We start from the raw sequence: 115343 nt of genomic DNA, 5'->3' as shown, positions 1-115343 counted from the left end.
TAGCTCCGAAAGGAAGCCACGCCCCCTTCAGTGGTCGCCGGGCACCAGCCACGGCGACTGCGGGAGGGGGCTGCCGGTTTCGAGGACGGACTTGAGGTTGGACAGCACGGCCGGCCAGCCACCGGACACGTCGGACAGCTCGCCCTCGTCGGCGAGGTCCTCGTGGGTGACGGTGAGGCGCACGATGTCCTCGTGCCGCCGGATGTCGTAGGTGACCCGGGAGTACGTGTCCTCCTTGCCCGCGTTCTCCGGCGAGGTCCACGTGGTCACCAGGCGGTTCGGGCGGTCGCTCTCGACGACGGTCCCGACGACGTCGGCGATGCCGGAACCGTCGATGCGCACATGTTCCCAACGCGAACCCTGCCGCCAGTCGGAGACGTTGCTGTGCCCCCAGTAGGCGGCGGTCAGGTCGGCGTCGGTGAGGGCGTCCCAGACCTTCTCGGGAGTGCTCGCGATGTAGGTGACATAGACGAATGTCGGTTTGTCGGTCATGGCTTCCTCGGCTCGTCGCTTCAGGTCTCCGAGCGCGCGCAGCCGCGGGCGCTCGAACTTGTCGATCCAGCGCTGCTGTATCTCGTGCAGCGGGACCGGATTGAGGTAGTGCAGCTTCTCCCGCCCGCGCCGCACCGTGCTGACCAGGTTGGCGGCCTCCAGGACGGCCAGATGCTGGGTCACCGACTGGCGGGTCATGTCGATGCGCCCGCACAGCTCGCCGAGCGTCTGCCCGTTGTGCTCGTGCAGCCGGTCAAGCAGCCGTCTGCGGGTCTCGTCGGCCAGCGCCTTGAAGACCGCGTCCACCCCTGGGTCGTGTTCGGATCGCACACTCAAAGTTATGCAGTCAATTACCTGCATGTCAAGGTGGGCGTTCCGACGGCTGGGGATGTGCTCGTCTCAGCCCAGGAAAGCGCCCAGCTCGCGCCGGTGTGCGGCCACCCAGTCGCGGGCGGCCCTGATCTCCTCCACGACACCGCTCGCCAGCAGTCCTGCCATGCCCCGTTCACCGCGCTCTGCACCGGCATCGATGCCGCGCCGACAGCGGTCCTGCCACCACAGGACGGTGTCGACGAGCCGGCCGGTGTCGTCGAGGCCGTACGCCTCGCAGATCAGCGCGATCCGGCGGGCGGTCTCGCGCACATCGGTGACGGCCGGCCCGAGGTCCAGGTACTGCCAGCAGACGTGGGCGACGTCGTGGACCCGCTCGCCCGGGGCTGCGAGGTCCCAGTCGACGAAGGCCAGCGGGCGCCACGCCGTGTCGTAGACGGTGTTCTTGGGGGCCAGGTCGTTGTGACACACGACGTCCTGATCACCGGCTTCCGGTGTGCCGTGCGTCAGATCGTGGAAGGCACGGACGAGGCGCGCGACACGCACGAGGCTGTCGTCGGTGCGGGCGGCCGACCGCTCCTCGGGGCCGACGGCCGCCCAGCCCTCGATGTACCGGAACACCTCCCGCCCCTCCTCGTCCGTACCGAGGAAGTGCGGCGCCCCGGCCCACCCCCGCCGCTCGAACAGCGCGAGCAACTCCGTGACGTACTGCGACCGTTCGGAGGGTGTACGGCGTACGGTCGCCCCCACCCTCACGACCTCGTTGACCGCGCCTCCGCCGAGCGCCGACTCCTCCACGCGACCCACCTCCCCGAATTCGTGCGACCGCACGAGTATCGCTGGGGACGCTGCCCGCATGGATCACGCGGAGGCACTGCGCCGCGCGATGGGCGCGGACGTGCGGATCGAACGGGTGGCCGTTCACCGCCTCCCGCACCACGGCCCCGGCAAGGCTCAACGCGCGTGAGATCGGCGGTGAGTTGGAGCGCGAGTTGGCCAACAGTGCGCGCGCATCATGCCTGTTGGACGAGTGAGCGCCCGTGGACACCGTGCGGGTGGTGACCGACGGGCGCTCCGTCGTGGACATCGCGGTGAGGTGCCGGCCGCGACGGGCCGGGTCAACAGCCGCTAGGTACCGGCCGGTTCAGGAACCGTCTCCGTGAGGTACTCCTCCGTGATCTCCTTCGGGCCGAACGGCCACACCTTCTCGAAGCGGGCCCAGATCACGAACGCGACGCATCCCAGGGCCAGCCAGGCCAGCGACCATTCGATGGGGTGGCGGCCCGGGGAGTTCTTGTCGGCGTAGCCGTAGATCACGCACCAGCCGACGAAGGCGATGATGCTCGGCACGGGGTAGAGCCACATGCGGTAGGGGCGGCGCAGGGTCGGCTGGCGTTTGCGCAGGACCGTCAGGGCGATGATCTGGGCCAGCGCCTGGACGATGACCATGACCGTGGTGAGGAGTTGGATCAGGGTCGCGAGGTCGGTGTGCCGGCCGATCAGGAAGCCGATCGCCGTGATGACGCCCATGGTGGCCAGGCCGAGCATCGGGAAGCGGTGCTTGGGGTGGAGTTTGGCGTAGGGGCGGAAGAAGACGCGTTCGCGGGCCGCGTCGTAGGGCACCCGGGAGCCGCCGAGGAGGCCGGTGAAGACCGAGGCGAAGGCGGTGATGAGAATCAGGACGGTGACCGTGTCGGCGGCGCCCTTGCCCCAGGTCTTCTCCAGGACCGCCGAGGCCACCGAGGTGGAGGCGATGTCGTTCGCGTTCGTCATCCGGTGCCAGTCGATGACACCGAGGGTTCCGATCTGGAGCAGCAGGTAGATCACCATGATGCCGACGATCGAGAACAGGATGGAGCGCGGCAGCGTACGGCCGGGGTCCTTGATCTCGGCGCCCATGTAGGCGGTGGTGTTGTAGCCGAGGTAGTCGTAGATGCCGATGGTGAGGCCGCCGGCGAAGCCGAGCCAGAAGTGGTCGCTGCCCAGGTCGAAGGCGTGCGCGGGGTAGGTGAAGGCGAGGTGACCGCTGAAGTGGGTGGCGGCGGCCAGGATCACCAGGAACACCGAGGCGATCATCACGGTCCACATCACGGCGGTGATGCGGGCGATGTTCTCGATGCCGCGCCAGAGGAGGAGGATCACCAGAGCGATCACTCCGAGGCCGATGAGGTCGCCCGACGTCTTGCCCAAGTCCGGTGCCAGATAGCCGAGATACTGCACGAAGCCGACCACGCCGGTGGACATGATCAGCGGGATGAAGAGCATCGCCGTCCACACGAACAGGAACGGCATCAGCCGGCCGGTGCGGTACTGGAAGGCCTGGCGCAGATAGACGTAGCTGCCGCCGGAGCCGGGCATCGCGGCGCCCATCTCGGCCCAGACGAGCCCGTCGGCGAGGGCGAGAATCGCGCCCGCGACGAAGCCGATGACCGCCTGCGGGCCGCCGAACGCGGCGACCATCAGCGGGATCGTGACGAACGGCCCGATGCCGCACATCTGGCTCATGTTGATGGCGGTGGCCTGGAAGAGGCCGACGCGACGGACGAAGCCGCCTTCTGGGGGCGGACTACCGGACATGGGGGCTCCTGAGGGGGTGCGTGACTCGGGGGAAGCGGGGTGCGGCGTGCGGGCCGGTATCCGGTGGCTGACTGGGCGATAAAGTTAAGGAGCCTTACTAGACTCGTCAAGAGGGTGTCCCCGATGAGTGAGAATGGTGCGATGCCCGCCAGCGACGCCGTAGAGCAGCAGGAACAGCCCTGGAGCCGGCAGCGGCTGCGGAGCGTGAACGAGCGGCTGCTGCTCGACCGGCTGCGTACCGGCGGTGCCGCCTCGCGTGCCCAACTCGCCCGCGAGACCGGCCTGTCGAAGCCGACGGTCTCCAGCGCGCTCGCGGCCCTGGCGGAAGCGGGACTGGTCCACGAGGTCGGCACCCGGGCACCCGAGCGCGGCCGGACCGCCGTGCTCTACGCCCCCGATCCGGCCGCCGGGTACGCGCTCGGGATCGACGTCGGGCGCAGCTGGCTGCGGGTCGCGGTGGCCAATCTGGACGGCGAGGTGGTGGCCCGCGCGGACGTCCGCAACCGGGCCCGCAGCTCGGGCGCCATGGCCGAGCTGGTGGTCGCCACCGCGCACCAGGTCGTCGCGAACTCCGAGGTCGCACCGGCCGCGGTGGTGCACGCCGTGGTGGGCACGCCGGGTGTGTACGACGAGCAGCGGCGGCGGGTGCGGTACGCGATGCATCTGCCGGGGTGGGGCCGGGCCGGGCTGTTCGACCGGATGCGGGAGGACCTGGGCGTCCCGCTGGAGGTGCACAACGACGCCAATCTCGCGGCACTGGGCGAGTACACGTACGGCGTCGGTGCGGGCAGTCGGCTGTTCGCGTACATCATGATCGGCACCGGTCTCGGCATGGGCGTGGTCAGCGAGGGGCGGCTGTTCACGGGGGCGCACGGCGGGGCCGGGGAGATCGGGTTCCTGCCGTGGCCGGGGCAGCAGAAGCCGGAGACCCTGGAGGACGCCGTGTCCGGGGTGGCGGTCGTCGAGGCGGCCCGCATGTTCGGCATGAGCGGACAGCAGCTCACCGCGAAGGCGGTGTTCGACGCGGCCCGGCAGGGAAATGCCGCCGCGGTCAAGGCGGTTGAGCTGGAGGGCGAGCGGATCGCGCACACGGTGGCCGCCGCCGCGGCCGTGCTCGATCCCGACCTGGTCGTCCTGGGCGGCGGGGTCGGACACAGCGTGGATCTGCTGCTCCGTCCAGTGCGGGAGAACCTGCGCACGCTCACCCCGCTGCGGCCGAAGATCGTGCCGAGCGCGCTGGGTGAGGACGCGGTGCTGCTGGGCGCGGTGGCCACCGCCCTGGGCACGGCACGGGACCTTGTCTTCGAGCGCCATTCGGCGTCCTGAACAACTCACCCACGGGCAACGGTGATTGACACACCCCATCGTCCGGCCTACCTTCTGTCGCAGTTAGTAAAGTTTCCTAACTTGACGAGGCTGGAGTCCCCCGTGTTCCACCGCCCCGCCGTCCACCCCCTCCTCAGAGGCCGTCTCACCACGGCCGCGATCGCCCTCGGTCTGCTGGGCACCCTCACCACCAGCGCCTGGGCGGGAACCCGGGATCCGTCCCCGCAGCGGCGCGCGCAGGCTCCGGTGACCGCCGTGCGCCCGACGGCCGGGGCCGCCACCCCGCTGTCCGGCTACGCGATCCAGTCGTCGGCCAAGGTCACCGACTCCCCCGCGGCCGTCTCCTCCCCCGGCTATCGGGCGACCGGCTGGTACCCGGCCGGCGCGCGCTCGACGGTCCTCGCGGCCCTGATCGCCGACGGCGTGTACGCCGACCCCTTCCACTCGACCAACCTGCAGAAGATCCCGAAGGCCGACTTCCAGGTCCCGTGGTGGTACCGCAGCGACTTCACGGTCGCCGACCGCACGAAGCGCACCTACCTCGACTTCAGCGGGGTGATCTCGGCGGCCGACGTCTACGTCAACGGCAAGCAGATCGCCAAGGCCGCCGACATCAACGGCGCCTACACACAACACGAGTTGGACGTCACCGCGCTCGTCCGCTCCGGCACGAACACGGTCGCCTTCCGCATCCGGCCCAACGACCCGAACAAGAACCTCACCATGGGCTGGATCGACTGGCTCCAGCCGCCGCCCGACCAGAACATGGGCATCGTCCGTGACGTCCTCGTCCGCCGCGGCGGCCCGGTCGCCCTGCGCGACGCACACGTGGTGACCAAGCTGGCCCTGCCGTCGCTCGCCACCGCCGACCTGACGGTCAAGGCGCAGGCACGCAACGACACGAACGCGCCCGTCACGGCGCAGGTCAGCGGCAGCATCGACCACCGAACCTTCGCCACGACCGTCTCCCTCGCCGCACACGCGACGAAGACCGTCACCTTCGCCGTCCATCTGGACTCCCCGAACGTGTGGTGGCCGGCGGGCATGGGCGGCCAGCCGCTCTACGGCCTCGACCTCACCGCCTCCGTGAACGGCGCCCCCTCCGACACCGCGCACCAGACCTTCGGCATCCGCGACGTCCAGGCCCCGCTGAACTCCGCCGGAGACCGCCAGTACCGGATCAACGGCCGCAAGTTGCTGATCAAGGGCGGCGGTTGGTCACCGGACGAGTTCCTGCGCTGGGACCGGACCTACGTCGAGGACCGCCTGAAGTACGCCCTCGACCTGGGCCTGAACACCATCCGCCTGGAAGGGCACATCGAGCCGGACGAGTTCTTCGACCTGGCCGACCGCTACGGCATCCTGACCCTCCCCGGCTGGGAGTGCTGCGACAAGTGGGAGGGCCAGGTCAACGGGGACGAGACCGGCGAGAAGTGGACCGCCGCCGACTATCCGGTCGCCAAGGCGTCGATGGCCGCCGAGGCCGCCCGGCTGCGCGACCACCCGAGCGTGATCTCCTTCCTCATCGGCAGCGACTTCGCCCCCGACGCGAAAATCGAGAAGACCTATCTCGACGCACTGAAGGCCGCCGACTGGAAAACCCCGGTGGTCGCCGCCGCATCCGACAACTCCTCACCGATCAGCGGCAGTTCGGGCATGAAGATGACCGGCCCGTACGACTGGATCCCGCCGAACTACTGGTACGCCAAACGCGAGGGCGGCGCCACCGGCTTCAACTCCGAGACCAGCGCGGGCCCCGACATCCCCACCCTCGACACCCTGCGCCGCATGATGACCCCGGCCGAACTGGCCACCCTCTGGAAGGACCCGAGCGCCAAGCAGTACCACCGCTCCCCGTCCCCGGTCTTCAACACCCTCAAGCTCTACGACAACGCCCTCACCGGCCGCTACGGCCCGCCGACGAGCCTCACCGACTACGTCCGCAAGGCCCAGCTCGCCCAGTACGAGAACGTCCGCGCCCAGTTCGAGGCCTACGAGCGCAACGCCACCGACGCCACGAAGCCGGCGACCGGAGTCGTCTACTGGATGTTCAACAGCGGATGGACCTCTCTGCACTGGCAGTTGATGGACCGTTACCTCGACCAGGGCGGCGCCTACTTCGGCGCGAAGAAGGCGAACGAACCGCTGCACATCCAGTACTCCTACGACAACCGCTCGGTCGTCGTGGTGAACAACCGGAGCACGTCCGCAGACCAACTCACGGCGCGGGCGACGCTGTTCAGCACCGACGGCACGCAGAAGTACGACAGGCGGGTGGCCGGGGTGACGGTCTCCGGCAGCGGTGCGCACAGCACGGCGCTCATCCTGCCCTCGTCGGTGACCGGGCTGTCGACGACGTACCTGGTACGGCTGACGCTCACCGACGCGTCCGGCAAGGAGGTGAGCCGGAACGTGTACTGGCTCTCCGGCAGGCCCGACACGCTCGACTGGGCGCACACCGACTGGTACTACACGCCGACGACGAGCTACGCGGACCTCAAGGGGCTCAACTCGATGGCGCAGGTGCCGGTTTCGGCGACGGCGTCGACCGCGGCGGGCGCGGACGGCACCTCGACCACGACGGTCACGGTGCGCAACTCTGGGAAGGGGAGGACGCCTTCACTTCTCACCGACGTCCATCTCGTGGACTCGGCGGACCGGCCGGTGCTGCCGGTGAAGTGGTCCGACAACGAAGTGAGCCTGTGGCCCGGGGAGTCGAGGACGCTGACGGTGACCTACCGGACGTCCGAGCTGCACGGGTCGGCGCCCCGGGTGCGGGTCTCCGGCTGGAACACGCCGGAGCGGACGGTCCCGGCGGCGTGAACGCCTGAACACCGGTGGGGCCCGGCCGCCGCCGGGCCCCACCGGTCGTCTTCAGCTGACGTTGAGCGCGGTGTCGTCGATGACGAAGGACGTCTGGAGGGTGGACCCTTCGACGCCGCTGAACTTGATGGTGGCGGTGGTGCCGGCCAGGGAGGAGACGTCGAAGGACTTCAGGACGTATCCGGAGGCCGCGTTCAGGTTGGAGTACGTGGCCAGGGTGGTCGATCCGGCGGTGACCGTCAGCTTGTCGTACGCCGTGCTGGTGGTGGTCTCCGCGGTGTCGACGTGCAGATAGAAGCTGAGGGTGGCGGAGCAGCCGGACGGGATGGTCACCGACTGGGACAGCGTGTCGGTGTGGGCCGTTCCGTAACCGTCGAGCCAGGCCTTGTAGGAGCCGGTGCGGGCGGCCTCGCTGGTGGAGCTGGTGATGACGCCGCTGCTGGCGGTCCAGGTGGTGTTGCCGGACTCGAAGCCCGGGTTGCCGAGCAGCTGGGCGGCGGTGCAGGTGCCCCCGCCTCCGCCTCCGCCGGTGCTGCCGTCGCCGGCCAGCCACGCGGTGGCGTTGAGGGCGAGGGCGGCGTTGGTGGCGCCGGTGTCGTTCCAGCCGTCGTAGAGCGTGTTGCCGGACTGGCCGGTGCCGTCGTCGATCGGTGAGCTGTCGCCCCAGAAGGCGACGCGACCGCTGCCGAAGGTGCTGGTGGCGAAGAACGCGCCGGTGTTGCCCGAGTAACCGCTGCGGTACACCAGGCCCTTGACGTTCGCGTTGTCGGCGGGCTTCAGCGTGGCCGTCGTGCCGTCGGCGATCAGGCTCTTGGTGACCGTGCCGAAGGCGCCGTTGAGGACCGCGTTGCTGCTGTCGCTGATCGCGGCGGGGTAGCCGGAGCTGATGTCGAGGGTGTCGATGGAGAAGCCGAACGGGTCGGTCGAGTCGACGCTGTTGTTGGTCATCAGGTCGTTGAGGATCTCGACCGCGTCCTCACCGTCGCTGTTGCGGTCGGCGCCGGTGTGGTCGGAGATCATGAAGAGGCCGCCGCCGTTCTGGACGAACGTCATGATCGCGGTCTTCTCGGCCGTCGTGAACAGCGTGTTGGGCTCCGGCAGGACCAGGGTGTCGAAGTTCGACAGGTCGGTCGTCGAGGAACCGCCGTAGGTGAGCGCGCTCGTGGCGGTCTTCAGGCTGTAGCTGCCGGTCTTCTGCAGGGCGACGCCCCACGAGGAGAGCGCTCCGGTCCAGTCGGTCTCGGCGGACGGCGAGGAGTCCTGGGCCAGCGGGTCGGGCTTGCTGGTGGAGATGATCCAGTCCGCGTTGCCCGCCTCCTCGGCGTGGCCGTCGTCGAACAGGATGCGGTGTGTGGTGGCCGCCTGCGCGGGCGTGGCCGTGGTGGTGACCTGGAGGGCCGCCCCCGTGACGAAAAGTCCCAGGCCGGCGAGGGCGGTGGTGAGTCTGCGGCGGGATCTTCTGGATCCAAGCATCCGGCGAACCTCCGTGAGGGGATGGGAAAGGTGCGGTGCGGGCGCCTGATCTGCGCGCGTAGAACGGTAATCGGGGAGTTCTACACGCGTTGAACGATTGAAAGGTACATGGCATGAAGGGGTCGTGAACAGAAAGTCGCGGCAATAACAGCCGACAGAACTCGTCGGAGTGGGTCAGCCCACAGCGGGCACAAGGTGAGAGCGAGGACATCGACAAAGAGGGGCGGAGATGGAGATCTCGGGCATCATCAGTGCCATCATCATCGGCATCATCATTGGCGTGCTGGGACGGCTCGTCGTCCCTGGGCGCCAGCACGTCGGCGTTCTGCTGACGATCGTGGTCGGCATCGTGGCCGCGCTGCTCGGCGCGGCGATCGCCTCGGGCCTGGGGGTCGCCGACACCAAGGGCATCGACTGGATCGAGTGGCTCATCCAGATCGGCCTGGCGGCCGTGGGCATCGCCGCACTGGACCGGACAAGGGTGCGCCGCTGAGCGGGGGACGGGAATTGCGTTGCGGGTGAGACCGGGCGGCGGCAAGCTACTGCGAGCCCGCCGCCCGGTCCCGCGCTTCGCACATCCCTCCCGGAGATCCCTTGTCACCACGTGTCGTCCCGCTCGTCGATCCGGAGTCCGGCCCGTCGAGCCGTCGCCTTGTCTGGCTCGCCCAGGACGCCGACGGCATACCCGTCGGGTCGGCTTCGCTGCGCCTGTTCCTCAAGGAGGGGCAGGCGCATCTCGGTGAACTGGAGATCTCGGTGCACGCCGCCGAGCGCCGACAGGGTGTAGGCACGCGACTGTTGGAGGCCGCGACCACCGCCGCCCGCACGGAGGGCCGGCGCTCGATCGTCACCCAGGCCCAACAGGGGTCGCCCGGCGACGAGTTCCTGCCGGCCCGCGGCTTCCGACCGGTGCTGACCCTGACGTACGCCCGCCTGTCGCTGGCCGACGCGGATCTCACGGCGATCGCCACACATGCCCAACATCCGCACCCCGGCTATGAGTTGACGGAATGGCACGGCACGGTTCCGGCCGAACTCGCCCGCTCCTACGCCGAGTCGCGCAGCGCGATGGACGACATTCCGATGCAGGACACCGACTACGGCACCGTCGTGTGGGATGTGGAGCGACTGGTCGCGGCGGCCGAGGCGGTCGCACGACGAGGGGAGCTGCTGCACACCGTCGCGGCCGTGGACACGACCGACGGGCGCGTCGTCGGTTTCTCCGAACTGGTCGTGCCGGGCGACGGGCGCGGCGACGCGCAGCACTACGGTACGGCCGTGCTGCCCGCCCATCGTGGCCGCGGTCTCGCCCGCTGGATGAAGGCCGCCTCGATCGACCGGGCGCGCCGACTCCACCCGCTGCTCGCCGGGTTGCTCACGGACACGGCGGACGACAACGCGCCCATGCGCACGGTGAACGACGCGCTCGGCTATGAGCCGACGCACCGGGCGGTGGAGTACCAGCTCGACCTGTAGGTGTCGCCCGTAGGACGGACCGTCAACACCCGCCGAAGCCGGTGACCTTGTGGTCGGCGGTGGTGAGGGCCCTGGTGATGTGGCCGCCGAGTCGCGGTTCTACGGCTCGTACACGTACGGCGTGGTCGTGGTGAGCGGGGCGAGGCCGAGGCGTTCGAGGATGGGGCGGCTCTGGTCGGAGGCGTCGACCTGGACGTAGCGGTAGCCGCGGTCGGCCGCGATGCGGCTGCGGTGGGCGACCAGGGCGCGGTAGATGCCGCGGCCCCGCCAGCTCTCCACCGTGCCGCCGCCCCACAGGCCGGCGAACGGGGTGCCCGTGACGAGTTCCATCCGCGCCGCGCTCACCGGTTCGTCTCCGGCGAGGGCGACGACGGCGACGACCGTGTCCGGGTCGGCGGCGAGCTGGGCGAGCAGACCGGCGCGCAGCCGGGAGCTGTCCGTGCCGAAGGCCTTCGCGTGGACGTCCGCCACGAGGTCGACGCCCGCGCGGTCGGTGGCGGACAACAGGCGGATGCCGTCCGGCAGTTCGGCGTCGAGGGCGAGCGCCGCGATCTCGCCGACCATCAGCGTCTCCTGCGGTTCGGGGGTGAATCCGGCCGCCGTCAGCCGCTGTCCGAGATCCGTCGGCAGGTCATGGCCGTAGAGCTTCCACTCGAAGTCGCCGCCGAGTCCGGTGAAGTACGCGATCTGTTCGGTGATCGCCGCGTCGGCGTCGGTCTCGTCCAGATCCGTCCAGAGGATGCCGTTCCAGCCGTCCGCGTCGGCGACCTGGCGCACCACTCCACCGGTCCGCTCCACACGGGCACCGGGCCCGTCGGGTCGGGCGCCTTTACGCAGGTCGCGGTCGTGGAGGGCGAGCACCTCGGCATGATCCATGCAACCACTTCACCATCCACGGGCGAGCCCGGCAACGGAATTGTGCGCCTGGGGCGTAGCACTGCTGCCGGGAGCCCTGCTTCTTGCTCCACTTACTCCACGTCGAAGTAATGGCCCGCTTCGAGGTCGGCCATCAATCCCACCTCCACCGGTTGCCACCCCGTCTGCTTCTGCGTCAGCGTGCTCGATGCCGGGCAGTCCAGCGAGGCGATGAGGCCGAGGAAACCGAAGTGCTCGACCGCCTCCTCCGGCGTCACGCTTCCGGTCGGGACGCCGAGACGGGCGGCGATGGCCTCCGCGATCTCCCGGAGCGGCAGCCCTTCGTCGCCGACCGCGTGGTATTGCGCGCCCGCCGGGGCCGACTCCAGGGCCCATCGGTACAGCCGGGCCGCGTCGAGGCGATGCACGGCGGGCCACCGGTTGGTGCCGTCGCCGACGTACGCCGACAGGCCCTTCTGGCGGGCGACGGCGATCAGCCCTGCGATGAATCCCTTGTCGCCCGTGCCGTGCACGGACCGGGGCAGCCGGACGACCGACGACCGTACCCCGCGCTCCGCGAGGGCGACCGCCGCGATCTCGGACGGCTGCCGTATCGCCGAGAACGACGTCGGGTCGACCCTGTCCTCCTCCGTCGCCACCCGCCCCCGGTCGAGCCCGGGGGTGCCCGAGGTGACCACGAAGGGCTTGTCGGTGCCCGCGAGCACCTCGCCGATCGTCTCGATCGCGCGCAGGTCGGTGGCGCAGTTGGCGGCGAAGTCGGAGAAGTCGTGGATGAACGCCAGATGGCAGACCCCGTCCGCCTCCGCCGCACCGCGGCGCAGGCTGTCGAGGTCGTCGAGCGAACCCCGGTGCACGGCGGCACCCACGGCCGTCAGCGCCTCGGCGGACGCGTCCGAGCGGGCCAGACCGGTGACCGTGTGCCCTGCGTCGAGCAGTTCACGGACCACGGCGGAGCCGATGAATCCGGTCGCGCCGGTGACGAATACTCGCATGCTGCGTTCCTTCGATGGATGAGTGTCGAACTGGGTCGTGCTGTGCTTCCATCGTGGTCGGGGCACCGGCTTCGGGTCCAAAGCCTGTTTCGCATGAGGCAATGCGCATCAGGCATCACTGCAGATCAGAGACCCTTTCGGTACGATGTCCGATGCGTTGTGCAGTACGCTTGGGGCATGACGGACCTGCCTCCCGCGCCCGATCTCGAACTGCGTCTCGTGCGGTACTTCGTCGCCGTCGCCGAGCAGCGTCACTTCGGTCGCGCCGCCGAGACACTTCACATCACCCAGCCGTCCCTGAGTCGTCAAGTCCGGCGCCTGGAGGAGCAGTTGGGTGCCCGGCTGTTGGACCGCACCCCGCAGGGCACTCGGCTCACGGAGGCCGGGGAGGTCTTTCTGCCGCGCGCCAAGGGGCTGTTGCGCGCCACCGCCCAGGCCGCCGCCGAAACCCGCGCCGCCGCGGAACCCAGCCGTCTCACCGTCGGGTACATGGCGAACCTGTTCGTGACCCCGGCGGTACGCGAGGTCAGGCGCCGGCATCCCGACGCCGATGTCGACGTCGTACATCTGGCCTACGACGACGTGCGCGCGGCCCTGTTCGAGCGGCGGGTGGACGCGGTGGTGGCCCGACTGCCCTTCTCCACGGACGAGTTGGAGGTCACGGTCCTCTACGACGAGCCGCGCGTCCTGCTCGTACCGCTCGACCACCGGCTGGCCGGCAAGGAGTCCGTGACCGTGGACGACATCGCCGACGAGCCCGTTCCGCAGCTCCCCGGCGCGGACCCGGCGTGGGCCGCCTTCTGGCGTATCGATCCCCGGCCCGACGGCCGGCCGGCGCCCGGTGGTCCGGTGATCCGGGCCCTGGAGGACAAGTTCGAGTTCGTCGCCGATGGACGGGCCGTGGCCATCGCGGCCGGCATCCGCCCCGGGCAGACGATCCGCCCCGACATCACCGCGATCCCCCTGCACGGCGTCGAGCCGAGTCATGTCGCCCTCGCGACCCGGGCCGGCGAGCACAACCGACTGCTGTCCGCGTTCCGGAAGGCGGCCCACGCACTCCTCAGGGCTCCGGCCGATTCCGAGGAACACCCCGACAGCGCCCGCTAGTTGAGGTCCCCTACGCTTGTTCCGCATGACCTCGGACAACATCGCACTGCGACCTGTGGACGAAGCCGGCCTGGCCGTCATGGAGCTCTCTCTCAGCGACCCGGAGGCCGCGTCGGCGTTCCAGTGGTTCGGCTGGAGCGACGTCCGGCGCTGGCGACGGCAGTGGTCCGAGGACCGTCTGCTCGGCGAGGACCGGTCCTATCTGATGGTGGTCCGGGGTGACGAGCGGGTGGGGTTCGTCGCCTGGCGGAAGGTCACCCCGACGCCGACCTGCCACTACTGGAACATGGGCATCACCCTGTTGCCCGAGGCGCGTGGACAAAGTGTCGGGACCGAGGCTCAACGGCAGTTGGTGCGGTATCTGTTCGCGCACACCCCGGTGATGCGCGTCGAGGCGGACACGGAGGCGGAGAACATCGCCGAGCAACGCGCCCTGGAGAAGGCCGGGTTCACCCGGGAGGGCGTCCTGCGCAGCGTCGCGTACCGGGACGGGCAGTGGCGGGACGGAGTGCGGTACAGCATCCTGCGCGGCGAACTCCCCTGACGCATCAGGGCAGTTCGAACGGCGGAGGCCCCACCGGTCGCCTGCCCGGTGGGGCCTTCCGTCCTGGCGCGGGCGCTCGGGTCAGCGGCCCGCCCCGGGACGGAAGCGCCGATACAGGGCGGCGCCGCCCAGGAGGAGGGCCGCGCTCGCGGCGGCGGCCGGGACCAGGTCGTCCGTGCCCGTGTGGGCCAGTGAGGCCGCGGCGGCGGGCGGCGCGGGGTGCCCCCGTACCTCCGAAGCGGGCGCCGGGTGCGGCTTCGGCGGCGCAGGAGTCGGGGCCGGCGGCTCGGGCGTCGGCCGCGCCGGGTGGTGGGGGTGGTCACCGGAGGTGTTCTCCGACCGGTTGCCCACGACGGGATTGCCGATGCCCACGACATTCACGGAATTTCCGGTGACATTCACCGGGAGATCGATCGGGAGCTGAAGGCCGTTTCCGGTCAGGACCCCTGGGGAATCCTTTCCACCGCCTTGTGCCGAGGCTCCTCCGCGTGGCCCGACGGGGCTCTTCGCGCCGCCGCCCTCATTGGTGCAGCTGTTGCCCGCGGCGGGATTGAGCAGCCCCACCACGTTCACGGTGTTCCCGCACACGTTCACCGGTACGTGCACCGGGAGCTGGATCGTGTTGCCGGAGATCACCCCCGGCGAACCGGCTGCCGAGCCGTCCGCTGCGGAGTCGGCGAACGCCGGCAGCGCGGCGGCCATCGCACCGGACGCGGCGGCGACGGCGATCATTCCGTTTCGGGTAACCCGTTTCATAGGCTCCCTGCCTTCCAGACATGTTCGCGGGCGGTCACCCGCACCGAATAAAACGTGGACGCACCATCCGAGTTATGGGTTATCGGTCTTTCACTCCATCGAGCGTCACGGTTATCGAACTACTCGTAACAACCCCCCCAACACCCCCGCCCAATCGGAAAAGCATTAGTCGGACAACCCCTTATGCCTATTGAAAGGGCGCAGAATACGGCACCGATCACCGTTCCGCCCGCCGGGAGGCGGGCCCCGTGAGGCCCGCTTATCGTGATCGAGGGCGCTGGTCACAGCGCGTCCTTGGAGGCATTGATGCTGGCCAGGCTGTCATCGCGGCCCGCGTTCCGGCGCTGCGCGTTCACCGGGATCCTCACGCTGGCACTGCTCGGCGCGGGGCTGCCCACGCTCGCCACGGCCGAGGCCCGGCCGCGGCCCGACCTGTCCCGGTTCTACCGGCAGAAGGTGAAGTGGGCCGCGTGCAAGGACCCGGACACGCCCAAGGATCTGCAGTGCGGGAAGGTCACCGTCCCGCTCGACTACGCGAAGCCCGGCGGAGCGACGCTCGATCTCGCGCTGGCCCGCTACCGGGCGACCGGGAAGTCGAGGGGTTCCGTGTTGCTGAACTTCGGTGGGCCCGGCGGTGCGGGCGTCGGTGAACTCGCCTCGGACGGCAAGGAGTTCATGGATCTGACGAACGGCTACGACGTCGTCACCTTCGATCCGCGCGGCGTCGGCCGTTCCTCGCCCGTCAGTTGTGGCGCGGGCGCCGACCAGGGCTCGGCCGCGACGGACGAGGAACCGGCGGACATCGACAGCAGTGATCCGAAGGTCGTCCTCAAGCAGTTGCGGAAGGCGGCGGCCACCTGCGCCAAGTACTCCGGCCCGGTCCTGCCCCACATAGGCACGGTCAACGCCTCCCGGGACCTGGACGTGATGCGTCAGGCCCTCGGCAACAAGAAGCTCAACTACCTGGGTTTCTCCTACGGAACGCGGCTCGGCGCGGTCTACGCGGCCCAATTCCCCAAGAAGGTCGGCCGGTTGGTGCTCGACGGAGTCGACACCCTCACCGAGCCGCTGTCCGAGCAGGGCAGGGCGGGCGCCGAGGGACAACAGACGGCGCTGGAGGACTTCCTCAACTGGTGCGTGCAGGACATCGCCTGTCCGTTCGGCACCGACGCGCGATCGGCGCCGGACCGGGTCGTAGGGCTCGTCGACTCGCTCGACCGGGATCCGGTGCAGACGGACTTCGGGGACAGCTTCTCCGGCCAGGATCTGGTGGGCTCGATCAGTCAGGCGCTGTACAGCAGGCAGTTGTGGCCGACGCTGGAGCGCGCCATCGCCTCACTGGTGGAGGACGGTGACACACGCGCCGTGATGGCGTTCTCGTCCGGCGGATCCGGGCTGCCCGGCCTGCGGAGCGGCGGCGGGGAGTCGGGTGGCGGGCTCGTCGACGCGCAGGACGTCCCGCTCGACAACCTCCCGGCCGCGCTGATGGCCATCAACTGCGCCGACGACCCCGACCGCCCCACCGCCGAGCGGATCACCAAGGACCTGGCCGGGCTGCGCGCCGAGTACCAGGCCGCGTCACCGGTCTTCGGCCGCTACCGGCTCAACGAGGTGCTGATGTGCTACGGCCGCCCCAAGGGCACCGACTACATCCGCGACGACGTCAAGAACGTGGACACGTCGAAGATGCTGCTCGTCGGCACCCGGGGCGATCCGGCGACGCCGTACCGCTGGACCGTGGAGACGGCACAGCGACTCGGTTCCTCGGCCGTGGTGCTCGACAACAAGGGTGAGGGCCACACCGGTTACGCGTCCTCCAAGTGTGTGCACACCAAGGTCAACGACTTCCTGCTGTACGGCTCGCTGCCGCCCAGCGGGAGTTCCTGCCAGCCGGACACCTCGGGCGAGTGAGATCTCGGGCGTATAGAGGAGTTGCCCGACATCCGTGGCCCGCGCGGATCTTCAGAACTCCACCGGATCCCGCACGATCGGGCAGGTCATGCAGTGGCCGCCGCCCCGGCCGCGCCCCAGTTCGGCGCCGACGATGGTGATGACCTCGACGCCGGCCTTGCGCAGCAGGGTGTTGGTCTGGGTGTTGCGGTCGTAGGTGAAGACCACGCCCGGTTCCAGCGCGACCGCGTTGTTGCCGCTGTCCCACTGCTGGCGTTCGGAGGCGTAGACGTCGCCGCCCGTCTCCACGACCCGCAGTCCGGGCAGGCCGAGCGCCTTGGCGACGACGTCGGTGAACGGCGTCGAGCCCTCGTCGACGATGTCGATGCCGGGTCCCTTGGAGCCTGGGCGCAGGGAGAAGGTGTGGACGGCGTCCATGATCGCCGGGTAGAGGGTCACCAGGTCACGGTCGGCGAAGGTGAAGACGGTGTCGAGGTGCATCGCAGAGCGCAGCTTCGGCATGCCGGCGACGACGACGTGCTCGGCGGCGCCCAAGTCGAAGAGGGCTTTGGCGACTTGGGTGATGGCCTGGCGCGAGGTGCGCTCGCTCATACCCATGAGGACCACGCCGTTGCCGACGGGCATGATGTCGCCACCCTCGAACGTGGCCTGCCCCCAGTCGAGTTCGGGATCGCCCCACCAGACGAGGGAGCCCGCGAAGTCCGGGTGGAAGGTGTAGATCGCCTTCATCAGCAGGGTCTCGTCGTGCCGGGCGGGCCAGTAGAGCGGGTTGAGGGTGAGGCCGCCGTAGAGCCAGCAGGTCGTGTCGCGGGTGTAGAGGGTGTTGGGCAGCGGTGGCATCAGGTATTCGCGGACGCCGGTGGACTCGCGGGCGAGGGCGACGTAGTCGGTGCGGTAGTCGTCGGGGAGGTCGGTGGTGGCGAGTCCGCCGATCAAGTACTTGGCGAGTTCGGCCGGTTCGAGGCTCTCCAGGTAGGCGCGGGTCGCGTCGATGAGGCCGAGGCCGACCTCGTTGGCGACGATCTTCCGGTCCAGGAGCCAGTCCTTGGCGGCAGGGATCGTCATGGTCTGGGCGAGCAGTTCGTGCAACTCGACGACGTCGACGCCGCGTTCGCGGAGTTTGTTGACGAAGTCGGCGTGGTCGCGCTGGGCGTTCTCGACCCACATCACGTCGTCGAAGAGCAGGTCGTCGGAGTTGGTCGGGGTGAGCCTGCGGTGGGCCAGGCCCGGGGCGCAGACCAGCACCTTGCGCAGTCGGCCGACCTCGGAGTGGACGCCGTACTCATGTCGGTCCACGGTGTCTGGGTTGGTCACGGTGCACACACCTTTCCGGAGGTCACGGGCGGGTCAGAGGCTGATCCAGCCCGCTGCCAGGGCGACGACGCCGACGACCGCGCCCGCGACCGAGACGGCGAGGATCACCAGTTCGCGGGCCGAGAAGGGCGAACGTCCCTGTTCCCTGCGGGCCTTGACGAACAGGAAGGTGGCGGGCGCGTAGATGATGAACGAGACGAGGAGGTACTTGAAGCCGGCCGCGTAGATGAGGAACGCGGTGTAGACGGTGGCGAGCACGGCGACCACCGACTCGCCCCGCCCGCCCCGGGTTTCGGCAACCGCGATGCGTACGGCGAAGCCCGCCGCCAGCAGGAACGGGATCAGGGTCAGCGAACTGGTCAGGTCCAGCGCGAAGTTGAAGGCGTCGTCGGAGAAGTAGGTGACGACCAGGAAGACTTGGCTCAACAGCGTGGTCATCACCAGTGCGGGCACGGGCACGTCGGCCGCCGTGGACTTCTTCAGGAAACGCGGCATGTCGTCGTCCTTGGCGGCGACGAACAGCACCTCGGCGGCCATCAGCGTCCAGGCGAGATAGGCGCCCAGCACGGAGACGATCAGCCCGACGCTGACGAAGACCTTCCCCCAGGTGCCCACGGCGTGTTCCAGCACGCCCGCCATGGAGGGCTGCCGCAGTTCGGCGATCTCGCCCATCGGCATCAGGCCGTACGACACGATCGTGACCGACGCGAAGACGGCGAAGACGCTGAGGAAGCCGAGGACGGTCGCGCGGCCGACGTCCTCGCGGCGCCTGGCGTGCCGAGAGTAGACGCTCGCGCCCTCGACGCCCAGGAACACGAAGACCGTGGCCAGCATGGTGCCCTTGACCTGCTGGAACAGGGAGCCCGCGTAGTCGGCGCCGCCGAAGTTCCCGGCGAAGACATGGGGCTTGAGGTAGAAGAGCGCCAGGACGACGAAGACGAGGATCGGTACGACCTTGGCGACGGTGACGATCCGGTTGATCGCCGCCGCCTCCTTCACCCCGCGGCTGATCAGCAGGAAGAAGAGCCACAGTCCGGCCGAGGAGAGGACCACGGCGAGGACGGTGTCGCCTTCACCGAGGGAGGGGGCGATCGTGCCGATCGTCGACATGATCAGCACCCAGTACGTCACGTTGCCGACGCAGGCGCTGGCCCAGTAGCCGAACGCGGCGAAGAAGCCCAGGTATTCGCCGAACCCTGCCTTCGCGTAGGCGTAGACACCGGCGTCGAGGTCGGGTCTGCGGACGGCGAGGGTCTGGAAGGCGAAGGCCAGCATCAGCATGCCGGTACCGGCGACGGCCCAGGCGATCAGGGCGCCGGCCACGCCGGTCTCCTGCGCGAATCTGCGCGGGAGGGAGAACACCCCGGCCCCGACCATGGAGCCGACCACCATCGTGGTCAGCGTCGGCAGGGTCAGTTTGGCGGCCGTGGTCCGGGTGTCGGCAGTGGCGGCTTGCGTCACCCGAGGGACGTTAGCAACCAATTGCCCCAATTGCCTGGCGGGCTTCCCCCATATGCCCCCTCGGTGATTCGGCCCTATCGTGCTGTTATGGAGCACGCACTGAGTCCCGCCACCCTGACCGAACTGCGGCGCCCGCGCCCCTACCCCGCGGTCTCCGTGCTCACGCCGACACATCGTCGCGAGCCCGACAACGCCCAGGATCCGGTCCGGCTGCGCAATGTGCTGGCCGAGGCCAAGAAGCAGCTGGAGGCCGATCCCGCGGTCCCCCGGGAGCGGCGCGTCGACGTCTCCCGCCAGCTCGACCAGGCCCTCGCCGAAATCGATCTCGCGCATGCCGAGGACGGTCTGGTGATCTTCGCCGCGCCGGGCGAGCACCAGGTGTGGTCCCTCGCCAGGTCGGTGCCCGAACGCGTGGTGCTCTCCGACACGTTCCTCACCCGCAATCTCGTCTCCGCGCAGGCCTCCGAGCGGCCGTTCTGGGTGCTCTCCGTCTCCGCCGACTGCGTCACGCTGTGGAACGGCGGTGTCGACCGGGTCACCGAGGACCACACCGGCGGCTTCCCGCTGACCCGCGACCACCGGGACAACTTCGACGCCGAGCGGCAGGAGCGGATCGGCGACATCCCGAGCACCTTCCGCGACGAGGACACCCGGCACTTCCTGCGCGAGGCCGACACCGCGATGGGCCGGATCCTGCGCGTGCACCGGCGCCCGCTCTACATCACCGGCGAGCAGGCGGCCCTGTCCGCGCTCGACGAGGTCGGCAGCGCCACCAAGGGCGCGGTCCACATCCCCCATGGCGGTCTCGCACACGGCACGCCCGACGCGGTGTGGCAGGCCGTACGGCCGCTGGTCGACGCGGAGGCGCGCAAGAACACCGTCACGGTGACCCGGGAGCTCGAATCGGCGCGCGGGCGCAAGGAGTTCGCGGCCGGAGTGGACGAGGTCTGGCAGAACGCCCGCGAGGGCCGGGTCCGGCTGCTGGCCGTCGAGGAGAACTACCGCGTCACGGTCCGCGACGACCACGGCGACCACCTGGTGCCGGCCGACAGCGGCGACCTCGACGCCCGGGAGGACATCGTGGACGAGATCGTCGAACAGTGCCTGGAGACCGGGGCCGAGGTCCGCTTCGTCCCCGACGGCACCCTTACCGACGCGGACGGCATCGCGGGCGTGCTGCGCTACTGAGGCCGCCCTTTTATCCCTGAGGTCGCCCCTCCCTTGCGGCGTACGCTACGGCGTGATCGTCGACGTAGAGGGAGAGCACACGTGGGTGACCTGCTGGGCGTGGCCGTGCTGGGTGCGGGACACATGGGAGCCGACCACATACGACGCCTCGACCAGGTGGTGAGCGGAGCCAGGGTCGCCGCGGTGGCCGACCCGGACACCGAGCGCGCCAAGGAGGCGGCGGCCGGTCTGGACGCGGTCACGGTGCACGAGGACGCCGTGGCTGCGCTGGACGCCCCCGGGGTCGAGGCCGTGCTCATCGCGTCACCGGGTCCCGCGCACGAGGAGGCGCTGCTCGCTGCCTTCGCCCGCGGGCTGCCGGTGCTGTGCGAGAAGCCCATGGTGCCCGACTCCACAGGGGCGCTCCGGGTGGTGGAGGCGGAGGCACGACTCGGGCGGCGGCTGGCCCAGATCGGGTTCATGCGGCGCTACGACGCCGAGTACCAGCGGCTCAAGTCCCTGCTGGACAGCGGGCAGTTGGGGCGCCCGCTGATGCTGCACTGCACCCACCGCAATGTGTCGTCGCCGCCGTACTTCACCTCGGCGATGCTCATCGACAGCTCCGTCTCGCACGAGATCGACGCGGCCCGCTGGTTGCTCGGTCAGGAACTCACGGCGGTCACGGTGCTCAGTCCGCGCTCGTCGGCGAACGCCCCGGAGGGGCTGGTCGACCCGCAGCTCGTCCTCTTCGAGACCGACGGCGGCGCCCTCGTCGACGTCGAGGTCTTCGTCAACTGCGGCTTCGGCTACCAGGTGCGCTGCGAGGCCGTGTGCGAGGCGGGCAGCGCCCGGATCGGCGAGGACCGCACGGTGGTCGTCACCACACACGGCAGCGCACACGAGGACGTACCGCTGGACTATCTGGTGCGGTTCGCGGACGCCTACGACCGTGAGGTGCAGTCCTGGGTGGACGCCACCCGGCAGGGCCGGGTCACCGGCCCCAGCGTCTGGGACGGCTACGCGTCCTCCGTGGTCGCCGAGGCCGGGGTCCGGGCGCTGGAGAGCGGCGGCAGGGTGACCGTGGAGCTCGCCCCGCGCCCGGAGTTGTACGCCGGCCTCAGCCGCTGACGCTCGCCGCGCCCGACTCCAGGTGTCCGGTGAACCGGCGGGACCATGTCGCGTCGGAGTCGACGGTGACCGTGAAGTCGTACCAACCACCCTGGTACGCAACGGCGTTGAAGAAGTCCTCCGTCGATCCGCCGGCGGCGACCGTGTAGGTCCACGGTCCGTCGCTGCGGTAGTGGTCGGAGGTGATGGTGAACTTCACCGAGGCCGTCGACGAGTTGGTCATCCTGAAGTAGATCGCGAGCTTGCCGGTGCCCGACTCGACGGCGTAACGGGTGCTGACCTCAACGGACTTGCCCGCCTTCGTCGCGTCCCCCTGGAAGCGCCTCAGGAAGCGGTTGGGGCCGACCATGGAGAGGTCGTACTTGCCGCTGCCGTAGCCCGTACCGATGTTGAAGTAGTCGGAGGCGGTGCCGCCCGGGTCGATCGTGTACTGCCAGGGCGTGGTGTCGCGGTAGGCGTTGGGGTGGATGGAGAGATGGGCGGCGCTCTTGGCGGCGCCGCCCTGGTTGGCCATGGCGAACCAGGCGAGGATCTTGCCGCTCGACCCGAACTCCAGGTGATCCAGGTACCCGTTGGGCTGGTAGGGCAGGGCGCGGGCGGGCCGGGTGCCGGTCTCCTGCGCAGGCAGGGCGTTGTTCGTGGGCACCGGGTTGGGCAGCGGCCCGCAGGTGGAGAGGCCGATGACGCTGGTCGCGGGCAGGGACACCGCGCCGTGGACCGGGTTGGCGAAGTCGAAGACGCCGGTCAGGTCGCCGCTGACCTTGCGGCGCCAGGTGCTGATGTTGGGGCAGGCGGCCGGCTTGCCGAGGGACGTGGTCCAGGTCTCCAGGAAGCGCAGGACCGAGGTGTGCTCGAAGACCTCGGAGGAGACCCAACCACCCCGTGTCCAGGGTGAGATGACGATCATCGGGACGCGGAAGCCGAAGCCGTAGGGGACGCCGTTGAGGAACTCGCCGTCCGTGCCGGCGGGCGGGGCGGGCGGCGGGACGTGGTCGAAGTAGCCGTCGTTCTCGTCGTAGTTGAGGAACAGGACGGTCGAGTCGAAGACGTCCGGGTCGGCGGCGAGGGCCTGGTAGACGAGGCCGATGAAGTGGGCGCCGTCGCCGGGCGGGGCGTAGGGGTGCTCGGAGAAGGCCTGGTTGGGGACGACCCAGGAGACCTGCGGGAGGGTGCCCGCGAGGACGTCGGCCTTGATGGCGGCGGCGATGTCGTCGGGGGTCGAGCCGGTGGTGGCCGGGACGGAGGACATGCCTCGGTCGTAAAGGGGGCTGCCCGCCTTGGAGTTGGTGAAGTTCTTGAAGTAGGCGCAGGCATTGTCGCCGTAGTTGTCCTGCGCGTTCTGGTAGACCTTCCAGGTCACTCCGGCGTTCTGCAGTGCCTCGGCGTAGTTCTGCCAGGTCAGGCCGGACTCGTCACCGCCGTCGTAGCTGGAGGAGTCGACCTTCCCGCTCCACAGATAGGTGCGGTTGGGGCCCGTCGCGCTGAGGGTGGAGCAGAAGTAGGCGTCGCAGACGGTGTAGTTGTCGGCGAGCGCGTAGTGGAAGGGGATGTCGGCGCGGTCGAGGTAGCCGAGCGAGCGGACGTTGCCGACGCCGGAGACCCAGTTGTCGAGGCGGCCCTTGTTCCACGCGGAGTGCTGTGAGGACCAGGAGTGCGGCAGGTCGCCGTTGCACTGGGCGAGGGTCTCACCGTCCTTGCCGCCCGCGGCCGGGGTGGCGCTCAGCTTCCACGGGTACTGACGGCCGCCGCCGTTGGGCTGGTTGAAGACCGGGTAGCCACCGCTGAGGGTGATGCCGCTGCGGTCGTCGAAGCCGCGGACGCCTTTCAGGCGCCCGAAGTAGTGGTCGAAGCTGCGGTTCTCCTGCATGAGGATCACCACGTGTTTCACGTCCGAGATCGTGCCGGTCGCCGCCTGCGCCTGCTGCGCGGCGATCGCGGGTCGTACGCCGGTGCCCGTCGCCATGCCCGCCGCCACGGTGGCACCGAGCCCCACGAAGCCTCTTCGGCTGATCGGTGTCATGCGCTCCGCCCTCGTCACAGGCATGCCCGAGCGGCACACCGCGCGCAAGAGTGCACGGGGTGATCGCCAAGGTCCATACCCGCACGGTTAGGTGGAGGTGAACAAAAGTCAAAGCCGCCGTCCTGGCGCCGAGTTGCCCTCAGACACTCCCGAACAGGGCGCTCAACCCCCGGTCGACGACCGCATCCATGTCCTCCTGCCCGGTCGCCACCACGTCGTACGTGCGCAGCAGGAAGCGGCGCAGCGCCGGGGTGTGGAAGTGGAGGAGGGCGAGCCCGAACGGCGAGTGGAACTCCAGGACCGTACGGGCCAGGCCGCACGGCCACAGGTGCACGTCCCCGCTGCCGGCCGGCCGCCGCAACCCCTCCTCCAGCAGCGCCCGGGCGAAGGTCCAGGTGACCCCGTCACCGTCGAGGGACACGTCGGGTGGGAAGTCGAGGTGCACGGCCAGGGGGTCCGAGGCGAGATAGCGGAGCGTGGCCGACACGGGAATCTCGGTGTCGTCGGCCGTGATCAGCCGGGCTCGGGTGGGCTGTTCGAGGGTGATGTCCATGATCGGTCTCCGCTACGGGTGAGAGGTCGGCCGGATTGCCGTGTGCCTGTACGACCTCGTAGGTGCCGTTCGCATTACGCGGAACCCCGAATGAATTCATGTGACCTGCATCACACCACAGCTTTGTCGTCCCCTCCGGAGTGCGCGTCCCCGCCGCCGAGCGCGGCGGCACGCAGGGCAGCCGCTGCTCGTGCGACCGCCTCGGTGGTCGCCCCCGGAAGCCGCGCCAGCAGACGCGCCGGCGACCGCCGCTACCGGCGCCGCCCTCATGGCGGTTGCCGTACGCCTCCTGGCACGGGCCCGAACCCGCCGACGCCAACTGCTGCGCCTGCACACCGAGTTGAAGCGGGAGACGTCCCGCAGGTGCCCTCACCCCAGTCCGGGCAGGCTCCGCAACTCCCCTATCCGCAGCAGCCGGGCCAGCAGCAGGAACAGCACGGCCATCGCCGTACCACCCGCCGCCAGCGAGAGCGCCGGTGCCCAACTGTCCGCTGCCAGGCCCTGATTGCAAGCCCGGGCGAGGAGCCACCCGGCACCTCCGGCGGCGGTGGCGGCCACGGTCAGTTTCGCGTAGGTGCGACAGATCCGCCGTCCGTCGAGCAGTCCCGCCGTACGGCGCCGCAGCCGCAGCGCGGTCAGCAGCAGACCGATCCCGTACGACAGGGCGTAGGCGCCGGCCATTCCGGTGACCGCCCAGCGCGCGGGCAGCAGGAAGTGACAGGCCACGGCCAGCACGATGTTGATGCCCGAGATCAACACGGCCATCCGGAACGGCGTTCGGGTGTCCTCGAAGGCGTAGAAGCCGCGCAGCAGGAGGTACTGGGCGGAGAAGGGGATCAGCCCGAGACCGAAGGCCTGGAGCATGTGGCCCAGGGGGACGGTGGCCGCGGCGTCGGCGGAACCGTGGGCGAACAGGAGTTGAGCCGTCTGCGGACCGAAGGCGAGGAAGAAGAACGCGGCCGGGACGATGACGACACCGCTGACCCGCAGCGCACGGGACAGATCGGCGCGCAGGTCGTCGAGGCGGTGCTCGGTGGCCGCCCGGCTCATGCGCGGGAGCAGCGCGGTCACCAGGGAGACGGTGACGATCGACTGGGGCAGCATCCAGATCTGCTGGGCGTAACTGTAGGCGGTGTAGCCGACGCCGTCGCGGGGCCGGGCCGCGTCGGCGGCGGAGGCCAGGCGGGTGACCACCGTGCTCGCCGCCAGGTTGGTCAGCACGAACAGCAGTGTCCAGCGGGCCGCGTTGACGCTCTTGCGGAGCCCGGTGCCGCGCCAGTCGAAGCGCGGTCTGAACCGGAACCCGGCCGCCGTCGCATAGGGAATCAGGGCGAGCGCCTGGACGGCGAGGGCGAGTGTGGTTCCGATGCCGAGCAGCCTGACCTGGGCGCCAGTGATGTCCGACACCTGTTCCGGCACGGTCAGCAGGCCCAGGTAGAGGCCGAACATCGAGATCAGCACGATGTTGTTGAGGACCGGGGTCCACATCATCGCGCCGAACCGGTTCCGGGCGTTGAGGACTTGGCCGAAGATGCTGAAGACGCCGTAGAGGAAGATCTGTGGAAGCAGGAACCGGGCGAAGACGACGGTCAGTCGGAACGCGTCGTGCGTGGCGGGTGTGTCGTGCTGGTAGACGCTGATGATCTCGGGGGCGGCCCAGGTGGCCAGCGCGGTGCCCACGCCGAGGACGCACAGCACGAGGGTGACCAGTCGCTGCTCGAACGCGGCGCCGCCGTCGGGGTGTTCGGTCCTGGCCCGGACCAACTGGGGTACCAGGACGGAGTTCAGCGCGCCGCCGATCAACAGGAAGTACAGGCTCGTCGGTACCGTGTTGGCCTGGTTGTACGTGGTGGCCAGCAGTCCGGTGCCCAGCGCGGCGGCCTGAAGCACCTGGCGTATCAGGCCGGTTGCGCGCGAGACCAGGGTTCCCGCCGCCATCAGCGCGGACGAACGCAGCAGCCCGCCCCCGCCTTCGGTCTTCTTCCGCGCGGCGTGCCTGCGCCGGGTGCCCGACCGCGGTAACCGCTCGGGTGCTGTCTCCTCGATCATGGACACAATCTACGACGCCCAGGTGACGGCTCCGGCCGCGCCCACCTGGTGCGGGCGCGGCCGGGACCGTCATGGACGGTCAGTCATGCGGGCTGCGGGTCAGGGAGTCAGCTGCCACTGGTCGATGTAGCCGACGTCGATCGCCGCGTGGTCCTGCACCCGCAACTTCCAGGTGCCGTTGACCGGTTGGGCGGAGGCGTCGACGGTGAAGGTCTGGTCGACGTCGTCGGCGGAGCCGCCCGCGCGGTTCAGCAGGGAGTAGACGGTGCCGTTCGGACCGACGAGGTCGACGGTCAGGTCACCCCGGTAGGTGTGGATGATCTTGACGTAGACCTGGGTGGTGGCGGAGGCGTTGCCGTCACGGCCGGTGACCGTGATCGGGGACTCCACGGCGGCGGCGTTGTCGGGGATGTCCACCCGGGTGCTGCTGGCGTAGATGTTCGCCACCCGCCAGGTGAAGGAGGTGGTGGCGGTCGCGCCGGTGTCGTCGGTGACGGTCACCGTGACGTCACTGCTCCCGAGGGTGGTCGGGATGCCGGAGATCAGGCCGGTGCTGTCGATGGAGAGTCCGTCGGGCAGTCCCGTGGCCGAATAGGTCAGCCCCGCACCGGAGTTGGTGGTGTACGCGCTCGTCTGCAGGGACACGGACTGTCCGACTCCGCTGATCTGGCCGGAGATCGGGGCCACGTTGACGCCGAGCGCGATCCGGCTGCCGACGTTGATCGCCGCCCACGCGTCGGCCACGGCGAGGTACGTGGGGCTGTACGCGCCGAACAGGTCCGCCGCCGCCTGGAGCGTCGCGGTGCGGGCACCGGCGTAGTTGGTGGACGAGGTCATGTACGTGGTGAGCGCCCGGTACCAGACCTTCTGGGCGTTGTCGATGCCGATGCCCGCAACCGGCACGCCGTCGTAGGTGGGGCTGTCGTAGGAGACGCCGTTGACGGTCTTCGCGCCGCTGCCCTCGGACAGCAGGTAGAAGAGGTGGTTCGCCGGGCCCGAGGAGTAGTGGACGTCGACGCTGCCGAGCGTCGAACTCCAGTAGTCGCGGGACGCGCCGTCCTTGGAGGGCTTGTCCATGTAACGCAGCGGGGTGCCGTTGCCGTTGATGTCGATCTTCTCGCCGACCAGGTAGTCGGGGACGTCGGCCGGCAGGTTCTCGTGGAACTCCACCGCGGCGGCGAAGATGTCCGAGGTGGCCTCGTTGAGGCCGCCCGACTCGCCGGAGTAGGTGAGGCCGGCGGTCGCCGCGGTCACACCGTGGCTCATCTCGTGCGCGGCCACGTCCAGCGCCGTCAGCGGGTGGGTGTTGCCCGAGCCGTCGCCGTAGGTCATGCAGAAGCAGGTGTCGGACCAGAACGCGTTGACGTAGTTGCTGCCGTAGTGGGCCCGGCTGTAGGCGGCGACGCCGTCGTTGCGTATGCCGTTGCGGCCGAAGACGTCCTTGTAGTAGTCCCAGGTGGCCGCGGCACCGAACGCGACGTCCACGCCGGCGGTCTGCCGGTTGGTCGCGGTCCCGTCGCCCCAGACATCGTTGTCATCTGTGAACAAGGTGCCCGTGCCCGAGGTGCCCTGGTTCAGGTCGTAGGTCTTGTGTCCGGCGCGGTCGCCGTCGACGAGTTGGTACGTGGAGGTAGCCGGGTCGAGCGTGGTGCTGAGCGGGACCGTCCCGTTGAACTGGCCGGTGCCGGAGCCCGTTTCGATGCCCTGGTACTGGAAGACGGCCTTGCCCGAGTCGGCGTCCGTGATCACGTGGAGTTCGCTGGGGGTGCCGTCGTCCTGGAAGCCGCCGACCACCGCCTCCCAGGCGAGCACGGGCTTGGCACCGGCGGCCCAGACGACGAGACGCGGGGCGCCGTCGAGCTTGGCCTGCTCGCCGCCCGCCTTCGCCGCGGTCGCCAGCGCCTTGGTCTTCACCGTCGCCGACGACACGTTCGGGGTGATGTTCGCCAGGGTCAGGTCGGCCTTCGCGGCCTTCGTCACGGTGAGGCGGCCACTCTTCGCGTGGACGAGAAGGTCGCCGCCGAGGACGGGCAGTCCGGCGTACGTCCGCTCGTACCGGGTGTGGGTGGTGCCGTCGGCGTCCTGCGTGACGTCCTTGACGACGAGCTTCTCCTTGGCCCCGAGGCCGAGGTTCTTCGCCGTGCTCCGAACAGCCGCGCCCGCGCTCTTGAGGAGGGCGGCGTGCTTCGCCGGGGACAGCGCGGCCGGGGCCGCTCCGGCCCGCGGGGCGGCCAGGATCTTCGCGGGGGTGGTGTGGCCGCCGGGAACGGCGGAGGCGGCGCCGGTCTGCATACCGGCGGCCAGCAGGGTGCCGACCGCGGTGAGCACGAGGGCGGCGGTGTATCTGGGGTGGTGCGGATAACGGTCATGCCGGGTCAAGGCGTTCTCCTTATGTGGGGTGGTCGGACTCTGTGGAGTCCTGGAGAGCGGGTCGGGCCGGGGTACGGCCGTCCGGCGGCGCGCGGGTGTGAGGAGGAAGGGTGAGGAGGAAGTGAACGCTCGGTGAGCGTGGTGCACAGCAGCGTGGCATCACGCCCACAGAATTGTCATGGCTATAACAAAGCAACGGCTCAAAATGACCGTTGCGTACTGCGGAACACTCACCGAAGCAACGCTTTTCAGCCTCCCGGCGGACGTCGGCGCCACGCGCGAACACCAGGTCGTCGAACAGCTGGTTGAATGTCCACCCGAGTGGGTACACAACCCCTCAACTCGCCTACGGCTTCTACGACTTGCCTCACCAGGGCAGCTACGTCACGAGCACGGCACATCCTGCCCGTGAAGACGCTGGCATATGCCAGAAGCACCACCGGATCGGGTGTTGCCAAATCCCTTACAGGGCGTCGCGGGCTGTGCGACAGTCGTAACCGGTCCCTCCATCCGCCTTGGTCGAACCGTCCCCGCATCGGAGTGCGTCATGCCGTCCCATCTCTCTGCGGACCGCCCAGCCGCCCAGCCGCCCGCGCGCGGCTCGGTCGACGCGCTGATATCGCAGGCCCGGCGGCTCATGGGCGACGTGGACGCCGTACGGCGGGACGCACAGCACGACGGTTCGGATCCCCGGGAGCGGTGGCAGCGGGCGCTGTGCGATCTGGCCCTCCATCAACTCAACGACCTCGACGAGCACTTGGCCCAGCTGCGGGACGGCCCGCCGCCCGTGCCGGCGGCCGTCGAGGAACCGCTCGCCCCGACTGCCGTACCGGAACAGCCCCGAACCGACTCGCTGCTCAGCCGGGTCGGCAGTGCCGAGTGGAACCTGCTGACGGACGCGGTGAGTTGGTCCGGAGAGCTGTACCAGATCCTCGGCCGTGATCCGGCCGCTCCCCCGCTCACCCTCGACGAACTGCCGTCCCTGGTCCTGGACGAGGACCGGCCGGGGCTGACGGCGATGGTCACGGACTGCCTGGTCGACGCCAAGCCCATCGACGGCGAGTTCCGCGTCGTCCGGCCCGACGGCGCCGTGCGGACCGTGCACATGATGGGCGAGCCCGTGCTCGACGCCGACGGTGGCACCGCCTCGATGTGGGCCGTGCTGCGGGACGTCAGCGAACTGCACCGCAGCCAGCGGACGGTGAGCGAGACCCGTGACTCGCTGCAGCGCCACCGGCACCACGCGCAGACCGAGCGCCGGCTCGCGGTCGAGCTGCAGGAGGCCGTGCTGCCGCCGTGGCGCGGCTCCCTGCGGCTCCCGCACCAGGGACCGGAGACCCTGGACCTGGCCGCCCGCTATCTGCCCTCCTCGACCAACGCACTGATCGGCGGCGACTGGTACGACGCGCTCCAACTCTCCGACGGCGCCACCCTGTTGAGCGTCGGCGACCTCACCGGACACGGTGTCGCCGTCACCTCGGGCATGGCGATGCTGCTCGGTGCCCTGCGCGGCATGGCGATGGCGGGCACCGAACCCGGCCAACTGATGTCCTGGCTCAACCAGTTACTGGACGCCACCGTGCAACCGGCCCTGGGCAGCGCGGTGTGCTGCCGGTACCGGCCCGAGACCCGCACCCTGACCTGGGCGCAGGCAGGACACCCCGCCCCGCTACTGTTCCGCGACGGGACGGGGCGCATGCTGAGCGCACCGGACGGCGTCCTGCTCGGCGCCACCTCGGGAGCGTCCTACGGACAGGCCGAGGAGATCCTCGAAGCGGGCGACGTACTCGTGCTGCACACGGACGGACTGGTGCCCGGGCACAGCGGAGCGACAGCCGTCGATCAACTCCTCGACCTGGCCCCGCGGTTCGGCGAGGCGCGCACCGCACAGGACTGCGTGCGGATGGTCGTGGAGGAGTTCGGCGACTCCGCACGCGAGGACGACGCCTGCGTACTGGTCGCCAGGATCACCTAGCGAGGAAGCGGCGGCGCAACCCCCTTACGCCTGGGCGCTGTTGCCGTTCCTGGTCCGCGCGCTCCTGGACTGTGTCCTGGGCAGGGCGAGTTGGATCTCCTCCCGCAGCTCGTGGATTCTCGGGTCGTCGGAGTACTGGGCGGTGAGCCGGTACATCTCGCGCAGCCGGTCCCAGGTGCGATGGGAGGAGTTGGATCCCATCGACGCCAGGGCCAACCGCGCGTACCTGTCCGCCTGTTCGGGGTCGTCCGCGATGAAGCAGGCGGAGGCCATCGACAGGAAGTCGAAGATCTTCGACCGCTGCCGTCCGTCGACCCGCAGCGCCAGCGCCTTCTCCGCGAAGTACTGGGCGTGCACGGCCGCGCCCGGCTCGTGCTCGGCCAGGGTGCGGTAGGCCAGGGCCTGCATGCCGTAGAGGTCCTCCTCCTTGAACGTCTGCATCCAGCTGGGGGGCGGTACGTCGCCGCGGTCGGAGACGAAGAGGTCCTCCGCCTGGCCGAGGGTGCGGCGCATGGCCTGGCCCTTGCCCATCGACGCCTGTGCCCAGGCCTCGATGGTGTAGAGCATCGCCCGGGTGCGGGGCAGCACCTGGTCGCCGGAACCGGTCTTGGCGAGTTTCATGAGATCCAGCGCGTCGTCGGGCCGGCCGAGGTGCACCATCTGGCGAGCCGCCCGGGAGAGCGCCTCCCCGGCGCGGGGCCGGTCGCCGCCCTCACGGGCCGCGTGGGCGGCGATGACGAAGTACTTCTGAGCCGTGGGCTCCAGACCGACGTCGTGCGACATCCAGCCCGCGAGCACGGCGAGATTGGCGGCGACGCCCCAAAGACGCCGCTGCAGATCGGCAGGGTGCCGGTAGGCGAGCATGCCGCCCACCTCGTTGAGCTGTCCCACCACGGCCTTGCGCTGCAGCCCGCCGCCGCGGGCCGCGTCCCAGGCTCGGAACACCTGGACGGACTCCTCCAGTTCCTCGATCTCCTGCGACCCGATGGGGGCGGCCTCATAGCGGTCGAACCCAGCGGGGTCGGCGTGCAGGGGATCGTCGAACCGGGGAGCGTCGGCGGAAAGAGTCGGATCGGAGTGCAGCCATGCGTACATGGCGCTGCTGAGTGCGGAGCCTGCGGCGAGCGCGGCGCCCGCGCCCACCAAGCCGCGTCGGTTGAGCATGAGGTCCATTCCCGTGAATTCGGTGAGGACCGCAGCAGTCCGTTCGGGCGCCCACGGCACACCGTCGGGATGTTCCACACTCCCGTCGTCGGGCCGTTTCCCCGTACGCCCGTGCCGGACCAGACCGAGATCCTCAATGGTCACGACACGGCCGAGACGCTCGGTGAACAGAGCCGCCAGCACCCGCGGCACCGGATCGCGCGGGATCTCTCCCGTGTCGATCCAACGCCGTACCCGCGAGGTGTCGGTCGAGAGCTGAGGGTGGCCCATGGCCGCCGCCTGCCGGTTGACCAGCCGCGCGAGTTCGCCCTTGGACCAGCCGGCCAGGCCGAACAGGTCCGAGAGACGGGAGTTGGGTTGTCCGTTCACGTCAAGCCCCCAGGTTCTCGGCTGACTTGAACATAGCCCGGTGCGCCTTGCCGGGCGACTATTCGCCATGGTTCGCCAGGGTGCGCCAGATGGTGTGCCACTGCGCATCCGGTGTCAGGTAGGAACGCGCCACCCCGACCCGGTCACCGAGGGACATTCCCCAGGATGGACCCACGGGACCGGGCCGGGTAGCGCGTTTGCTTGGACAGGCACTGCAGGCACACGAAGGGATCTGTCTCTCCCATGTACACAGCATCGTCCTCCGTGTCCGCCCCGCCCCGGTCGCTGCACCCCCGCCCGGGCGCCGGCGGCCCCTACCTCGACCCGGCGCGCCCGGCGGCCGGCCCCGTGCTCGGTGCGGGCAGGCCGCGGCGCGTTCCGGGGCTCGGCACCCAACCGCTCAGCGGGAGACTCGACTTGTCCGGCCCTCAGGGCGCCCAGCTGCGTACGGCGATCGCGTCGGTGCACCGGATCTGCCCGGAGTTCGCTCCGGTGCAGGTGCTACGCCGCAACGGGCGCTCCGTGCTCCTGGTCGGAACGACCGGACGCAGCACGGCCGTAGCGAAGTGTTTACTGGACCACTCCCCCGCGTGGGCCGAGCGGATCCGGCACGAGATAGCGGCGTACCGCTCGTTCGTCCGGCACCGCCCGCCGGTGCGGGTGCCGCGGCTGATCGCGGCGGACCCGGACAACTGCACGCTCGTCATCGAGCGGATGCCCGGCCGGGTGGCGGCGCTGCACCGGCACCCGGCGGAGGCCCCGCCGCGGGCGGACATCAGGGCGGCACTCGGCGCGATCTGCCGGCTCAACGCCTGGCGGCCCCCGGCGGGCACCTTCGACGCCCCGCTGGACTACGCGGCCCGGATCTCCCGCTATCACGAGCTGGGGCTGCTCACCGACCGGGACATGGGAGACCTGCAGAAGCTGCTGCACGGCATCGCGCACTCGGCGGGCCGACAGGGCATGGGCCAGTTCTGCCACGGTGACGCCCTGCTGTCCAACATCCTCCTCTCGCCGGCCGGTCCAGTGCTGGTGGACTGGGAGCACGCGGGCTGGTACCTGCCGGGCTACGACCTCGCCACGCTGTGGGCAGTCCTCGGGGACGCGCCGGTGGCCCGGCGGCAGATCAGTCAGATCGCGCAGTCGGCGGGACCTGCGTCGCGTGACGCGTTCCTGGTGAACCTGATGCTGGTGCTGACCCGGGAGATCCGCACCTACGAGATGGCCGTGCAGCGTTCGATGCACGACACGACCCCGGCGGCACCTGGAACTGCCCACCCGGGTGCTGCGCCGTCCGGCGAGGAACAACGGCTGCTGCTGAGGCGGCTGCACGACGACTGCCAGTTGGCCCGACGGGCCGTGCGTGCGGCGGTCGGCACTCGCTGACGGGGATGACGGTCCGCGATGCGCCCTGCACCGGCGCACCGCGGACCTTCGTGTGTCTCCGCCACATGTGCGTTCCCCATATGCAGCTCACCCATTGGTGTAGTCCACTGACGCCCCGCAGGCCCGAACGCCGCCGCCACGAAACTCCTCGTACCTCCTGTTGACAAGGGAAATCACCCGCCTCTGGGCATGATTGACGGATCGTCGGCCAGCCGGTACCACTGACGCACGCCCGGCCCCGAACGGATCGTCACACCCCACCGTCCCAGGAGGCTGCATTGCGAGGATCCTCGACCGACCCCACCCGCACTCCCGGGCACAGACGCGCGCGTGGAACCGCCGGCGCGCTCGCCACCGCCGCCCTGCTGCTGCCCCTGCTGGGCGCGGCCCCCGCCGAGAACACCACCGGCTCCGCCGCCTCCACCCTCCAGCGGGCGTTCGCTTCGGCTTCCGCCGAGTACCACGTGCCGCAGACGGTGCTCCTCGCCGTCTCCTACCTGCAGTCCCGCTGGGACACCCACGGCGGAGCGCCGAGTGTGACCGGTGGCTACGGCCCGATGCATCTCACGGACGCACGCACCGCTCTCGCCACCACGGAGCACCTGAGCGAAGGCACCGAGGATCCGCGCGGCGACAGCGCCCGCGCGGCCCTGCACCCCACCGCGCAGATCCCGGCGAACTCCCAACTCCCCGCTCGGCTGAGGACGTTGACGAAGGCGGCCGAGCTGACCGGACTTCCGGCCGCCGACCTCCGCAGCGACGAGGTCGCGAATGTGGCGGGCGGCGCCGCGCTGCTGGCCGACGCGCAGCGGGGCCTGGGCGAGCCGCTGAGCGCGGACCCGGCCGAGTGGTACGGCGCGATCGCGCGCTTCTCCGGCGCGGACGACACCGCGACGGCCGCCGCCTATGCCAACGATGTCTACGACGTCATCCACACCGGCGAGCAGCGCACCACGGACGCCGGGCAACAGGTCGCCCTGGCCGCACAGCCCGAACTCGCCCCCGACACCGCACAGTTGGCGGAAACCGGGCTGCGCACCGGCTCCGCCGACGGCACGGAGTGCCCGAAGAAGGTGTCCTGCGAGTGGATCCCGGCGCCGTACTCCCAGTTCGGGGACAACGACTACGGCAACCACGACCTGGGCGACCGGCCCGCGTCGCAGAGCATCAAGTACATCGTCATCCATGACACCGAAGGCCAGTGGGAGGGTGTCCTGAACCTGGTCCAGGACCCCACCTATGTGTCGTGGAACTACACGATCCGCTCCAGTGACGGTCTCATCGCCCAGCATGTGAAGGCCAAGGACGTGGCCTGGCACGCGGGCAACTGGTACATCAACGCCAAGTCGATCGGCATCGAGCACGAGGGCTTCCTCGCCGCGCCGGACTCCTGGTACACGGAGGCGATGTACCGCTCGTCGGCCCGCCTGGTGAAGTACCTGACCAAGAAGTACGGCATCCCGCTGGACCGGCAGCACATCCTCGGCCACGACAACGTGCCCGGTCCGACCACGTCCACGGTCCCCGGGATGCACACGGACCCGGGCCCGTACTGGGACTGGGCGCACTACTTCGCCCTGCTCGGCCACCCCTTCCAGCAGACCGCCAAGAAGAGCGGCGGCCTGGTCACGATCCGCCCCGACTACACCACCAACCAGCCGGTGTACACGGGCTGCGTCACCGCGGGCCAGCCCTGCGCGGTGCACGGATCGAGCGAGGTCCGGTTGTACTCGGGGCCCGGCGAGACCTACCCCCTGATCAAGGACATCGGCCTCGGGACGACCCCGACCACCGGGGTCAACGATCTCTCCTCGCGGGTGTCCACCGGCCAGCAGTACGCGGTGGCGGACCGCTCCGGCGACTGGACCGCGATCTGGTACCTGGGCCAGGAGGCCTGGTTCAAGAACCCGAAGAAGCACCCGACCGCGGTCGCGGCGGCCGGATGGGTGATCACGCCGAAGGACGGTCTGGACAGCGTCCCCGTGTACGGCCGCGCCTACCCGGAGGCCTCGGCCTATCCGGCGGGAGTGCCCGTCCAGGCGGTGTCCCCGCTGCCGTACACCCTGCTCAAGGGCCAGAAGTACGTGGTCGGCGGCGAGGTGCCCGGCGAGTACTACTACGCGGTCACCTTCACCACCGACTCGCACAAGGTCGTCGTGGGCAAGGATCTCTACTACGAGATCCAGTACGGGCACCGGGTGGAGTTCGTGCGGGCCGCGGACGTCCAGCTGAAGCGGTCCGGCCGGTAGGCAGTCGCCTCAGCCCTGCTGGAACAGTTCCGCCGGGAGCGGTTTCAGCAGGGCGTAGAGGTCGTCCGTGATGGGGCGGTCCCAGGCGGCGATGGTGACCAGGACGTTGTCGCTGCGGTCGAACTGGACGCAGGAGATCCGGCTCTCGGAGAGCTTGAGGCGGCGCACGATCAGCAGGTTGTCGCCCTGCATCACCGGCATGTCCTCGGTGCCTACGACGGTCACCTCCTCGTCGTTCTCCAGCGCGAGCAGCAGCTGCGCGACCTCGAAGGGGACCTCGTCCTCGGCGACGTCACGGGCCGGGGAGCCCTCGGGAAGGTTGCCGATGACCATCGCGGGGCCTCGGCCGCCGAACAGGTCGTACCGCAGGAACACGCCCTGGCAGGTGCCGTCGGGGGCGGGCAGCAGACCGGCGCCGAGGTTGCCGGGCCAGTCGCCCGGGTCCATGGCCAGCACATCGAATTCGGGGCCGGCGGGGGTGGCGCTGCGGCGGCGGAGGAACGACATGGAGCCATGGTACGGGGTGCCGTTCGGCGATGTAGCCGTGGTCGGGTGCGGGTGTGTGGGGGTTGAGCGCGCAGTTCCCCGCGCCCTTAGGCAAGTCGGCCTTCCGTTGGCTGGAACAGTGCCGTTTCGAGGCCTGTGCGGTCTGTGCCCAGTTTTCTGTAGGCCGCTGAGAGTAGGCGTACTGCCGACTGTTCGTCCGTGTCGAGTTCTACGGCGATCTCGTGGTCGGTGCTGCCGTGGGCGGCCAGGGTTGCCGCTGTGCGTTCGTCGGTCGTGAGGGTGTCTGTTTCGGTGCTGTGGAGGCGGCGGGGGCGTAAGCCGGCGGCGGCCAGTTCGGCTCGGGTGGTGTCGGCGAGGCCGTCGGCGCCGCACTGGACGGCCGCGTCGAGGCCTCGGTAGAGGTAGTCGGCGGCTTCCCTGGAGCGGCCGGTGCGGCGGAGTTCGGTGCCGAGGGCCACCAGCGCGCACGCCAACTCGTAGGCGGCCAGGGAGCGTTCGAGGTGGGCGACGGACTCCTCCAGGAGCTTGGCGCGGGCCGACCCCGAGGAGACCTCGGCGGCGACGCGCAGAGCCTGGCCGATGGCGGACGCGGTGCCGAACTGGCGGGCGCGGGCGACCGCTTCGTGGGCGGTGGCGACGGCGCGCTCGGGGGTCTCGTGGCGCTCGGCGCGGGCCAGGTGGAGCTGCCAGGGGCACCAGGCGGGGTTGCGGATGCCGCGCGGGTCGAGGCGGCGGCCGGCGGCTGCCAGCTCCTCGGCCGCTGCTTTGACGAGGCCGCGCGCCAGCAGCAGTTCGCCGTACACGGTCTGGGCGTCCGGGAAGACGACGGCTGCCGGGAAGGGTTCCGCGAAGGCGTGGTCCTCGGCGAGTTGCGCGGCCTCCGCGACCCGGCCGCGGGCGAGCAGGACCTCGATGAGGACGCCGGTGCCGTACCAGTAGACGGGGGTGCCGGGGCCGACCCGCTCGGCGAGGCGCAGGCCCGCGCGGGCGAAGTCCTCGGCCTCGGCGAGCCGGCCGCGCCGGTAGCGGAGGTAGCCGAGGAGGGTGTAGCCGAAGGCCAGGTGGGCGCCGCGCCAGCCCTGTTGCTCGAAGTCGGCGATGCCGGTGGCGAAGAGTTCCTCGGCCCGGCCCGGCCGGTCGCAGTACATGTGGGCGAGGGCGACCAGCACCGGTACTTCGAAGCCGCGGTCGGCCTCCGCCCAGCCGAGGCCACCATTGAGTGCGCGCTCGGCATGGTGGAGGGCCACATGTGCGGGTTCACCACGGAGTACGGCGTCCCAGGTGCGCAGGCCGATGATGTACCGCTCGGTGAGGTCGCGGCCCTTGAGGCGGTCGGCGAGTTTGGTGAGGCGGCGGGAGCGCGAGGGGTGGTCGGGTTCGTCGGCGCGGAAGGCGTCCCACATGAACTGCTCGGAGAGCATGCGGAGTTTGACCCGGGCGTCGTCGGTGACGCGGATCTCGCGGGCGAGGGTGTCGGAGGCCTCGGCGAGGCGGTCGCTGTGGGCGAGGACCTGGGAGAGCCGGTAGACGATGTTCTGCCGCAGTCCCGCGTCGCTGATCGGCTCTTCGAGGGCGGCCCGCAGATGGTTGACGGTGGTCGCCGGTTCGGTGAGCAGGGAGGCGCTGCCCAGTTCGTAGAGGACGGCGGCCCGGTCGTCGAAGGGCGGGGGTTCGCGCAGGGCGCGGGCGAGATAGCGGCAGGCCGTGTCGGGGGCGCCGGCGCGCAGGGTCTCGCCGGCCGCCGCGCGGAGTTGCTGGACGACCCAGTTGTCGCCGTCGGGGTGGGTCTCCATGAGGTGACGGGCGGCGGCGGAGGGGCCCTGGCCGTCGTTGATGACGCACCAGGCGGCCTGGCCGTGCAGGGCCACGCGGACGCCGGAGGGGATGGCGCGGTAGACGGCGGTGGCGATGAGCGGGTGGACGAATTCGAGGGTGCCCTCGACGGTCGGTGTGCCGGTGAGGATACGGGCGCCGCGCAGCGCCTCGGCGGCGTCGGCGGCTTCCTCGTGGCCGAGTCCGGCGACGGCGGCGGCGAGCGTCGGACGGGTCTCGGTGCCGAGGACCGCGCAGGCCCAGGCGAAACGGACGGTCGAGGTGCCGAGGCGTTCGAGGCGGGTGATGAGGCCGCTGCCCTTGACGGCGGCGGCGAGATCGCGCAGCTGGTGGGCCCCGGACTCGGTGGGGGTCAGGCCCCGGTCGTGGATCTTGGCGGTGAGTTCCACGGTCTCGAACGGGTTCCCGGCGGTGACCGCCCAGCACTCCCGGCAGAACGCGTCGTCGGCGTGCTCGCCGAGTGTCTCGCGCACCAGGCCGGCGACGGCGTCGACGCTGAGCGGTTCCAGGTCGAGGGGGCGTCCGCCGGCCCGGCCGGGCAGTCCTCTGAACGACTCGGCGTGGGCGGGGAGTTCGTCGGGACGGTAGGCGACGACGACCAGCAGCGGGAGTTGTTCGGCGCGCGGCGCGAACGCGGCCAGCCAGCCCAGGGATTCGGGGTCGGCCCAGTGCGCGTCGTCGAGGACCAGGACCATCGGGGCGCGCTTCACCGCGAGGTGGGTGAGCACCCAGTCGAGGCCGTCGCGCAGGCCCTGCTGGTCGGGCGGTGAGCCTTCGGTGGGGGCGCACAGACCGAGGGCGGGGCCGACGATGTCGTACCAACTCCCCAGCGCGGTACGGAGATCGGCGTCGGCGGAGCCGGCGAACTGCGGTTGCAGCAGCTGGCGGGCGACGTGGAAGGCGACGCGCTGTTCCTGGTCGCCGCCTCGCGCGGACAGCACGGTGCAGCCCTGTGCGGTGGCGCGGCGGCGTACCTCGGTGAGGAGGGTGGTCTTGCCGATGCCGGCCCGTCCCGCGAAGGCGAGCAGGGCGCCCCGGGGCCGGTGTCCCGGCTCGGCGCCGTCCGTGCGCAGGCCGGTGAGCTCGCCCAACGCGTCGTCCACGGCGGAGAGTTCACCCTCCCGTTCGAAGAGCGTCCTGTTGCCGCGCGCGCTCCGCTGTCCCATCCCATACCCCCTGCCACGGCGGGCGCGTCCGCGCGGGGAGCGAACGCATACCGTGAGCTACAGGGACCTCAGCGTACGCTCTCCAGGGGTGTCACGACCCGGTTGTCGGAGAAGGCGTACCGACCGGTTTCGTGTGGACCGGCCTCACTCCTCCAACGCCTTCGGCGGCACCACCGCGACCGGACTCGCCGCGTGCAGCAGGACCGCCTGGGTGACCGAGCCGATCAGCCGGGCCGGGGCCAGCAGGCGGCGGCGATGGCGGCCCACGACGACCAGGTCCGCGTCCTTGGAGGCGGCGACCAGGTGACCGGCCGCGTCGCCCGGTGCGACGTACGGCTCGACGCGGACGTCCGGGTGGTCCTTGCGGTGCGGGGCGAGGAGGGCCTCGGTGAGGATGCGGGTCTCGTTCTCGATGGCGTCCTGGTCGATGACCGGCGGGACGAGTTCACCGGCGGACACCCAGGCCTGCGGCGGCCACGGGTAGGCGGCGACGACCTGGAGGCGGGCTCCGCGCCGGGCGGCCTCGGCGAAGGCGAAGGCGAGGGTGGTGTCGTCGGGACTGTCCACGTGCAGACCGACAACCACCCGGGGTCCGGGCTCGGCCGGTGGCGCGTCGCGCACCTCGCGTCCGGGGCGGGGCACCACGACGACGGGGCAGTCGGCGTCGCGGGCGGCGGCCATGCCGTTGGAGCCGAGCAGCAGGCTGGCGAAGCCGCCGCGGCCACGGGAGCCGAGCACCAACAACTGGGCGCCGGCGCCGAGTTCGGGCACTACGGCACCCGGTGCGCCCTGCAGCCGGAGGTACTCCATGACCGGTCGGTCGGGGCGCCCGTCGAGGTAGGTGCGGACCTGGGCGAGTACCTCGTCCTCGGCCGGGTCGGGCGGTCCGGCGACCAGGACGCCGGGCGGTGTCCAGGCGGCGGCGTACTGCCACACATGGACGACCCGCAGCGGCGCCCCGCGTCCACGCGCGGCGTCGAGGGCCCAGTCCAGGGCGCGCAGGCTGTCGTCCGAACCGTCGACCGCCGCGATGACCGGCAGGGTGCTCTTGGGGGTGCTCATGGGGTTCCTCAGTTCCGGAGTGACGGGACCTTCCCCTCCGGGGCCAGCCTGGCTCAGGCGCCGGCTCCGGAAGGGCACTCAAGGTCGCGTGTCCGGAAAAACTGGTGGTACGCCCTTCAGGTCAGGTCGAACTCCCCTTCCCGCGCCCCCGACACGAACGCGCCCCATTCCGCGGGCGTGAAGATCAAGGAAGGGCTTTCCGGGCGGCCGCTGTTGCGCATCGCGATGAATCCCTCGACAAAGGCGATCTGGACATCCCCCAGTCCACGGCTGCCTGAATGCCACTCGGCGTCACTGAGGTCCAGCTCCGGCTTGTCCCAGCCCGCAAGCGGGTGCTGCTGGATGGTGCTCTCGGCCACGTCCGTGCTCCTCCCGGTTCGTCGTCCGCGGCCAGCCTAGCGATCGGCTTCTGATGCCAACAGGCCACGTGAGGGGGACCTTTCAGGAGGCGGGCGGTTCGCTGCCCACGAGCCACATCGAGAAGAACTGGGATCCGCCGCCGTAGGCGTGCCCGAGAACCCGTCGGGCCCCTTCCACCTGGTGTTCTCCGGCCTGGCCGCGCACCTGAAGCGCGGCCTCCGCGAAGCGGATCATGCCGGAGGCGCCGATCGGATTGGTCGAGAGCACCCCTCCTGACATGTTCACGGGAAGGTCGCCGTCCAGCTCGGTCACCCCCGACTCGGTGAGTTTCCAGCCCTCCCCCTCGTCGGCGAATCCGAGGTTCTCCAGCCACATGGGCTCGTACCACGAGAACGGCACGTACATCTCGACGGCGTCGATGTCCCGGCGCGGGTCGACGATCCCCGCCTGCCGGTACACGTCGGCCGCGCAGTCCTTGCCTGCCTGCGGCGACACACAGTCCTTGCCGGCGAACAGTGTGGGTTCGCTCCGCATGGCGCCACCATGCATCCAGGCGGCCGGACGTGGTGCGCGGGCCGCACCCGCCCGGTCGGTGAGGACCATCGCGCAGGCGCCGTCCGAGGAGGGGCACGTCTCCGAGTAGCGGATCGGGTCCCACAGCATCGGCGAGGCCTGGACCTTCTCCAGGGTGATGTCGTGCTCGTGGAGATGGGCGTACGGATTCTTCAGCGCGTTGCGCCGGTCCTTGTACGCGACCAGGGAGCCGACCGTGTCGGGCGCTCCGGTGCGCCGCATGTAGGCACGCACATGGGGGGCGAAGAAACCGCCCGCGCCCGCCAGCAGCGGCTGCTGGAAGGGGATCGGCAGGGACAGTCCCCACATGGCGTTCGACTCGGACTGCTTCTCGAAGGCGAGGGTGAGGACAGTGCCGTGCACACGGGCCGCGACGAGATTCGCGGCGACCAGCGCGGTCGACCCGCCCACGGAACCGGCGGTGTGCACCCGCAGCATGGGCTTGCCCACGGCGCCCAGCGCGTCGGCGAGATACAGCTCGGGCATCATGACGCCCTCGAAGAAGTCGGGCGCCTTCCCGATGACCACGGCGTCGATGTCGGCCCACGTCAACTCGGCATCGTCCAGGGCTCGTTGAGCCGCCTCGCGCACCAGCCCCGCGATCGACACATCCCGGCGCGCGGCCACGTGCTTGGTCTGGCCGATCCCTACGACGGCCACGGGCTCCTTGCTCATCGCGGATCCCCTTCGAGTACGGCGACCAGGTTCTGTTGCAGACAGGGGCCGGAGGTGGCGTGGGCGAGGGCCCGGTCGGACTCGCCCCGGTGGATGCGGGCGGCGGCCTCGCCGATGCGGATGAGCCCGGCGGCCATGACGGGGTTCGCGGCGAGGGCTCCCCCGGACGGGTTGACGCGCACGTCGTCCCCAAGACGCAGGGCCTTGCGCAGGACGACCTCCTGCGCGGTGAACGGCGCGTGCAACTCGGCGGTGTCGACGGGCCGTTCAAAAGCCCCTGCCTTCTCGGCGGCCAGCCGCGTGGACGGCGAGTCCGTCAACTCCCGTACGCCCAGGCCGTGTGCCTCGATGCGGTGGTCGATCCCCCTGATCCAGGCGGGCCGTTCACACAGTTCACGGGCCCGGTCCCCGGCCGCGAGGACGACGGCGGCGGCGCCGTCACCGATCGGCGGACAGTCACCGGTACGCAGCGGCCGTACGACGTAGTCCCCTTGCGGTACCGAACCGCGCACCTGCGCATGGGAGTTGGCGCTCGCGTCGGTCCGGCTGCGGGCGGCCACGGCGGCGAGCGCCGGTTCGTCGGTGTCACCCGCGTCGATGAGGGCCTGCGCCTGGAGGGCCGCGAGGGCGACGGAGTCCGGCCACAGGGGGGCGACGTAGTACGGGTCGAGCTGCCGGGTCAGGACGTCGCGTACGGAGCCGGGGGACGACTTGCCGTACGAGTAGACGAGCGCGGTGTCGGCATCACCGGTGAGGAGTTTGGTCCAGGCCTCGTAGAGCGCCCAGGCGCCGTCCATCTCGACATGGGACTCGGAGATCGGTGGCCAGGCGCCCACGCCGTCGAGTGCGAGGGTGAAGGAGAAGGCGCGGCCGGCGAGATAGTCGCTGGACCCGGAGCAGGTGAAGTCGATGTCGGCGGTCTTCAGTCTGGTCTGTTCGAGGACGCCGTGCAGGACCGGCATCAGCATCTCCACCTCGGAGAGCTCGTCGGTGGTGCGCCGGTGGTCGGTCTGCGCGAAGGCGACGACGGCTATCTCACGCATCGCGGCAGCTCCAGGCATCACAGCAGCTCCTTGTAGGCGTCGTAGTCGGCATCGGGCTCGCCGGTCGGCCGGTAGTGGTCCGGGTAACGGCCCCCCTCGCTCCACACCGCCTCGACCCGCAGCCCCATCCGCACCTGGTCGTACGGGATACCCCCGATCCGTCCGTGCAGCGCGAGGTCGGCGCCGTCGAGGGCGATGTGCGCGTAGACGTACGGCACCTCGATGTCGAGGTTCTTCGCCTTGATGTTGACGATGCAGAACGTGGTGACGGTGCCGCGCGGACCCACTTCGACATGTTCCGCTGTGGCGACACCACATGTGGGACACGCACCCCTCGGCGGGACGTACACCTTGCGGCAGGAGGGGCAGCGTTCGCCGACGGTGCGCTGTCCGGAGAGCGCGTGGATGTAGTCGGTCTGGGCACGACCGGGCGAGTAGACGTAGTCGAGGCGGGCGGGTGCCACGATGCCGGTGACCATGTTCTCGAACTCACCGGTGTGGTCGGCGGGTTGCCCCGTCTCGTCACCGTCGTACGGCTCGAAGCAGGCGATGTCCGTGATGGCACCGGTGCGCTCCTCGGCCCACCGGACCCGGACGCGCATGCCGGTGCGGACGGCGTCGGGTCCGGGGGCGTCGAGGGCGTGCAGGAGGCCGGTGTCGGCGCCGTCGAGGCGGACCAGGACCCAGGCGAAGGGGGTGTCGAGGGGCTGCCCACGACGGGGTTCGTGATTCCAGGCCCAGGTGGTGACGGTGCCGATGGCCCCGACCTCGACGAGATCGCGAATCTCCTCGGCGGTGACGGGGTCGTACTCGACGGGCGGCACGAGGGTACGACCGTCACCGGTCTTCACACCGAGGACAACGCGTTCACGCAGCCCGGTGAGAAAGGCGCTCTGGACGGGCCCGAGGGAGCGGGTAAAGGGAAATTCGAGGGTCAGGGGGGCTTTCAGCACTTCAGGCACGACATCTCCTCACTAAACAGATGCGGGCCGACTGTCCCCACCCAGGGGCGCGGGGAACTGCGCGACCAGCCACAACGAACCCGCAGACGAAATCCGCCCGAGCAGCGGAGCGCCTACGCCCGCCTATAAACAGGCGGCCGTTTCTCCGCAAAGGCACGCGCCCCCTCCTTCGCATCGGCGGTGTCGAACACCGGCCACCCCCGCTTCAGTTCGGCCGCGAGCCCCTCCGTCTCGGTCAGCTCGGCGGTTTCATACACCGACGCCTTGACCGCCTCGACAGCCAACGGCCCGCACCCATTGACGAGTTCGGCGATCTCCAGCGCCTTGGCGAGAGCCGTCCCGTCGGGCACGACATGCCCGACAAGGCCGATGTCCGCCGCCTCACGCGCGCTGTACGGCCGACCGGTGAGCAGCATCTCCAGAGCATGCGTACGCGGAATCTGCCGCTGCAGACGGACAGTTGAGCCCCCGATCGGGAACAGCCCGCGCTTGACCTCGAAGAGCCCGAACGTCGCTGACTCCCCCGCGACCCGGATGTCGGTCCCTTGCAGGATCTCCGTGCCGCCGGCCACACAGTGGCCCTCAACCGCGGCGATCACCGGCTTGCGCGGCCGGTGATGCCGCAGCATCGCCTTCCAGTGCAGGTCAGGGTCGGCGGCAAGCCGATCTCGGTACTGCTGCCCCTCCATGCCCTTCCCGGCCAGCGCCTTGAGATCCATACCCGCGCAGAACGCGCCCCCCGCGCCGGTCAGCACGATCGAGCGGATCTCGTCGTCCGCGTCGGCCTCGATCCAGCCGTCGTACAGGCCGACCAGCATCGGCAGCGAGAGCGCGTTCTTGGCCTCGGGCCTGTTGAGCGTGAGCACCAGTGTGGCGCCTTCGCGTCGCACGGTCAGGTGTTCCGTACCGCCCATTGCCGTCCTCCCGTCGCCGTACCGCCTCCGGAACGAGAACAGGTTGCAGGAGCTGCCCTGCCAGTACAAGAGGTTTCTGACACTCAGTCAGATTTCTTCTGCGCGGACCCTTCACAGTTGCCGCGCCCTTTGCTCTGATGACCGGCGAACCGACGTCAGGAGGAGTGGTGGAGTACAACATTGCCGACCTGTTCGAGTCGGTCGTCGACGTGGTCCCGGACCGCGAGGCGCTCGTGTACATCGACCACCCGGGCACGGGCGCGGAACGCCGCCTGACCTACGCCGAGTTGGACGCGGCGGCGAACCGCATCGCCCATCATCTGATCGACACCGGGATACGCCCGGGTGAGCATCTGGGGCTCCATCTCTACAACGGCATCGAGTACCTGCAGGCGGTGCTGGGCTGCCTGAAGGCACGGGTCGTTCCGGTCAACGTCAACTACCGGTATGTCGAAGAGGAGTTGGTGTACCTCTACCGGGACGCCGATCTCGTGGCGCTGGTCTTCGACACGGAGTTCACCGAGCGGGTGGCCGCCGCGCTGCCTCGCGCGCAGAAGCTTCGACACCTGGTCCGAGTGGGCACACCGGCCCAAGGCGCCCCGGAAGTACCGGCCGTGGCCTTCACGGACGCGGAGGCCACCGGGTCTCCCGAGCGGGGATTCCCGGCCCGTTCGGGCGACGACCAGTTCATCATCTACACCGGCGGCACGACCGGGATGCCCAAGGGGGTGATGTGGCGCCAGGAGGATCTCTTCTTCTCGGGGCTCGGCGGTGGCGCGCCGACCGGTGAACCCGTCAAGAGGCCCGAGGAGTTGGCCGAGCGGGTCGCGGCCGGCGGGGCGGGGATCACGTTCTTCCCCACTCCTCCGCTGATGCACGGCACCTCCACTCTCACCGCGTTCATCGGCTTCAACTTCGGCCAACGCATCGTGATCCACCGCAAGTTCGAGCCGGAGGAGGTGCTGCGGACCGTCGAGAAGGAGAAGGTCACCAGCATGTCCCTGGTCGGCGACGCGATGCTGCGACCGCTCATCGACGCACTCAACGGGCCGATGAAGGGCACGGACTGCTCGTCGATGTTCAGTGTCTCGTCGTCGGGCGCGATCATGTCGGAGACGGTGCGCCGGCAGTTCCAGGAACTGCTCCCGAACACGATGCTGCTGAACAACTACGGCTCGTCCGAGTCCGGCTTCAACGGCACGGCGACGGCGGACTCCGGGGCCGGGCAGTCCTTCCGCATCCGGGTCAACTCCCGCACCCAGGTGGTCGATCCGGCCACCAACGAACCGGTCGCCGTCGGCGAGATCGGCCGGGTCGCCCAGTGCGGCCATGTACCGCTCGGCTACTACAACGACCCGGGGAAAACCGCCGAGACCTTCTTCGAGAAGGACGGCAGGCGATGGGTGCTGCTCGGCGACATGGCGACCGTGGACCAGGAGGGCGTCGTCACGGTGCTCGGCCGTGGCTCGCAGTGCATCAACACCGGTGGGGAGAAGGTGTATCCGGAGGAGGTCGAGCAGGCGCTCAAGTCGCATCCGGATGTCTACGACGCGCTGGTGGCCGGGGTGCCCGACGAGCGGTGGGGCAACCATGTGGCAGCCGTCGTGGAGTTGCGCACGGGTTCGGTACGGCCGTCGCTGGACGACATCCAGACGCACTGCCGCTCCCATCTCGCCGGGTACAAGATCCCGCGGCAGTTGGTGATCGCGGAGTCGATCCAACGTTCACCGAGTGGCAAGGCGGACTACCGGTGGGCGCGGGAGGTGGCAGTCGCCGCAGATCAGTGAGTCAACAGTGGGTCAACACGCAGGCCGGATTGAACTGACGGTAGCGTGCGATCGTACTGCTGGTGACGGATCTGGTGGCCCGGGCCAGGTACGCCACGCCATCACCGGGCTCAGCACGGAAGGACGTACGGGTGCCGCTCTTCACTCGCTCTCACCCATTGGCACAGCAGAAAGCCACCGGGGAGACCGACTCGACAGCGGCGACGGAGGCCGCCGCACCGTCCGAACCACAGGACCCACCCGAGCCGGACAACTCGGCGGACACGTCCGAGCAACTCGAACCGGCCGACGCGACCGAGGCGGCCAAGTCCGCAGACCTCGCGGCATCCGCCGTGCCCGACGAGACCTCTGAGCCCGCGGAGCCCACGGGCTCGGAGGCGGAATCCGCCGCCGACTCCGTCGAGCGATCGGCTCAACTCCCGGCCCGCGCCGGTTGGTTCGGCTGGCGGGCTCGTTACCCCCGTACCGCACGTGCCGTAGGGGTGGGTACGAGTGTGCTGGCCGGTGTGCTGCTGATTGTCGCGCTCCTCGTGCCCGACCGCCTCGACCGGATCACTCTCCAGTCGTTCTTCCGCTTCCCCGTCGAGGCGATCGTCCTCGCGATCGTCCTGCTCGTACTGCCCGCGAAGGCACGGCGGATCGTGGCCGTCGTTCTCGGGGCGTTCGTCGGGCTGTCCACCGTCCTGAAGTGCCTCGACATGGGCTTCTACCAGACCCTGGCCCGGCCGTTCGATCTGGTCTTCGACTGGGTTCTGCTGAGCGACGCGGCGGACTTCCTGAAGGACTCGGTCGGCCGCTCGGGCGAGGTGCTCGCGATCGTCGGGGTGATCCTGGCGCTGATCGCCGTGCTGGCGGGGAGCGCGCTCGCGATGGTGCGGCTGTCGGACGTGATGGCCAGGCACCGCCCCATGGCGGTACGCACCACACTGGTCCTCGGTGTTGTGTGGATCATGTGCTTCACCCTGAGCTTCCAGGTGGGCGGCGTCACGCTCGCCACGAAGGGCTACAGCACGTTCCTCGCCAACCGGGTGCAGTACGTCCGCGAGGGTCTGGGTGACGCCGACGTCTTCAAGAAGCAGCTCAACGTCGACGCCTTCGCCAAGACCCCACCGAACCAGCTGCTGACCGGACTCCGCGGCAAGGACGTCCTGTTCACCTTCATCGAGAGCTACGGCCGGGTCGCGCTCGACGACCCGACGATGGCACCGGAGATGGACAAGACACTCGCGGCGGGCGACGCCCGGCTCAAGGCGGCCGGATTCGCCTCGCAGAGCGGCTGGCTCAGGTCGCCCGTGACGGGCGCGGGCAGCTGGCTCGCCCACTCGACGTTCCTGTCCGGCCTGTGGGTCAAGAACCAGCAGCGGTACCGGACCGTGACCACCAGCACCCGCGCGACCCTGACCAGTTACTTCCAAAAGACCGGTGCCTGGCGCACGGTCGGCATCGTCCCCGGTGTGCGGAAGGCCTGGCCCGAGGGCAAGTACTTCGGCCTCGACAACATCTACGACTCCACCCACCTCGGCTACAACGGCCCGTACTTCAGCTGGACGCCGGTACCGGACCAGTTCAGCCTGCAGTCCTTCGAGGATCTGGAGTACGGCAAGAAGAACCGTGACCCGATCATGGCGGAGATCATCCTCGCCTCCAGCCACAACCCCTGGTCCCCCATCGCCCACACGATCCCCTGGAACCAGCTCGGGGACGGCACGATCTTCAACCAGATCAAGAAGGAGGGCACCAACCCCACGGAGGTCTGGAAGAGCGCGAAGCGCGTGCGCACCGAGTACCGCAAGGCCATCCAGTACTCCGTGGACAGCCTGACCCAGTGGATGCAGCGCTACGGCAACAAGAACACCGTCCTGGTCTTCCTCGGCGACCACCAGCCCGTCCCGACGGTCACCGGAGGCACCTCCGACCGGGATGTGCCGATCACGATCGTCGCGCACGACCCGAAGGTGCTGGACAAGATCTCCAGCTGGGGCTGGACGGACGGGCTCAAGCCGGCGGACAACGCACCGGTGCTGAGCATGGACAAGTTCCGTGACCGCTTCATGACGACGTTCGCGAAGTGACGGTCGCCGTCCGGACGTCGCTCCGCTCCGCGAGGAACGGCTCCACCGCCGCCAGGAACTCCTCCGGCCGGTTCTCGTGGTCCTGAGGAATCCCGCTGGTGGGACCACCCGCAATCACCAGCGTGGAGATGGTGATCCGCCCCATGTGGTCCCACCACATGGGGTCGGGGCGGCCGAGCGGGACGGAACCGAAGCCGAGGGAGCGGTCGGGGTGGACCGCCAAGGCCTCGTCCAACTCCCGCATCGCCAGGGCGAATCCGTCGTCCCGGATCCGCGGGCCAACGCCCGTTCCAGCACGGCCATTTCGTGGCGGAGGGAGTCCAGGTCGGCAGCCCGTTCGGGATCATCCGCCGGGTACTCCCCCGCAGCACTGACGAGGCTCCGTACGGCCGTGTCCCGGTGTCCTAGACGCGCTGCGCGAGCAGTTGAGCGCCCTGGGCGGCACACCATCGCCGGAGCGGAGGCCCGCGGCAATGCCGATGTCGATGCCGATACCGCTCCTGCCCCGGTCTCCCTGTGAGGACGCTCAGCCGCCGAACCGCTCCCGCAACTCCCGCTTCAGGATCTTGCCGCTGGCGTTCCGCGGCAGTTCCTCCACGAACAGGACCCGCTTCGGTGCCTTGAAGTGGGCGAGCTTTTCGCGGGCGTGGTCGATGAGTTGGGCCTCGGTGACCCCGCCACGCGGGACGACGACCGCGGTGACCGCCTCGATCCAGCGGTCGTCGGGGAGGCCGATCACGGCGACCTCGGCGACGCCCTCGTGGGTGTAGAGCGCGTCCTCGACCTGGCGTGAAGCGACCAGTACGCCACCGGAGTTGATGACGTCCTTCACGCGGTCGACGACGGTGAAGAAGCCATGGACGTCCCGTACCGCGAGGTCGCCGGAGTGGAACCAGCCGTCGCGGAAGGCGGCGGCGGTCTCCTCCGGCTTGTCCCAGTAGCCCTCGCACAACTGCGGTGAGCGGTAGACGACTTCGCCCTGTGTCCCATCGGGTACGTCCTTGCCGTCCTCGTCGACCACACGCGCGTCCACGAAGAGGACGGGACGTCCGCAGGAGTCCAGTCGGCTCTTGTGCTCGTCGGGGCCCAGGACGGTGGCCAGCGGGCCGATCTCGCTCTGGCCGAAGCAGTTGTAGAAGGCCAGCTTGGGGAGCCGTTCGCGCAGCCGCTCCAGGACGGGCACCGGCATGATCGACGCCCCGTAGTACGCCTTGCGCAGCCCGCTCAGCTCGCGGGTCGCGAAGTCCGGGCGGTTCACCAGGCCGATCCACACGGTGGGCGGTGCGAACAGACTGTCCACCCGCCCGGCCTCGATCAGGTCCAACAGCCGGTCGCCGTCAGGCGCGTCGAGGATGAGGTTGGTGGCGCCGACCGCGAGGTACGGCAGCAGAAACACATGCAGCTGCGCCGAGTGGTAGAGCGGCAGCGCGTGCACGGGCCGGTCCCCGGCGCTCAGGTCCAGCGCGGTGATCGCGCTCAGGTACTCGTGCACCAGGGCCCGGTGGGTCATCATCGCGCCCTTGGGGAGCGCGGTCGTACCCGAGGTGTAGAGCAACTGCACCAGGTCCTCGGTGCGTGGCTCGGGACCGTCGTACTGCGGCGCGGACACGAGCCGCTCCAGCAGCGAGCCGTCCGCGTCCCGGAGCGGCAACGTCCTTACGGCGTCCGGCAGTTGGGCGGCGAGGTCGGGATCGGTGAGCACCAGCGTGCTGCCGGACTGGCCGACGATGTACCTGAGGTCGTCGCCGGTGAGGTTCTGGTTGATCGGCACGTGCACGAGGCCCGCGCGGGCACAGGCGAGGAAGCCGATCAGGTAGGCGTCCGAGTTGTGGCCGTAGGAGCCGACCCGGTCGCCCGGTGCGAGGCCCTGGTCGAGGAGCACGCTCGCCGCGCCGGAGACGGCGTCGTCGAGTTCCTGGTAGGTCCAGGAGCGCTCGCCGTAGTCCACCGCCACGCGGGCGGGAGTGCGCCGGGCACTGCGTCGCAGTACCCCGTCAACCGTGCTGCCGTGTCCGGGCGTCATGACACATGATCCTCGGGCCGGCGCCCGGGCGGGTCAAGCCGGGTGGTCGAGGTGGGCCCGGCCCACATGTGCCGGGCCCACACAGGCCATCCTCACAAAGGGCGGACGTGCCCCTCCCAGTACGGGTCCCGCAGCCGCCGCTTGTACAGCTTGCCGTTGGGGTCGCGGGGCATCTCGGTGATGAAGTCGATGCTCTTCGGCCGCTTGTAGCCCGCGAGTTGCTCGGCGCAGTGGGCGAGGAGCGCGGCGGCGAGCTCCGGACCCGGTTCGTGGCCCGGGGACGGTTCGACGACGGCCTTGACCTCCTCGCCCCAGTCGTCGTGCGGGATCCCGAAGGCGGCGGCGTCGGCGACGGCGGGGTGGGCAAGGAGCGCGGACTCGATCTCGGCCGGGTAGATGTTGACGCCACCCGAGATGATCATGTCGATCTTGCGGTCACGGAGGAAGAGGTAGCCGTCCTCGTCCAGGATGCCGAGGTCGCCGACGGTGAAGAAGTCGCCGATGCGGTTCTTCTTCGTCTTGGCCTCGTCCTTGTGGTAGGCGAAGCCGCCGGTGCTCATCTTCATGTAGACGGTGCCGAGTTCACCGGGCGGGAGCCGCTTGCCGTCGTCGTCGAAGACCGCGAGTTCGCTGATGGGCCAGGCCTTGCCGACGGTGCCGGGCTTCTTCAGCCAGTCCTCGGCGGTCGCGAAGGCACCACCGCCCTCGCTGGCCGCGTAGTACTCCTCCACACAGTCGCCCCACCACTCGATCATGGCCCGCTTCACATGGTCGGGGCACGGGGCGGCGCCGTGGATGGCGTGCCGCATGGACGAGACGTCGTAGCGCGCCCGTATGTCCTCGGGGAGGGCGAGGAGGCGGTGGAACTGGGTCGGGACCATATGGGTGTGGGTGCACTTCTCGCGGTCGATGAGGCGGAGCATCTCCTCGGGGCTCCACTTGTCCATCAGGACCAGGCGGTGGCCGATGTGCAGGCTGGCGCTCGCGAACTGGAGGACGGCCGTGTGGTAGAGCGGCGAGCAGACCAGGTGCACGTTGTCGTCGAACGGCTTGATGCCGAAGATGCCGAGGAAACCGCCGAGGTAGGCCGACTCGGGTGGCTTGCCCGGCAGGGGGCGGCGGATGCCGCGGGGGCGGCCGGTGGTGCCGGAGGTGTAGTTCATGACCCAGCCGAGCGTGCGGTCCGTGGGCGCCGACTCCGGTTGTCCGTCGAGGAGTTCGGCGTACGGCCGGAAGCCCTCGACGGTGCCGACGGCGTACCGGTGGGTGGCGGGGAGGCCGGCCTCGTCGGCGGCCTGGCGGACGGGCTCGGCGAACCGCTCGTGCGCGATGAGCACCTTGGCGCCGGAGTCGGCGACGATCCAGGCGATCTCGGGGGCGACGAAATGGTGGTTGACCGGGACGAGGTAGAACCCGGCCTGGGTGGCGGCGAGATGGGCCGTGAAGAACTCGACACCGTTGGGCAGGACGACGGCGAAGGCGTCGCCGCGTTCGAGTCCGGCGGCGCGCAGACCGTGGACGAGTTGGTTGGCGGCGGCGTGCAGGCGGCCGGCCGTCCACTCCTCGCCGTCGGGCGCGATGAGGACCGTACGGTCGGGGTCCTGGGCCGCCTGGGCCCAGAAGCCGGCGGGGGGTGTGCTCACTGGCCGCTCCTTCCGGCGATGCGGTTGATGCGGTCGACGGCGTGCTCGAAGCCGCGGGTGAGGTCGTCGACGACGGCCTGGACACTGCGTTCGCTGTTCATACGGCCGACGATCTGGCCGACGGGGGTGCCCAGCAGTGGTTCGACCTCGTACTTCTGGATGCGCGAGACGGCCTCGGCGACAAGCAGGCCCTGCAGCGGCATGGGGAGGGTGCCAGGGCCGTCCGGGTCGTCCCAGGCGTCGGTCCACTCGGTACGCAGTTGGCGAGCCGGTTTCCCGGTCAGGGCGCGGGAGCGGACGGTGTCGCCGGACCCGGCGGCGAGTAGTTTGCGGGTCACGCCGGCCGAGTGCATATCGGCCTCCGTGGTGGTCAGCCATATGGAGCCCAGCCACACACCCTGGGCGCCGAGGCTGAGCGCGGCGGCCACCTGCTGTCCGCTGCCGATGCCGCCCGCGGCGAGTACCGGCAACGGGTCGACGGCGTCGACGACTTCGGGTGTGAGCACCATGGTCGCGATCTCGCCGGTGTGTCCGCCCGCCTCGTAGCCCTGGGCCACGACGATGTCGATGCCACCCTCGGCGTGCTTGCGGGCGTGCCGGGCGCTGCCCGCGAGCGCGGCGACCAGGACGTCCTGGTCGTGGGCGCGGGCGACGACGTCGGCCGGTGGGGAGCCCAGCGCGTTGGCGAGCAGCTTGATCGGGTAGTCGAAGGCGACGTCGAGCTGGTTGCGGGCGACCTGTTCCATCCACCCGGTGATGCGCCAGCCGGACACCTCGCCCTCGGCGAGTTCGGGCACGCCGTACTTGGCGAGGGTCTCGGTGACGAACTGCCGGTGCCCTTCCGGGATCATCGCCTCGACCTCGGCCTCGGTGACGCCTTCCACCTTCTTCGCCGGCATGACGACGTCGAGGCCGTACGGCATCCCTTCGACGTGCGCCTCAAGCCAGTCCAGGTCGCGTTTCAGGTCGTCGGGGGCGGTGTAGCGGACCGCGCCGAGCACGCCGAAACCGCCGGCCCGGCTGATGGCCGCGGCGACGGCGGGGAACGGCGTGAAGCCGAAAATGGCGTGCTCGACTCCCAGTTTCTTGCTCAACTCCGTCTGCATGGGCGCAGAATGCCGCAGTCCTCCGGACGACGGAAGACCTTTTCTGATGCTCCGTCAGATTTTCCCGACAGTCGGGTCACCGCGCCCTAGTGGTCAGCCGGCGTCGCCCTGCAGCACGGCCATCGCCGCGTTGTGCCCCGGTACCCCGCTCACTCCCCCGCCGCGCACCGCGCCCGCCCCGCACAGCAGGACGTTCGCGTGCCGGGTCTCGACGCCCCAGCGTCCGGTGCCGTCCTGGGCGTAGGGCCAGGTCAGTTCGCGGTGGAAGATGTTGCCGCCGGGAAGCCTGAGGTCGCGTTCCAGGTCGAGCGGGGTCTTCGCCTCGATGCAGGGGCGACCGTCGGCGTCGGTGGCGAGGCAGTCCGCGAGTGGTTCGGCGAGGTGGCCGTCCAGCTGGGCGAGGGTGGCCTTCAGGAGTTCCTCGCGTACGGCGTCGTTGTCGCGTTCGAAGAGACGGGCCGGGGTGTGCAGGCCGAAGAGGGTGAGGGTCTGGTAGCCGTCCTCGACGAGGTCCCGGCCGAGGATGCTCGGGTCGGTGAGGGAGTGGCAGTAGATCTCGGAGGGTGGTGCGGCGGGCAGCGAACCCGACGCGGCCTGGGCGTGGGCGGCGGCCAGTTGGTCGTAGCCCTCGGCGATGTGGAAGGTGCCGGCGAAGGCCTCGCGCGGGTCGACCGAGGTGTCGCGGAGTCTGGGCAGCCGCTTGAGCAGCATGTTCACCTTGAGCTGGGCGCCCTCGGCGGGGGCGGGCGGTTCGTCGCCGGTGAGGGCGGCGAGCTGCTGCGGGGAGGCGCCGACGAGGACGTGGCGGGCGGCCACGACGCCTTCGGTGTCTGCGGTGCGGTAGGTGATCTCGGCGGCGCGGCCGTCCGTGTCGATGCGGACGGCTTCGTGGCCGGTGGCGAGTACGGCGCCGGCCTCGCGCGCGGTGGCGGCCAGGGCGTCGGTGAGGGCGCCCATGCCGCCGACCGGGACGTCCCAGGCGCCGGTTCCGCCGCCGATGACGTGGTAGAGGAAGCAGCGGTTCTGCGCGAGGGACGGGTCGTGGGCGTCGGCGAAGGTGCCGATCAGGGCGTCGGTGAGGACGACGCCCCGGACCAGGTCGTCGGTGAAGTTCTCCTCGATGGCGACGCCGATCGGCTCCTCGAAGAGCATCCGCCAGGCGTCCTCGTCGTCCACGCGCCGGCGCAGTTCGTCGCGGGTGGGCAGCGGTTCGGTGAGCGTGGGGAAGACCCGCTGCGCGAGGCGTCCGGTCATCCCGTAGAGGCGCTGCCAGGCCGCGTACTCGCGGTCGCCGCCGGTGAGACGGGCGAAGGCGTCGCGGGTGCGGCGCTCGCCGCCGCCGACGAGGAGGCCGGTGGGTCGGCCGTCGCGTTCGACGGGGGTGTACGACGAGATGGTGCGCCCGCGGATGCGGAAGTCGAGGCCGAGGTCCCGCACGATCTTCTTGGGCAGCAGGCTGACCAGGTACGAGTACCGGGAAAGGCGTGCGTCGACCCCGGCGAACGGGCGGGTCGACACGGCTGCGCCGCCGGTGGTGTCGAGGCGCTCCAGGACGAGCACGGAGCGCCCGGCCCGGGCCAGATAGGCGGCGGCGACCAGGCCGTTGTGGCCGCCGCCGACGATGACGGCGTCGTACGTCCGATGTCCGGGTCCCTCGTGTGCAGGCATGGTTCTTCGTAACACGAGGTGATCTAGGTCGGCCAGAGCTGGGCACACGGTCGTCAGTGCCCGCCCGACGCCCGTCCCTGTCGTAGGACCGCCACCCGGCGGTACAGCTCGACCGCTTCCGCGTTGCGGCCGAGCTGTTCCAGGCAGTGGGCCTCGTCGTTGCGGCTGGCGAGGGTGTCGGGGTGGTCGGGGCCGAGGACGCGCTCGCGGGCGGCGGCGACGCGGCGGTACTCGGTGAGCGCGTCGGCCCAGCGGCCGAGCCAGCCCAGCCCTACGGCGACCTCGCGGCGGCTGACGAGGGTGTCGGGATGGTCCGGGCCGAGGACGCGCTCTCGGATGGCGCACACGTCACGGGACTCGGCGAGGGCCTCCTCCCAGCGGCCGAGGCGGCCGAGGTTGACGCCGAGGCCGTGGCGGGCGCGGAGGGTCTCGGGATGGGCGGGGCCGTGGACGCGGGTGCGGTCGTCGATCAGGTCGCGGTACAGCTTGAGGGCATCGGCGCTGCGGCCGAGGCGGCCGAGGCTGATGCCGATCTCGTAGCGGGCGGCGAGGGTGTCTGCGTGGTCCGGCCCGAGGGCCCGCGCCCGAGCCTCGGCGACCTCGCCGTAGGTCTGGAGTGCCTCCTGCCAGCGGCCCAACTGGCCCAGCGCGTAGGCGACTTCATAGCGGGTGACCAGGGTGTCGGGGTGGCCGGTGCCCAGTACGCGGGCGCGGGCGGCGGCGACCTCGCAGGCCATGCGGTACGAGTCCTCCAGGCGGCCGAGCCGGCTGAGGTTGAAGGCGAGGTTGTGGCGGCAGCGCAGGGTGTCCGGGTGATCGGGGCCCATGGTGCGTTCCCGGGCGGCGAGTACGGAGGTGTACACCTGGTGTGCGTCGAAGTGGCGCCCCAACTGGCCCAGCACGTACGCCATTTCCTGCCGGGCGGCGAGCGTGTCGGCGTGGTCGGCGCCCAGCGCCCGTTCCCTGGCGCGGGCGACGTGGGTGTACTCGCGCAGGGCCTCGGCGGCGTGGCCGGTGCGGCTGAAGGTGAAGCCGAGTTCGTAGCGGCTGGCGAGGGTGTCGGGGTGGTCCGGGCCGAGGAGGTGGCCGCGTTCGGCGGCGACCGCGCGGTGCACCTCGCCGGCCTCCGCCCAGCGGCCGAGGCGGCCCAGGCTCAGGCCCGCGTTGTGGCGTCCGGCCAGGGCCTTGAGGGCCTCCGGGGGCGGCGCGGACGGTGACTCCGGTGCGGATTCCGCCACGTGGCCGGTGGCCGGGCGCGCGATCCACTCGCCGGTGAGGCCGGCCCCGGCGTCGGGCGGGGTGGTGCGCAGTCCGGCGCCGGCCGCCTTGTGCCCGGTGGTCATCCCACGCGTCCAGGACGGCAGGCGCACCTCGCGGGACACCGGTTCGGACAAGGGCAGTTCGGGTCGCGGGGTCACAACTGTCGGCACGTACAGGGGTGTCGTACGCCCCATGGTGATGCGGCGGCCCAACTCGCGGGCGTCGTTCGGGCGTTGCTCGGGGAGCTTGGCGAGCAGATCGAGGATGACCTTCTCCAGGTACTCGGGCACTTCGGCGCGTTGGGCGCGCGGCGGGCGGGGCGGGGTGTCGCGGTGGCCGATGAGTATGGCCCAGGCGTCGCCGAGGTCGAACGGCGGTGCCCCGGTGGCGAGTTCGTAGAGCACGCACCCGAAGGAGTAGAGGTCGCTGCGCTGGTCGACCTCGGAGCCGCTGATCTGTTCCGGCGACATGTAGTGCGGGGTGCCCATCGCGATGCCGGTGCCGGTCAGCCGGGAGGTGAAGCCGATGTCGGCGCCGAGCCGGGCGATGCCGAAGTCGCAGATCTTCACCGTGCCGTCGGTCAGTCGCATGATGTTCGCGGGCTTCAAGTCCCGGTGCACGATGCCCTGTTGGTGGCAGTAGGCGAGGGCGGAGGCGACCTGCTCGGCGATGTCGACGACGTCACCGACGGGCAGCGGCCGCTGCTCGTTGTCCTCCAGGAGCTGGCTGAGATTGCGGCCGTCGAGAAGCTCCATCACCAGGTAGAGGACGCCGTCGGACTCGCCGAAGTCGTGGACGACGGTCACCCCGCGGTGCTGGAGCGCGGCGGCGACGCGAGCCTCGCGCCGGAACCGCTCGCGCAGGACGCGGGTGAACGACTGGTCGTGGTGCGGGTTCAGCGGCTTGAGGCACTTCACGGCGACATGGCGCCCCAGTGACTCGTCCCGCGCGCGCCACACCTCGCCCATACCACCGCGCCCGATCAGATCGAGCAGCCGGTAGCGGCCCTGGATCAGCCTGCTGTCCCCCATCTCCCGCGATCGCCCCCGTCGGTGTTCGTCCCGCCCTCCCCTGGCTCGTCCAGTATGGCGAGCGATCGTCCGACTTTGTACGGGGAGGGTCGGGAGCCGGGGCCGAGCCGTGACATGGCGCGGAGGATGTGCTTGGGCGGAAGTTGCCGGCGCACATGTGCGGGAACACAGCGCAACAGGGTGCCGGTGACGCGCAGTCGCCGGGTGACGGTGTCGGGCGCGGGGGCCGGTCTGCCGTAGAGCCGGTGGGCGTACGGCGGCAGGGAGGCGTACGCCAGGTGTGCCACGCGCCGCCAGAGCACCTCGCGCGCCGGGACGAGGAGGGGGTGCGTCGGCGGGCGGAGCAGGAAGTCGTCCACTTCGCGTGCCTCGGGTCCGGCGGCGAGCGCGGGCCGGACCTGCTCGAAGTAGGCGGCCAGCTCGGCGCGGTCGCCCGGTACGGCGGCGGGGTCGAGGCCCACCAGGCGGGCGCTCTCCCGGTGTTCGGCGAGGTAGCGGTCGGCCTGGGCGTCGGTGAGGCGGAATCCGGAGCGGCGCAGCACGTCCAGATACGAGTCGATCTCGGCGCAGTGCACCCACAGCAGCAGTTCGGGTTCGTCGATTCCGTACCGCTCCCCCGTGTCCGGGTCGGTCGCCCGGAGCATGCTGTGGATCTTCCGCACCCGGGCGCCCGCCTTCTCGGCGGCCTCGGTGGTGCCGTAGGTGATGGTGCCGACGAAGTTCGCGGTGCGCATCAGCCGGCCCCGGGCGTCTCGCCGGAAGTCGGAGTTCTGCATGACTCCGCGGACGGCTCGCGGGTGCAGGGCCTGGAGGTAGAGCGCGCGGACGCCTGCGATCCACATCATGGGATCGTCGTGAACCTGCCATGTCACGGAGTCCGGCCCGAAGAGCCCCGGATCGCCCGTCCCAGGGGCATCCATGTCCGCAGGCTAACGCCGTACCCTCGGCATTCCCAGACCGATCCACGAGATGATCTCGCGCTGGATCTCGTTGTTGCCGCCGCCGAAGGTGAAGATCACGGCGGAGCGGTAGCCGCGTTCCAGTTCGCCGTGCAGGACGGCGCCCGCGGAGCCCTCCTTCAGGGCACCGGCCGCGGCGACGATCTCCATGAGCCAGGCGTAGGCGTCGCGGCGGGCCTCGGAGCCGTAGACCTTGACGGCGGAGGCGTCCTGCGGGGTGAGGGTGCCTTCCTGGACGGCGTTCACCATCTGCCAGTTGAGGAGTTTCATCGCGTCGAGCCTGGCGTGGGTGCGGGCGAGAAGGCGGCGGACCCAGGGGAGGTCGACGACGCGGCGGCCGTCGGCGAGTTTGGTCTCCATGGCCCAGCGCTGGACGTCGTGCAGGGCCCGGATGGCCATGGTGCCGTGGGCGGCGAGGGTGACGCGTTCGTGGTTGAGCTGGTTGGTGATCAGGCGCCAGCCCTGGTTCTCCTTGCCGACCCGACGGGTGACGGGGACGCGGATGTTCTCGTAGTAGCTGGCGGTGGTGTCGTGCGAGGCGAGGGTGTTGATCACCGTGCAGGTGTAGCCGGGGTCGGCGGTCGGCACCAGGAGCATGGTGATGCCCTTGTGCGGCGGGGCGTCCGGGTCGGTGCGGGTGGCCAGCCACACCCAGTCGGCGGTGTCGCCGTTGGTGGTCCAGATCTTCTGCCCGTCGACGACGTATTCGTCGCCGTCCCGTACGGCCCGTGTCTTCAGCGCGGCCAGGTCCGTGCCGGCCTCGGGCTCGCTGTAGCCGATCGCGAAGTCGATCTCGCCGGAGAGGATCTTCGGGAGGAAGTAGGCCTTCTGTTCGTCGGTGCCGAACTGCATGATCGTCGGGCCCACGGTGTTGAGTGCCATCAGGGGCAGCGGTACGCCCGCCTGCGCGGCCTCGTCGAAGAAGATGAACTGCTCCATCGGCGTCAGCCCGCGCCCGCCGTACTCCTCGGGCCAGCCGACCCCGAGCCAGCCGTCCGTGCCGAGCCGGCGGATCGTCTCGCGGTAGTAGCGCTTCTGGGCGGCCGGGTCGGCGTAGCGGGAGTAGGCGTGGTCGGGCACCAACTCGGCGAAGTAGGCGCGCAGTTCGGTGCGCAGTCGCTGCTGCTCGGGCGTGTATTCGAGATGCACGGCGCCTCCTGGCTCCCAAGGCCGGTCCTGACGGCGCACACCGTAGAACGTGTTCCAGAAATTGGGAATGGCGAGGTGGCGATGCCCGGCAAGACGGGTGACATCGACCGGAAGCCGCCCGTTCCCATTCCGGGGTCGGCCGCTGGGCTTCGAGGTCCACCCCATGCCCTTCGTGCTCGGCTGCGCGGCGCCAAGCCCGCACAGCCGCCCGTCAGTTCAGCCTCGCGAGGAACTCCGTGCACGCCCGCGCGCAGTCCCGGCAGGCCCGGGCATCCGCCTCCGCTCCCGGCCGCTCGTCGAAGAGCTGCGCGCACTCCAGGCAGACGCGCAGGCACCACTTGGCCTGGAGGCGGAGGGCCGACTCGTCCTGGAGGTTCTGCTCGGCCAGCATCCGGCAGGTCGCGTCGCAGACCTCCGCGCACCACAGCGCCTTCTGCCGTACGAGTGCCTCGTGGTCGGTGGCGTCCGGATCCGTGCGGCTGACGCGCAGCACGCAGGCCCGCGCACACGTGGTGCAGGCCTGTGCGCAGGCGAAGCGGTCCTCCAGAAACCGGACGAGCTCCTGTTGGGTCGTCATCGCTGTCACAGAGTCCGGGTTGCCGCCGCGGGCCGCCGCAAACCCGGCGGGCGGGTGCCCGGGGGTGCGCGGGAGCCCGGCGATCAGTACGGTGCTGTCCAGGTGTTCGACCTTGGACACAGGAGACTGCGCACGTCATCGAGGGGTTGAGGCGGCATGGCCGGCAAGAAGGCGGCAAAGCTGCCGCGCGAGAAGTACGAGACCGAACTGCTGCGTCTGCAGACCGAGTTGGTCAAGCTCCAGGAGTGGGTGCGGGCCGAGGGCACCCGGCTGGTGATCGTCTTCGAGGGCCGGGACGCGGCGGGCAAGGGCGGCACCATCAAGCGGGTCGCTGAGCACCTCAACCCGCGCGTCGCCCGGATCGCCGCACTGCCGAAGCCGACCGACCGGCAGCGCACCCAGTGGTACTTCCAGCGGTACGTCGAGCATTTGCCGGCCGCCGGGGAGATCGTGCTGTTCGACCGGTCCTGGTACAACCGGGCCGGCGTCGAGCGGGTGATGGGTTTCTGTTCCAAGGAGGAGTACCAGCTGTTCCTGCGCCAGTGCCCCATCTTCGAGCGGATGCTCGTGGAGGACGGGATCGTGCTGCGCAAGTACTGGTTCTCGGTGAGCGACGCCGTGCAGCAGGACCGGTTCCGGCGCCGCCTGGACGATCCGCTGCGGCGCTGGAAGCTCTCGCCGATGGACCTGGAGTCCATCACCCACTGGGAGGACTACTCGCGGGCCAAGGACGAGATGCTGGTGCACACCGATGTCTCGGAGGCCCCCTGGTACGTCGTCGAGAGCGACGACAAGCGCCGGGCCCGGCTGAACATGATCGCCCACCTGCTCGACTCGCTGCCGTACCACGAGGTGGCGCCGCCGGTCCTCGACCTCCCGCCCCGCCCGCCGTCCACCGGCTACGAACGTCCGCCGCGCGACCTGCAGACCTACGTCCCGGACCACGCGGCGAGCCTCTGAACCGGACAGATCGAGGAACACCGTGTCCCACAGCCCGGGCGGACGCCGCATGGAGTGGCGGCGCCTGACGCCCGGAATCGCCACGCTGGCCGGATACCGGCGCGCCTGGCTGCGCGGCGACCTGCTGGCCGGTGTCACGGTCGCCGCGTATCTCGTCCCGCAGGTGATGGCGTACGCCGGGGTCGCCGGGCTGCCCCCGGTGGCCGGCCTGTGGGCGATCCTCCCCGCGCTCGCCCTGTACGCACTGCTGGGTTCGTCCCGGCTGCTGTCCGTGGGCCCCGAGTCGACGACCGCGCTGATGACGGCGACCGTGGTGGGCCCCCTCGCGGCCGGCGACCCGAGCCGGTACGCCACACTCGCCGCCGCCCTCGCGGCCACGGTCGGCCTGCTGTGCCTGGCCGCGTGGGCGGTACGGCTGGGCTTCGTCGCCGATCTCCTCTCCCGGCCCGTGCTGATCGGCTACCTGGCGGGCGTCGCCCTGATCATGATCGTGGACCAGCTGCCCAAGCTCACCGGGGTGCCCACGACGGGCTCGGCCTTCTTCCCCCAACTCTGGTCCTTCCTACGGCACTTGGACCGCCTCCACGCGCCCACGCTGCTGTTCGCCGCCGTCCTGCTCGCGTTCCTGTTCACGGTGGCGCGGATGTCCAAGGCGATGCCCGGTCCCCTGCTGGCCGTGGTGCTGGGCACGGCGGCCGTGGCGGTCCTCGACCTCGACGACCGGTACGGCATCAAGGTGATCGGCCATGTCCCGGCGGGACTTCCGACGGTCGGCCTGCCGGACCTCACCGAGCTGCCCCACCTGGTGCTGCCCGCGCTCGGTGTCCTGCTCGTCGCCTACACCGACTTCATCCTCACCGCCCGCGCCTTCACCGGCGGCGACGAGGACGAGGGCCCCGGTCTCGACGCCGACCAGGAGTTCCTGGCGCTGGGCGCGGCCAACCTCGGTGCCGGTGTCCTCCACGGCTTCCCGGTGAGCAGCAGCGCGAGCCGCACCGCGCTCGCCTCCTCCACGGGCGCCCGCAGTCAGGCGTACTCACTGGTCGCCGGAGCGGTGGTCCTGGCCGTCCTCCTCTTCCTGAGCCCCCTGCTGTCCCGCACCCCCTCGGCGGTGCTCGGCGCCCTCGTCGTCTACGCGGCCGTCCGCATGATCGACCTCACCGGCTTCCACCGCCTCGCCACCTTCCGCCGCCGCGAACTCCTCCTGGCCCTCGGCTGCCTGGCCGGAGTCCTCGCCCTGGACATCCTCTACGGCGTGATCGTCGCCGTGGGCCTGTCGGTGGCCGAACTCCTCACCCGGGTGGCCCGCCCGCACGACGCCGTCGAGGGCCTGGTCCCCGGTGTGGCCGGCATGCACGACGTGGACGACTTCCCGCAGGCCCGCACCGTCCCCGGTCTGCTCGTCTACCGCTACGACTCACCGCTCTTCTTCGCCAACGCGGAGAACTTCCGCCGTCGCGCACTGGCCGCGGTCGACCAACAGGCGGTCCCCGTACGGTGGTTCGTCCTCAACGCCGAGGCCAATGTCGAGGTGGACATCACCGCCCTGGACGCGGTCGACGAACTCCGCCGCGAACTCACCCACCGCGGCGTGGTGTTCGCCCTGGCCCGGGTGAAGCAGGACCTCCGCGTCGACCTGGAGGCGTACGGGCTGGTGGACTCGGTCGGCGAGGACCACATCTTCCCCACCCTGCCGACGGCGGTGGCCGCGTACCGGCAGTGGAGCGGCGGGTCCGCCGGTCAGGGAACGGCGGGTTCGACGCCGTAGCAGCAGGCGGGTCGGCCGGAAGCGTGCTGCCCGAATCACCGGCGCGCACATCAATAGGTATAGACCCTTGACTGTAATTCAACACGTCTCCACACTGTCGCACAAACCTCCACGGACGGCCCTGTCGGCTTGCGTTGAGAGCGCTCTCCGAAGCTGTCCTCACCCCCCCCGCTGGAGAAGGACGACACCGTGCGAAGAACCTTGAGGCACCTCCTGCCCTTGTGGGTCATGGCGCTTGTCGCCGCCCTCTGTTCGGTCGGCACGCAGCCGGCCCAGGCCGTCGCGGCGGCGACCACCACGATCACCGTGGACGGCGGCCAGAGCGGCCGGACGTTCGACGGGATCGGCGCGATCAGCGGCGGCGGGGGCAACTCCCGCCTGCTGCGCGACTATCCGGCCGCGCAGCGCTCGCAGATCCTGGACTATCTGTTCAAGCCGGGCTACGGCGCGAACCTGCAGTTGCTGAAGCTGGAGATCGGCGGCGACGCCAACTCCACCGACGGCGCCGAGCCGTCCATCGAGCACACCGAGGGACAGATCAACTGCGATGCGGGCTACGAGTTCTGGCTCGCCGAGCAGGCCAAGTCCCGTAACCCGGACCTCAAGTTGTACGGTCTGGCCTGGGCCGCCCCGGGCTGGATCAGCGGCGGGTTCTGGTCCACCGACACCATCAACTACCTGATCTCCTGGCTGGGTTGTGCCAAGCAGCACGGTCTGCCGATCAGTTACCTCGGCGGCTGGAACGAACGGGGCCACGACGTCAACTGGTACATCCAGTTGCGGTCCGCGCTCGACAGCGCCGGTTACGGCTCCGTGCAGATCGTCGGCGACGACTCGGGTTGGAGCGTCGCGGACGACATGGCGAGCAACTCCGCGTTCAACAACGCCGTTTCGGTCATCGGCGCCCACTACCCCTGCACGGGCGGTGACGGCGGCAGCGCCGACACCTGCTCCAGCACCACCACGGCGAAGAACAACGGCAAACCGCTGTGGGCGTCGGAGAACGGCTCCCTCGACATGGACTCCGGGGCCCCGGCGCTGATCCGTTCGATCGTGCGCGGCTATGTGGACGCCCGGATGACCGCATACCTCAACTGGCCGCTGGTCGCGGCGATTTACCCCAACCTGCCGTTCAGCACGGTCGGCCTGGCCACCGCGAACTCGCCCTGGTCCGGCAACTACGCGATCGGCGAGGACACCTGGGCGACCGCTCAGGTCACCCAATTCGCCCAGCCAGGCTGGACGTTCATCGACTCCGCCTCCGGCTACCTCGGCGGCACGGACAACAGTTCGTTCTCGGCGGATCAGATCGGCGTCGGTGTGGTGGGCTACCAGACCGACCAGTTCGACAACCTGTCCGTCACCACCAACCCGCCGGGCAACCACGCCGGCATCCTCAAGGGCCGCCAGTCCGGCCTGTGCGCGGACGTCCCCGGGGCGAGCCGGACCAACGGCACCCAACTCGCGCTCTGGGACTGCAACGACGCCACGAACCAGGCCTGGACACTGACCCCGGCCGGCCAACTCACCGTCTACGACGGCACGAAGTGCCTGGACGCCAAAGGCGGCGCCACCACCGACGGCACCCCGGTGCAGATCTACGACTGCGACGGCACCGCCGCCGAGAAGTGGACCGTGAACAGCGACGGCTCGGTGGTCAACCCCGCCTCGGGCAAGTGCCTGGACGCCACGGCCGGGGGCACCACCCCCGGCACCCTGCTGGAACTGTGGACCTGCACCGGCGGCACCAACCAGAGCTGGCTGCGCGGCGCGGTCTCGGCCCCCCTCAAGGGCCAGGAGTCCGGCCGCTGCGTGGACGTCCCCGGCGCCAACCAGGCCAACGGCACCAAGCCCGCTTTGTGGGACTGCAACGGCGGCACCCACCAGACCTGGACCTCCACGACCACCAACCAGCTGACGGTCTACGACTCCAAGTGCCTTGAGGTCACCGGCGGTGCCACCACCGACGGCAGCCCGGTGGAGATCTGGGACTGCAACGGCGGCGCCCACCAGCAGTGGCGGGTGCGTTCCGACGGCAGTGTCGTCAACGTCGGCTCCGGCAAGTGCCTGGACGCGGTCGGCCACGGCACGGCCAACAGCACGGCACTGGAGATCTGGACCTGCACCGGCGGCGCCAACCAGAACTGGCGCCGGTCGTAATCGCCATCGGCCCCGCCGGATCGTAGGCCATGGGTCTGTCCCTGGTCTCGACCCGGCGGGGGCGGCTCCCGCAGGTGCGGAGATGGCACGGAAGTCGTCCGCTGAGTAGCCTCCGGGGCATGCGGATCTCTGTTTCCTCGGACATGGACGAACCTGTGGCGCGCGCCCTCGTCGCGGAGTTGCGCGAGCGTGGTCACGAGGTGCTGGCGCACGGGGCGCTGCGGCCCGGGGACGATCCGGCGTGGGCGGTCTGCTCGGAGGCGGCGGCCCGCGAGGTCGCCGCCGGGACCTCGGACCAGGCGGTCGTGTGCTGCTGGACCGGCACGGGCGCGTCGATCGCCGCGAACAAGGTGGCGGGCGTACGGGCGGCACTGTGCACGGACGCCTACACGGCAGACGGCGCACGCCGCTGGAACGACGCCAACGTGCTGGCCCTCGGTCTGCGCCTGACGTCGGAGCCGCTGCTCAAGGAGATCCTCGACGCCTGGTTCGCGGCGGAGCCGAGCGGGGACGCCGACGACCGGGAGAACGTGGCCCGCGTCGGCCGGCTCGACCTGAACAGGACTGCTCCGTAAGCGAGTTCGCGGGCGGCTAGGACGCGGGCCCGATCGCCTGCTGGAGTGCGTGGCGGCAGGCCGTGATGGCCGGGTGGGGGCCGCGTCCGCTGCGTACGGCGGTGAACAGCGAGCGGGTGCGATGGCCCTCGGGAAGCTGTCGCAGCGCGACGGCGGGCGGGCGGCCGTTCCACGCGAGGTCCGGCAACAGGGCGGCGGCATGGCCCAGTTCGGCCAGCCGCAGATGCAGCACCAGGTCGGCGGACTCGAAGCGCACGTCGGGTTCGAAGCCCGCGGTGCGGCACAGTGCGGTGGCCCAGTGCCGGGCGGGTGAGCCCACGTGTTCCATCACCCAGGGGTGGTCGGCCAGCGCCCGCAGCGCGTCCATCGGTCCGGTGTCCTGGTCGATGGGTCTCGGGGTGGCCAGCCGCAGCGGGTCCTCGCAGAGGGGTTCGTGGTCGAGTTCGGCGGGCCGGGGGTGCGGGTTGCCCGGGTACTCCTCGGTGATGACGAGGTCGAAGTCGCGGGCGAGGAGCGCGGGCAGCGCCTCGCTCGGCTCGGCCTGGGTGACCTCGACCCGGAGGTTGGGGTGGGCGTCGCGCAGCAGCGTCAGCGCGGTCGGCACCAGGGCGAGGGCCGCGGTCTGGAAGGAGGCGATGCGCAGTGTGCCGGTGAGGGCGGTGAGGGAGGTGGCGATGTCCGCCTCGGCCTCCTCCAGCCGCTTGAGCACGGCCTCGGTGTGCGCGACGAGGATCTCCGCCTGCGGGGTGAGCCGCACCCGGCGCCCCACAGGCACCAGCAGCGGGACGCCGACCTCGGATTCGAGCTGCGAGAGCTGCTGGGAGATCGCGGAGGGACTGTACGACAGCGCGGCGGCGACGGCGGCCAGCGTGCCGCGGTGCTTCAGCTCGCGCAGAAGGCGCAGTCGGTGCAGGTCGAACATCACCGGCCTCCGTCGATCAGTCGTCGGTCAGTTTTTCTGACGAATACTGTTCGAAAACATGTGCTGGACTAATCATATGATTGATCACACGCTGATCATGTGTCCAAGACTTCTCTCCTCTCCGGCAGCTCCGCCCCGCGCCGACTGCCCTGGTACGTCAGATCCGTCGCCCGGACGTGGACCTGCGCGCCGCCTCCGGCCGAGGTGCGGGACTTCCATGCCGGACTGCCCGGCTACGCGCCCACTCCCCTGACCGAACTCCCATTCCTGGCCGCCGAGTTGGGGGTAGGTCGGGTGTTCGTCAAGGACGAGTCCGCGCGCCTGGGGCTGCCGGCCTTCAAGGCACTGGGCGCGTCCTGGGCGATCCACCGGGTGCTGGCCGGCCGGCCGGACGGCGGCCCGGTACGCCTGGTCACCGCCACCGACGGCAACCACGGCCGGGCCGTGGCCCGGATGGCTCGGCTGTTCGGGCAGCGCGCCCAGGTCTTCGTGCCCCGAGGCGTCCACCCGGCGGCCGTGACCGCCATCGAGGACGAGGGCGCGGACGTGGTCCTGGTGCCCGGCGCCTACGACGAGGCCGTGCGCCGGGCGGCCGAGGCGGCGGCGGGCAGGCCGGACTCCGTGCTCGTGCAGGACACCGCCTGGCCCGGCTACGAGCGGATCCCCGGCTGGATCGTGGAGGGCTACTCCACCCTGTTCGCCGAGATCGACGAGCAGTTGGGTGCCGAGGCACCGGGCCTGGTGGTCGTCCCGGCGGGCGTGGGCTCCCTCGCGCAGGCCGCCGTCACGCACTACCGCAGTCGGCGGGACGAGACCGCGGCGACCGCGTTGTTGTCGGTGGAGCCGGTCACCGCGGCCTGCGTGCTGGCCGGCCTGGGCCGTGGGGAGCCGGTCAGTGTGCCGACCGGCGACACCACCATGGCCGGTCTCAACTGCGGCACCGTCTCCAGCCTGGCGTGGCCCCTGCTGCGCGACGGTCTGGACGCCGCCGTCGCGGTCACGGACACCGACAGCGCGGACGCCGTCCGGGCCCTCGCCGCCGCCGGTGTCTCCGCGGGCCCCTGCGGCGCGGCCTCGCTCGCGGGTGCCCGCGCCGCACTGACCGGGGAGGGCGCCACCGGACGCCGTAGGGCCCTGGCCGTCGGCTCCGACTCGACCGTCGTCCTGCTGAGCACCGAGGGCACGGCAGCCAATCCCCACGCGGAGGAGCAGCGATGACGCAGCAGTCCGAACAACTCGATCCCGTACGGCTGTTGGAGCGGCTGATCGCGATCGACTCCGTCAACCCGGGGCTGGCGGCCTCGGGCGCGGGGGAAGGGGCGATCGCCGACCTGTGCGCGGACTGGCTCGGCGCGCGCGGGTTCGAGGTCCACCGGCTGGAGCGGAACCCGGGCCGTCCGTCCCTCGTCGCGATCGCCCGCGGCACCGGCGGCGGCCGTTCGCTGATGCTCAACGGGCATCTCGACACCGTGGGCCTGGGCGGCTACGAGGGCGAGCCGCTCAGCCCCCGGACAGAGGACGGGAGGCTCTACGGGCGTGGGGCCTGCGACATGAAGGGCGGTGTCGCGGCCATGATGATCGCCGCCGTCCGGGCCACCGCACGGGGACCGTTGCGCGGTGACGTCCTGCTCGCCTGTGTCGCCGACGAGGAGAACGCGAGTGCCGGTACCGAGGAGGTGCTGGAGTCGTTCACCGCCGACGCGGCGATCGTCACCGAGCCGAGCCGACTCCAAGTGGTCCTCGCCCACAAGGGGTTCGTCTGGTTCGACGTGATCGTGCACGGGCGTGCCGCCCACGGGTCGCAGCCCGGCCTGGGCATCGACGCCATCGCCAAGGCCGGTCATTTCCTCGTGGCCGTGGAGGAGTTGGGCCACCGCCTCGCCGCGGCCGAAGGACACCCGATGCTCGGCTCCGGAACCGTGCACGCCTCCGTCATCCACGGCGGCGAGGAGCCCTCGACCTACCCGGCGCAGTGCCGGATCACCCTGGAACGGCGCACCGTGCCGGGCGAGGAGGCCGACACCGTCCAGACCGAGTTGACCGCGATCCTGGACCAACTCGCCGCCACCGTCCCGGACTTCACCTACGAGTTGCGTCGCGGCCTGCACCGCGAGCCGTTCGAGGGGGACCCGGACCAGCCCGTGGTACGCACGCTGCTCCGGCACGCGCGGTCCGTCCTCGGGCACACGCCCGCCGTCCTCGCCGAGCCGTACTGGACGGACTGCGCCCTCCTGGACCGGGCCGGGATCCCCTGTCTGCTGTTCGGGGCCGACGGCGCGGGAGCCCACGAGGCCGTCGAATGGGCCGACATCGCCTCCCTGCACCGGCTGACCGACATCCTCACCGACACCATCACCGACTTCTGTTCCTGACGGCCTCGCGGGTGCCGCCGTAGACTGCCGCGCGTCGTGGACATGTCCGGCCGGACCGACGAGGATCGAGGTGGCGGTGCGATGAGTACGGTCACCGGCGATCGGCCGTTCGCGCATCCCGCGCTGTTCTACCGGGGCGAGGAGCAGTACACGGCGGGCATGGTGCCGTTCGTCCGGGAGGGTCTGGCGGCCGGGGAGCCCGTCGCGGTCGCCGTTCCCGGACCCCACCTCGACCTGATCAGAGCCGGACTCGGGCCGGGCGCAGCCGGTGTGCGGTTCCTCGACATGACCGAGGTCGGCCGCAATCCGGGGCGGATCATCCCGGGTGTGCTGCGGGCCTTCGCCGACGCCCACGGCGGCCGGGTGCGGATCGTCGGCGAACCGATCTGGCCCGGGCGCACCGCCGTGGAGTACCCGGCGTGCGTCCAGCACGAGGCGCTGATCAACTCCGCTTTCGAGGACCGTGAGTTGACGATCCTGTGCCCCTACGACGCGGACCGCCTGGCACCGGAGGTGCTGGCCGACGCCCGCGCCACCCACCCGCTCGTCATCGACGGACATGGTCAACCCGCTGCCGGCACCTACGATCCCGAGCGGATGATCGCCCGCTACAACGAGCCGCTCATCCATCCGCCGGGCGCGGCCTCTCTCACGTTCGACACGGGAGAGCTCCCCAAGTCCCGCTGGTTCGCGGTCCAGGAGGCCGAGCGGCTGGGCCTGGCGGGCACGGGGCTGCAGGATCTGGCGCTGGCCGTCGCGGAGTTGACCACCAACAGCGTGGTGCACGGGGGTGGTTCGGGGACGCTGCGGATCTGGGCCGAGGGCGATCAGATCGTCTGCGAGGTCGAGGACCACGGCCGGCTGACCGATCCGCTGGCCGGCCGCCGCCCGCCCTCACGCGGCCTGCCCGGCGGGCGCGGACTCCTCCTGGTCAACTCCGTCGCCGCCCTCGTACGCGTGCATACGGCTCCGGACGGCACGACGATCCGGTTCTACCTCGCCCGTTGACGGTTCAGGTTCGGGTCGTCGGAGGGATCCAGGCCGCTTCGGCGGCCTGTGCGGTGGGGTGGGTGGAGAAGACCTGGTCCAGGCCGACCATGTGGAAGATCCGGTCGAGGTGCGCGGGGACGGCGGCCAGCGCGATGTCCGCCCGGGCGGCGAGGGCGTGGTTGCGGGCCGCGAGCAGGGCGGTGATGCCGCTGGAGTCGCAGAAGGTGACACCGGTCAGGTCGACGACGAGCTGCTGGCCGTCCTGGAGCGCGAGTGCGGGCAGGAGTTCGCGTACCTGGGCGCAGCTGTCGTAGTCGAGCTCGCCGGTCAGTTCGACGACGGGGCCTGCGGGCGTGGTCCGGGTCTGTACGGCGAGTTGAGTCACTGCTGCTCTTCGCTGGGCGGTCGGGGCACGTTGATGGCGAGGACGGCGGTGTCGTCGTCGATGCCGGTGCCGAAGGTGTCGAGCAGGTCGCGGATCGCGGCGACGGCCTCCGAGGCGGTGGTGGGGGCCAGCGCCCGGGCGAAGTCGAGGAGGGCCTCGTCCCCGTATCGGTCGCCGGTGCCGGTGCGGGCCTGGCGGGCCTCGGTGACACCGTCCGTGTACAGCAGCAGGGTGTCGCCCGCCGCCAGATGGACGGTGGCGGTGGCGATGTGGGCGTCGGGCAGGACGCCGATGAGCTGTCCACCGGGGGTGTCCACCTGCTCGACGCTGCCGTCGGCGTGCAGCAGCAGGGCCGGGGGGTGGCCGCCGCTGGCCAGGGTGATGCGGAAGCCGCCGTGCTCGCCCTCGGGGGTGAGCAGTCCGAAGACGACGGTGCAGAACCGCGGGTCGTGGCCGTTGTACTCGTGATTGAGGACGGTGTTGAGGTTACTCAGGACGGCGGCCGGGTCGGGGTCGTAGACGGCGGCGGCGCGCAGTGTGTAGCGGGCCAGCGAGGTGACGGCCGCCGCGGCGGCACCCTTGCCGCACACGTCCCCCAGGAACAGTCCCCAGGTTCCGGCGGAGAGCGGGAAGAGGTCGTAGAAGTCGCCGCCGACCATGTCGGTGGAGGCGACGTGGTAGTACGCGGCGACGTCGAGTCCGGGCACGTTCACCAGAGTTGGCGGCAGCAGGGTCTGCTGCAGGGTGGCGTTGAGGCGCATGAGTTCTTCGCGTTCGCGCTCGGCCTGGCGGCGGGCGCGCAGCAGTTCCGTCTCGTAGGCGCGGCGGTCGCGGGCGTCGAAGACGGTGGTGCGGATCAGCAGTGGCCGGCCGTCGTCTCCGGTCTTGACGGTGGACGTCACCAGCACGGGCAGCCGGGCTCCGTCGGTCGTCTTCAGCTCCAGGGCGATGCCGCTGACCTCTCCCTGGATGCGCAGCAGCGGGGCGAAGTGGGTCTCGTGGTAGAGCCGGCCGCCCACGGTCAGCAGGTCGGAGAAGGTCCTACGGCCCACCAGGTCGCCGCGGTCGTGGCCGAGCCAGTCGAGCAGCGTCGTGTTGATCTTCGCGATCGTGCCGTCCAGAAGGGTGGAGAGGTAGCCGCAGGGCGCGTGTTCGTAGAGGTCCTCGGCGCTGTCCTCCAGGAGGGCGGAGAACGCCGCGTGGTCGGCACCGGACTGTTTCCCGGGTGGTCTGTGCTCGCCGCTCCCGGTCGCGTCGCCCGTGTTCATCGGCGGGTGGCCTCGACGAACTCGGTGATCGCGGCGGCCGTCTCCTCCGGTGCGGCGAGCTGGGGACAGTGTCCGGTCGCGTTCAGGGTGACCAGACGGCTTCCCCGGATCCGGGACCGTACGAACTCGCCGACCTCCGGGGGCGCGATCGCGTCACGGGAACACTGTGCGACGAGCGTGGGCACGGTGACGTCGGAGAGGTCCTGCCGGTTGTCCGACAGGAACGTGACACGGGCGAAGGAGCGGGCGATCTCCGGATCGGTGCGGCAGAAGCTGTTGGTCAGCTCCTCCCCCAGTTCCGGGCGCTCCGGATTGCCCATGATCACCGGTGCCATGGTGCCCGACCAACCCAGGTAGTTCGCGTCCAGGGAGCCCAGGAGCTCGTCGACGTCCTCGGCGCTGAACCCGCCGCGGTAGCCGGTGGCCGGGTCGTCGACGAAGCACGGTGACGGGGCGAGCAGCACCAGGCCGGTGAACGCCTCGGGCTCGCGCGCGGCGGCCAGGACGCCCATCATCGCGCTCACCGAGTGCCCGACGAAGGTCACCGGGCCGAGGTCCAGGTCACGGCAGATCTCCAGCACGTCCTCGGTGTAGCCGTCCAGCGTGGAGTAGCGCTCCGGGCTCCATGCCGACAGATCGGAACATCCGGCTCCCACATGGTCGAAGAGCACCACGGTGAAGTCGCGTTCCAGGAGCGGCACCACCAGCCGCCACATGTGCTGGTCGCACCCGAATCCGTGCGCCAGCACCACCACCGGCCCGTCGGCGCGGCCGGTCACCGACACCTGGTTTCTGCTGCGCACATCCATGGGGCCCATCCTCACAGACCGGTGCCTCGCCCACCCACTCCGTCCGCCCCCGTGCCGGACGCCCGCGACGGCTACTTCGGTTTCCCCAGCGACCAGCCGGACACGTCCGCGAGCCGGCCGCGCCACAGGGGCATGACCGCGGACCCGCCACCGGCGGCGACACCGGTGGCGTCGCGCAGATGGATCCACTGCGGCAGCCGTTGCGGTGCGGACCGGCCCTGCTTCTCCTCGACCACCTCGTCCACCTGCTCCGGGAACCGTTCCAGCAGCTTCGCGCCGGGGCCGTCGAGACCGTGCAGGCTGTGTGCCCAGTCGGTGGTCCACGCCTCGTGGGAGATCAGGTCGCCGTGCAGGAAGGCGCCCCCGACGGTGAGCGTGATGGGCAGGGCAGCCCCCGCGTCCCGGCCGAGCAGCCGTACCAGCAGCTGGAGTTGGAGGTCCGGTACCGGTTCCGTGACGATCGGTGCGGACGGTTGGTGGAGCGGGTCGTGCTCGGCGCTCATCCGTGGTGACCTTTCGGCGTGGTGCGGGTGGGGATCACGGGGAGAGCAGGCCGATACGCAGCTTCTTGAGGGTGCGGTTGAGCAGGCGGGAGATGTGCATCTGCGAGAGGTTCAGTACGCGGCCGATCTCGGCCTGGGTCAGCTCCTGGCCGAAGCGCATCTCGATGATGGTCCGCTCCCGCTCGTCGAGCCGCTGCAGCAGCGGGCCGAGCGTGTGGAGGTCCTCGAACAGTTCCAGGGCCGGATCGGCGTCGCCCAGGGTGTCCGCGTACTTCGGCGTGCCGTCGGTGTCGTCGTCGCCGCCCGGGGTGTCGATGGAGCCGGCGACATAGCCGTTGGCGGCGATGAGTCCCTCGATCACCTCGTCCTCGGTCAGCTCCAGATGGGCGGCGAGTTCCTTGACCGTGGGCGTGCGGTCCAGTTCGCTGGCGAGGGTCTCCTTGCTCTTCGCGAGGTCGACGCGGAGTTCCTGGAGGCGCCGCGGGACGTGCACGGCCCAGGTGGTGTCACGGAAGAAGCGCTTGATCTCGCCGACGATGTAGGGGATCGCGAAGGAGGTGAACTCGACCTCGCGGGTCAGGTCGAAGCGGTCGATCGCCTTGATCAGGCCGATCGTGCCGACCTGGATGACGTCCTCCATGTCGCCGCTGCCCCGGTTGCGGAAGCGGCGGGCGGCGAAGGCCACCAGGGACAGGTTCATCTCGATCAGCGTGTTCCGCGCGTACTGGTACTCCCGGGTGCCCTCCTCCAACTCCCGCAGCCGGTCCAGGAACAGCCTCGACAGCACGCGCGCGTCCTTGGGAGCGACCTTGGCGCCGTCCTCGATCTGCGGCAGTTCGTCCGCTGCCTGCCGTGTTCCCGTGCGGGCAGGGGCAGTTGCGCCGAGGGTGTTCGCGGAGGAAACCACGATGCCGCCTTAAGTGGGAGGACAGGACGAACCCCACGTGCCCGCTCCGGGCGACTTCATGTCCGCGCGGACGGTCTTTGTTTCCCCGACCCCGGGATCGGACGCTCCGAGCACCGGTCACAGGCGGCGCCAGCGCGCCGACGCGAAGGAGAAGCCGCCGAAGAGGACGAGCCCGACGGCCACGGCAACCAGCAGCCACGGGCCCACCGGAGTGTGCGCGAAGCTGCGGAGCGTGGCGTCCATGCCCTTGGCCTGGTCCGGGTCGAAGCGGACGGCCGCCACCAGCGCGAAGACGCCCACCCCGGCGAACACGGCACCGCGCGCCGCACCGCCGCCCACACCGAGAGCGGTGACGACCTGCCGTACCCGACGGCTCATCCTCCCGGTCTCCAGCCTCCGCAGGAAACGCCGCATCAGCGCGCGCACCGCCAGGGTCGCACCGACTCCGATCAGGACGCAGCCGACGAGACCCACCAGGACCTGGCCGCCCGGCAGCTTCAGCGCCGAGGCGGTCCAGTCCCGTGACTTGGCGTCACTGCCGGACGATCCACCGGTACCGGCGGCGAAGGATGCCGTACCCCAGCAGACGAAGCCGTAGAACACGGCCCGGCCGCCGTCCAGCAACCGCGAACCGACCTTGTTCTTCGGCCCCTTGGACAGCAGTGCCTGCGAGCCCCGCCAGATCGCCATGCAGCCGAAGCCGACGACCAGCATCCACAGCATCGCCTTCCCGAAGGGCTGCGCCGCGACCTGCTGCAACGCGCCCTGCCGGTCCGCCTCCGGGCCGCTGTCGCCGAACGCGATCCGCAGGGCGAGGGCGCCGACGAGGACGTAGACGACGCCTCGTGCGACGAATCCGGCGCGCCCCATGGCGGACAGCGTCTGTTTCCCCTCGGCCGCTCCCGGCGTCCGGTTCTGGCGGCCGGCGGAACTGCCGTTCCTCAGGCCCCACTTGTGTGTATGAGACGACGTCATGATGCCTTTCCTGGAAACACTGGACGGGCCGATGTGCGGGCGCACGTCATGTGGCCCGCACTCCCGCGTGCCCCGGTCGGGCGCTTCGATGTCCGTCGGAGGGGGTGCCGTGCGGATGCGGTACGGGCGGTGTGGTCAGCCCGTCCGCTCGGTGACCCGGTCGCGCTCGCCGCGTGTCCCGGGCGGCGGGGAGGCGAGCCGGGTGACGCTCCGGTCGGTGTTCTTCGAGGAGGGCGTGGCCCGTCAGGGTGATCAGCATCGCGAGGAGTCCGGCCGACGAGCCCGTCGTACCGAGGTCGAGGCCGCCCTTGGCGGTCGGCTCGGTGAGGACGTCGCCGGCCGTGGCGCCGAGTGGACGGGTGAGGATGTAGGCGATCCAGAAACTGGTGTTCCAGCGCGGTCGAGCGGCGACAGCGGGCGCGCTGTTCGCGGACGTCTCGGAGGCTTCGTATGTCATGCGGCCCGACCGTGCCATCGGACACCTGAACGCATCGTGACTGCCGTGCGGCGCGCTCCCACCCCGCCATCGTCTACAGTGCCGTAGACGGTCTACAGAATTGTAGTCACCCAGGGGAGCATCATGCGCCGGACCATCCTGGTCGTGGAGGACGATCACGCCCTGCGGGACGTGCTGATGCGCGGGTTGCGCGACGAGGACTTCGACACCGTCCCCGCGTCGGACGGCGCCACCGCCCTGCGGCTGGCGACCGACGACATCTGTGCCGCCGTACTCGACATCGGGCTGCCCGACGCCGACGGGCGGGACGTGTGCCAGGCGATGCGCGCGAACGGGTTCCGCTCCCCCGTCGTCTTCCTCAGCGCGCACCACCGGCTGCCCGACCGGCTGTCGGGGTTCTCGGCCGGTGGCGACGACTATCTGTCCAAGCCCTTCCATCTCGCCGAACTCGCCGCCCGGCTGCGGGCGGCCCTCAAACGGGCCGCGCCACGGCCCGCCGCCACGGCGGGGGACCTGGTGCTGGACGCCGTCCGGCACACGGTCGACGTCCGGGGATCGCAGGTCGATCTGACGCCGACCGAGTTCCGGCTGCTGGCCGCGCTCATGGCGGCCCACGGCGGGATCGTCAGCCGCCGCGAACTGGTCCGGGCGGGCTGGCCCGAGGGGGCACGGGTGCACGACAACACCCTCGACCAGTACCTGACCCGGCTGCGCCGCAAGCTGCGCGCGGCGGGCAGCGACCGGACGATCGGCACGGCTCGCGGGATCGGCCATCACCTGGCATGAGCGGCCTTCCTCGCCGGTGGCGCGCGACCGCCCTCCTCCGCCGTGCGGCACCCCGCACACTGCGCGGCCGGCTCTCGCTCGTGGCCCTCGTCACCGCCACCCTGCTGATGCTGGTCCTGACCGTCGCCTTCAACGCCGTGGCCGGCCACCGCCTTCAGCACCAGGCCGACGACGAACTGCGCACCCGCGCCGCCGCAGTCGCGACGACGATCGACACCAGCGGCCCGAAGGTCCGGGTCCTGGAGACCTCCCACGACGAACTCCTCGACGCCGACGTGTGGATCTACTCCGGCCGGCAACTGCTGGAGGCGCCGCCGGCCTCGGGCTCACTGACCCGGGTCGCCGACGCGCTCGCCCGGCGCGGCGGGCAGCGGTGCGTCACCGCCGACGTCCACGGGCCGCTGCGCCTGTGCTCCCACCCGGTCCCCGGCAGCACCGGCGGGGCCACGATCGTCACCGCGCTGGACCTCTCCCCGTACCGGAGTTCCGCCGACACCCTGCTCCTGGGATCACTCGCCCTGGACGCCGTCATGCTCGCCTGCACCTACGTCCTGACCCGGCTGGCGGTCGGCCGCGCCCTGCGTCCCGTGCGCACGATGACCGACCAGGCCGGCCAGTGGAGCGCCGTGGCCTCCGGGGAACGCTTCGGCACCCTGCGGCATCCGGCCGAACTCGCCCGTCTCGGCGCGTCGTTGGACTCCATACTCGACCGCATCCGCACCCTGCTGCGCCACGAGCGACAGCTCACCGGGGAACTCTCGCACGAGCTGCGTACACCCCTGAGCCGGATCATCGCCGAGCTCGACTGGTGGCGGGCCCGCCCCCGCACGGCCGACCAGACCCGCGCCAGTCACCAGGTCATCGCGGAGGCCGCCGAGTCCATGCGGACCATCTGCGACACCCTCCTGGCCGACGCCCGCGACGGCACACTCACCGCTCCGGGCACCGCGGAAATCCTGCCCACGCTACGGCGGCTGGCCGAAGTCCCTTGCCCGGAGGGCCACTTGACGGTCACCGTCGACGGCCCGTCCCTGGTGGCCGGAGTGCCGCCCGCCCTTCTCGAACGCATCGTCAGCCCGCTCCTCGCCAACGCGTGCCGCTACGCCCGCTCCACCGTCGCCGTCCGCGTGCACCGCACACCCGATGGTGTGGGCGTCGACGTCACCGACGACGGCCCCGGCGTGCCGCCCGCGTTCGCCGGGCTGCTCTTCGAGCCCGGCCGACGGGCGGATCCGGGCGACGGTCACGGCGGGGCGGGCCTCGGCCTGCCCCTGGCCCGGCGCCTCGCCCGCTCGGCCGGCGGCGAGGTCACGTACGACGCCGGGCACGCAACCGGGGCACGGTTCGTCGTCACGCTGCCCGCAGGGTGACGACTCCGCGATTCGGCGTGCCCGGCCCTCACTGCAGCGCGGGGCGCCCCACGTCCTTGCGGGACACGGCCAGATAGCCGACGAAGCCGAGGATGGCCACCGTCCAGGACAGCGTGACCGGGCCGAGCCCCATCGCGAGGCCGCCCCGGCCGTGGCCCACGGCCATCCAGTCGGCGACGGACGCCCCGAGCGGGCGGGTGATGACGTACGCCGTCCAGAACGCGGCCACCGCGTTCAGACCGCCCCACCGGTGGGCGACGGCCGGAACGGCGATCGCGACGGCGTACAGGACGGCGGAGCCCAGGTAGCCGAGGCCGATCGTCGCGGTGAGGTCCCCGGCGGCGGTGCCCAGGGCGAAGGTGGCCAACACCGTGGCCCAGTAGAAGAGTTCGCGGCGCCGGGTGTGGATGCTGTGGATGGACAGGGTGCCCTCGGAGCGGTACCAGAGGGCGAAGACCGCGGCCAGCGCGGCCATGAAGAACGGCGTCGAGAGCGTGTACGGCACGCCGAGGCCGACGTGCAGGACGTCGGCGGCCATCGTGCCGAAGACGCTGACCATGACCACCGCCGTCCAGTAGATCCAGGCCACGTACCGCCGGACGGCGAACTGCACCGCCAGGGCGCCCACCAGGGCAAGGCCGCCGAGGCCGACGGCCGGGATCGGTCCGCAGGCGTGGGCCAGGAAATCGGAGGCCGTCTCGCCCATTCCGGTCGTCAGCACCTTGATGATCCAGAAGTAGACGGTCACCTCCGGCACCTTGCTCGCCGTGTGGAGTACGTGGCCCGGGGGCCGATGGTGCGCAAGGTGATCTGTCGTCATGGCAGGCACGATGACACGGTGTCCGGCAGTCGTCCCAGCCCCCTTTGCCAGAGCTTTTGCGCTTCTGGTGCGTGAGTTGGCCGAGGCCCGCACAAGCCTGAACGCAACCTGAACGCTACGACCGAAGGCCTGGTCAGCCGCGTACGGCCGGTGGTACAAGCACCGCTCCCGCGCCTCAACCGAAGCCATGCACAAGGTCGGTTCGCGGGCGCCGGTGATCGGCGTTTCTTGCGTCGCCCGAAGCGTGCCTGGTAGGACTGTGGCGCGCCGTACGTCACATGTTCGATTCTGCGGGGGTTCATGTGGTCGCCACGGCCGTCAGGTCTTCGCCACGGCGAGGCCCCGGTGCCCGGCGCCCGGCCCGGCGGCGGCTTCCCGTGGTCGCCAGGCGGGCCGCACAGCACGGGCTGGTGCTGGCCGCCGTCGCGGTGACCGTGCTGCTGTGCGCGACGGCACTCGCCACCCTCGCCTCACTGGCGGGCAGTTCGGTGCAGGCCGGTGCCGTACGGCGGCTGGCCGCCGACCTCGACGCGCAGGTGAACGTCAACGCGTCCTTCCTGGCCGGGGGAATGGCCGCCGCCGACCACGATGTGCGGGCCGCCGCCGACCGGGTGTTCGCCGGGGTGCCGCAGCGGACCTATGTGGGGCTGCTGGGCACCTCGCCGGTCTCGGTGACGGGCGTCGACGGGGTCGCGGGCCCGCCGCGCACTCCCGGAGGCACCGGGCTGCATCCGGTCGCGGTGCAGGACGGGGGCAGGTTCGGGCGGTTGACCGCCGGGCGGTGGCCCGCCGGCACCGCCGACGCCCCGGCCGGCGCGTTCACCTCGCTGCCCGAGGTCAGGGTCTCCACCGGGTCCACCGCCCCGGTCGACACGGCGGTGCCGGACGCGCTGGCGAAGCGCCTGGGCATCGGGCCCGGCTCCAGCCTGCGCGTGCAGGACGCCTTCAACCGCGCCATGACCCTGCGGATCACCGGCGTCTTCCGCGCGACCGGTGCCGTCGGGTTCTGGCCCGCGATGGCCGGCGACCTCGCCCAGGGAGAGACCGCCGACCAGGACCTGTTGGTGGTGTCGGCGTCGGCTCTCAACGGCAGCGCCGTCCTGAACGGGCATCTCACGGCCCACTGGAGCGTGCAGCCCGACCTCTCCCGGCTCGACGCGGACGGCCTCACCGCTCTCGGCGACCGGCTGCGCGCCTTCTCCGGCAGCCAGAGCGGCGTGTCGGTGTTCGGCGGGCATCAGCCGTCGCTGGCCGATGTGACGGTGGCCTCCGGACTGCCGGGCGCGATCGACGAGTTGACGGTGCCGACGGTGGCGGCCCGGTCCTCGCTGTACCTGCCGAGCGTGCTGCTGGCGGTCCTCGCCCTGGCCACCCTGGTGCTGGCCGCCCGCGAGCTGACCGTGCGCCGACGCGAGGAGCTGTCGCTCCAGCAGGCCAGAGGCGCCGGCACCCCGAGGTTGCTGCGCGGCGCGGCGGCCGAGTGGGCCCTCACCGGCGTCCCGGCCGCCGTCGCCGCTCCCTTCCTGGCCGGGCTGCTGCACCCCGGCCGACGGGGCACCGACGCATGGGCGGCGGTGGGCCTGACCCTGCTGGTGCACGCGGCGGCCGTGCTGCTGCCCGTGCTGCCGTCGGCCCGGTCGCGGCCGACCCGCAGCGCACGGGCCGCCGCCGCACAGCGGCTCGGCGCCGACCTGGCCCTGCTGGCCGTCGCGGCCCTGGGCTATCTGGAGTTACGGCGGCACCACTCGCTGATCTCCGACGTGGGCACCGGCAGCGCCTCCGCGGACCCGGTGCTGGTCCTGGTGCCGACCCTGGTGGCCGGTGCCGCCGCGCTCCTGCTGCTGCGGCTGCTGCCGCTGACCTCTCTGCTGCTGGACGCGTTCGGCCGGCGTAGTCGGGGTCTCGTACTCCCGCTGGCCGGCTGGCAGTTGGGCCGACGGGCGGCGCGCAACGCGGGGCCGGTGGTGCTGATGTGCCTGGCCATGTCGGTGAGCGCCTTCGCCACCACCGCGCTGGCCTGTCTGGGCGGCCTGGCGTCCGAGCAGGCCGCGTTCACCGTGGGCGCGGACGTGCGGATCTCCCCCTCGGCGGACGACGGTTACCCCTCCCCGGTCCTGGGCGCCGCCTATCGCGCGCTGCCGGCGGTCACCAGCGTGACCCCGGTGACGCGGTCGACGGCGAACCTGCCCGGCGGCGCCACCGAGGACCTGGTCGGGACGGTCGGTGGGCCCGCTCCCCGCACGCCGGCACCGGTCGTGTCCGGGATACCGCTCCCCGGGCGGCCGACCGCGCTGCTGCTCGACGAGCGGCTGCGCAGCGACGGCAGCCGCGTGGCGCCGAGCCTGGAGCTGACCGTGCAGGACGCGTCCGGCCTCGTCAGCGTCGTGACGACCCGGCTGCCCACCGCCGACGGGGCCAGACACACCGTCGCGATCCCGCTCGCCGTGGCGCTGAGCGGCGGCCACCCACGGGAGTATCCGCTGACGGTGACCGCCGTCAACGTCCTGCCACAGCCGAACACGCGTCCGGCGCGCCTGGACCTGGAACTGATCCGGGTCGGCGCGCGCGACACCACGGACTCCTGGGTCACCCGGCTCCCCGGCGAGCAGCTCTGGGCCGACGGCACGGACCACGCCGCCGACTCCACCGAGGGCGCCTGCAAAGGGCAGTTGAACGGCAGCTACGAACCGGGCACCCCCGGGGTGTGCTCGATCGCTCCCGGCAGCACCGACGTGCTCCGGACCGTCATCAGCACCGGTATCCGGCCCTCCCGGGCGACCTCGGACGCCTTCGGGGGGCTGTCCGACAGCGACTACGACACCCAGCCGGGCAGCCAGGTGCGGCTGGTGGCGGGTCCGGCGGGCGGTCCTGCGCCGCTTCCGGTGCGCGCCGACGCCACGACGCTGCGCGAGGCGCGGCTGAGCGTGGGCGGCACCACCACCCTGGACCTGGGCGAGGGCCGGGTCACCGCCCGGATCGTGGGCCGAGTCGACTCGCTGCCCGGACTGGGCCGCGGACAGGGGCATCTGATCGCCGATCAGCGGCAACTCGCCACCGCGCTGACACAGGCCGGCGTGGACCAGGAGGATCCCGCGTTCTGGTGGCTCGGCAGCACCGACAGCGCGCGTACGGCCGCAGCCGTGGCGGCGCAGCCCGCGCTGGGCGGGGTCACCACCACGGCGCAGACCGCCGCGTCCCTCCAGGCCGACCCGTTCCGCACCGGACTGCGCCGGACGCTGGAACTGGTCCGTTATCTGGCCCCCGGATTCGCGGTCATCGCCTTCACCGTGCACGCGGTGGTCTCCACCCGGCAGCGCCGCAAGGAGTTCGCGTTGCTGCGGGCGATCGGCGTCCGGGCCAAGAACCTGTCCGCGCTGCTGGGCGCCGAGCAGCTGAGTCTGGCGCTGTTCGCGGTGGTCCCGGGTGCGCTGATGGGCATGGCGCTGGCTGCGGCGGTGCTGCCGCTGGTCACCGTGGACGACAGCGGACAGGCCCCTTATCCGCCGCTGCCGCAGATCATCCCCTGGGGCACCGTGGCGCTGACCGCGCTGGCGACCGCGCTGGCCATCAGCGCGGTCGTGCTGACACTGGCCCGACTGCTGTCCCGGGTGGACCTGGTACGTGTGCTGCGAGCGGGGGAAGACCGTTGAGCCGTACGGCCGGAAACGAGTCGGTGACGGGCCGCCTGATCCGCAAGGAGACCCGAGGCGACCTGCCTCTGCTGGCCTGCCTCGGCGTGCTGGTCCTGGCACTGACGGCACTGTGCGCCTGGGCCCCCGCCTTCGCGGGCGGCCAGGAGGACCGGGCGCTACGGCAGCGGGTCGACGCGGCGCAGGCCCAGGCGCCCCTGATCAGCCTGAGCACCACACCGGAGGTCTTCAACACCCAGCCGCCCGCCGTGGACATGGCCACCCTGCTCGGCGCGGGCCGCACCCTCACCAAGCAGCTCGGCGGCGGGGCAGCGCGGCACGTGGCCTTCAACGGCGGCGGCAGCTACGACTACGACCAGGCGTCCCTGCTCTCACCGCGACCGCCCGGACCGGCGAACACCAGCACCCAGCTGACGGTCAGCTATCTGCCGTCCGCGCGGCCCCATCTGCGCTACGTCAGCGGCCACGCGCCGGCCGACCGCACTCCGTTGGCCACCGCGCCGCAGATCGGGTTGTCGGAGACCACCGCGCGGGCGCTGGGTGTCCGGGTCGGCAGCCGACTGACGCTTGAGTTCGCGAAAACGCCTGGGGTGCAAAACGCCCCGCCCCAGGCGGAGTTGCTGGTGAGCGGGGTCTATCGCACCACGGCCGCGACCGACGGTTTCTGGACCGGCCGGGAGACCCTGGACCAGCCGTCGCGCCACCCTCAGGAGCGTTCCGCGGGCACCGTGCTCGCCGTCCGCGGTCTCGTCGGCCTCGACGGCGCCGACCTGCTGGCCGGCACCGGAGTGGGCGGCCCGCGCGTGACCTGGGAGTTGCGCGCCGACCTGTCCGGAGCGGCGCTCGACCAGGCCCGTGCCCTGACCGGACCGCTGTCCCAGTACAGCGCGGACCTGAGCGCGGCCCTGTGCCAGGGAGTTGACCCGATCACCGGAGACATCGCCTGCCAGATCGACGGCCAGACCACCGGGCCCCTCCTGCTGACCGACTTCCTGACACCGATGCTCGCCGCGTTCACCGCGCAGGACCAACAGGCCCGGTCCCTCGCGACGTTCGCCGTCGACGCGCTGGCCGCGGTCGCGCTGGCCACCACCGCGGTAGCGGTACGGCTGCTGCTGCGCCGAAGGCAGTCGCACCTGCGGTTGCAGCGCGCGCGGGGCGCGTCCACCGCGCGGCTGGTCCTGCTGCGCTGTGCCGTGGCCTGGCCGGTGGTACTGACCGCCGCGCTGCTCGGCTGGGCGGCCGGACGGGCTCTCGCGCCCACCGGCACCTCCGGATCGCCGCAGCCGGTGCCCGCAGCCTGCGCCACCGCCGTGGTGGCGCTGACGGTGCCGCTGATGACCTGGCTCACGGTCCGCGAGCCGCGCAGACCCGGCCGGCTGCGGCGCACACGCCGGAAGACGGTCGTCGGCCGGCGCCTGGTCCTGGAGCTGACGGTGCTGCTCGCGGCGGCGGCCGGGGTGGTCGCACTGCGCTCGCAGGGCCCGGACGGGATTCTGGGCGCGGTGCCGGTGCTGGTGGCGCTGGCCGTCGTACTGCTCCTGCTGCGGGTCTATCCGTTCGTATTGCGCCTGGTGCTCGGGCAGGCCCGGCGCGGCCGGGGAACGGTGGGCTTCGTCGGAGCGGCCCGGGCCGCCCATGACGCCCCGGCGACCGGGCTGGCCCTGTTCGTCCTGGTGCTGACCCTGGGCACGGCCGTGTTCGGCGGCCTTGTGCACCGTACGATCGCCGAGGGTCTGACCTCGGGGGCGGCCTGGACCACCGGCGCCGACGCGAGCGCGACCGTGTCCGGGACCGAAGCCTCCGCCGGCACCACGGCGCCCGGGGCCGCCACCACCGGAATACGGACCGCCGTCCAGCAGCTGCGCATCCTCGACCTGGCGGGACAGGCCGACGGGGCGGCGATTCCCCAGGTCGCCGTGATCACCGTGGATCCCCGGCGGCTGGCCGTCGTCGCCCCGAAGTCACCGCTGGCCGAAGCCCTGTTGTCCGGGCTGACGGGGACCCGGGCCGACGCGAGCACCCCGCTGCCGTCACTCCTCTCCCCCGGTCTCCGGGCGAGGGAGCGCACCGGCGGCTTCACCACCACGGTGGTGACCCCGGGCCGGCCTCCGGTGGACCTGACCCTCAAGCCGGTCGGCACCCTCACCTCCGCGCAACTCGACGACCCCCTCCTGGGGCCGGTCACGGCGCAGATCCCCGCCGGGACACCCTTGCTGATCACCACCGCCGACGCCGGGCGTCTGCTGGCCCAACAGCCTTCAGGAAGCACCGTGTTGCTCCTCAAGGGCGACACTCCCGCCGACACCGAGCCCGCGGCACTGCGGTCGGCGGCGGCCAGGGCGCTCGGGCCGCTGGCCCGGATCCGGGTCCGCTCCGAGACGCTGAACACCCTGCGCGCGGACGGCCTGACACGAGGACTCGGCACGATCTACACCGTCACCTCGATCCTCGCCGCGCTCACGGGCCTGCTCGCGCTCGCCCTGGAGCTCACCCTCACCTCCGACGAACGCAGCCGCACCACGTCGTTCCTGCGCACGCTGGGACTCGGCGGCAGGGAAGCCGGCGCACTGCACTTCCTCCAGTTGCTGCCACTGGCGGTGGCCTCGGCGGTGGGCGGCACGCTGCTCGGGCTGCTCGAACCACGGCTCATGGCGGGGACGTTGGACCTACGACAGTTCACCGGCGGCCCCGTCCAGCCGGCGCTGCGGACCGACTACTCGCTGACCCTCGCACTCGTCGCCGGCGTGACCGCACTGATCCTGACGGCGGCGGCCACCGAGACGGTCCTCGCCCGCAGACGCCGGTTGGGGTCGGTACTTCGCCTGACGTGAACGCCTGCTAAATCGCGCCCTCGGCCTCGGACTTCGCCCGCCGTGCGGCCTCGTCCGGCCATACGCCGATGTGGTCGCTCTCCAACGCGAGCCGCACCCGCTTGCGCATGTGCAGGCGTTCGGTGAACTCGCCCGGCAACTGCAGCCGGCCGCTGGCGTCCAGGACCGCGTACTCCTCGGCGGTGAGCACGTCGACGCCGTCCTCGCCGGTGGCGATCCGGCGCAGTACCTCGGTCGAGGTGCGGCCGTTGCGGATCAGGACGGTGCGCTGGACCTGTTCGGACACCAGCGCGTCGTGGGTGACCACGATCACGGTGACGCCCAGGTCCTCGTTGGCCCGGCGCAGTGCGGCGAAGACCTCGTCGCTGGTGGCGGTGTCGAGTTCGCCGGTGGGTTCGTCGGCGAACAGCACCCGGGGCTCGTTGGCGTTGGCGACGGCGACCGCTACCCGCTGCTGCTCGCCGCCGGAGAGCGTGTCGGGGGTGCGGTCCCGGCAGTGGCCGACGGACAGCAGGTCGAGCAACTCCTCGGCGCGGGCCCGCCGTTGGGAGCGTTTGATCCCGGTGTACGTCATCGGGAGCATCACGTTCTCGGCCGCCGAGAGATAGGGCAGCAGGTTCCGGGAGGTCTGCTGCCAGACGAAACCCACAGTGGTACGGCGGTAGTTGAGCCGGTCGCGGCGTTTCATCGCCAACAGGTCGTGTCCGGCGACCTCGGCGGCACCCGCGGTCGGCACGTCCTGGCCGGAGAGTATGCCCAGCAGGGTGGACTTGCCGGAGCCGGAGGCACCGATCACCGCGATCATCTCGCCCTCGGCCACGGCCAGGTCGAGACCCTGGAGGGCCTGCACTTCGACGCCCTCGGTCTGGTAGATCCGCACCAGGTTCTCGCAGACGACCAGCCCCTCTTCGCGTCGCGGGGCGGCAGCCGCGGTGGCCCGCCGCCGCAGCTCGTCCAAGTCCGGTGCCACGGTGCGCTGTTGAGGAACTGCCACGCGGTCTCCCGGGAGGTGAAGTCTGGTGATGACGCGGTCGGACAGCGGCCAGGCTAGTGCGGAAGTCCACGCGAGGGGCGGGATCCGCCGGGCCGACGGCATGCGGAACGGCGGGTGGAGTGCGGGGCGGTGGGTGGCGTCAGCTGTCCTCGACGATACGGCCGTCGCGGAGTTCCAGTACGCGGTCGGCCAGCGCGAGGAGTTGGGTGTCGTGGGTGGCGACGAGGGCGGTGACGGATTCGCTGTGGACGACGGCACGCAGCAGGTCCATCACGGTGAGACCGGTGTCGGCGTCGAGTTGGCCGGTGGGTTCGTCGGCGATGATCAGGGCCGGGTTGTTGGCGAGCGCGCGGGCGATGGCGACGCGCTGTTGCTGGCCGCCGGACAGTTCGCCGGGACGCTGGTCGGCATGGTCGGAGAGACCGACGAGGGAGAGCAGAAGGCCGACGCGGGCCTCGCGCTCGCGGGCCGGGACCTTCCGCAGCCGCAACGGGACCCCGACGTTCTCGGCCGCGGTCAGAATCGGGATGAGACCGAAGGACTGGAAGACGAAGCCGATGCGGTCGCGGCGCAGCGCCAGCAGGTCGTCCTCGCCGAGGCCGGCCAGGTCGGTGCCGTCCAGGGTGATCCGGCCGCCGTCGGGAGTGTCGAGACCGCCGACCAGGTTCAGCACGGTGGTCTTGCCTGAGCCGGATCGGCCCCTGAGGGCGACGAGTTCACCGCGCGGCACGTTGAAGGAGACACCGCGCAGGGCGTGCACGGCGGTTTCGCCGCTGCCGTAGGTACGACGCAGGTCCTCGACCACCACCATGTCGCCGGTCGGCGCCCCGACATCCACAACAGCACTGCGGCCACTGGCCAGTTCGCCCATGCACCGTAGGGTACGCCGGACCCGACAGGCGCTGCGGCGTCACGCGACAACAACTCCCCCGGGAGAAAAGGGGGCCGGCGGACAATCCGCCGGCCCCCTTTTCCACTTCGGTGTCACGGGAATTGTCTCCGCGTGCCGAAAAGCAGCGCTACCACCGATACCAGCGGCCACTCCCGCCCTTCGGACGGGCCACGAAACCGACGAGCCACAGCACCAGGACAATGATCGCGACCCACCACAGAATCTTCAGCGCGAAACCCGCACCGAAGAGAATCAGGGCCAGCAGAAGAACAAGAAGCAGGGGAATCATAGTTTTCAACCTCCGAACCTCCGTCTGCCCGCCCATTCCTCGTTCACGCCCACGGATTCCCCGGGCGGTGTCCGTGACCGCCTCGCGTGTCACATCTGCGCGGCCTGCTCGGTCTATGTAGTGACGGACAACGAAGCAGAGGGAATCATGCGAGAGATTCTGATCGTCGGCGGCGGCTACGCGGGCTTCTACACCGCATGGGGCCTGCAGAAGAAGCTGCGTCGGGGCGAGGCGCGGGTCACCGTCGTCGACCCGCGCCCGTACATGACCTATCAGCCCTTCCTGCCGGAGGTGGCCGCCGGTTCGGTGGAGGCGCGACATGCCGTCGTCTCGCTGCGGCGGCACCTGAGCCGTACCCGGCTGATCGCGGGGACCGTGACCGGGATCCGTGCGGCGGACCGTACGGTGACCGTCCGCCCCGTGCGCGGAGACGCCTACGAGCTGCGCTACGACATCCTCGTGGTCACCGCCGGTGCCGTGACCCGCACCTTCCCCATCCCCGGACTCGCGCAGCAGGCCATCGGTCTCAAGCACGTGGAGGAGGCGGTGGCGATCCGTGACCGGCTGATGACCGCGTTCGACCAGGCCGCGTCGCTCCCGCCCGGCCCCGAGCGGCGGAAGCTGCTCACCGTCACGTTCGTGGGAGGCGGGTTCTCCGGCGTCGAGGGCTTCGGTGAACTGCTCTCGCTGGCGACCGCGATGCTCAAGGCCTATCCGGAACTGACCCTCGACGACCTGTCCTTCCACCTGGTCGAGGCCCGGGGCCGCATCCTGCCCGAGGTGAGCGACAACCCCGGTGCCTGGGTGGTGCGCCATCTGGAACGCCGGGGCGCACATGTCCACCTCAACACCCAGCTGCTGTCCGCCGAGGACGGCCACGTCGTCCTCTCCGACGGCCAGGAGTACGACTCCACGCTGATCGTCTGGACCGCGGGCAACGCCTCGAACCCCGTCGTGCACAACCACACGGACCTCCCGGTCGACGAGCGGGGCCTGCTGCTGGTCCGCGCCGATCTGCGCGTGGGCACGGAGAGCGAGCTGGTGCCGGACGTGTGGGCGGCCGGCGACGACGCGTCCGTTCCCGACCTCGCCTCGCCGGTGCCGGGCGCACGCACGGTGCCGAACGCCCAGCACGCCGTACGGCAGGGCAGGCTCCTCGCCAGGAACCTCGTGGCCGACCTGCGCGGGAAGCCCGTCCGCACCTACCGTCACAGCAGCCTCGGCGTGGTGGCGACGCTGGGACTCGGGCGGGGAATCTTCCAGTACAAGGGCATCGTCATCAAGGGATTCCCGGCATGGTTGATGCATCGGGGTTATCACGTGCTGGCGGTGCCGAGTTGGGAGCGGAAGATCCGCGTGTTGGCGGTCTGGCTGACCGCGGTTCTGACGGGCCGGGACCTCGTGTCGCTCGCCTCCGTGCAGCATCCACGGGACGCGTTCGTCACGGGTGAGCTCACGCAGGTCCCGGGTGCCGGCCGTACGAAGGAACGGAGCACGCCATGAACGCGCGGGGTTCTCGATTCCACCGGGGGTACGCCATGACCGCACGTGAGGAGGCCGCTCGCGGCCTGAGCGACATCGAGGGGTTCCTGTACCAGGAGGCTCATATGGGAGCGACGTACCGCCGCGTGGCGGACCTCACCACGCGTGTGGAGGGGCTCACTCCCGAGCAGCAGCGGGACATCGGGAAGTGGTACGTCGACGAGCAGAGGCACGTCGCCCGCATGGTCACCGACCACATCGCCGAACGCCTCGACGCGATGGAGGCGCAGCACCAGGCCCGGATCCGGCACTGGCTCCGGGGAACACTCATCGCCATGGCCCTCGTCACCCTGGCGATGAGCGCCGTCGTCGTGGTGATCCTGGAATCGTCGCGCTGACCGCCTCGCGCCGACTGGGCACGCCGGTGCGCGTCCGTACCGCCGACGCCGTGCCGTTCGGTGTGCGTCGGCGGCGGCGTGACGTCCCTCACGCGGTCACGGGCCCGCGTCCAGGTCGGTACCACCGTCGGCACGAGGTTGGTTCCAGGGCCACAGTTTGTCCGGGTTGAGCATGACCCAGAACTGGGCAACCCGGTCGTTCGCGACGTCGACGCTGATGACGGCGGTGACCTGGCGACCGTAGCGGGCGACGAGGCCGGTCCGGCCGTTGACTGAGTGGGTGATCAGGGTGGTGTGCGGGCGGCGGGCCAGGAGTGTCAGCAGGTTGTCGGCGACCGGCCGACTGCCGTGGACCGGTCCGGTCAGCGCCCGTACCTTGCCGCCGCCGTCGAAGAACGCCGTGGCGTCCGGGCACAGCAGCGAGGTGAGCAGTTCGCCGTCTTCCGTGACGCATGCCCGGCGTACTGCGTGGACGACAGTGTCGTGCTGGTGCGGTGCGGTGGAGCGGGTGCGCTGCGACCGCAGCCACTGCCTGGCCCGTGCGGCGAGCTCGGCGAGTTCCGGCTCCGTGCGGCCCACGATGTCGGCGACCGCGCCGGGGGCCATCCCGAAGGCACGGAACACGAACGCCGCGCGCTCGGCCGTCGGCAGCGACTCCAGCGCGTTCAGTACGACCCGGCCGGCTTCCTCCTCCGCCTCCGACGGCCGTCCATGCCCCACCTCGTGGCCGGCCGCACCCCGGCCGGGCAGTGCGGGCCGGCCCAGGCAGATCCCGCCCACGGTCCTCGCCAGCCAGGACCGGGGAACGGCGACCTGCCGACGCGCCGCACCGGACAGCCCGTACCACCGCCGATAGGCCTCGTCGACGACGCTTTCCGCTGCTCCCGGGTCGCCCAGCATCCAGTGGGCGACATCGAGCAGATACCGACGCTCCTCCCACAGCTCGGCGATCGGCACCGCATCACCCTGGTCCATGGCGCACCCGCCCTCTCGCTCGCACGGCCCCGCACGCGGCAGGGGCACGGGCTCACCCCTAAGACCAAGGACCCTCGGGTCCTGTGACACACGCCCGCGGTGATCGCGTGTCACACATTCGGCGGCGGCCCGGTCTTACAGGGCGACACCGCATTTCTTCTCCGACTGCCGAACGAGGTGACCATGCCATGCACTGGCGTGAGCGGGCAGCCTGCCTGCACGTAGATCCCGAGCTCTTCAACGGAAAGGGAACGCCGTGCGACGAGGGGCGGCAGCGATATGGGCAAGGGTGAAAAGGTGGCCGACTGGGCCGACGGGCGCCTGGGCGTCCAGCGCCTGGTCAGAGAGAAGGCGCGACGGGCCTTTCCGGACCACTGGTCGTTCCTGCTGGGAGAGATCTGTCTCTACAGCTTCGTCATTCTCGTCGTCACGGGCGTGTATCTGACCTTCTACTTCCATCCGTCGATGAAGGAGGTGCAGTACAACGGCAGTTACGCACCGCTGCGCGGCCAGATGATGTCGGAGGCGTTCGCCTCGACCCTGCACATCTCCTTCGACGTCCGCGGCGGTCTGCTGATCCGGCAGGCCCACCACTGGGCGGCGCTGATCTTCGTCGCCTCCCTACTCGCCCACATGATGCGGGTGTTCTTCACGGGCGCCTTCCGCAAACCGCGCGAGGTCAACTGGGTATTCGGATTCCTGTTGTTGGTCCTCGCCATGTTCGCGGGACTGACGGGATACGACCTCCCGGACGACCTGCTGTCCGGAACCGGCCTCGCCGTCGTGAACGGAACGATCCTTTCCATTCCGATCGTCGGAACGTACCTGTCGATGTTCCTCTTCGGAGGCGAGTTCCCGGGCCACGAACTCGTGGCCCGCTTCAACACCATCCACGTGCTCATCATCCCCGCCCTCATGGTGGGACTCCTGACCGCCCATCTCGCCCTGATGCTCTACCACGGACACACCCAGTACCCGGGCCGAGGACGCACCAACAGCAATGTCGTGGGCGTGCCGACCAAGGTACGCGCCGTCAAGTCGGGCGGGTATTTCCTGCTGGTGTCCGGTGCCGTCCTCGTCATCGCCGCGGTCGCGCAGATCAACCCCGTCTGGCAGTACGGCCCTTACCGCGCCGACCAGGTTTCGGCCGGTTCGCAGCCCGACTGGTACATGGGGGTGGCTGACGGACTGCTGCGGGTGATGCCGGGCTGGGAGATCAATTTCTGGGGCCATACCCTCGCGCTCGACAACCTGATTCCGCTGACCGCAGGGGTCGGTTTCTTCCTCGCCCTGGGCGTGTATCCGTTCATCGAGTCCTGGGTGACCCGTGACAGGCGCGCACAGAATCTGCTGGACCGACCGCGTAACCGGCCCGTACGAACGGCACTTGGCGTCGCGTGGCTGAGTTTCTATGCGGTGGCGCTGATCGGCGCGGGGAACGACATCATCGCCGTCCGTCTGCATGTCGCGGTCGAGTCGGTGACTTGGGCTGTCCGCATCGGTCTCTTCGTCGTGCCTGTCGCGGCCTATTCCGTAACGAAGCGATGGGCGCTCGGACTTCAGCGCGGTGACCGCGACAAAGTACTGCACGGACGCGAGACCGGCATCGTCAAACGCCTGCCCGACGGCGAGTTCGTCGAGCTGCACGAGCCGCTCGACCAGGATCAACTCCACCTTCTCACCCAGCATGAGCAGTACCGCCCGATCGACAGCGGCACCCGGAATCTGCGCTCCCGGCTCAGCCAGGGCCTTTACGGCGAGGGCGCGCAGATCACCAAACCGTCGCCACAGGATTACGAAGACAGGAAAATACCGGCCAAAGAAGTTCACCGGTGACCAAACCCGTTGAACAGACGCGCAGTTGAGCAGATGAGGAGTGGGGACGTCTTGGACGTGTACGAGGCGGTCACGAGCCGGCGGGCGGTGCGCGGATTCACCGACCGGTATGTCCCGAGGGAGGTGCTGGAGCGTGTGCTGTCCGCCGCGGCCTGGGCGCCGTCCGGATCGAACCTCCAGCCGTGGCACCCCTACGTGGTGACCGGCGGGCCGTTGGCCGAGATCAAGAAGCGCGCCGGCGAGCGCTTGGCCGCGGGCGACGCCTGGGACGAGCCGGAGTACGAGCAGTACCCGCCCGTGCTGAAATCCCCCTACCGAGAGCGTCGGTCCGCCTTCGGCGAGCAGCGCTACGGCGCCCTCGGCATCCCGCGCGAGGACGTGGAGGCGCGCCAGCGGGCCGCTTCCGCGAACTGGGACTGCTTCGGCGCGCCCGCCGCCCTGTTCTGCTACATCGACCGCGATCTGGGTCCGGCCCAGTGGTCGGACACCGGCATGTATCTGCAGACCGTCATGCTGTTGCTGCGCGCCGAAGGGCTGCACAGCTGTCCGCAGATGGCATGGGCGAAGTTCCACCGAAGCGTCGCGGAGGTCCTGTCACCGCCGGCCGAGCTCATGCTCTTCTGCGGCATGTCGATCGGATTCGAGGACGTCACGGTCGACAACGCCCGTACGGGCAGGGCACCGATCGGGGAGACGGTCACGTTCGTCGAGGGTTGAAACAGCCCGGGTGGCCCTTTCGGAGGAAAGGGCCACCCGGAACGAACAGCCTCTACTTCTGGCGCGTGAGCCAGTCGGCGAACCGCGTCCCGGCGATGTGTGCGTCAGGCCCCGGCAGGAGCGTGTTCTCCTCCAACTCGGCGCCCCAGTACGTCGCTTGCGGGTCCGTGACGATCTTGCGGGGGTCGTCCTGGGCCGAGAGTCCCATGCGGATGAACTCCTCCAGCTGGAACGCCTCGGGACCGGCGACCTCCACCACGCCGCCCACCGGGTCCCCGACCGCGGCGCGGGCGACGGCCTCGGCCACGTCGTCGGAGACGATGGGCTGGATCTTCGCGTCGGGCAGGTGCACGGTGTCGCCCACGGTGACCCCGTCGGCGAGTCCCTTCGCGAACTCGAAGAACTGGGTGGCGTGGACGATGGAGTAGGGGTTGCCGGACGCCTTGATCAGGTCTTCCTGGGCCTGCTTGGCACGGAAGTACCCGCTCCCCTGGAGCCGTTCGGTGCCGACGACGGACAGTGCCACGTGATGCGCGACGCCCGCCTCGGTCTCGGCCTTCAGCAGATTCGTCGTCGAGGTGCGGAAGAAGTCCATGACCGCCTGGTCCTCGAACGAGGGCGAGTTGGACACGTCGACGACCACCGCCGCACCCTTCAGGACCTCGGCCAGGCCCTCGCCCGTCAGCGTGTTGACACCGGTGCTGGGCGCCGCCACGGCCACCTCGTGCCCGTGCCCGCCGAGCCCGGCGACCACCTTCGAACCGATGAGCCCGGTTCCACCGATCACTACGACCTTCATGACGGAATTCCTTTCGGGTTTGCCTGATGCCTGCATCAGTAGAGACCGGGCACCGGCTCTGTCTGTGACACCGCCGACTCGACCTATTCGACGAGTTTCCCCGCGGTCGAGACTTCCTGCATCAGGGCGGAAATCTCGTCGGGCACGGACGGAATGTCCTCGCGGGTGACGCCCGTCGTCGGGGACCACACGAGATTCACCCGCAGCGCGGAATCCAGGCCGGGACAATCACTGCGGTTGTGACAGCCACGCGTCTCGCGGCGCTCCAGCGCCGATTCGAGGGTGGCCCGGGCCGCGAGCGCGGCCGACTTCAGATCGAAGGCATGCGCCAGATCCTGATAGCCCGCGATGTCCGGGTGGATACCGACGGCCTCCATACGCTTCTCGATCACCGCGAGTTCCGCCAGTCCGGCAAGCAGGCCGTCCTCGTCGCGTACGACGCCCGCGTGCTCGGTCATGGTGTCGCGGATGGCGCGTTGCAGGGCGCGCACGTTCTCGGGCCCGTCGGCGGCGAGGAGTCCGTCGAGCTCCGCGCGGGCTTCGGCGACGGCCGACGCCGACCGCGGCTGTGCCGTCAGTGACTGCGAGTACGCCGCGGCGGCCCGGCCGGTCAGGCGGCCGAACACCAGCAGTTCGATGAGGCTGTTGCCGCCGAGTCGGTTGGCGCCGTGCAGCCCGCTCGACGCCTCGCCGATGGCGTACAGGCCGCGAACGTCCGTGCTGTGGTCCTCGGGGCGCACCCACACCCCGCCCATCGAGTAGTGGGCGGTGGGCGCGATCTCGATCGGATCGCGGGTGATGTCCAGCATCTGCAGGTCGAGCAGGGTCTGGTAGACGCGGGGCAGTCGGGCCATGATCGTCTGTCGGGGCAGGTGGGAGACGTCGAGCCACACACCTCCCTTCGGCGTACCGCGCCCTTCCTTGATCTCCGTGTACGCGGCCAGCGCCACCCGGTCGCGCGTGGACAGCTCCATGCGCTCGGGGTCGTAGCGGGCCATGAAGCGTTCCCCGAGCGCGTTGCGCAGGATGCCGCCCTCGCCGCGGGCGGCCTCGCTGACCAGGGTGCCGGCGGCGTTCTCCGGCTCGATGATGCCGGACGGGTGGAACTGCACCAGTTCGGCGTCGCGCAGCCTGGCCCCGGCCTCCACTGCCAGCCGGAAGGAGTCCCCCGTGTTCTCGTCGCGCCGCGAGGAGGTGCGCCGCCAGATACGGGTGTGACCGCCCGCTGCCAGGATCACCGCGTCGGCGTGGATGACGTAGCGCCGTCCGCTCGTGAGGTCGAAGCCGTACGCACCGAACACGGCACCCTCATGGACCAGCAGCCGGGTGATGTACACCCCTTCCAGCACCGGGATGTCCAGTTGCTCCGCGCGTCGGATCAGGGTGCGCTGGATCTCCAGGCCGGTGTAGTCGCCGGCGAAGGCGGTCCTGCGGAACGTGTGCGCGCCGAAGAAACGCTGCGAGATCCGGCCGTCCTCCTCCCGCGCGAAGTCCATGCCGTAGCGCTCCAGGTCCTCGATGCCCCGGGCAGCGCCCTGGGTGACGATCTCCACGGTGCGGGGATCGGCGAGGAGGTAGCTCTCCTTGAGGGTGTCGGCGGCGTGCTGCTGCCAGCTGTCCTCGGGGTCCATGGTGGCCAGCGCCGCGTTGATGCCGCCGGCCGCGAGTGCCGTATGGGCGTCCTCCTTGGGACGCTTGCCGACGGCGAGGACGTCGATCCCGGCCTCCGCCAGTTCGACCGCCGCCCGCAGGCCGGCACCTCCGGTGCCGATCACCAGCACCATGGTGGCAAGACGTTGTTCGGTGACAGCCACGGTCCACTCCGATCACTGGGGTCTTCATCCAGTACGACCGGGTAGCCGCGCGATCTGTGACGGCTGACGGGGGTGTTCAGGAGGAGGTGGTGCCGCCCTCCAGAGAGGCGACGTAGGGCGCCAGTTTCTCCGGGTTCATGACCCACATGGCCCGCTCGATGCCGCGCTCCGAGATGTCGAGGGTCAGCAGCACCACCGCCGTCCCCTCGGCCGTGACGAGGACGGCAGGACCGCCGTTGGCCTCGACCCAGTGGACCTCCTTCCCCGGCCAGAAACGCGGCGCGAAGGCGGCGAGGTACCTGGAGACATGCACCAGGCCGACGACCGGGAACTTGGACGCCCCGCGCAGTCCGTTCCCGTCGGTGTAGCTGACCACGTCCTGGGCGAGGATGCCTTCGAGCACGGCCAGGTCGCCGGTCTGCGCCGCGGTGAGGAAGACCTCCATCAGCCGTCGGTGCTCGGTGGCGTCGACGGGTTTGCGGCGCTCCGACGCGAGGTGTTTGCGCGCGCGGCTCACCAACTGGCGTGTGTTGGTCTCGCTGGTCTCCAGCATGTCCGCGATCTGCCCGTAGGGGTAGTCGAAGGCTTCCCGCAGCACATAGGCCGCCCGTTCCACGGGGTTGAGCCGCTCCAGCAGGAGGAGCACCGCCGTGTCGAGCGCCTCGGCCCGCTCGGCGCCCAACTGCGGATCCGCGCGCGTGTCAATCGGCTCGGGCAGCCAGGGGCCGATGTACGACTCGCGCCGCACCCTGGCGGACTGGGCGACGTTGAGCGCCAGCCGGGCGGTGACGGTGGCCAGGAACGCCTTCGGCTCCCGGACGACGTCACGGTCGGTGTGCTGCCACCGCAGCCACGCCTCCTGGAGTACGTCCTCGGCCTCGGTGGCGCTGCCGAGCACGCGGTAGGCGATGCCGAAGAGCTGGGGACGCGCCGCCATGAACACGTTCGCCGCCTCGTCGAGCGAGTCCGTGTCGTCCCCGATACCCATGCGTGCCGCCTTCACTTCCGACCCCTTCGCGCAAGCGCTTCCTCATGGTACGGGGGCCCTCGCCCGCTGGTCGCGCTCGGCGGGTTCCGCGACGGCGCGACCGCCGCGCAGGTCAGCTGCTCGGCTTCGCCCGGCCAACGGCAGCACGGTCGACGTCGAGTTCGGCGACCAGGCCGCGCAGGACGGGGCCGTACTCGGGGTGGGCGAGCGCGAACGCCATCTGGGCGACCATGTAGTCGGCCGGATTGCCGGTGTCGTACCAGCGACCCTGGATGACCTGTCCGTACACCGCGCGGGTGGCCGCGTAGGCGTTGATGGCGTCGGTCAGGTAGACCTCGCCTGTCCTGCGCTCGTACCAGCGGCGGGTCTGCTCGCGCAGTTCGTCGATGATTCCGGGGGTGACGACATAGCCGCCGATGGCCGCGTACGACGACGGCGCGGCAGCAGGCTCGGGCTTCTCGACCAGGCCGGTGATGCGCAGTTGACCGTCCCCGAGGTCTTCCTTGACCACGGGGACCCCGTAGCGCTGGGACTCGACGGGGTCCATCGGCATGAGGGCCAGCACCGGGCAACCGGTCTGCTCGTAGGCGCGGGCCAGCTGCTGGGCACGGGGAACCTCGGCCACGAAGACGTCGTCGGGCCACAGCACGAGCACCGGCTCGTTGCCGAAGGCACGGGCGGCGTTCAGCACGGGGGTGCCGTTGCCGTAGGGACCGTACTGGTCGAGGTAGGTGATGTGGCCCTGCCGGGCCAGCTCCGCGACCTCCTCCACCGCGTCCGCGTAGGCCGTCTTGCCGTCCTCGCGGAGTTGGTCGACGAGAGCGGGGTTGGGGCGGAAGTGCTCCTGGATCAAGGACTTGCCGCCCGAGACGACGATGGTGATGTCGGTGATACCGGAGTCCACCAGCTCGCGGACGGTGTGCTCGATGACCGGCTTGTCGCCGACCGGCAGCATCTCCTTCGGTGTCGCCTTCGTCAGCGGCAGCAGCCGGGAGCCGAGCCCTGCGGCGGGAATCACGGCCCTGCGAATCGTCGGGGACATCACGTCTCTCTCCGGTCGAGCGTCATGTGCCTGTCGACAGGCGCACCGTGCCGACGCTACCAACGGCCGGTGCCGAACCCTGCGCGGCACTCAAGGTGAAGATCGAGTACCAGCCATGTCTGCGACGGATGCCGCGGCCTTCAGTGACCGCCGGGCGCCCGATCGCTGCCGACATGTCGTCAGCCACCCTTGCCGCACGGCCGCGCGTAGGCGGCCGACGAGACCAACGGGTGGGTCAGTTGGGTGGGCCGCTTCCCCCGGCTGGTACGCCATAGCGTGACTTGCCCGTCGAGAGCGGCGGTCGCCAGGGTGTCGCGGTGAGCGCAACGGGGTCCCTAGGGTTCTCGACGTTCCAGACGTAGACCATGTGACGTGCGGTGCCCGCTGCCATGAGCCTGCCGTCCGGGCTCAGAGCCACGGAGAGGGCGAATTCGTCCTCGAACCTGATCCGCAGCGGTCACCCCTCGGTGGATTCGGCGACAGCGGTACGTTCGCGGTCGAACTCGGCCAGCCGTACGGCATCCATCCGCTCGCACCGATCGGCCTTGACCGTGGTCACCGCGCCGTCCTCGCGCGTTCCGTGCGGGTGGGACCACCACGTCAGGCATGCCACAGCGTCGGCATCACCCCCTCACTCATACTTTTAATCCTTGAATTGAAAGTATCGTGCGGCACCATCCATCCGTAAGAAATCCATCTAAGCCTTGCGCTGAGATGGGGCAGGGTTCTACCTTCATGCCATCGCCCCGGGGTGAAGGACTGCGGGGCAGGGGATTGGGGGTTCGGCATGCTCAACATCGGACTTGGTGCCTACCGGACGTGGCCGGAGGACGAGTACGGGAAATCGTCGGCCGGATGGCGTCCGGGGCTGTCCGACGAGGAGGTGTACGCGGCGGGGAACGGCCGCTGGAAGCTGGGGACACGGGCCGACCGGGAACGGTATGTCGTGTTCAGCGCCATGGGCATCGTCGTCCTGGCCGTGGAGATCGATCACATCTCCGACCCGGCCCCGGACGGCCGTCGCACGATCCACGGGACGATCCTCAAGCCCGGCAATCCGGTGTACGACAAGTACGTGGGCAGCGAGTCCCCGGTCGACAAGAGTCAGAACCCGGTGCAGTACTTCGACTCGCCGTTCGATCGCACCAGCTGCGCGTGCGGATGCAAGAAGGAGGTCCCGTCAGGACGCGACTTCCTGCCCGGACACGATCAGATTGCCATTCACGACCGGGTCAAGCTGGTCGGCGGTGTCCTGCCGTTCATGGACTGGTTCGACGCGACGTGGCCCCAAGCCAAGTTGCAAGCGTGACGGACTGAGCGCTCCGCCTTGTCGGCCGCACCCGCTCTCGCCGAACACCTCATGCCGGACGACTCGCTCTACGCCCAGTTCGTCGAGCCGGCCGAAGCCATCGCGCAACGGATGACGGAAGCCGGCTTCGACGACGAGGGCACAGTGCGCTGCCTCGCCCGGATCGTCGAACGCGGCGCCGACACCTATGACTGAACCTATGGCAGAACCCGACTCGACCTGAACGTCGAGATCTTCCAATCGCAGAGCCGAAGCGGTCCTCCTGCACTCCTCCTGCACGGCCGGCCCGACCGACGATGACGACGACGCGCGAGCCACGAGCCTGGAGCCAGGCCGCGAGGCGGGTCGACCGGGCCTTGTCGAGGTCCCACCACCCTGCGAACATTCGTTCAGCGCAAGCTTGTTGCATCGTGACAGGTCACGAAGGGGGAACAAGGCATGGCGTTCTGGCGGCGGGAAGACCGGCACGACCGAAGAGACAGCAGGGTACCGCCACGCTTACCGGGGACGCCGTCGCCCACGTCCTCCGCCGCGCAGTCCGTCTTCACCTACGACCCGCTCGACGGGCAGCCCGGCACCGAACCGCTTGCCACGCTGCGGAGAGGCGCCCTGCTCAGCGCCGTGGACCAGGCCAACGACGCGGTGGACGCCACGCACGACGACTGGTACGCCCTCGCCAGGAACGCCGCCGTCCTCGGCCGGACCCAGTACGCCGGCGGCGACGCCGAACTCGCCGTCGCCGCCTACGACCAGGCGGTCCGGCTCTACAACGACAACTCCCGCGCCATGGGCCGCGGCGCCGATGCGGCCACGGGGCTCGCCACCCTGGTGGACTGCGCGGGCCGGGCCATGCTCCTCCACCACCGCCAAGGCCGTCGCAAGCTGGCGGACTCCGCCTTCGACGTGGGACGCCTCTTCGCCGAGTTTCTCGCCGGCAACGGACTGACCGACCCCGCCTCCCAGCTCCTCGGCCGCCGCGCCGCGGTCCTTCAGCAGACCGGGCAGCCCCGCGGCGGCCTGCTGAAGCCCGAGATCCTCTCCCTCCTGGATCCGCAGGACACCCTGCGCGAGGCCACCTGGGCCGTGGCGGAGTACCTGGATTCCCCGGGCCCGCACACCCTGGCCGAGGCCCTGCGCGCCACCGGCGCCGAGCAGCAGCCGTGGGCCACCCGTCTCGCCGACGCGCTGACCGTGAACGGCGGCCGAAAGGACGAGCCCTGGTCGCCCACCCAGCGCGGCAGCCACCTCGGCTTCCTGCCCGCCGCCGCCAAGGCCGTATCCAGCGCCCTCGACGGCACCTCTGGCACGGCCGGGGACGGCTGGCGCCTGACCGGCCGCGAGATCCACATGTGCTACTCGGTGGCCTCCGGCCGCGGCGAACTGCGCTTCGCGCTCAAGGACCACGCCGAATACTGGGGCGGCCTCCTGCTCTCCCTGGGCAAGGACGCCCTCCGCACCGGCCACACCACGCTCGCCGCCGACTGCGGCGACTGGCTCCGCGGGGTACTCACCCAGGCTGCCCCTCACACCCTGATCAACCCCTGGGGGCAGGTGCTGCATGCCGGCTCCCAACAACTGCCGAGCTGAGACCGCCGTTCTGGAGCAGCAGCAACCGTAGCGCCTCGGGAACCGGCAGGTCCCGTACGGCGACGACGACCAGGGCCACCAAGTCACGCGCTGCTTCCGGCAGTTCCCTCATCCGTTGGGCGATGGCCGCGCTGAACTGTGCCAGGCGCCGTGTCGCGGTCACCGCGTGCCGCCGTGCGGGCCGGCCCGTCCAGGAGCTCCAGCGCCAGCAGCGGGTTCCCGGCGGACGCCCCCAGGAACCGGCGGGTGCGCTCGCCGGGGACGTGGTCCCGGCCCAAAAGGTCTGCGGCAGTCTCCCGCCCGGACAACAGCCGGACCACGGGCAGTCCGAGCAGACGCGGGACCAGCGTGCGGATCAGGAAACGGCTGACCCGGTCTGCCCACTGCAGGTCGTCGCAGCATCTGCTGGTACTGCTCGATGGCCACCAGCGGCTCGCGCCCGGCCCGCGGAGCCGCGATGACGGGCGCGCCGGGCCGACCTGTTCGATCGGGTCGCACAGGCCGACGACGGGTCGTACGCCGATCCTCCCGGACTGCCGGCACACCTCCGCGAGCTGCGCCGACTTGCCGATGCACGCCGACCCACTGACCAGGATCACCCAGCCGGCACTGGGCCTCTGTGCGCCGTGTACCAGGGACAAGGCGCACCATCGGTTCGCTACGACCGCGCAGAGGCCCGTGCCGCACCCGCGCCGCTCCCCAGGGCACGAACGATGCCTCTGCGGCTGCGGCGCCCACACCCCGAACGCGCCTCGTGTGGTCCGCTCACGGCGAACCCGCTCGCCTGCTCGGCCACAGAGGGGAGTCGACGGTTCGGGGTCGGAGCATCCGGTCCCGCGACGGCATTCACCCGGGATCGGTGACGTCGGTGCGCCGGTTGTCCGGCTTGAAGGGCAGCGCTGTGACCGTCGCGCGGATCTCCCGCTGCGGGGTGCCCGGACGGCCCCACAGGACGACGACCTCCGTGCCCGGTGTCGTATGCGCGGGTTCGAGCACGCAGAGGGAGATCATCGCCCGGAGGGTCGGGCTCACCGTCCGGCCCGTGGCCACGCCCACCGGATCGCCCGACACCAGGACCTGGTCGAAGTGGGGACCGCGTCCGCGCGGCAGCTCCATCTGGTCCGGCAGCTCGGCCTCGCCCAGGAGCGAGGTGAGGATGCCGGCGATGTCCTGTGCGTTCCAGCGCAGACCTACCAACTCGCGTGTGGGGACGCCGCTTTCGGCATCCCTGGCGAGTGCGTCCCGGCCGATGAAGTCGCGGTCGGGGACACCCTTGCGGAAGCCCCAGCCGAGCTCGCCCGGCTTGCGGAAGTAGTCGGTCACCCCGCCCGTCGGGACGAAACTGCCGGTCGGCACGCCCTTGCGGAACTGCCTCGGCGCACCCGGCGTGAGGATCGACGCCGGCAGATAGTCCAGCCCGTTGGTGGCGATCCCGGCCTCGATGTGCTGAACAGGCTGCGCCCGGAAGCCGAGTTGGCGAATGCCGACGTCCTGCCCGCTCGCCACGACCGCCGCCCAGATGTCGTTGGCGTGTGCGGTCGGCCCGTGCAGTTCGTATCCGAGTTCGCCCGAGATCCCGGTGCGCAGAACCCGTACCGGGACCCCGTCGACCGTCGACATACGGCTGCGGCTGAAGGCGATGTCGCGGAGGTCGTCCCCCGTCAGCTTCTCCAGTGCCGCCAGGGACGCCGGGCCCTGGACGCCGAAGATGAACACGTCGGGGCTGATGTCGGTGGCGGCGGCGTCCCAACTGCCCTGGCTCAGCTGCCACAACAGCCAGTCGCAACTGCCCGCGGTGTAGACGAACTCGTCGGGCCCGAGCCGGCAGAGCACTCCCTCGGAGGCGATCCAGCCGTTCTCGTCGAGTTGCACATGGTGCTTGATCTGCCCGGTCTCGAAACGGGACAGGTCCCGCATCCCCAACCGGCTCAGGAACGCGAGCGCCTGCGGGCCGTGCACCTTGACCTTGTGCAACGAGGTCCAGTCGCCGACGTAGCACGAGCCGACATGGGCGGTGCTCTCCTCGACCCAGTCCGAGTACTCCTCGGGGAGCAGGAGCTGCGCGAAGCGGCCGTAGGTGCCCCGGGTGTTGCCCACGTCCTGCGCCGCGGCGGCCGGGCTGAACAGCGCCGGGCGCTCGGTGATGAACGGTGCGTCGTTGAGTCGGAGGACCGCTTCGTAGGTACTGCGCTGTTGTGCGACCAAGTCCATTTCACACCTCGCTGAGTGGACGTCATCGTCCAGAGCGTCGTCGGGGCACCAGCCACCGACTAGATCGATTAAGTCGGACGGTAACAGTCTCTTTCGGACGAGGCGAGAGCCGTGACGCATCGGTGATCGGTCGCACGGCGCAAGCAATGCCGAACTTCCGTGCAGCGCCGGACGGTTCAGGACCTGAGGCGCACCCGCCGTCGTACCGGCAGCTGCAGCAGGTCCGTGCCGAGCACCATCGGTCCGCCGAAGTCGGCCCGGCGTGCGCTGTCGCGGAGCAGGCGGCGCCAGGTCGCGTCGGAGACCACGGTCTGCTGTCCCGGGCCGAGGTGGGTCGCGACCAGCTTGCCCGCGTCCGACTCGGCCGCGATCCGGCCGAGTTCCGCGACGTCCGTGTGGGTCGAGGTGATGTGGTCGATCAGCGCCTGCGGCAGGCCGAGACTCGCGAGGCCCGCCGGGTACAGGGCCTCGTGGACCAGGACGTCCGCGTGCGCGGCAAGCGTGATGACGTTCGGGGTGGGTGCCGTGTCGCCGGAGAAGACGACGCTGCCGTGGTCCGTGTCGAAGCGGTACGCGTAGGCCGGGGACACCGCGCCGTGCGGGACCAGGACGGCGGTGACCTTCACGTCGTCGTTCTCCATGACGGTGAACGGCGCCATGGCCGGCGCGGAGTTCGTCGCCGAGGCGCCGGCACCGGACGGCGGCAGTACGTCGTGGACGTTGAGCAGGGTCGCCGGGTCGATGCCCGCGTGCTCCGTCATGAAGAAGGTCGGCGACGCCGCGTACGCCTGACCGGCCAGCCTCGTCATCTCGACGGTGCCCGGCACGGGCCCCGGGGCCCCGGCGACGGTCGAGGCGATGCCGGCCGGACCGGGGCCGTAGACATCGATCGGTTTCTGGAAGCCCTGTGCGCCCGAGGCGCCCGCCGACAGCAGCGGGAACGAGTAGTAGTCGACGATGTGGTCGGAGTGCAGGTGGGTCAGGAAGATCCCGGCCAGCGACGGCATCGACAGACCGGCACGCAGATACTGCGTCACCGCTCCCCGCCCACAGTCGATCACATACGTTCTGCCGTTCACCGTCAGCGCCGACGAGATGCCGTACCGGGTCGCCAGCGGCGGCGGCCCGCCGTTGGTGCCGAGCAGAGTGACGGAGAGGCCTGTGCCGGAGGACACGGATCCGGTGTTCGCCGCCGCCGCGGCCGGCTCGGCGCCGAGCAGAGGTACGGCTACGGCGGCAGCGGCGGATGCCGCCATCGCGCCCAGCATCGTCCTGCGGGACGTGGGTTCACCCAGGGGTTCGCACATGAAGAGACAGCTCCTTCGCGGCTCGATTCGCGTTGCCACAGTGGCCACACCGAGCACACCTGTCCACCAGCTGGTAGAAAATATGAGCTACCGGGGCGAACTATAAGGTTTCGCGCCGTGCAAGTGTGGGCGGATGTCAACAGCCGATCGTGGGAATCGGGTTCTCCGCGAACCACTTGGCGAGGAAGTCCAGGAAGACCGAGACCTTGCGCTGGGTGCCCGGCCCGGGCCCGTGGATCGCGTAGAGCGGCCGGTCGGGTGCCGCCAGTTCGGGCAGCTGGATCTGCAAGGCCCCGGACACGAGATCGTCGTAGGCGGACCGCTGCGGCAGCAGGGCGATGCCGCGCCCGTGCACGGCCGCCTTCTGCAGGGCGATGTACGAGTTGGACGAGAACGCCACGTTGCGGATCTTGTGCAGCGTGGAGGTGGGGCCGTGCCCGATGCGCCAGACGGGGTCGTTGACGTGCACCAGGCAGTCATGGGCGGCCAGGTCGTTCGGGTGCGTCAGGGGGCCGTGTTCGTCGATGTACGTCTTCGACGCGCACAGGACGAAGGGCAGCGAGGCGATCTTCTTCAGCCGGACGTTGGAGTCCCGGAGGTCCCGGGTGTGGAACGCCAGGTCGAAACCGCCGTCGAGGAAGTCGTACGTCCGGTCGGACACGCCTCCCAGCTCGAACCGGATCTGGATCTTCGGGTGCGCCGCGGAGAACGCGGCGATGGCGTCCCCGAGATCCAGGCTCCCTATCCACTTCGGGCAGATGATGCTGAGCACGCCCTCCGCCCTGTCGTGCAGATCCGCGATGTTGGAGTCCTCGGCGTCGATCTCTTTCACGATCCGGGCGGCGAACTCGGCGTAGCGCAGGCCCGGTTCGGTCAGGCTCACCGAGCGGGACGTGCGGTTGACGAGCCGGACGCCGACCTGGCGCTCCAGCTCGGCGACATGTCGCGACACGAGTGATCCCGACGAACCGAGCGCTTTGGCGGCTCCGTTGAAACTGCCGAGGTCGGCGACGATGACGAAACTGCGCATGAGGAGCAGACGGTCCATGGCGGTCCTCCGGTCGTCCACGGCGCCGGTGTCCCTCCGGGCCGCGTCGAACATGGGGCGGTGCAATTGGGCGGAGCCATCTCGCAGGCGGCAAACCTGGAAGGCGGGCGATGGCGAAGCGGAGGACCGGCAGGGTCACGCCGGTCGACACGCTTACCGTTACTAGATCGATCTAGCGACCGTAACAGAAACCGGTCGAAACCGCGAGGCCCGAGCTGGAGGACTCGGTCAGCCCGGCGACCTCGGAGGAGACACCGCACGGCGTCCCCCGAAGCTGGGTCAACACCGCTTCCCGGGTCAGTCGGGAGCTCGACCGGACGACCAGAACCATGTCCGAGGCGACCGCCTGCCGCTGCAGCGGGGCACCGAGGCCACGGAGTGCGTTCGCTACCCCGCACACCCGGCCCACCGCGGCATCTACCCAGCCGGCGACGACGTGTCCTGGACGGGCGGCTGGGCCGAGGGCGCCGTCACGACGGGCCTCAACGCGGTGTGGGGTGTGCTGACCCAGCTCGGCGGGAAGACCACGGCCGGCAATCCCGGCCCGGGCGACCGCTTCGAGGAGCTCAGGCCGATCAGGCTGCCGTAGAACCGGGAGCAGGGTGAACCGTAGGAGCCGACAGGTCGGCCGGCCTGGGGACCGGTCATCACCCCGACCGACGCGGCGCCGTGGTCGAGTCGCGTACCACCAGCCGGGAGCCGACGCGGATGAGCCGGCCGACGCCCTCCTCGGCGGGGTCGCCGTGGTCGGGGCGGTTGTCGATGCGGCGCAGCAGTTGTTCCGCGGCGAGTTCGCCGAGGTCGCGGGCGCCGTTGTCGACGACGGTGATCGGCGGGTGCCAGTACGAGAACCAGGGGGCCTCCTCGTGGCACACGAGGGAGAGCTGCTCCGGCACCCGCACCCCGAGCTGGACCAGTGCCCCGAGCGTCCCGAACGTCGCCTCGTGGTTGGCGCTGTACAGCGCGGTGGGCGGACGCTCCGCGGCCATCACCCGCCGGGCCGCCTCCGCACCGAACGCCATGGTGTACGGCCCCCGCGCGCACAGCTCGGGATCGGGTTCGAGCCCGGCGGCGGCGAGGGCCGCGGCGAACCCGGCGTAGCGGTCGCGTCCCGAGTCGATGTGCGCGGGCCCGCCGATGAAGGCGATGCGCTCGTGGCCGAGCCCGAGCAGATGCCGGACTGCCAGTTCGGCGCCCTCCCGGTCGGCGGCCATCACGGAGTCGCCGGGCACGTCCTCGGGGGTGCGCATCAGGTTGACCACCGGGATGCCGGCCGCGCCCACCTGCCGGACCATCTCGGTGTTGTCCCCGGTGCCCACGATGATCAGCCCGTCGACCCGGTGGTCGAGCAGCATGTCCAGGTAGCGGGCCTCGCGCGCCGGATCGGCGTCCGTGACGCAGAGCAGCACCTGGTAGCCGCGCTCGTCCAGGCGCTGCTGGAGCACCTCGGTGATGACGTGGAACGAGGCGTTCACCAGGTTCGTTATCACCAGCCCGATCAGGTTGCTGCGCCGTGTGCGCAGTCCGCTGGCGATCCGGTTCGGCCGGTAGCCGAGCCGCTCGGCCGCGGACTGCACCGCCCGTTTCGTCTGTGCGCTGACCCGACTGGAGCCGCTGAGCACCCGCGAGGCCGTGCTCTTGGAGACCCCTGCGGCCTCGGCCACCTCGTCCAAGGTGACTGCCACCCGCCCACCCCCGATCCGATCTGATCCGATCATGAAATCGATCCCATACGACCCTGCTCACACGCGGAGTCGAGATCGCCATGATGACAGATTCGGTGAAGTCAGTGGCGTAAACAATGCGTTTCACAAGCAGTTTCCAGCCGGAACGGCATTGACCACTGCCCCGAGCCGCTGCCACCGTGCTGTGCAATCGATCCCACACGGAGCACAGCATGACCTCTTCGAGTGCCGTCCCCTGGCGCGGCTACTGGCCCGCCGCTCCCACCCCCTTCGCCGCCGACGGCTCCCTCGACGAGGACGCCTGGCGCGCGCTGCTCGGGCTGTACGCGGAGCACGGCGTCCACGGTGTCCTGGTGAACGGCACGACCGGCGAGTGGTTCTCCCAGACCCCCGAGGAGCGCCGCCGGGTCGCCGAGATCGCGGTCACCGAGCTCTCCGGACAGCTACCGGTGGTCATCGGCTGCGGCGCGTACACCGCCGCCGAGTCCGCCCGGTACGGCGAGCACGCCCGCTCGATCGGCGCGGACGGCATCCTCACCACCCCGCCGCCCTACGTCCACCCGAGCCAGGACGAGATCCACGCCTTCTACGCCACCCTCGCCGGGGCGGTCGACCTGCCGCTCATGGTCTACAACTGGCCGCGCGGCACCGCCGTGGACATCACGGTCGACACCCTGGCCAGGCTTGCCGAACTGGACACCGTGGTGGCCGTCAAGGACAGCTCCGGCGACGAGCTGAAGGTCGCCGACACCTGCGCCGCCCTGGCCGGGAAGGTCCAGGTCTTCGGCCGCTTCATCCACCGCCGGGGCATGGCCGTGATGGCCGAGTTCGGCGGCGCCGGGAACATCGACGGCGGCGGCCTCGGCGCCCCCTTCACGGTCCCCTTCTACGAGGCCTACTGGGCAGGCGACTTGCCCCTCGCCCGGGAATGGTCCGCACGCTACGAACGGCTTGTGAACCTGCTCGTCAACGACGACTACAGCTCACGGTTCGCCTCACCCACCTCGCAGCTCAAAGCCGCCATGCGGCTGCTCGGGCAGCCCGGAGGGCATGTACGCCCTCCGCTGCTCCCCCTGGAGGACCCGTCCGCGCTGACCGCCCTGTCGGCGGCGCTCGACGAGGCCGGGCTGCACCCCTGTTCCACCAGCACCGGAAAAAGGTGAACCGACCGTGCGCAGACTTCTCATCGCGGCCTCCTCTGCCGCCGCCCTGCTTCTGACCGTGACGGCCTGCGGCTCCGAGGACTCCTCCTCGTCGTCCGCCGCCGCGGCTCCGACCGGATGCACACCCAAGGTGGCCAAGTCGGACCTGGTCAAGGCGGGCACGCTGACGATCTCGACCAACGCGACCCTGCCGCCCATGCAGTACCTGGACGCCTCCAACAAGATCGTCGGTATGCGGGTGGACCTCGGCAACGAGATAGCCAAACTCCTTTGTCTCACCCCGAAGTTCGTCAACATCCCCTTCGACGCGCAGATCCCCGGCGTGCAGTCGGGGCGCTGGGACATGATCGACACCGGCATGTTCTACACACCGGAGCGCGCCAAGACCGTCAAGCTCGTCCCGTACGAGGTCCAGGGCGTCTCCATCTCCGTCGCCAAGGGCAACCCGAAGAAGATCACCTCCGAGGACGACCTGTCCGGCAAGACCATTGCCGTGGAAGCTCCCGGCTACGAGTTCGACACCCTCACCGCCCTCAACAAGGAGCTCAAGGCGGCGGGCAAGAAGCAGGTCACCGTCCGCACCTTCACCACCACCGCCGACGCCTACCAGGCACTGTCCGCGGGTCAGGTCGAGGGCGTGGCCATCGTCGAGGCGGTCACCAGCTACTACCAGAAGGACGGCCGCTTCGAGACCGCGGTCAAGGGCATGAACCCCGCCCCGCTCGCCCTCGGCTTCGGCAAGCAGAAGCCCGCCGACGCGGTCGCGACCGCGCTCAACACCCTTCGCGGCAACGGGTACTTGGCCACGCTGTTCAAGAAGTACGGCGTCACGGCCTACACCGGCGACCTCAAGGTGACCACCGGCGCGATCAGCGCGAAGTAGCGATCGAAGGGCGAGAGCCATGTGGTCCTGGGATGCCTTCTTCTCCTTCCTGACCAACCCCCAGCTCATTCAGGGAGCTTGGACGACGATCTGGCTGACCACGGTCAGCATGGCGCTCGCCCTGCCGCTCGCCGTACTCGTGGCCCTGGGCAGAGCGTCCCGCCTCGTGCCGGTCCGGGCGGTCACGGGCTTCTACGTGTGGCTGATGCGGGGCACGCCCCTCCTGGTCCAACTGGTCATCATCTACACGGGGTTGCCCCAGCTGGGCCTGCGCCTCGGCGTTATCAGCGCGGCCCTGACCGGTCTGGTCCTCAACGAGGCGGCGTACCTCTCGGAGATCGTCCGCGCCGGGGTGATGTCGGTCCCGCGCGGCCAGTCCGAGGCCGCCCGCGCGCTCGGCATGCCGCCCTGGAAGGTGTTCCGGGTGGTGGTCATGCCGCAGGCGCTGCGGGTGATGGTCCCGCCGCTCGGCAACAGCTTCAACGGCCTGCTCAAGACAACGACCCTCGTGTCGGTGATCTCGGTCGAAGAGCTGCTGCGCCGCACCCAGTTCGCCGTCCAGACCAACTTCCGCGTCCTGGAGGGCCTCACCGCGGCGGGCCTGTACTACCTGGCGATGACCACCCTGTGGGGCCTGGTCCAGCGGTGGCTGGAGATCCGGGTGGGCCGCGGTCACGAGAACAGGCCGACCAGTGACCGCCGCATGAAAACCGCGGTCCTCGAATTGGAGACCCGATGACCACCGAGACAGTCGTCGAAGCGCGCCAGGTCCGCAAGTCGTACGGCCCTGTCGAGGTGCTGAAGGGTATCGACTTGACGGTTCACCGGGGCGAGGTCGTGCTCGTCCTGGGCCCTTCGGGCGGCGGCAAGAGCACCTTCCTACGCACCCTCAACCACCTGGAGACCCCCGACTCGGGCACCGTCAGCATCTGCGGCGAGCGGATCGGCTACGGCGAGCGGGGCGCCCTGCGGGAGCGGCGGATCGCCGTCCAACGGCGGCGTACCGGCATGGTGTTCCAGCAGTTCAACCTGTTTCCGAACATGACCGCGCTGGACAACGTGGCGTCGGGTCCGGTGCATGTGAACGGCGTGCCGAAGGCCGAGGCACGCGTCGCAGCGGGCGAGTTGCTGGCCATGGTGGGCCTGGAGGACAAGACGACCTCCTACCCCGCCCAGCTCTCCGGCGGCCAGCAGCAGCGGGTGGCCATCGCCCGTGCCCTGGCGATGCGCCCGGAGCTGCTGCTCTTCGACGAACCCACCTCGGCGCTGGACCCGGAGATGGTCGGCGAGGTCCTCGACGTCATGGTCCGGCTCCGCGAAGAGGGCATGACCATGATCGTCGTCAGCCATGAGATGGGCTTCGCCCGGGCCGCGGCCGACCGGGTCGTGTTCATCGCGGACGGCACGGTGGTCGAGGACAAGGCCCCGGACCTCTTCTTCTCCGCGCCGGAACACGCACGCACCCGCCAGTTCCTGGACCGCATCCTGTGAACCCCCCACCCCCCTTGAGCACTGTGAGCACAGCCATGAGCACCAACTCCCTTCCGCAGACGGCCACCGTGACCATCGACGGCACCCCCGGCCAGGCCTGGGCCGGCCAGTCCGTGAGCGCCGCCCTCGTCGCCGCCGGCATCTGGCCGCTGCGCCGCAACCCGGTCAACGGCCAGTTGCGCGGCCCCTTCTGCGGAATGGGCGTCTGCCTGGAGTGCGAGGTGACCATCAACGGCCGCCCCGGCACCCGCAGTTGCACCGCGCACGTCACCGACGGCATGGACATCCGCACCCACACCGAGCCCCTGCGGACGGCCGCGCATGGCTGACGTCATGGCGGAGTCCGAGGCGGATGTCGCGGTGGTCGGCGGCGGACCGGCGGGACTGCACGCAGCACTGGTGCTGGCCCGGGGCGGGCTGAGGGTCGTGCTGCTCGACGAGTCCGACACTCTGGGCGGTCAGTACTACAAGCGCCGGGCCGAGCAACTCACCGCCGCCTTCGGCGACTTCCGCCCCCAGGGCACCGAACTGATCCGCCAGGTACGGGAGTCCGGCGTCGACTGCCGCACCGGCACCCTGGTCTGGGGCGCCGAGGACGCCGGCCGCACCCTCTTCACCTCCGACGTCCGCACGGGCGCGCTCGGTCGCGTCAGCACCCGGGCCACACTGGTCGCCACCGGCGCGTACGAACGCTCCCTGCCCTTCCCCGGCTGGACGCTGCCGGGTGTGGTCACCCCCGGGTTCGCCCTGCACTTGGCCACCATGGACCGGGTTCCCGTGGGCCAACGGGTGGTGCTCGCCGGGACCGGTCCGTTCCTGCTCCCGGTCGCCTGCGCGCTGCTGGAGGTGGGCGCCCGGATCGAGGCACTGGTCGAGCTGAACCACCCCTACCGGCCCGGGATTTCCTCGATCGCCGGCGCGCTGCGCCAGCCCGCCCGGCTCGCGGAGGCGGCCCGCTATCTCCTCACCCTCGCCCGGCACGGCGTCCGCGTCGAACAGGGCTCGCGCGTGCTGGCCGCGCACGGCGACACCCAGGTCACCGCGGTGGACGTCGCCCAAGAGGACGGCAGCGTACGGCAGTTGGAGACCGATGCGCTGTGCGTCGGCTTCGGCTTCCGCCCCAGCACCGAACTCCCCCGGCTGCTGGGCTGCGACACCCGACCGGACCCGACAGGCACGGAGCAACTCCCGGTCGTGGACACGGATGGCTCGACCTCGCTCGACGGCTTGTACATCGCCGGGGACTGCGCCGGTATCGCGGGAGTGCACGCGGCGGGCGTGCGGGGGCAGCTCGCCGCCCACGCGATCCTGCGCCGCCTGGCACCCGAACGCGCGCCCGTACGGGTGGCCGGCCTGCGTCGCCGGGCCCGCGCCCTGGACCGTTTCGCCGAACTGGCTGACCGCCTCTACCCGTTGCCAAACGCGGCCGACATCCCCGACGCCACCCAGGTCTGCCGCTGCGAGGGCGTCACCGCGGGCGAGATCCGGGAGGCCGCCGCGACCGGCTGGAACGACCTGCACGGCACCAAGGCCGCCACCCGCGCCGGCATGGGCCCCTGCCAGGGACGCGAATGCGGCCACATCGTTGCGGCGTTGGCCGGGCGGCGCGAGGGCGGCGCGGAGTGCTTCGCGGCCCGGATGCCGATACGGCCGCTGCCCATGGCCGCGACGGTCGAAGGGCAGGAAGTCCAGTGACCCAGCCCGACGTCGTCGTCATCGGCGCCGGCATCCTCGGCGCCAGTGCCGCCTTCCACCTGGCCGAACGCGGGTACCGGGTCGTGGTGTTGGAGCGCGGGGCACCCAACCGTGAAGGCTCCGGCACCACTGCGGGCAACCTCCACATCCAGGCCATCCACACCCGCCGCCCGGGCCAGGAGGTCCCGGTCGACAGTGCGCGGCTGCTGCCGCTGCAACGCCGGGCGTCCGACCACTGGTCGCAGATCGAGGAACGGCTGGACGCGGACGTGGAGTTGCGGCGCGGCGGCGGCTTCATGGTCGCCGAAACCGCCGTACAGGAAGAGGAGTTGAGGGAGAAGCACGAGTGGGAGCAGCGGGCGGGCATCCCCACCGAGGTGCTCACCGGAGACGAGGCCCGCAAGGAACTGCCGCTGCTCTCCGACCGGGTACGCGCGGCGAGTTGGTGCTCGCTAGACGGCTATGCCAACCCGCTTCTGATCACCCCCGCCTATCTGGCCGCGGCCCGCCGCCTCGGCGTCGAGGTGCACGCCTTCACCCCGGTGACCGGTGTCCAGCGAGTCGGGGACGGCTACAAAGTGCTGTCGGGCGAGCGGAGTTGGACGGCTCCTGTGGTCGTCAACGTGGCCGGGCCGTGGATCACCGAGATCTCCGCACTCGCGGGGGTGGGGATACAGATGTCCCCGGTTGCGATCCAGATGCACGTGACCGTGCGGGTCCCGCCGGTCATGCATCATCTGGTCCAGCACATCGGCGAGGGCATGTCGGTCAAGCAGGTCAGCGCGGGCAACCTGCTGATCGGCGGCGGCTGGCCGGCCGGCGAGTTGAACATGGCGGGCCGCAGCACGGTCAGCGTGCCCAGCATGGCCGGCAACCTCGCGCAGGCCGGGCGCATTCTGCCGTTCCTCGGCGACCTGCGGCTGCTGCGCATGTGGGCCGGACCGCTGGCCGCGACCCCGGACGAGATGCCGGTGATCGGTGAAGTCCCGGGCCACCCCGGGTTCTTCGTCGCGGGCGGCACCTACGCCTTCACCCTCGCCCCGGTGTGGGGCGACACGCTGGCCCGCCAGATCGCCGGGGAACCTCCGGCCGACCCGGTGGACGACCTGGGCCCCGGACGCCTGCTGCACCACGCCACCATTCCCGCACCTCGAAAGGCCACCGCACCATGACCACTCTGAAGATGTTCGTCAACGGACAGGCGATGTCCGGAGGCACCCTCAACCACGCACTGAGTGAGGCCCGTCTACTCGGCCCCGCCCGGACCGCACCCGTGTACCGCTTCTTCTCCGTGCGCGACGAGTTCCCCGGCCTGCACCCGGTAGCGGAGGGCGGCGCGTCGATCAACGGCGAGGTGTACGAGGTCAGTTACGAGGTGCTGCGCGAGCGACTCCTCCCTGAGGAGCCCGCGGAACTCGAACTGGGTGTGATCGCGCTGGCGGACGGCTCCGGTTCCTTCTCGATGCGTATGCGCGCCTCCGCGCTGACGGCCCCCGGTGTCGTCGACATCACCGCCCACGGCGGCTGGCACGCCTACCTCGCCACTCTCTGACACTTCGTCCTCGCTGGAGGTCTGCCATGTCCCACCCCTCATCGACCGAACCCGTCCGACCTGTCGACCTCGTCGTGCGAGGCGGCACCGTGGTCAACGCCGACTGGCAGGGTGCCGCGGACGTCCTGGTGGGCGGTGGCAAGGTGCTCGGAGTGGTGGAGCCGGGCGCGTACCGCACCGTACGGGCCCCTGGCACCACCGAGTTGAACGCTTCCGGGCGCCTCGTGCTGCCCGGCGGTGTGGACCCGCACTGCCATGTCGGCTTCACCTCGGGAGACTTCACCTCCCTCGACGACTACCGCCGGGCCACCACGGCGGCCGTCTTCGGTGGTACGACCACGATCGTGGACTTCGCCATCCCGCGCCCCGGTGAGAACCCGGCAGACGTCGCCGCGATCCAACGCGCCAAGGCGGCACAGGGGTTGTGCGACAGCGCGCTGCACGGGTGCGTGGTCGAGTGGGACGACACCGTGCCGGAGCAGCTGCGGTCGATGGCCTCCGACGGCATCGTCACCGTGAAGATGTTCACCACCTACCGCGGCGAGACCATGGCCGACGAGAAGACCATCCTCAACGTGATGACCACGCTACGGGATCTGGGCGGCATGGTGGTCATCCACTGCGAGGCCGACCACATCATCACGGACACGCAGGAGCGCGGCGAGGCGGCCGGGGCGATCAGCGCGGGCCATCACGCCGGTACCCGGCCGGAGTTGGCCGAGAACGCGTCGGTCGCCGAGATCCTCGCCATCGCCGAGTCGGTGTCGGCACCGGTGTACTTCGTCCACCAGTCGACACCCGAGGCGGTCGACCTGGTGGCCCGTGCCCGGGGCCGTGGAGTGCGGGCGTTCACGGAGACGGTGGCCCATCACCTGGTGCTGGACGACACGGCCTACGCGGGCCCGCACCCCGAACGCTTCGTGTGCTGCCCGCCGTTGCGGGACGCCGGCACGGTCGCCGGGCTGCGCTCACGACTTCTCATGGGCCAGGTCGCGACGATCGGCAGTGACCACTGCTGCTACGACACGGCCCAGAAGGAGTCGGTGAGCCACGACGTACGGGCAATGCCCAACGGCCTGCCCGGAGTTGAGACCCGCATGCCGGTGATCTTCAGCGAGCTGGTGGTCAAGGGCGGCCTGCCGGTGGGCCGCTTCGTCGAGTTGATGTGCGCCAACCCGGCCAGGCTCAACGGCCTCTACCCCCGCAAGGGAGTCATCGCCCCCGGCTCGGACGCGGACCTGGTGATCTGGGACCCCACGGCCGCCCGTACCGTTCGCAGCACCGGTCTGCACATGGCCACGGACTACACGCCGTACGAGGGCATGCCGGTCACCGGCTGGCCGGAGACCGTCGTGGTGGGCGGCCGTCCCCTCGTCGACGCCGGCCGGCTGACGGACGCCGAACCCCGGGGACGGCATCTGCGCTCGGGCCCGCTGAGCCGGTCCCTGGTGTGCTGATCGCGCAGCCCACCGGACGCGATCACGGCGCGGAACCCGTCAGCGCGGCTCGGCTATGGTGCGGCGTACCACCAGATGCGGAGCCAGGACCACCTCTCGGGGCTCGGTACGACCCTGGTCGAGGCGTTCCACGGCCGCGGCCACCGCGTAGCGCGCCTGCTCCTCGGCTCCCTGGCTGACCGTGGTCAGGTCGAAGCAGCTCAGGCGGGAGAGTCGGTCGTCGTCGTATCCGACGACGGACACCTCGCCGGGGACGGAGACACCGGCGCGGGCGAGCGCGGCCAGGACGCCGATCGCGCTCTGGTCGTTGAACGCGACCACGGCGGTGGGCAGTTCGCCCGCGTCGAGGAGGTGCCGGGCGGCGCGCTCACCGGCCGCCTCGGTGTTGTCGCCGCGCAGCACACCGATGTGCGCGTCCAGACCGTGGCGCCGCATGCCGGTGCGGTATCCGCGGCGCCGGTCGGTGGCGATCACGCCCTTGCCGCCGTCGACGTACGTGATCTGGCGGTGCCCGAGTGCCACCAGACGGTCGACGATCTGCCCCACTCCGTCGTCGTCCGCGGTTCGCACGACATCCAGTTCCCCTGCCTCGATGCGCCGGCCCACGACGATGACGGGGGCCTTGCCGTCGAGTGCGGCGAGCGTGTCGACGGGGGCGGTCGGACCGAGCAGGATCAACGCCTCGCTGCGGAAGGCCAGTAGCGTCTCGATGGCGGTGCGCTCGTCGCGGGTGCGGGTCTGGGTGCTCAGGACGAGGTCGTAGCCGACCTCCTCGGCGGCCGAGTGCAGGTGCTCTACCAGGTCTGCGTGGAAGGGGCTGTGGACGTCGACCATGACGCCGAGCATCCTGGTGCGCCTGCTGGCCAGCAGGCTGGCGGTGCGGTCCCGTCGACCAACAGCCTTATCTCCAGGGCTACTTGGCCGTCGACTCGCTGTGGCTCTACAAGAACAACGGCAACT

94 protein-coding genes and 2 pseudogenes are annotated in these 115343 nt (G+C 70.5%); 42 read left to right on the top strand and 54 right to left on the bottom strand.

What is annotated here, in order from left to right:
- Positions 1 to 27: 27 nt before the first annotated feature.
- The 3 genes from OC490_RS25865 to OC490_RS25855 all read right to left on the bottom strand — a co-directional run bounded on the left by OC490_RS25865 (position 28) and on the right by OC490_RS25855 (position 3399).
- Complete coding sequence (locus tag OC490_RS25865) at positions 28 to 798, bottom strand: ArsR/SmtB family transcription factor (RefSeq protein WP_262060526.1); 771 nt, start codon at positions 796 to 798, stop codon at positions 28 to 30.
- Positions 799 to 891: 93 nt separating this feature from the next.
- Positions 892 to 1620: a phosphotransferase gene (locus OC490_RS25860; protein ID WP_262060382.1), complete on the bottom strand. Its 729-nt coding sequence runs from the start codon at positions 1618 to 1620 to the stop codon at positions 892 to 894.
- A 330-nt stretch (positions 1621 to 1950) separates the two neighbouring features.
- Positions 1951 to 3399 (bottom strand): APC family permease, encoded by a 1449-nt coding sequence (locus OC490_RS25855; protein ID WP_262060381.1) that lies wholly within the window; start codon positions 3397 to 3399, stop codon positions 1951 to 1953.
- 141 nt (positions 3400 to 3540) lie between these two features.
- On the opposite strand from OC490_RS25855, the gene OC490_RS25850 reads away from it, so the two are divergent.
- Positions 3541 to 4725: an ROK family protein gene (locus tag OC490_RS25850; protein WP_262060525.1), complete on the top strand. Its 1185-nt coding sequence runs from the start codon at positions 3541 to 3543 to the stop codon at positions 4723 to 4725.
- A gap of 102 nt (positions 4726 to 4827) precedes the next feature.
- The gene (locus OC490_RS25845) at positions 4828 to 7548 is read left to right on the top strand and encodes a glycoside hydrolase family 2 protein (RefSeq protein ID WP_262060524.1); all 2721 of its coding nucleotides are present in this window, start codon (positions 4828 to 4830) and stop codon (positions 7546 to 7548) included.
- A 51-nt stretch (positions 7549 to 7599) separates the two neighbouring features.
- Here the strand turns inward: OC490_RS25845 and OC490_RS25840 are convergent, their stop codons facing one another.
- Positions 7600 to 9021 (bottom strand): hydrolase, encoded by a 1422-nt coding sequence (locus tag OC490_RS25840; protein WP_262060380.1) that lies wholly within the window; start codon positions 9019 to 9021, stop codon positions 7600 to 7602.
- 229 nt (positions 9022 to 9250) lie between these two features.
- Here OC490_RS25840 and OC490_RS25835 point away from each other — a divergent pair, with 229 nt between their 5' ends.
- A complete protein-coding gene (locus OC490_RS25835) occupies positions 9251 to 9514 on the top strand; it encodes a GlsB/YeaQ/YmgE family stress response membrane protein (protein ID WP_262060379.1) in 264 nt (87 codons plus the stop codon).
- A 101-nt stretch (positions 9515 to 9615) separates the two neighbouring features.
- Positions 9616 to 10497 carry a GNAT family N-acetyltransferase gene (locus OC490_RS25830; RefSeq protein WP_262060378.1) on the top strand — a complete coding sequence of 294 codons (882 nt, stop codon included), beginning with the start codon at positions 9616 to 9618 and terminating at the stop codon, positions 10495 to 10497.
- 99 nt (positions 10498 to 10596) lie between these two features.
- On the opposite strand, the gene OC490_RS25825 is transcribed toward OC490_RS25830, so the two are convergent.
- Entirely contained in the window at positions 10597 to 11373 is a 777-nt protein-coding gene (locus OC490_RS25825) for a GNAT family N-acetyltransferase (RefSeq protein ID WP_262060377.1), read from the bottom strand.
- A 92-nt stretch (positions 11374 to 11465) separates the two neighbouring features.
- Positions 11466 to 12365 carry an SDR family oxidoreductase gene (locus OC490_RS25820; RefSeq protein WP_262060376.1) on the bottom strand — a complete coding sequence of 300 codons (900 nt, stop codon included), beginning with the start codon at positions 12363 to 12365 and terminating at the stop codon, positions 11466 to 11468.
- A 177-nt stretch (positions 12366 to 12542) separates the two neighbouring features.
- On the opposite strand from OC490_RS25820, the gene OC490_RS25815 reads away from it, so the two are divergent.
- Both OC490_RS25815 and OC490_RS25810 read left to right on the top strand, forming a co-directional pair.
- Positions 12543 to 13472, top strand: coding sequence for a LysR family transcriptional regulator (locus tag OC490_RS25815; protein ID WP_262060375.1), 930 nt, complete (start codon positions 12543 to 12545; stop codon positions 13470 to 13472).
- 25 nt (positions 13473 to 13497) lie between these two features.
- Complete coding sequence (locus OC490_RS25810; protein ID WP_262060374.1) at positions 13498 to 14016, top strand: GNAT family N-acetyltransferase; 519 nt, start codon at positions 13498 to 13500, stop codon at positions 14014 to 14016.
- Positions 14017 to 14097: 81 nt separating this feature from the next.
- On the opposite strand, the gene OC490_RS49405 is transcribed toward OC490_RS25810, so the two are convergent.
- A complete protein-coding gene (locus OC490_RS49405; protein ID WP_315986706.1) occupies positions 14098 to 14748 on the bottom strand; it encodes a chaplin in 651 nt (216 codons plus the stop codon).
- A gap of 330 nt (positions 14749 to 15078) precedes the next feature.
- On the opposite strand from OC490_RS49405, the gene OC490_RS25795 reads away from it, so the two are divergent.
- Positions 15079 to 16683: an alpha/beta hydrolase gene (locus tag OC490_RS25795; RefSeq protein WP_262060373.1), complete on the top strand. Its 1605-nt coding sequence runs from the start codon at positions 15079 to 15081 to the stop codon at positions 16681 to 16683.
- A gap of 51 nt (positions 16684 to 16734) precedes the next feature.
- On the opposite strand, the gene OC490_RS25790 is transcribed toward OC490_RS25795, so the two are convergent.
- Together OC490_RS25790 and OC490_RS25785 are read right to left on the bottom strand one after the other, a co-directional pair.
- Complete coding sequence (locus tag OC490_RS25790) at positions 16735 to 17997, bottom strand: arginine deiminase (RefSeq protein WP_262060372.1); 1263 nt, start codon at positions 17995 to 17997, stop codon at positions 16735 to 16737.
- Between the two features lie 33 nt (positions 17998 to 18030).
- Positions 18031 to 19458, bottom strand: coding sequence for a basic amino acid/polyamine antiporter (locus OC490_RS25785; RefSeq protein WP_262060371.1), 1428 nt, complete (start codon positions 19456 to 19458; stop codon positions 18031 to 18033).
- An 87-nt stretch (positions 19459 to 19545) separates the two neighbouring features.
- Between OC490_RS25785 and OC490_RS25780 the strand changes: the two genes are divergently transcribed.
- Both OC490_RS25780 and OC490_RS25775 read left to right on the top strand, forming a co-directional pair.
- The gene (locus OC490_RS25780) at positions 19546 to 20646 is read left to right on the top strand and encodes a chemotaxis protein (protein ID WP_262060370.1); all 1101 of its coding nucleotides are present in this window, start codon (positions 19546 to 19548) and stop codon (positions 20644 to 20646) included.
- An 81-nt stretch (positions 20647 to 20727) separates the two neighbouring features.
- Positions 20728 to 21753, top strand: a complete 1026-nt coding sequence (locus OC490_RS25775) for a Gfo/Idh/MocA family protein (RefSeq protein WP_262060369.1) — start codon at positions 20728 to 20730, stop codon at positions 21751 to 21753.
- On the opposite strand, the gene OC490_RS25770 is transcribed toward OC490_RS25775, so the two are convergent.
- From OC490_RS25770 to OC490_RS25755, 4 genes are all read right to left on the bottom strand, one after another.
- Positions 21743 to 23773, bottom strand: a complete 2031-nt coding sequence (locus OC490_RS25770) for a phosphocholine-specific phospholipase C (RefSeq protein ID WP_262060368.1) — start codon at positions 23771 to 23773, stop codon at positions 21743 to 21745. The genes OC490_RS25775 and OC490_RS25770 overlap by 11 nt on opposite strands.
- A 139-nt stretch (positions 23774 to 23912) precedes the next feature.
- Positions 23913 to 24326 carry an SsgA family sporulation/cell division regulator gene (locus OC490_RS25765; RefSeq protein WP_262060367.1) on the bottom strand — a complete coding sequence of 138 codons (414 nt, stop codon included), beginning with the start codon at positions 24324 to 24326 and terminating at the stop codon, positions 23913 to 23915.
- A gap of 369 nt (positions 24327 to 24695) precedes the next feature.
- Positions 24696 to 26375: a murein biosynthesis integral membrane protein MurJ gene (murJ, locus tag OC490_RS25760; RefSeq protein WP_262060366.1), complete on the bottom strand. Its 1680-nt coding sequence runs from the start codon at positions 26373 to 26375 to the stop codon at positions 24696 to 24698.
- A gap of 99 nt (positions 26376 to 26474) precedes the next feature.
- Positions 26475 to 28754: a M4 family metallopeptidase gene (locus tag OC490_RS25755; protein WP_262060365.1), complete on the bottom strand. Its 2280-nt coding sequence runs from the start codon at positions 28752 to 28754 to the stop codon at positions 26475 to 26477.
- A gap of 538 nt (positions 28755 to 29292) precedes the next feature.
- On the opposite strand from OC490_RS25755, the gene OC490_RS25750 reads away from it, so the two are divergent.
- On the top strand, positions 29293 to 30720 hold the full coding sequence (locus OC490_RS25750) for a PP2C family protein-serine/threonine phosphatase (RefSeq protein ID WP_262060364.1): 1428 nt from the start codon (positions 29293 to 29295) through the stop codon (positions 30718 to 30720).
- Between the two features lie 24 nt (positions 30721 to 30744).
- Here OC490_RS25750 and OC490_RS25745 read toward each other — a convergent pair whose 3' ends face one another.
- Positions 30745 to 32253, bottom strand: coding sequence for a hypothetical protein (locus OC490_RS25745; protein WP_262060363.1), 1509 nt, complete (start codon positions 32251 to 32253; stop codon positions 30745 to 30747).
- A 243-nt stretch (positions 32254 to 32496) separates the two neighbouring features.
- On the opposite strand from OC490_RS25745, the gene OC490_RS25740 reads away from it, so the two are divergent.
- The gene (locus OC490_RS25740; protein WP_262060362.1) at positions 32497 to 33639 is read left to right on the top strand and encodes an aminoglycoside phosphotransferase family protein; all 1143 of its coding nucleotides are present in this window, start codon (positions 32497 to 32499) and stop codon (positions 33637 to 33639) included.
- Between the two features lie 278 nt (positions 33640 to 33917).
- The gene (locus OC490_RS25735; protein WP_262060361.1) at positions 33918 to 35888 is read left to right on the top strand and encodes an N-acetylmuramoyl-L-alanine amidase; all 1971 of its coding nucleotides are present in this window, start codon (positions 33918 to 33920) and stop codon (positions 35886 to 35888) included.
- Positions 35889 to 35897: 9 nt separating this feature from the next.
- Here OC490_RS25735 and OC490_RS25730 read toward each other — a convergent pair whose 3' ends face one another.
- The 8 genes from OC490_RS25730 to OC490_RS25695 form a co-directional block, all read right to left on the bottom strand.
- Positions 35898 to 36395: a hypothetical protein gene (locus OC490_RS25730; RefSeq protein WP_019069079.1), complete on the bottom strand. Its 498-nt coding sequence runs from the start codon at positions 36393 to 36395 to the stop codon at positions 35898 to 35900.
- A gap of 86 nt (positions 36396 to 36481) precedes the next feature.
- Entirely contained in the window at positions 36482 to 39394 is a 2913-nt protein-coding gene (locus tag OC490_RS25725) for an ATP-binding protein (protein WP_262060360.1), read from the bottom strand.
- A gap of 144 nt (positions 39395 to 39538) precedes the next feature.
- Complete coding sequence (locus tag OC490_RS25720) at positions 39539 to 40456, bottom strand: universal stress protein (protein ID WP_262060359.1); 918 nt, start codon at positions 40454 to 40456, stop codon at positions 39539 to 39541.
- Positions 40457 to 40572: 116 nt separating this feature from the next.
- The gene (locus OC490_RS25715; protein ID WP_019069076.1) at positions 40573 to 40815 is read right to left on the bottom strand and encodes a DUF397 domain-containing protein; all 243 of its coding nucleotides are present in this window, start codon (positions 40813 to 40815) and stop codon (positions 40573 to 40575) included.
- A gap of 82 nt (positions 40816 to 40897) precedes the next feature.
- The gene (locus tag OC490_RS25710; protein WP_262060358.1) at positions 40898 to 42064 is read right to left on the bottom strand and encodes a thiolase domain-containing protein; all 1167 of its coding nucleotides are present in this window, start codon (positions 42062 to 42064) and stop codon (positions 40898 to 40900) included.
- Positions 42061 to 43125 (bottom strand): thiolase domain-containing protein, encoded by a 1065-nt coding sequence (locus OC490_RS25705; RefSeq protein WP_262060357.1) that lies wholly within the window; start codon positions 43123 to 43125, stop codon positions 42061 to 42063. The genes OC490_RS25710 and OC490_RS25705 overlap by 4 nt, the downstream gene beginning before the upstream one ends.
- The gene (locus OC490_RS25700; protein ID WP_262060356.1) at positions 43125 to 44069 is read right to left on the bottom strand and encodes a Zn-ribbon domain-containing OB-fold protein; all 945 of its coding nucleotides are present in this window, start codon (positions 44067 to 44069) and stop codon (positions 43125 to 43127) included. Before OC490_RS25700 ends, OC490_RS25705 begins: the two co-directional genes overlap by 1 nt.
- A 113-nt stretch (positions 44070 to 44182) precedes the next feature.
- On the bottom strand, positions 44183 to 44983 hold the full coding sequence (locus OC490_RS25695) for a crotonase/enoyl-CoA hydratase family protein (RefSeq protein ID WP_262060355.1): 801 nt from the start codon (positions 44981 to 44983) through the stop codon (positions 44183 to 44185).
- Positions 44984 to 45150: 167 nt separating this feature from the next.
- On the opposite strand from OC490_RS25695, the gene OC490_RS25690 reads away from it, so the two are divergent.
- Together OC490_RS25690 and OC490_RS25685 are read left to right on the top strand one after the other, a co-directional pair.
- Positions 45151 to 46770, top strand: coding sequence for an acyl-CoA synthetase (locus OC490_RS25690; protein ID WP_262060354.1), 1620 nt, complete (start codon positions 45151 to 45153; stop codon positions 46768 to 46770).
- Between the two features lie 131 nt (positions 46771 to 46901).
- Positions 46902 to 48842: a sulfatase gene (locus OC490_RS25685; protein WP_410098970.1), complete on the top strand. Its 1941-nt coding sequence runs from the start codon at positions 46902 to 46904 to the stop codon at positions 48840 to 48842.
- On the opposite strand, the gene OC490_RS25680 is transcribed toward OC490_RS25685, so the two are convergent.
- The 9 genes from OC490_RS25680 to OC490_RS25640 all read right to left on the bottom strand — a co-directional run bounded on the left by OC490_RS25680 (position 48820) and on the right by OC490_RS25640 (position 60258).
- Positions 48820 to 49086: a hypothetical protein gene (locus tag OC490_RS25680; protein ID WP_410098968.1), complete on the bottom strand. Its 267-nt coding sequence runs from the start codon at positions 49084 to 49086 to the stop codon at positions 48820 to 48822. The two genes, OC490_RS25685 and OC490_RS25680, sit on opposite strands and share 23 nt — an antisense overlap.
- Positions 49087 to 49368: 282 nt before the next feature.
- Positions 49369 to 50865 carry an acyl-CoA synthetase gene (locus OC490_RS25675; protein WP_262060353.1) on the bottom strand — a complete coding sequence of 499 codons (1497 nt, stop codon included), beginning with the start codon at positions 50863 to 50865 and terminating at the stop codon, positions 49369 to 49371.
- Positions 50866 to 50957: 92 nt separating this feature from the next.
- Positions 50958 to 52508, bottom strand: coding sequence for an acyl-CoA synthetase (locus tag OC490_RS25670; protein ID WP_262060352.1), 1551 nt, complete (start codon positions 52506 to 52508; stop codon positions 50958 to 50960).
- Complete coding sequence (locus OC490_RS25665) at positions 52505 to 53614, bottom strand: NAD(P)H-dependent flavin oxidoreductase (RefSeq protein WP_262060351.1); 1110 nt, start codon at positions 53612 to 53614, stop codon at positions 52505 to 52507. The genes OC490_RS25670 and OC490_RS25665 overlap by 4 nt, the downstream gene beginning before the upstream one ends.
- A 93-nt stretch (positions 53615 to 53707) precedes the next feature.
- Positions 53708 to 55282 (bottom strand): phytoene desaturase family protein, encoded by a 1575-nt coding sequence (locus OC490_RS25660; protein WP_262060350.1) that lies wholly within the window; start codon positions 55280 to 55282, stop codon positions 53708 to 53710.
- A gap of 53 nt (positions 55283 to 55335) precedes the next feature.
- Positions 55336 to 57573 carry a serine/threonine-protein kinase gene (locus OC490_RS25655; protein WP_262060349.1) on the bottom strand — a complete coding sequence of 746 codons (2238 nt, stop codon included), beginning with the start codon at positions 57571 to 57573 and terminating at the stop codon, positions 55336 to 55338.
- Positions 57555 to 58493: an oxygenase MpaB family protein gene (locus tag OC490_RS25650; RefSeq protein WP_262060348.1), complete on the bottom strand. Its 939-nt coding sequence runs from the start codon at positions 58491 to 58493 to the stop codon at positions 57555 to 57557. The genes OC490_RS25655 and OC490_RS25650 overlap by 19 nt, the downstream gene beginning before the upstream one ends.
- Positions 58494 to 58502: 9 nt before the next feature.
- Positions 58503 to 59681 (bottom strand): acyl-CoA dehydrogenase family protein, encoded by a 1179-nt coding sequence (locus OC490_RS25645; RefSeq protein WP_262060347.1) that lies wholly within the window; start codon positions 59679 to 59681, stop codon positions 58503 to 58505.
- Positions 59682 to 59892: 211 nt separating this feature from the next.
- Positions 59893 to 60258, bottom strand: a complete 366-nt coding sequence (locus OC490_RS25640; protein ID WP_262060522.1) for a ferredoxin — start codon at positions 60256 to 60258, stop codon at positions 59893 to 59895.
- A gap of 156 nt (positions 60259 to 60414) precedes the next feature.
- Here OC490_RS25640 and ppk2 point away from each other — a divergent pair, with 156 nt between their 5' ends.
- From ppk2 to OC490_RS25620, 4 genes are all read left to right on the top strand, one after another.
- Entirely contained in the window at positions 60415 to 61218 is an 804-nt protein-coding gene (ppk2, locus tag OC490_RS25635; RefSeq protein WP_262060346.1) for a polyphosphate kinase 2, read from the top strand.
- A gap of 49 nt (positions 61219 to 61267) precedes the next feature.
- Positions 61268 to 62986 (top strand): SulP family inorganic anion transporter, encoded by a 1719-nt coding sequence (locus tag OC490_RS25630; protein ID WP_262060521.1) that lies wholly within the window; start codon positions 61268 to 61270, stop codon positions 62984 to 62986.
- A gap of 228 nt (positions 62987 to 63214) precedes the next feature.
- The gene (locus OC490_RS25625) at positions 63215 to 65146 is read left to right on the top strand and encodes a ricin-type beta-trefoil lectin domain protein (protein ID WP_262060345.1); all 1932 of its coding nucleotides are present in this window, start codon (positions 63215 to 63217) and stop codon (positions 65144 to 65146) included.
- A gap of 119 nt (positions 65147 to 65265) precedes the next feature.
- Positions 65266 to 65721 carry an RpiB/LacA/LacB family sugar-phosphate isomerase gene (locus OC490_RS25620; protein WP_262060344.1) on the top strand — a complete coding sequence of 152 codons (456 nt, stop codon included), beginning with the start codon at positions 65266 to 65268 and terminating at the stop codon, positions 65719 to 65721.
- 16 nt (positions 65722 to 65737) lie between these two features.
- Here OC490_RS25620 and OC490_RS25615 read toward each other — a convergent pair whose 3' ends face one another.
- Entirely contained in the window at positions 65738 to 66643 is a 906-nt protein-coding gene (locus OC490_RS25615) for a LysR family transcriptional regulator (RefSeq protein WP_262060343.1), read from the bottom strand.
- Positions 66644 to 66742: 99 nt separating this feature from the next.
- Between OC490_RS25615 and OC490_RS25610 the strand changes: the two genes are divergently transcribed.
- The 3 genes from OC490_RS25610 to OC490_RS25600 all read left to right on the top strand — a co-directional run bounded on the left by OC490_RS25610 (position 66743) and on the right by OC490_RS25600 (position 70023).
- Complete coding sequence (locus OC490_RS25610; protein WP_262060342.1) at positions 66743 to 67861, top strand: pyridoxal-phosphate dependent enzyme; 1119 nt, start codon at positions 66743 to 66745, stop codon at positions 67859 to 67861.
- Complete coding sequence (locus tag OC490_RS25605) at positions 67858 to 69015, top strand: ArgE/DapE family deacylase (protein ID WP_262060341.1); 1158 nt, start codon at positions 67858 to 67860, stop codon at positions 69013 to 69015. The genes OC490_RS25610 and OC490_RS25605 overlap by 4 nt, the downstream gene beginning before the upstream one ends.
- 81 nt (positions 69016 to 69096) lie before the next feature.
- The gene (locus OC490_RS25600; protein WP_262060340.1) at positions 69097 to 70023 is read left to right on the top strand and encodes a sensor histidine kinase; all 927 of its coding nucleotides are present in this window, start codon (positions 69097 to 69099) and stop codon (positions 70021 to 70023) included.
- 4 nt (positions 70024 to 70027) lie between these two features.
- Here OC490_RS25600 and OC490_RS25595 read toward each other — a convergent pair whose 3' ends face one another.
- The 7 genes from OC490_RS25595 to OC490_RS49400 all read right to left on the bottom strand — a co-directional run bounded on the left by OC490_RS25595 (position 70028) and on the right by OC490_RS49400 (position 75309).
- Positions 70028 to 70390 (bottom strand): STAS domain-containing protein, encoded by a 363-nt coding sequence (locus tag OC490_RS25595; protein ID WP_262060339.1) that lies wholly within the window; start codon positions 70388 to 70390, stop codon positions 70028 to 70030.
- Positions 70387 to 71658 (bottom strand): PP2C family protein-serine/threonine phosphatase, encoded by a 1272-nt coding sequence (locus OC490_RS25590; protein ID WP_262060338.1) that lies wholly within the window; start codon positions 71656 to 71658, stop codon positions 70387 to 70389. The genes OC490_RS25595 and OC490_RS25590 overlap by 4 nt, the downstream gene beginning before the upstream one ends.
- A complete protein-coding gene (locus OC490_RS25585; RefSeq protein ID WP_262060337.1) occupies positions 71655 to 72467 on the bottom strand; it encodes an alpha/beta fold hydrolase in 813 nt (270 codons plus the stop codon). Before OC490_RS25585 ends, OC490_RS25590 begins: the two co-directional genes overlap by 4 nt.
- Positions 72468 to 72538: 71 nt before the next feature.
- Positions 72539 to 72970, bottom strand: coding sequence for a hypothetical protein (locus OC490_RS25580; protein WP_262060336.1), 432 nt, complete (start codon positions 72968 to 72970; stop codon positions 72539 to 72541).
- A 34-nt stretch (positions 72971 to 73004) separates the two neighbouring features.
- Complete coding sequence (locus tag OC490_RS25575; protein ID WP_410098964.1) at positions 73005 to 73877, bottom strand: SigB/SigF/SigG family RNA polymerase sigma factor; 873 nt, start codon at positions 73875 to 73877, stop codon at positions 73005 to 73007.
- A 117-nt stretch (positions 73878 to 73994) separates the two neighbouring features.
- Positions 73995 to 74852 (bottom strand): DUF1206 domain-containing protein, encoded by an 858-nt coding sequence (locus OC490_RS25570; protein WP_262060335.1) that lies wholly within the window; start codon positions 74850 to 74852, stop codon positions 73995 to 73997.
- A gap of 46 nt (positions 74853 to 74898) precedes the next feature.
- Complete coding sequence (locus OC490_RS49400; RefSeq protein ID WP_315986705.1) at positions 74899 to 75309, bottom strand: hypothetical protein; 411 nt, start codon at positions 75307 to 75309, stop codon at positions 74899 to 74901.
- A gap of 123 nt (positions 75310 to 75432) precedes the next feature.
- Between OC490_RS49400 and OC490_RS25560 the strand changes: the two genes are divergently transcribed.
- Both OC490_RS25560 and OC490_RS25555 read left to right on the top strand, forming a co-directional pair.
- Entirely contained in the window at positions 75433 to 76095 is a 663-nt protein-coding gene (locus OC490_RS25560; RefSeq protein WP_262060334.1) for a response regulator transcription factor, read from the top strand.
- On the top strand, positions 76092 to 77465 hold the full coding sequence (locus OC490_RS25555; protein WP_262060333.1) for an ATP-binding protein: 1374 nt from the start codon (positions 76092 to 76094) through the stop codon (positions 77463 to 77465). Before OC490_RS25560 ends, OC490_RS25555 begins: the two co-directional genes overlap by 4 nt.
- Before the next feature lie 28 nt (positions 77466 to 77493).
- Here the strand turns inward: OC490_RS25555 and OC490_RS25550 are convergent, their stop codons facing one another.
- Entirely contained in the window at positions 77494 to 78285 is a 792-nt protein-coding gene (locus OC490_RS25550; protein WP_262060332.1) for a hypothetical protein, read from the bottom strand.
- A gap of 377 nt (positions 78286 to 78662) precedes the next feature.
- Here OC490_RS25550 and OC490_RS25545 point away from each other — a divergent pair, with 377 nt between their 5' ends.
- Positions 78663 to 81935, top strand: coding sequence for an FtsX-like permease family protein (locus OC490_RS25545; RefSeq protein ID WP_262060331.1), 3273 nt, complete (start codon positions 78663 to 78665; stop codon positions 81933 to 81935).
- The gene (locus OC490_RS25540) at positions 81932 to 84769 is read left to right on the top strand and encodes a hypothetical protein (protein ID WP_262060330.1); all 2838 of its coding nucleotides are present in this window, start codon (positions 81932 to 81934) and stop codon (positions 84767 to 84769) included. Before OC490_RS25545 ends, OC490_RS25540 begins: the two co-directional genes overlap by 4 nt.
- A gap of 7 nt (positions 84770 to 84776) precedes the next feature.
- Here the strand turns inward: OC490_RS25540 and OC490_RS25535 are convergent, their stop codons facing one another.
- From OC490_RS25535 to OC490_RS25525, 3 genes are all read right to left on the bottom strand, one after another.
- Positions 84777 to 85763: an ABC transporter ATP-binding protein gene (locus OC490_RS25535; protein WP_410098961.1), complete on the bottom strand. Its 987-nt coding sequence runs from the start codon at positions 85761 to 85763 to the stop codon at positions 84777 to 84779.
- Between the two features lie 139 nt (positions 85764 to 85902).
- Positions 85903 to 86634: an ABC transporter ATP-binding protein gene (locus tag OC490_RS25530; RefSeq protein WP_262060329.1), complete on the bottom strand. Its 732-nt coding sequence runs from the start codon at positions 86632 to 86634 to the stop codon at positions 85903 to 85905.
- 148 nt (positions 86635 to 86782) lie between these two features.
- The gene (locus OC490_RS25525; RefSeq protein ID WP_026178601.1) at positions 86783 to 86944 is read right to left on the bottom strand and encodes a hypothetical protein; all 162 of its coding nucleotides are present in this window, start codon (positions 86942 to 86944) and stop codon (positions 86783 to 86785) included.
- 147 nt (positions 86945 to 87091) lie between these two features.
- On the opposite strand from OC490_RS25525, the gene OC490_RS25520 reads away from it, so the two are divergent.
- Both OC490_RS25520 and OC490_RS25515 read left to right on the top strand, forming a co-directional pair.
- Positions 87092 to 88447 carry an NAD(P)/FAD-dependent oxidoreductase gene (locus tag OC490_RS25520; protein ID WP_262060328.1) on the top strand — a complete coding sequence of 452 codons (1356 nt, stop codon included), beginning with the start codon at positions 87092 to 87094 and terminating at the stop codon, positions 88445 to 88447.
- 35 nt (positions 88448 to 88482) lie between these two features.
- Positions 88483 to 88824, top strand: a complete 342-nt coding sequence (locus OC490_RS25515) for a hypothetical protein (RefSeq protein ID WP_262060327.1) — start codon at positions 88483 to 88485, stop codon at positions 88822 to 88824.
- 96 nt (positions 88825 to 88920) lie between these two features.
- Here OC490_RS25515 and OC490_RS25510 read toward each other — a convergent pair whose 3' ends face one another.
- Positions 88921 to 89799, bottom strand: coding sequence for an RNA polymerase subunit sigma (locus tag OC490_RS25510; RefSeq protein ID WP_262060326.1), 879 nt, complete (start codon positions 89797 to 89799; stop codon positions 88921 to 88923).
- 279 nt (positions 89800 to 90078) lie between these two features.
- Here OC490_RS25510 and OC490_RS25505 point away from each other — a divergent pair, with 279 nt between their 5' ends.
- Together OC490_RS25505 and OC490_RS25500 are read left to right on the top strand one after the other, a co-directional pair.
- Entirely contained in the window at positions 90079 to 91635 is a 1557-nt protein-coding gene (locus tag OC490_RS25505; RefSeq protein ID WP_262060325.1) for a cytochrome b, read from the top strand.
- Between the two features lie 51 nt (positions 91636 to 91686).
- Positions 91687 to 92352 carry a nitroreductase gene (locus tag OC490_RS25500; RefSeq protein ID WP_262060324.1) on the top strand — a complete coding sequence of 222 codons (666 nt, stop codon included), beginning with the start codon at positions 91687 to 91689 and terminating at the stop codon, positions 92350 to 92352.
- Between the two features lie 52 nt (positions 92353 to 92404).
- On the opposite strand, the gene OC490_RS25495 is transcribed toward OC490_RS25500, so the two are convergent.
- From OC490_RS25495 to OC490_RS25480, 4 genes are all read right to left on the bottom strand, one after another.
- Entirely contained in the window at positions 92405 to 93151 is a 747-nt protein-coding gene (locus OC490_RS25495; RefSeq protein WP_262060323.1) for an SDR family oxidoreductase, read from the bottom strand.
- Positions 93152 to 93234: 83 nt separating this feature from the next.
- Positions 93235 to 94935: an L-aspartate oxidase gene (locus OC490_RS25490; protein WP_262060518.1), complete on the bottom strand. Its 1701-nt coding sequence runs from the start codon at positions 94933 to 94935 to the stop codon at positions 93235 to 93237.
- Positions 94936 to 95041: 106 nt separating this feature from the next.
- The gene (locus OC490_RS25485; protein ID WP_262060322.1) at positions 95042 to 95953 is read right to left on the bottom strand and encodes an RNA polymerase sigma-70 factor; all 912 of its coding nucleotides are present in this window, start codon (positions 95951 to 95953) and stop codon (positions 95042 to 95044) included.
- A 112-nt stretch (positions 95954 to 96065) separates the two neighbouring features.
- Positions 96066 to 96995 carry a UTP--glucose-1-phosphate uridylyltransferase gene (locus OC490_RS25480; RefSeq protein ID WP_262060321.1) on the bottom strand — a complete coding sequence of 310 codons (930 nt, stop codon included), beginning with the start codon at positions 96993 to 96995 and terminating at the stop codon, positions 96066 to 96068.
- Between the two features lie 787 nt (positions 96996 to 97782).
- On the opposite strand from OC490_RS25480, the gene OC490_RS25475 reads away from it, so the two are divergent.
- The 3 genes from OC490_RS25475 (at position 97783) to OC490_RS25465 (ending at position 99891) form a co-directional block, all read left to right on the top strand.
- On the top strand, positions 97783 to 98304 hold the full coding sequence (locus OC490_RS25475) for a hypothetical protein (protein ID WP_262060320.1): 522 nt from the start codon (positions 97783 to 97785) through the stop codon (positions 98302 to 98304).
- 18 nt (positions 98305 to 98322) lie between these two features.
- The gene (locus OC490_RS25470; protein ID WP_262060319.1) at positions 98323 to 98499 is read left to right on the top strand and encodes a hypothetical protein; all 177 of its coding nucleotides are present in this window, start codon (positions 98323 to 98325) and stop codon (positions 98497 to 98499) included.
- Positions 98500 to 98742: 243 nt separating this feature from the next.
- Positions 98743 to 99891, top strand: coding sequence for a hypothetical protein (locus OC490_RS25465; RefSeq protein ID WP_262060318.1), 1149 nt, complete (start codon positions 98743 to 98745; stop codon positions 99889 to 99891).
- Between the two features lie 83 nt (positions 99892 to 99974).
- On the opposite strand, the gene OC490_RS25460 is transcribed toward OC490_RS25465, so the two are convergent.
- The 4 genes from OC490_RS25460 to OC490_RS25445 all read right to left on the bottom strand — a co-directional run bounded on the left by OC490_RS25460 (position 99975) and on the right by OC490_RS25445 (position 104457).
- The gene (locus tag OC490_RS25460) at positions 99975 to 100490 is read right to left on the bottom strand and encodes a hypothetical protein (protein ID WP_262060317.1); all 516 of its coding nucleotides are present in this window, start codon (positions 100488 to 100490) and stop codon (positions 99975 to 99977) included.
- Between the two features lie 247 nt (positions 100491 to 100737).
- The gene (locus OC490_RS25455; protein ID WP_262060316.1) at positions 100738 to 102102 is read right to left on the bottom strand and encodes an aminomethyl transferase family protein; all 1365 of its coding nucleotides are present in this window, start codon (positions 102100 to 102102) and stop codon (positions 100738 to 100740) included.
- A gap of 176 nt (positions 102103 to 102278) precedes the next feature.
- Positions 102279 to 103409 carry an MBL fold metallo-hydrolase gene (locus tag OC490_RS25450; protein ID WP_262060315.1) on the bottom strand — a complete coding sequence of 377 codons (1131 nt, stop codon included), beginning with the start codon at positions 103407 to 103409 and terminating at the stop codon, positions 102279 to 102281.
- 136 nt (positions 103410 to 103545) lie between these two features.
- Complete coding sequence (locus OC490_RS25445; RefSeq protein WP_262060314.1) at positions 103546 to 104457, bottom strand: LysR family transcriptional regulator; 912 nt, start codon at positions 104455 to 104457, stop codon at positions 103546 to 103548.
- 409 nt (positions 104458 to 104866) lie between these two features.
- Here OC490_RS25445 and OC490_RS25440 point away from each other — a divergent pair.
- Positions 104867 to 105046, top strand: a pseudogene (locus tag OC490_RS25440) (amine oxidase); the annotation flags it as partial.
- A gap of 58 nt (positions 105047 to 105104) precedes the next feature.
- Here OC490_RS25440 and OC490_RS25435 read toward each other — a convergent pair.
- A complete protein-coding gene (locus OC490_RS25435; protein WP_262060313.1) occupies positions 105105 to 106142 on the bottom strand; it encodes a LacI family DNA-binding transcriptional regulator in 1038 nt (345 codons plus the stop codon).
- Between the two features lie 212 nt (positions 106143 to 106354).
- Between OC490_RS25435 and OC490_RS25430 the strand changes: the two genes are divergently transcribed.
- Genes OC490_RS25430 through hydA form a run of 9 tightly spaced genes read left to right on the top strand, consistent with a single transcriptional unit; the run spans position 106355 to position 114383 of the window.
- Positions 106355 to 107305: a dihydrodipicolinate synthase family protein gene (locus tag OC490_RS25430; RefSeq protein ID WP_262060312.1), complete on the top strand. Its 951-nt coding sequence runs from the start codon at positions 106355 to 106357 to the stop codon at positions 107303 to 107305.
- Between the two features lie 7 nt (positions 107306 to 107312).
- Entirely contained in the window at positions 107313 to 108188 is an 876-nt protein-coding gene (locus OC490_RS25425; protein WP_262060311.1) for an ABC transporter substrate-binding protein, read from the top strand.
- Positions 108189 to 108207: 19 nt separating this feature from the next.
- The gene (locus tag OC490_RS25420; RefSeq protein ID WP_262060310.1) at positions 108208 to 108927 is read left to right on the top strand and encodes an amino acid ABC transporter permease; all 720 of its coding nucleotides are present in this window, start codon (positions 108208 to 108210) and stop codon (positions 108925 to 108927) included.
- Positions 108924 to 109679, top strand: coding sequence for an amino acid ABC transporter ATP-binding protein (locus OC490_RS25415; RefSeq protein ID WP_262060309.1), 756 nt, complete (start codon positions 108924 to 108926; stop codon positions 109677 to 109679). Before OC490_RS25420 ends, OC490_RS25415 begins: the two co-directional genes overlap by 4 nt.
- A gap of 35 nt (positions 109680 to 109714) precedes the next feature.
- Positions 109715 to 110008 carry a (2Fe-2S)-binding protein gene (locus tag OC490_RS25410; protein ID WP_262060308.1) on the top strand — a complete coding sequence of 98 codons (294 nt, stop codon included), beginning with the start codon at positions 109715 to 109717 and terminating at the stop codon, positions 110006 to 110008.
- Positions 110001 to 111374, top strand: a complete 1374-nt coding sequence (locus OC490_RS25405) for an FAD-dependent oxidoreductase (protein WP_262060307.1) — start codon at positions 110001 to 110003, stop codon at positions 111372 to 111374. Before OC490_RS25410 ends, OC490_RS25405 begins: the two co-directional genes overlap by 8 nt.
- Positions 111371 to 112546 carry an NAD(P)/FAD-dependent oxidoreductase gene (locus OC490_RS25400; RefSeq protein WP_262060306.1) on the top strand — a complete coding sequence of 392 codons (1176 nt, stop codon included), beginning with the start codon at positions 111371 to 111373 and terminating at the stop codon, positions 112544 to 112546. Before OC490_RS25405 ends, OC490_RS25400 begins: the two co-directional genes overlap by 4 nt.
- A complete protein-coding gene (locus tag OC490_RS25395) occupies positions 112543 to 112926 on the top strand; it encodes a gamma-glutamylcyclotransferase (protein ID WP_262060305.1) in 384 nt (127 codons plus the stop codon). The genes OC490_RS25400 and OC490_RS25395 overlap by 4 nt, the downstream gene beginning before the upstream one ends.
- A 26-nt stretch (positions 112927 to 112952) precedes the next feature.
- Positions 112953 to 114383 carry a dihydropyrimidinase gene (hydA, locus tag OC490_RS25390; RefSeq protein ID WP_262060304.1) on the top strand — a complete coding sequence of 477 codons (1431 nt, stop codon included), beginning with the start codon at positions 112953 to 112955 and terminating at the stop codon, positions 114381 to 114383.
- Positions 114384 to 114422: 39 nt separating this feature from the next.
- Here the strand turns inward: hydA and OC490_RS25385 are convergent.
- A pseudogene (locus OC490_RS25385) lies at positions 114423 to 115268 on the bottom strand (LacI family DNA-binding transcriptional regulator); the annotation flags it as partial.
- Positions 115269 to 115343 lie beyond the last annotated feature (75 nt).

The organism is Streptomyces sp. STR69 (assembly GCF_024519455.1).
Lineage (GTDB): Bacteria > Actinomycetota > Actinomycetes > Streptomycetales > Streptomycetaceae > Streptomyces.
Note: the sequence above shows the minus strand (reverse complement) of the source record. Positions and strands in the feature narration are given on the sequence as shown.

Excerpts from the sequence above, each read along its gene's own strand:
- OC490_RS25855 (WP_262060381.1), bottom strand. The coding sequence starts at position 3,399 with ATGTCCGGTAGTCCGCCCCCAGAAGGCGGCTTCGTCCGTCGCGTCGGC.
- OC490_RS25850 (WP_262060525.1), top strand. The coding sequence starts at position 3,541 with ATGCCCGCCAGCGACGCCGTAGAGCAGCAGGAACAGCCCTGGAGCCGG.
- OC490_RS25840 (WP_262060380.1), bottom strand. The coding sequence starts at position 9,021 with ATGCTTGGATCCAGAAGATCCCGCCGCAGACTCACCACCGCCCTCGCC.
- OC490_RS25835 (WP_262060379.1), top strand. The coding sequence starts at position 9,251 with ATGGAGATCTCGGGCATCATCAGTGCCATCATCATCGGCATCATCATT.
- OC490_RS25825 (WP_262060377.1), bottom strand. The coding sequence starts at position 11,373 with ATGGATCATGCCGAGGTGCTCGCCCTCCACGACCGCGACCTGCGTAAA.
- OC490_RS25820 (WP_262060376.1), bottom strand. The coding sequence starts at position 12,365 with ATGCGAGTATTCGTCACCGGCGCGACCGGATTCATCGGCTCCGCCGTG.
- OC490_RS25815 (WP_262060375.1), top strand. The coding sequence starts at position 12,543 with ATGACGGACCTGCCTCCCGCGCCCGATCTCGAACTGCGTCTCGTGCGG.
- OC490_RS25810 (WP_262060374.1), top strand. The coding sequence starts at position 13,498 with ATGACCTCGGACAACATCGCACTGCGACCTGTGGACGAAGCCGGCCTG.
- OC490_RS49405 (WP_315986706.1), bottom strand. The coding sequence starts at position 14,748 with ATGATCGCCGTCGCCGCCGCGTCCGGTGCGATGGCCGCCGCGCTGCCG.
- OC490_RS25795 (WP_262060373.1), top strand. The coding sequence starts at position 15,079 with ATGCTGGCCAGGCTGTCATCGCGGCCCGCGTTCCGGCGCTGCGCGTTC.
- OC490_RS25780 (WP_262060370.1), top strand. The coding sequence starts at position 19,546 with ATGGAGCACGCACTGAGTCCCGCCACCCTGACCGAACTGCGGCGCCCG.
- OC490_RS25770 (WP_262060368.1), bottom strand. The coding sequence starts at position 23,773 with ATGACACCGATCAGCCGAAGAGGCTTCGTGGGGCTCGGTGCCACCGTG.
- OC490_RS25765 (WP_262060367.1), bottom strand. The coding sequence starts at position 24,326 with ATGGACATCACCCTCGAACAGCCCACCCGAGCCCGGCTGATCACGGCC.
- murJ (WP_262060366.1), bottom strand. The coding sequence starts at position 26,375 with ATGATCGAGGAGACAGCACCCGAGCGGTTACCGCGGTCGGGCACCCGG.
- OC490_RS25750 (WP_262060364.1), top strand. The coding sequence starts at position 29,293 with ATGCCGTCCCATCTCTCTGCGGACCGCCCAGCCGCCCAGCCGCCCGCG.
- OC490_RS25740 (WP_262060362.1), top strand. The coding sequence starts at position 32,497 with ATGTACACAGCATCGTCCTCCGTGTCCGCCCCGCCCCGGTCGCTGCAC.
- OC490_RS25730 (WP_019069079.1), bottom strand. The coding sequence starts at position 36,395 with ATGTCGTTCCTCCGCCGCCGCAGCGCCACCCCCGCCGGCCCCGAATTC.
- OC490_RS25725 (WP_262060360.1), bottom strand. The coding sequence starts at position 39,394 with ATGGGACAGCGGAGCGCGCGCGGCAACAGGACGCTCTTCGAACGGGAG.
- OC490_RS25720 (WP_262060359.1), bottom strand. The coding sequence starts at position 40,456 with ATGAGCACCCCCAAGAGCACCCTGCCGGTCATCGCGGCGGTCGACGGT.
- OC490_RS25710 (WP_262060358.1), bottom strand. The coding sequence starts at position 42,064 with ATGAGCAAGGAGCCCGTGGCCGTCGTAGGGATCGGCCAGACCAAGCAC.
- OC490_RS25705 (WP_262060357.1), bottom strand. The coding sequence starts at position 43,125 with ATGCCTGGAGCTGCCGCGATGCGTGAGATAGCCGTCGTCGCCTTCGCG.
- OC490_RS25695 (WP_262060355.1), bottom strand. The coding sequence starts at position 44,983 with ATGGGCGGTACGGAACACCTGACCGTGCGACGCGAAGGCGCCACACTG.
- OC490_RS25680 (WP_410098968.1), bottom strand. The coding sequence starts at position 49,086 with ATGCGGGAGTTGGACGAGGCCTTGGCGGTCCACCCCGACCGCTCCCTC.
- OC490_RS25675 (WP_262060353.1), bottom strand. The coding sequence starts at position 50,865 with ATGACGCCCGGACACGGCAGCACGGTTGACGGGGTACTGCGACGCAGT.
- OC490_RS25665 (WP_262060351.1), bottom strand. The coding sequence starts at position 53,614 with ATGCAGACGGAGTTGAGCAAGAAACTGGGAGTCGAGCACGCCATTTTC.
- OC490_RS25660 (WP_262060350.1), bottom strand. The coding sequence starts at position 55,282 with ATGCCTGCACACGAGGGACCCGGACATCGGACGTACGACGCCGTCATC.
- OC490_RS25655 (WP_262060349.1), bottom strand. The coding sequence starts at position 57,573 with ATGGGGGACAGCAGGCTGATCCAGGGCCGCTACCGGCTGCTCGATCTG.
- OC490_RS25650 (WP_262060348.1), bottom strand. The coding sequence starts at position 58,493 with ATGGATGCCCCTGGGACGGGCGATCCGGGGCTCTTCGGGCCGGACTCC.
- OC490_RS25640 (WP_262060522.1), bottom strand. The coding sequence starts at position 60,258 with ATGACGACCCAACAGGAGCTCGTCCGGTTTCTGGAGGACCGCTTCGCC.
- ppk2 (WP_262060346.1), top strand. The coding sequence starts at position 60,415 with ATGGCCGGCAAGAAGGCGGCAAAGCTGCCGCGCGAGAAGTACGAGACC.
- OC490_RS25630 (WP_262060521.1), top strand. The coding sequence starts at position 61,268 with ATGGAGTGGCGGCGCCTGACGCCCGGAATCGCCACGCTGGCCGGATAC.
- OC490_RS25625 (WP_262060345.1), top strand. The coding sequence starts at position 63,215 with ATGGCGCTTGTCGCCGCCCTCTGTTCGGTCGGCACGCAGCCGGCCCAG.
- OC490_RS25620 (WP_262060344.1), top strand. The coding sequence starts at position 65,266 with ATGCGGATCTCTGTTTCCTCGGACATGGACGAACCTGTGGCGCGCGCC.
- OC490_RS25615 (WP_262060343.1), bottom strand. The coding sequence starts at position 66,643 with ATGTTCGACCTGCACCGACTGCGCCTTCTGCGCGAGCTGAAGCACCGC.
- OC490_RS25605 (WP_262060341.1), top strand. The coding sequence starts at position 67,858 with ATGACGCAGCAGTCCGAACAACTCGATCCCGTACGGCTGTTGGAGCGG.
- OC490_RS25600 (WP_262060340.1), top strand. The coding sequence starts at position 69,097 with ATGAGTACGGTCACCGGCGATCGGCCGTTCGCGCATCCCGCGCTGTTC.
- OC490_RS25590 (WP_262060338.1), bottom strand. The coding sequence starts at position 71,658 with ATGAACACGGGCGACGCGACCGGGAGCGGCGAGCACAGACCACCCGGG.
- OC490_RS25585 (WP_262060337.1), bottom strand. The coding sequence starts at position 72,467 with ATGGATGTGCGCAGCAGAAACCAGGTGTCGGTGACCGGCCGCGCCGAC.
- OC490_RS25580 (WP_262060336.1), bottom strand. The coding sequence starts at position 72,970 with ATGAGCGCCGAGCACGACCCGCTCCACCAACCGTCCGCACCGATCGTC.
- OC490_RS25570 (WP_262060335.1), bottom strand. The coding sequence starts at position 74,852 with ATGACGTCGTCTCATACACACAAGTGGGGCCTGAGGAACGGCAGTTCC.
- OC490_RS49400 (WP_315986705.1), bottom strand. The coding sequence starts at position 75,309 with ATGACATACGAAGCCTCCGAGACGTCCGCGAACAGCGCGCCCGCTGTC.
- OC490_RS25560 (WP_262060334.1), top strand. The coding sequence starts at position 75,433 with ATGCGCCGGACCATCCTGGTCGTGGAGGACGATCACGCCCTGCGGGAC.
- OC490_RS25555 (WP_262060333.1), top strand. The coding sequence starts at position 76,092 with ATGAGCGGCCTTCCTCGCCGGTGGCGCGCGACCGCCCTCCTCCGCCGT.
- OC490_RS25550 (WP_262060332.1), bottom strand. The coding sequence starts at position 78,285 with ATGACGACAGATCACCTTGCGCACCATCGGCCCCCGGGCCACGTACTC.
- OC490_RS25530 (WP_262060329.1), bottom strand. The coding sequence starts at position 86,634 with ATGGGCGAACTGGCCAGTGGCCGCAGTGCTGTTGTGGATGTCGGGGCG.
- OC490_RS25525 (WP_026178601.1), bottom strand. The coding sequence starts at position 86,944 with ATGATTCCCCTGCTTCTTGTTCTTCTGCTGGCCCTGATTCTCTTCGGT.
- OC490_RS25520 (WP_262060328.1), top strand. The coding sequence starts at position 87,092 with ATGCGAGAGATTCTGATCGTCGGCGGCGGCTACGCGGGCTTCTACACC.
- OC490_RS25515 (WP_262060327.1), top strand. The coding sequence starts at position 88,483 with ATGACCGCACGTGAGGAGGCCGCTCGCGGCCTGAGCGACATCGAGGGG.
- OC490_RS25510 (WP_262060326.1), bottom strand. The coding sequence starts at position 89,799 with ATGGACCAGGGTGATGCGGTGCCGATCGCCGAGCTGTGGGAGGAGCGT.
- OC490_RS25505 (WP_262060325.1), top strand. The coding sequence starts at position 90,079 with ATGGGCAAGGGTGAAAAGGTGGCCGACTGGGCCGACGGGCGCCTGGGC.
- OC490_RS25495 (WP_262060323.1), bottom strand. The coding sequence starts at position 93,151 with ATGAAGGTCGTAGTGATCGGTGGAACCGGGCTCATCGGTTCGAAGGTG.
- OC490_RS25490 (WP_262060518.1), bottom strand. The coding sequence starts at position 94,935 with ATGGTGCTGGTGATCGGCACCGGAGGTGCCGGCCTGCGGGCGGCGGTC.
- OC490_RS25485 (WP_262060322.1), bottom strand. The coding sequence starts at position 95,953 with ATGGGTATCGGGGACGACACGGACTCGCTCGACGAGGCGGCGAACGTG.
- OC490_RS25480 (WP_262060321.1), bottom strand. The coding sequence starts at position 96,995 with ATGTCCCCGACGATTCGCAGGGCCGTGATTCCCGCCGCAGGGCTCGGC.
- OC490_RS25475 (WP_262060320.1), top strand. The coding sequence starts at position 97,783 with ATGCTCAACATCGGACTTGGTGCCTACCGGACGTGGCCGGAGGACGAG.
- OC490_RS25465 (WP_262060318.1), top strand. The coding sequence starts at position 98,743 with ATGGCGTTCTGGCGGCGGGAAGACCGGCACGACCGAAGAGACAGCAGG.
- OC490_RS25455 (WP_262060316.1), bottom strand. The coding sequence starts at position 102,102 with ATGGACTTGGTCGCACAACAGCGCAGTACCTACGAAGCGGTCCTCCGA.
- OC490_RS25450 (WP_262060315.1), bottom strand. The coding sequence starts at position 103,409 with ATGTGCGAACCCCTGGGTGAACCCACGTCCCGCAGGACGATGCTGGGC.
- OC490_RS25445 (WP_262060314.1), bottom strand. The coding sequence starts at position 104,457 with ATGGACCGTCTGCTCCTCATGCGCAGTTTCGTCATCGTCGCCGACCTC.
- OC490_RS25430 (WP_262060312.1), top strand. The coding sequence starts at position 106,355 with ATGACCTCTTCGAGTGCCGTCCCCTGGCGCGGCTACTGGCCCGCCGCT.
- OC490_RS25420 (WP_262060310.1), top strand. The coding sequence starts at position 108,208 with ATGTGGTCCTGGGATGCCTTCTTCTCCTTCCTGACCAACCCCCAGCTC.
- OC490_RS25415 (WP_262060309.1), top strand. The coding sequence starts at position 108,924 with ATGACCACCGAGACAGTCGTCGAAGCGCGCCAGGTCCGCAAGTCGTAC.
- OC490_RS25410 (WP_262060308.1), top strand. The coding sequence starts at position 109,715 with ATGAGCACCAACTCCCTTCCGCAGACGGCCACCGTGACCATCGACGGC.
- OC490_RS25405 (WP_262060307.1), top strand. The coding sequence starts at position 110,001 with ATGGCTGACGTCATGGCGGAGTCCGAGGCGGATGTCGCGGTGGTCGGC.
- OC490_RS25395 (WP_262060305.1), top strand. The coding sequence starts at position 112,543 with ATGACCACTCTGAAGATGTTCGTCAACGGACAGGCGATGTCCGGAGGC.
- hydA (WP_262060304.1), top strand. The coding sequence starts at position 112,953 with ATGTCCCACCCCTCATCGACCGAACCCGTCCGACCTGTCGACCTCGTC.